Below are 115,343 nucleotides of genomic sequence, written 5' to 3'. Positions count from 1 at the left end.
GGCGCGGACCTGGCTTGCCACTTTGCCGAAGTCGTACAGCATTTGTGACACCGAAATAACCAGCGCCGGGCTAAAGCCGTGGTCGGTGTAGGTATTGCTGTAACCGTTGTTCATTCCGGCAGAAACCTGCGGATAATATTTCGATTTCGCCACGTCTATCTGCTCGTTTTGTGAGAGCAGTTTGCCGATCGATTCACGAATGGAAGGATGCCAGCTCACGGCGCGACTTACCGCGTCGTTGAGCGTCAGGCTGCCGGGGGCGGCAGTGCTCAGCGGCAGATCGGCAACCGCGCCGTCCAGCGAGGGAAGCATCTGGCTGGTAGCCAGTCCTTCCGGCGTAATAATTTGCGGTTCATCTTCGGCATTCACCCGCAGGGTACAGAGCGTTAATGCCAGCAGCAGGGCAACAGGCGCGACATTTCTCATAGTTTATCCCTTACAAAATACGGCAGCGACGACTGTTATTGCCCCGGACGTCATGGCATCCGGGGCTGTAGTTATGGCGCTTTAACGCATTGCGTTAACGTCAGGGTACAATGTGATTTTGTTGCACCAGCTCATCGAGCGTGGTGTGTACGTTCTCCAGCGTTATGAGATTGGTTGAGTGATAAGTGTTGCCCGTACCGTCGCGGTCGATAGCAATCACCGTGTTGTTACCGCTGGTGGTCACGGTGAGGTAGTTGCCGAGCGTAGCGTTCTGCCCGTTCCAGCCCACCAGCAGGTCGCCGATATCGATTTTGTCGCCCTGGGCCAGCGAGAAGTTGGTCCAGGTGTCCGCTGTTCCGTTACCGCCGGTAGCGTCGTTGGCATTGAGCAGGTGATAAATCAGCGTATCGCCGTAGGCGCTGCCAGTCAGGCGATCGGCATCGACGGTACTCACCACTTGCGGATTCATATTGATGGTCAGCGTAGCGGTATCGGTATGGCCATTCTGGTCGTTAAGGGTGTAGGTAAATGTCTCTTTGGTGACGATGGTGGAGAGCGAGACATCGCTGTTGAGGGCATAGGTGTAATGACCATCAATGCCAATGGTCAGTTTGCCGTACAACCCGTTAATGATGGCGCTGGTCGTGCTGCTCAGCGGATCCAGCGTGGCGGCGCTGCCGCCCGTGCCATTCACCGTTAGCAAGGTATGCACGCTGGCAATATGGTCTCCGTCATAAATATTGCCGGTGACGCTGTTCGCTGTTGAAGTCTCGAAGTTTTGCAGATCGATTATCGTGCCTTTCACGCTGGGGGTGATGGTGATATTCCCCAGCCCCAGAGCCCCGACGCTGCCGGTATAGTCGAGGCGATAGTTGCCGGGGTGCAGTACTACCCCGCTGAGGGCAATATCGATATTGCCGCCAATCAGCAATCCGCCATTGAATGAGTTACCGGCAATCTTGACGTTGTTGCTGTCATACAGCGCCCAGGTGACGGTCAGTCCGCCCAGCGTCAGACCTGAAGCGACGTTAAAATGCAGTATGGCGTTTTGCACCGCCGTTCCCGTCGCGACTTCAATGACGCCAGTACCATTTTGTGAGGTGGGTGAAAGGAGTTGGGCGCTCCAGCTGGCGTTACCAACGCTGTTGTCGGTAAACGACCTGGATGTATCAGCCTGGGTGGTGACCGCCATCTGGCTGCTGATGTCGTTTACGGCATCCAGCGCCTGTGGGGTTGCCGTAATGTTCAGCGATGCGCTGCCGGTATCGCCATTTGGCGCTCTGACCTTATACACGAAGCTGTCCGGCGTGTTGATACCGTCTGCGCCCAGTCCGCTTCTCAGCGTGTAGGTGTAGTTCCCTCTCGCATCGATAGTCAGCGTGCCGTACTGCCCGTTAATGCTGGTAGTGCCGGTGCCGCTAACGGCGACACCATTCACTTCGGTAATAACGGTATTGGCCGGAGCCGAATCGTTGACCAGCAGGTTTCCATTGGTTGTCGCTGTCAGACTGTCGACGGCGTAGGTGTGATCCGCCTTAATATCCAGGGTGTAACCGGTCAGCAGCGTCAGACCGCCGGAGGCGTTAAGCAGGAACAGATAGTCACCGCCCGGCAGGGTGATGGTGTAGTCCGTTGAGCTACCACCTAACAGCGCCGTGACCCAGTTAGGTTTCACGCGGAACTGTTCATACTGCTGAATAGACTCGTTGAAGCGATAAACATAGAGATCAAAACCGCCCACCGTGACGCCGAGCACGCTGGCCTTGACGGTTAGCGTGCGGGTTGCGCCGTCATCTACGTTAAATTTGATCGGATTGGTTAAACCGTTAACCAGGCTGACATCCAGCACATTACCCAGTCCGACGTTGGCGAGCGTGAACCCGGTTTGCTGTGATGTGCCATGATCAACTGCGTTGACCTGCGTCCCGTAAGTCAGCGCAGCTACATCGTCTGCCGCGGTTACCGTACTGGTGGTTGGAGCCTGGCCGAGCGTTACCACCAGTTTTGCCGAGGAGTGATCGCTGCCATGCGTCAGCGTGTAGGTGAAACTTTCAGAACGACCATACACCGAGATTGACGTATTGGTCAGGGTATAGGTGTAGCTACCGTTCTGATTGATATGCAGAATACCGTATTTCCCTTGCACATCAATGCCGCCTGCCGGGATGTTCACAACGTTGCCGTTACCGTCGGTGATGGCGGTGACCAGCGTGCCGGAAGGCGCGTTATCCTGCCCGTTGGCGGGATCGGTATCGGTGATGATATTCCCGGATTCCGTGGTACCACCGATGATGGTCCCTGCGCTGGCTTTTACCACTGAGACATCAAGGCTGGTGTATGCCCCGGTCGCCAGCAGGTTGGTGTTGTAGCTGACCACGCGGTAATCACCGCCAGTCAGCCCGCTGTAATTGAGCGTTACGCCCGAGGCGCCCAGGGTGAGCAGGCTGGCGAAGTCTGGTTTCCCGGTATCCACCACTGTCACCCAGGCATTCAGCCCAGTGTCAAAGCGCTGGATAACGACTTCAAGCGTGTTCAGCAGTGACAGCACCACGCCGGTCGCAGCGGCATTGATTGTAATGGATCCACTGCCGCCAGAAGCGATGCTGAAATTCACGCTTGCCGTATCGTTCCCCAGTACGTTGGCGACATTCCCCAGCGCATTGACCAACAGGAAGCCATAATCGCTTTGATGCTCGGTGCTGACGGTCACATCGGTTTGTAGCGGCAGGCTGGTGACATTGTCTTCCGCCAGCAGCGGCAATACCGGTGCGAGAGCGCTTGTCGGCGATGAGGTATTTCCCGCCGCATCGGTCGCCGTGGCGGACAGCGACTGTCCTTCAATCTGGCGAACCGGCAGGTTTACGCTGTAGACACCGCTGCTGTTGGCGATTGCCGTCACGCTGGTGCCGCCGGGCAGAGAAATGGTGACCGTGCTTCCCGCTTCGGCGACGCCGCTGACGGTACCGCCATCGGCGCTGATCAGTATTGTTGGCGCGAGCGGTGGCGTGGTGTCCACAATCACGCTGAACGAACCGGACAACCCACTTGCACCGTTGGCGTTGGTTGCAGTGGCGGTAAACGCGTGGTTACCTTCACTGAGCGCGCCGGATGGGGTAAAGCTCCACAGCCCGTTACCGTCTGCGGTTGTGGTGCCCATTAGTACGCCGTTGTTGAACAGGCTGACGATGGCGTTAGCCTGCGCTGTTCCGCTAAGGGTTGGCAGGGTGTCATTGGTGGTTTTGCCCGCCGCGACCGGCCCCGTGATCGTGCCGACGTCATCGAACACGCTGGCAATAACAGGCGCAGGCGGTACGCCGGTAAACGGTGCCAGCACGTTACCCGCCGTGCCGATGTTGCCTGCGGCATCTTGTGCGCTAACCAGCAGCGTTTGCCCACTGATTTGCGGTGGGTTCAGCGTGAAGGTGAAATTACCGGAGGCATTGGCGGTTGCCGTGCCGAGCACCGTTCCGCCGCTGGAGGTAATAATGACCGTGCTGTTTGGCTCGGCAACGCCGGTGAGCGCGGTGCCGTTGGCGTTTACCGCCAGCCCGGTTGGGATCCCCGGGGCAACGGTATCGACCACGATCGCGGCCGCAGACGACATGCCACTGGTATTACCCGCACTGTCCGTTGCGGTGATGGTAAAGGAATGGGTGCCTTGCGCCAGCGCGGTAGCCGGGGTGTAGTTCCAGTTGCCGCTACCATCCGCCGTCACGCTGGTGACAAAACTGCCGTTATCATAAATATCAACCCGCGCGTTGGCTTCCGTGATGCCGTTTAACGTTGGGCGCGCGTCGTTAGTTGGCTGATTGCTGCCAATCGGCCCGGTATTTGGCCCAATATCATCAATAATGCTGCTGATCGAAGGCTGCGTCGGCGCCGTGGTGTCGACCACCACGCTAAAGCCTGGCGTCGCGCCGCTGGTGTTGCCCGCCGCATCGGTGGCGGTGACGGTGAAGGTGTGCGATCCATTCGCCAGCGGTGTGGTTGGGGTAAACGACCAACTGTTATTGCTTTGCACCACAGCGGTACCCAGCAGGGTGCTTCCGTCGTAGATGCTGACGGTGCTGCCTGCCTCGGCGGTGCCGTTCAGCGTCGGGCGCGCATCGTTGGTCAACTGTCCGTTGCTGAGCGCCGCATTGAACACGCCGCCTGCGATATCATCCACTACAGAGACCAGCAGTGGGACGGATGGCGCAATGGTGTCGACATTAATAGTAAACCCGCCTGAGACAGGACTCACGTTCCCGGCAGCGTCGGTGGCGATGGCGGTAAACACATGCTGGCCGTTGCCAAGTGTGGTGGTCAGATATTCCCAGGTGCCGTCTATCGTCGCAGTCACCGTTGCCAGCAGCGTGCCATTATCGTAGATGGCTACCCGGGCACCGGCTTCCGCTGAGCCGTTGAGTACGGGGCGGGTGTCGTTGGTAAAGGCTCCGTTCGACAGCGTTCCGGTTCCCGGCAACACGTCATCAAAAGCCTGGATAATCGTTGGCGCAAGCGGGGCGACGGTATCCACAACGATGTTAAATCCTGCAGACGTTGGGCTGATATTTCCGGCCGCGTCGGTGGCTGTTACCGTCAGCGCGTGGTTACCGTTGCCAAGCTGGGTTCCAGGTGTGAAGCTCCAGGCGCCCGTACCATCCGCGGAAGTAAAGCCGATTAACGATCCGTTATCGTAAATTCTCACCGTGGAATTGGCTTCCGCCGTACCGCTAAGTGTCGGAAGTGGATCGTTCGTGGCCTGACCGTTGTTCAGATTACCGATCAGCGGGCCGACATCATCTGCAACCTGAGTAATCACCGGTGCTGTCGGTGCCAAAGTATCGACGGTGTAGGTAAAGCCGCCAGAAGGCAGACTGGTATTGCCAGCGCTATCTGTAGCCGTGACGGTCAGAGTATGCAGGCCGTTACCTAATGCCGCGGAGGGCGTAAAACTCCAGGTTCCGCCTGCGCCGACGATGGTGGTGCCAATGGGTTGACCATCGCTCAGCACGGTAATGGTCGCGCCAATTTCACCGGTACCGCTGAGCGCCGGGCGACTTTCGTTGCTGATTTGCCCGTTGGAGATAGGCCCGGTTGTCGGCGCGGTATTGTCCTGAACGGTCAGAATTACCGGTGCTGATGGGGCAATTGAATCGACCAGAACGCTGAACGAGGCGGAGGCTCCACTGGTGTTGCCAGCCGCGTCCGTCGCCGTCACGGTAAAGATATTTTCGCCCTGAGCCAGCGCGCTGGTAGGGGTGAAGCTCCAGCTACCGGAGCCATCGGCATTTGCGGTGCCGATGATCGTACCATTACTGCGAATAGTGACAATGGCATTGGGTTCGGTAATGCCATTCAGCGTGGGTTGGGCATCATTGGTCAGTTGGCCGTTGGTCAGCAGAGTGCTTCCCGGTTGATCGTCGATAACTGACACAATCGTTGGCACTACTGGTGGGAGTGTGTCGACCAACAGCGAGAATGGCGCTGTTGCCGGGCTGACGTTACCAGCAGCGTCCGTGACCGTGGCGGTCAACGCGTGATTGCCCTCGCCGAGCGCCGGAGAAGGCGTAAAGCTCCAGATGCCGCTTCCGTCGCTGGTGGTTGTGCCAATCACCGTGCCGTTATCGCGGATGGTGACTACGCTATTGGCTTCGGTGGTACCTGCCAGGGTTGGCGTATTATCGTTGGTTGCCTGCCCGGAAATGAGCGTGGACGTTACACCTACATCATCGGTTACTGACACAATGATCGGCGCCGAAGGCAGGCCCGTATCAACCGTAATCGGGTATGGGGCAGATGCAACTCCCTGGTTTCCGGCGGCGTCGGTGGCGCGCGCGGTAAAGGTGTGAATACCGTCGCTCAGGGCATTCTGCGGGGTAAAGCTCCAGTTTCCGCTGCTGTTTACGGTCGTGGTTCCGATGGACTCGCCGCCGTCATAAACCGTAATGGTCGCCCCAATTTCGCCAGTACCACTCAACGTAGGACGCGTGTCGTTGGTGCTTTGTCCACTGCCGACATTGCCCGTCACCGGAGCCACGTCATCAGTAACGGCGGTGATGTCTGGCGCGAGCGGCGCGGTGGTATCGATGGTAATGGCATAGTTTGGCGACAGGCCGCTGGTGTCGAGTCCAACCGTTTGAGAGACCGCGTAGTTCCAGGTCGTGCCGTCCGCCAGCGCGCTGGGGATGGTGTAGCTCCAGGCACCGGTACTCGCGTCAGCCGGGACGGTGATCAGCAGAATTCCGTTTTGGTAGATATGTACATCAGCGCCGGCTGTTGCCACGCCTTGTAAGGTTGGCTGCGTGTCATTGGTCGTTTTTCCGTTACCAATTTCAGTTAAACCGGAAGGAACATCGTCGATGATTTGCAAAGTCGGTGGGTGTGGAAGGCCCGAGATAGAGGCGGTAAACGATGTTTCTCCGCTTTGGTTGCCCGCCTGATCCTGAGCGATCGCGTTCATTGTTTCACCCGCCGTCTGAGCCGGTGAAATCGTGACGGTGTAAGCGCCGGTAATGCTGTCAGCAACGGCCTGGCCGAGGACCGTGGTGCCATTTCTGATGATGACGGTGCTGCCCGGTTCGGCTGTCCCGTTCACCAGCGTACCGTTATTATCTATGATGGTTACGATGGGGGCAGGTGGCGCTTGCGTATCGGTTGTTATAATTACCGGGTTGCCCGCCGGGAGGCTATTACCTGCCGCATCCTGTGCGCCAAAGGTCAGCGTATGTTCCACATTGGCAGAAAGCGGAACGTCCACGCTCCATTTACCATCGGCTCCTACCGTGATGTTTAGCGGGATGAGATTGCCATTATCATAGATTAGGATCGTACTGCCCGGAGTTCCCGTTCCGCTGACGGTGGGGGAGAGATCGTCCGTCACGCTTCCATTGCCGAGTGTACCGGTAATCACGCCGACGTTATCTGCAATATCCGTCACCTGCGGGGCGGTAAGCGGTGTCGAATTCACCGTAAACGAAATGCTGTTTGAGGTGCCGCTGGGGTTGCCTGCAGCATCGGTGGCGACTGCCGTCAGCGTGTAGGTGCCGTTGGGCAGCGCCGTCGTCGGTGTGATGCTCCACAAACCATTTACTACGGTAGTAGTGCCTATGACGGTAGTGCCGTTATACAGCGTAATGATCGAGCCGCTCTCCCCGGTTCCGCGCACAGTTGGCGTACTGTCATCGGTTGTGCCGTTTGCTGGGATATCTCCCAGAACAGTGCCTGCGTTGTCATTTGCAGCAGAGATCGTAGGTGTTGCCGGAGGCGTAATATCAATGTTCAGGGTGACGGCAGTCGACGGCTGGCTGACGTTGCCTGCCGGATCGGTTGCGGTGATGGTGACCTGATAACTGTCCGGGTTAATAGCCGTGGTCGGCGTAAAGCTCCATGTGCCGTCCGCACCAACCTTGGTGGTGCCCAGCGGCGTAGCGTTGCCATCGAGATACACCGAAATAACATCACCTGCTGTACCGGTACCGCTAAAGGTTGGCGTGGTGTCATTAGTGTTGCCATTCGTCACGACACCCGTAACCGGAGCCACATCGTCGGTAATGATGGGCGCGCCAGGCTGTGCGGGAGGCGTATTGTCTACCGTCAGGGTAAAGCTTGCCGACGGGATCCCGGTGTTGCCCGCAACGTCAGTCGCTGTGGCGGTGAATTGATGCGGTCCTTCAGGAAGCGCATTTGGCGGCGTAAATGTCCATGTACCATTAGGCTGGACGATGGTGTTACCCAACGTTGTGCCGTTATCTGCAACGGTGATGGTAGCTCCCGGCTCGCCAGTCCCCGAAAGAACAGGGGTGGTACTTTTCGTACTGCCGCCGTTTGCCAGGGGGAGAGTGGCGCTGCCTATCAGTCCCTCCCCGGCGACGATAACCGGTGCGGCTGGCGGCGTGGTATCGATGGTTAACGTAAAGCTCCCGGCGTTGCTGGCGTTGCCTGCAACGTCCGTTCCGATAGCGGATAAATTGTGTAAGCCTTCGCTGAGCGGTTGGCTGAGTTGAATACTCCAGGTGCCTCCGGGTAAAACAGTCGTGCTTCCAATTGGCGTAGCCCCATCATAGATGGTGACCGTAGAACCGGCTGTTCCGGTACCTTTCAGCACTGGCAAGGTATCGTTTGAACGGCTTCCGGTAGGTAGATCGATAGGCGCATTCCCAACGTCGTCGGTCACAGCCAAAATGACAGGATCGCTTGGCGGTTGGGTATCTACGGTAACGCTGACCACTGTGGGTGAGGTGGTGACATTACCGGCGGCATCGGTTGCCGATACCGTAAACTGATGGGTGCGATCGCTGAGCGCCTGACTTCCCGGAACGGTATAGATCCAGGTACCCGAGTTGTCGACAAGAATTACCGTCAACAGCTGAATGCCATCGTACAGGCTCACCAGTGAACCTGGTTCACCAGTACCCGAGATGGTTGGCGTATTGTCGTTGGTGATCCAACCGTTGTTTGCCACACTACCCGTAATGCTGCCAACATCATCGTTAACCAACGTTATCACTGGAACTGTTGGGGCAATGGTATCGACAATAATTTTCCAGCTTGCCGCGCTGCTGGCGTTATTCGCGGCGTCTGTGGCTGTCACCGTGAAGATGTGAGCGCCCTCGCCCAGCGCCGAGGCTGGCGTATAGTTCCAGTTACCGTTGATATCAGCGGTAACGGTCGTCAGCAGGGTGCCGTTATCGTAAATTTTGACCTGAGAACCTGCTTCGGCGGTGCCTTCCAGTTTAGGTTTGCTGTCGTTAGTGACGTCGCCGTTATCGAGAGGGCCCTGGTACATGGGCTGGTCATCCGTCACGGCGGTAATGATGGGCGTTCCGGGGGCTGTGATATCCGGCGCCAGCGCCGAAGTCGGCTGACTCTCATTATTGCTGCTGTCCGTTGCGGTGACGTTTACCGTTTCGCCGTTCTTTTGCGATGGCGTAATCGACACGGCGAAGTTGCCGCCGCTGTCAGCCTGGCCTACACCAATCTGATTACCGTTGCTGTCTTTGACGGTGACGGTGCTTCCCGCTTCAGCTTGTCCACTCACAGACCCGCCGTCACCGGCGACGATAACGCCAGCAGGCGCATCAGGTGCCGTGGTATCCGGTGCGGTAATCGCGCTGTTGCCGCTGGTATTGCCAGCCGCATCCGTCGCGTTGGCGACAAGATGTTCTCCGTTGGTCTGCGGCGGAAGCAGCGTGGCGGTGAAACTTCCGTTCGGGCCGGCGGTTGTCGTTCCAATAATTGTGCCATCTGGGCCCAGAATATGTACCGTGCTATTGGATTCTGCTGTGCCGGTAACCTGATCGCCAGTGGGATTTATCAGCAAGTTAGCCGGCGGCTGCGGGGCCGTGATGTCTGGCGCAAGTGCAGTTTCCGGTGGGCTTGGGTTTCCGGCTGGATCGGTGGCGATAGCGGTAATGGTTTCGCCATTGGTCTGTGGCGGGTTAATGGTAATGGTAAATGCGCCATCCGTTCCGGCGACGCCGCTGCCGATCTGAACATTATTGCCGTCGGTAATAACTACGGTATTGCCCGGCTCAGTTGTCCCGGTGACGACGCTACCATCAGCGGAAACGCTGACATCGTCCGGCGCTGGCGGTGGCAGAGTGTCAATGCTGATATTAAATGCCGCCGACATGCCTCCTGTCCCTGACTGGTTTGTCGCCGTGGCGCTGAAGGCGTGTGGGCCGTCAGGCAAGAGCGTAGCGGAGGTCCAGGTCCAGTTGCCGCTGGTATCGGCAAGCACGCTTACAACAAACACCCCGTTGTTATAAATATTAACCGTGCTGTTGGCATCCGCAGTACCCGAGAGCGTAGGCGTTGGGTCGTTAGTGGCCTGATTATTGTTCAATGGTCCGGTTGAAGGGGCAACATCATCCATAATGCTGACGATAACGGGTACGCCCGGGTAGCCAGAGTTGGTGGCATTGAAGGACGTGTCTGGCCCGACGTTGCCTGCCTGGTCCTGAATCTTCGCGATCAGGGCTTCACCGTGCGTCTGTGAGGGAGAAATCGCGATCGAGAAATTACCGGTTTGATCAACGGTGGTTGAACCTAAAACCTGATTATTGCTGTCGATAATAATGACCAGGCTTCCCGCTTCCGCGCTCCCGGTTACTGTTGTACCTTCCGGATTAACGGAAGTAATGACCGCGGCGGCAGGCGGGGTAGTATCAACTGTGAATGTCGGCACGCTCGTTTCCGCGCTGACGTTACCCGCGGCGTCAGTTTGCGTCAGCGTCAGATTGTGAACGCCGTCGCTGAGCGGCGTGTCCGGTGTAAACGTCCAGTTACCATCGTCATCCACCTGAACCATGCCAATCAGAATGCCATTATCAGAAATGCTGATAAAACTACCTGCTTCGCCTGTGCCTGTGAGAGTTGGCGTGGCATCGTCGGTTATGCCGTTATTGGCGATAAGACCGGTGATGGAACCAACATTATCGATTTCCTGCGTGACCACAGGGGCGTCGGGGGCAAGCGTATCGACAATAATCTCCCAGCTGTCCGACATGCCGCTGCTGCCCGTACCGTCTGATGCACTGACGGTAAACTGGTGGGTACCGTCTGCGAGCGGAGATGATGGCGTAAACGACCAGTTGCCGTTGGCATCGATAGTGACCTGGCCTATTTCGACGCCGTTATCAAAAATATGCAATGTGGCATTTGCGGGACCGGTGCCCTGCAGAGTGGGCGTATTATCGTTGGTGGATTCCTGCTGATTAACAGGACCAGTAATCAGCTCCTGGTTATCGATTACGCTGGTAATAACGGGTACGTCAGGCATGTTAGGGGTTGTCGTTGGCGGTGTGCCACCATCGCCGTCGCCACTACCGTTCCCACCGTTACCTTCACCATTGCCGTTACCTTCACCGTTGCCATTGCCATTGCCATTGCCATTGCCATTGCCGTTCCCACCACTACCGTTCCCGGCGTTATTATCACTTCCTCCACCGCCGCCACCGCCACCACCACCCGCAGCAAGGCCAATTCCGCCCGCGACCGCGATCCCGCCAAGAACCCACGGCCAGACGGCGCCGCCTTCATGGCTACCTTCGGCCGTCATCAGCGGAGTGAGATCGTCCAGATGCTGGAAATGGAATGCCCCGTCAGTATCCTGAACCCACCATAGCGCGCCATTGCTGTCTTCCAGAACAAGCTGGTTTTGCGCATCACCTTTTCCGACATAGAAGTTTTTAATGGTGATGGTTTCACCTGAGCGGAGTGTGACAACCAAGTCCTGATTAACGCGTGTCAGTTGGCTCACCTCCTCACGTGACACCGACAGTTTCACGATAGAAGGCGAACTGAGCGTAACTTCAGAGGATTCAACATTTGTGGAAACGCCAGTTAATTTTGATACAACGGCGAGTAGACGCATATGTTCACTCCTGATGGCATGCCGGGAGTATTAATCCGCAACAGCGCGTTGGGAAAATGAGCAGACAGGGGCCCGTTCATCATAAAGATGAATTTACACATGTAATTTCATTGATTAGGTCAAGCAGATGTTATTTTATTGATTAATTACGTTCGGGCCCTTTGGGTTGAATAGTTCTTTCGTATTAGATGATATAGTCAGAAAGAAAGTATTCTGCAACTTATCCATATTAAAAAAGTATTTAGTGATTTGAAAAGGATACTTTCCAGTATGCTTTTAACGATCTCAGCTATTATAACATATTGTATTTTATGGTTTTTATTTTAGCGTGAATACGCATTAATATAATAAACACCAGTAATAATAGTGTTATTAAATAAGTAAAAATATGAGCGTAATGGTCTTGAACTTTTATTTTATTAGACTATGGACTGCTATCGTAACGTCAGGGAGGTTTATTTCATACCTGAACGATTCAGCACAAATAAACTATAAACCTGGTGAATGTATTGGGTGGGTTTCAATAACTAAAAAATAAGAACCAGCCTCAGAATGAGAGACTGGTCACAGGGAAGTTTCGTTTAGCGGCCAGCATTTTTCATAATACGCGCTTTATCTACCTGCCATTCGCGTTCTTTCACATCGGAACGCTTATCGTGCTGTTTCTTACCTTTCGCGACGCCAATTTTCACTTTGCACCAGGCGTTTTTCCAGTACAGCGAAAGCGCAACGACGGTATAACCATCACGATTCATACGACCATACAGAGAGTCGAGCTCACGCTGGTTTAACAACAGCTTACGGGTACGGGTGGGATCGCAGACCACGTGTGTTGAGGCCACCGCCATCGGCGTGAAGTTGGCGCCAAACAGGAACGCTTCGCCGTCTTTGAGAATGACATAGCTGTCGCCGATGTTAGCTTTACCCGCGCGCAGGGATTTGACTTCCCAACCTTGCAGGGCGAGTCCAGCTTCGAACTCTTCTTCAATAAAGTATTCGTGTCGTGCGCGCTTGTTCAGCGCGATTGTGGCTGAGCCAGGTTTGTGTGCTTTTTTCTTCGTCATAATGCCGCTCAGTATAGGTAATCTGGAATCGAAAAACACCCCATTTCATCCAGCGGGGCGCAAGGCGCTATCTTAGCACGAGTTAGGCTATAGCGTTTTTTTTAGCAGGTGATAAATGGTATTATTTGTGTGATTGATATTGATGGGAATTGTTATGCCTCAGATTAGCCGGACCGCTTTAGTACCTTACAGTGCGGAACAGATGTATCAGTTAGTGAATGATGTTAAATCCTATCCCCAGTTTTTGCCGGGTTGCACCGGTAGCCGCGTCCTGGAGTCGACTCCGGGACAAATGACGGCCGCTGTGGATGTCTCGAAAGCAGGGATTAGCAAAACATTCACCACGCGCAATCAACTGACCAGTAACCAGAGCATCCTGATGCATCTGGTCGATGGACCGTTCAAGAAACTGATTGGCGGCTGGAAGTTTACGCCACTGAGTCATGAAGCGTGTCGTATTGAATTTCATCTCGATTTTGAGTTTACCAATAAGTTAATCGAGCTGGCGTTTGGCCGTATCTTTAAAGAACTGGCTTCAAATATGGTGCAAGCCTTCACGGTTCGCGCGAAAGAGGTTTACAGTGTCAGCGTCGGCTAAAATTGTCGTTGAAGTGGCGTACGCGCTGCCTGAGAAACAGTATTTACAGCGCGTAACGCTGCAGCAGGGTGCAACAGTGGAAGAGGCTATCCGCGCTTCCGGGCTGCTGGAGTTACGAACCGATATCGATCTCAGTAAAAACAAAGTGGGTATCTACAGCCGTCCGGTAAAGCTTGCTGATGTTCTGCATGACGGCGATCGGGTGGAAATTTACCGGCCACTGATTGCTGATCCAAAAGAGCTGCGCAGACAGCGAGCAGAGAAATCCGCTAAAAAATAACAGACAATAAAAAAGGTGCTCATTGAGCACCTTTTTTTGATCTTCAAACCTACTTGTTGTCGGTCAGAGCGGGTTTGTTATCAATGTTGGTCAATACGCCGCTGCTGTTAAAGGTCAGCGTCAGCGTTTGCTGGGTTACGCCTTCATGTCCAGGCTGCTGACGGAACACATAAAACCAGGTGTTAGTGCCAAAAGGATCGGACATCATTGGTGTACCCAGGGCATAAGCAACCTGTTGTTGCGTCATACCCGTGCGCACTTTGGCGACATCGGTCGGTGTCAGATAATTCCCCTGGTTGATGTCAGGGCGGTAAACCACTCGCTCCAGAGTGGAACAGCCTGCAGTCAACATCAGTAGTACTGCTGCAGCAGCAGTCAGCGTTTTACAGCGCATAGTGATTTGATTCCTTTTCGGGCCCGAGCAGTACGCGGCTCATATGTAATATGCCGATGATAATAGACCTTTCACCACTTTAAAACCTTTTGCTGTCGGGTCGGTCGGCGATTTTATGTTGAACTCAGACCTTCACAAGGTAAAAAAGTTTATGCCGCCAGCAGTTCTTTTGCATTTGCGAGGGTATTGCGCGTCACTTCGCTACCGCCAAGCAGGCGGGCTAATTCCTGCAGGCGAGCGCGTTTATCAAGCGGCTGCATGTGTGTTTCCGTCATCGCGCCATCCGTTTCTTTACTGACGTAGAAGTGTTGGTGACCACAGCCAGCAACCTGCGGCAGGTGAGTCACACACATTACCTGAGTTGACTCGCCTAACTGACGCAGCATTTTGCCCACCACCGCAGCAGTTGGGCCGCTGATACCCACGTCCACTTCATCGAAAATCAGCGCCGGAGTTTCCATTTTACGTGCGGTAATGACCTGAATCGCCAGCGCAATACGCGACAGCTCCCCGCCGGAAGCCACTTTCGCAATTGGCTGTAACGGCTGACCCGGGTTAGTCGTCACTTTAAACTCAACGCGATCGGCTCCGTCTGCGCTCAGATGGTGCTCCTCAAATTTCACATCAATGCAAAAGACACCGTGCGGCATCGAGAGAGTATGCATGCTCTCTGTAATAAGTTGTCCCAGCTCCTGAGCATAATGTTGGCGCTGCTGGTGCAGCATTTTTGCCGTTTCCAATGCCTGCAAATGGTGATTGTTCACCGCCAGGGTTAAAGTTTCGAGCGAGTCGGCCTGATCGTCCAGTTGCTGTTGTTCATCCAGCAATGACTGATAGAACTGTGGCAGCGCTTCAGGGGCAACATGATGCTTACGCGCCAGCGAGATTTGTTTAGAAATGCGCTGCTCAAGTTCGAACAAACGATTAGGGTCTAAATCCAGACGATCGCAATAGTGGCGCAGCTCGTCGCTGGCTTCGCTGAGCTGGATAGTGGCCTCTTCCAGCATATCCAGAATACCGGAAAGCTTGCCGTCCATGCCTGCCAGTTCAGTAACCAGGTGCTTTGCGGTGTACAGTTGGCTTTGCAAATTGATGTCTTCACCATCCGCCAGGATAGCCAGCGCCTGCTGGCTGGTGGTGAGCAATTGCCCGCTGTTAGCCAGACGCTTGTACTCTTCATCAATTTGCTCAAATTCGCCCGGCTGCGGGTTGAATTCGTTCAGTTCCTTTAACTGGTATTGCAATAGTTCCGCCCGGGCTGCGCGTTCCTGACTTTGTTGTTGATGATGCGCCAGGTCACGACAGCTTTGGTGCCACAACTGGTAGCGCGCAGCCATTTCTTGAGTCAGGGACGCTTCATTGGCGTAACCGTCCAGCAGGGATTTTTGGTGTTCTGATTTAGTCAGGAGCTGATGTGCATGCTGACCGTGGATTTGAATAAGTAACTGGCCCAGTTCGCGCAACTGCGACAATGGAACGGCGGTACCGTTAATAAAGCCACGAGAGCGGCCGTCGCTGCTGATAACGCGACGCAGTAGACACTCACGGCCTTCCTCAAGCTGGTTCTCTTCCAGCCAGCGCAGAGCTGCGGGGGTATCTTTTAAGGCAAAATGGGCGCAGAGGTCGGCTCGCGTGGCGCCTGCACGCACCATGTCGGCGTCTGCGCGTCCGCCCAGACATAAACCGAGAGCATCAATGGCAATGGATTTACCCGCACCGGTCTCACCGGTAATAACGGTCATTCCGTTCTGGAAATCGATCTCAAGTTCACGAACGATAGCGAAATTGCTGATGGTCAGTTGTGCCAACATAGCTGTTTTCCTGTATGAAAAACCATAACTGTAATTACATACAGTATAAACTGGTTTTTTATACAGTAAAGAGGTTAGCGTTAAATTAGAATAATTTTTTTGACCAGCCTAGTTTTGTACTTAATGTGTTGAAATAGCTGTAATCTTTTGGATGTATCAGGTTCAGATGATAATCACAGCGGCGAATCAATACGTCTTCACCTTCCTGTATAGGCAGGGCTATTTGGCTGTCACAGCTGATCTCGAGATCGTTCCGGCGATGAGAAAAACGCAGGCGTATAGTGCTGCTACTGTTGATCACCAGCGGTCGCGCGGAAAGCGTATGCGGAAACATCGGAACCAGCGTAATGGCATCCAGAGAAGGTGTCAGAATTGGGCCTCCGGCAGAGAGCGAGTAGGCGGTAGAACCAGTTGGTGTGGAGATAATCAACCCATCTGAACGTTGAGAGAAGGCAAAGATTTCATCGATATAGACTTCGAATTCAATCATGTGCGCCACTTTCCCGGGGTGCAGCACAACTTCATTGATCGCAGTGCTAATGCGCTTCTGGCAATCCTGTTGGCATACCTGGGCTTCGAGTAAAAAGCGCTTTTCGCTGATGTAGTGGCCTTCCAGCACGTCAGCTAGCTGCTGTTGGGCATTGTCTGGGTCAAGGTCGGTCAGGAAACCAAGGTTGCCGCGGTTAATGCCAATAACCTTGATGTCATAACGTGCCAGAGTGCGTGCGGCGCCCAGCATATTGCCGTCGCCGCCGACGACCACGGCGAGGTCTGCCTGCTGGCCAATCTCTGCGAGCGTACCGGTTTTCACATTTTTCAGCTGTAGCTCGTGGGCGATTTGTTGCTCAACGATAACCTCATAACCTTTGGCGCACAGCCAGCGGTAGAGCATTTCATGTGTGGTCAGTGCAGTGGGGTGACGTGGATGCCCCACAATGCCAATACACTTGAAATGTTTGTTCATTTTCTCGAGGTCCTTGTAACGAAGATTAGTGACAATGTGAGTACTTCCCTTGAATCCCTGAATCTGATCCCCATAATAAGCCAAGTTAGCGAGATGAATGCGAAAAAAAACGCGGAGAAATTCATGAGTAGTAAAGAACAGAAAACGCCTGAGGGGCAAGCCCCGGAAGAAATTATCATGGATCAGCACGAAGAAGTTGAGGCGGTTGAATCGGACGCTTCTGCTGAGCAGGTGGATCCGCGCGATGAAAAAATTGCGAATCTTGAAGCTCAGCTTGCTGAAGCCGAAACTCGCGAGCGCGACAGCGTGTTGCGTATCAAAGCGGAAATGGAAAACCTGCGTCGTCGTACCGAACTTGACGTAGAAAAAGCGCATAAGTTTGCGCTGGAAAAATTCGTCAACGAACTGCTGCCGGTGCTGGATAGTCTGGACCGTGCGCTGGAAGTGGCGGACAAAGATAATGACGCTATGGCGGCGATGGTTGAAGGTATTGAGCTGACCCGTAAGTCAATGCTGGATGTCGTGGCGAAGTTTGGCGTACAGGTGGTTGCGGATATCGATGTGCCGATGGACCCGAATGTGCACCAGGCAATTGCAATGGTCGAGTCTGACGAAGTTGCTGCCGGTAATGTGCTGATGGTAATGCAAAAAGGCTATACCCTGAACGGACGTACCATCCGCGCCGCGATGGTCTCTGTGGCGAAAGCTAAAGGCTAATCAGCCTTCAGGTCGGGTAATGCTCACGCGCTACCCGGCCTGAATTTCGCTCACTGGTCCGACACGCTTTCTCGTAGCGGCTTGACCGGCAATACCTGCACCTGTTTAATCATATTGTCCTGCACGTCGAGAATATCGATATCGTACTGCCCAATACGCACACGCGTGCCGGCCACCGGGATCTCTTCCAGCGCTTCAAGAATAATACCGTTTACGGTACGTGCGTCATCTTCCGGCAGATGCCAGTTAAACGCCTTATTGATTTCACGAACGTTGGCGCTGCCGTCAATAATCACCGAGCCATCATTCTGTGGCGTTACCTCTTCGGCAAGCGTGGGTGACATTGAGGTGGTGAAATCGCCGACAATTTCTTCCAGAATATCCTCGACCGTGACCAGCCCCTGAATATCGCCATATTCATTGACGACCAATCCCACTTTCTTCTTATTTCGCTGAAACTTAATGAGCTGGGTGCTGAGCGGCGTGCCTTCCGGTACGTAATATATCTCGTCGGCGGCGCGTAACATGGTCTCTTTAGTGAACTCTTTTTTCTCGGCCATCAATCGCCAGGCTTCACGTACGCGCAGCATGCTGATGGCGTCGTCCAGCGAGTCGCGATACAGCACAATACGGCCGTGCGGGGAGTGCGAAAGCTGACGCACGATTGACTTCCAGTCATCGTTAATATCAATGCCGATGATTTCGTTACGCGGGATCATGATGTCATCGACGCTGACTTTTTCCAGATCCAGCACTGACAGCAGCATATCCTGGTTACGGCGTGAGATTTGCGAGCGCGATTCATTCACCAGCGTTCGTAGCTCATCTTTACTCAGCGAACCGCTCACTACGATATCCGTTTTGATGCCCATCATGCGCATCAGCAGCCGCGTGATGGTGTTGAGTAGCCATACCAGGGGCATCATCAGAATCTGCAGGGGAGCCAACAGGACGCTGCTTGGATAGGCGACTTTTTCCGGATACAGCGCGGCGATGGTCTTTGGTAATACTTCGGCAAAAACCAGTACTACAAACGTCAGTACCCCGGTGGCAATGGCGACGCCTGCATCGCCATACAGGCGCATACCGACAATGGTGCCGAGCGCGGAGGCCAGAATATTCACCAGATTATTACCGATGAGCACCAGGCTTATCAGGCGATCCGGCTTGCGAAGTAACTTTTCAACGCGTTTTGCCTGACGATTTCCCTGCTTGGCCCGATGACGTAGACGGTAGCGATTCAGGGTCATCATTCCGGTTTCAGAACCGGAAAAATAGGCGGAAATGACCACCATGATGAGAAGCGTGACAATGAGCGTGGTGGTGGAGATGTGTTCCACGTAGGGTTCCTTAAAGATTTAACTCACGAACTGCTGCAGTATACGGCTGCCGAAATAGGCCAGCGTCAGAATGACTGCGCCTGCGACGTTAAACCATACGACGCGACGTCCGCGCCAGCCTTCATGGTAATGCCCCCACAACAGAACGATATAGACAAACCATGCCACGATAGAGAGAACGGCTTTATCAATGTTCTCGGTACTGAACAGGTTATGCATGTAAAACAGGCCAGTGCACAGGGTGAGCGTCAGCAGAACCACGCCAATTTGGGTGATATGAAACATTTTCCGCTCAATACTCATCAGCGGCGGCATCTCATTGCTGAAGGCCAGTTTTTTGTTTTTCAGTTGGTAATCGATCCATGCCAGCTGTAGCGCATAGAGCGCGGCGATAATCAGCGTGGCGTAAGCGAACAGCGATAGCCCGATGTGAATCATCATGCCCGGCGTAGCCTCGAGATGAGTGATGAACTCGTTAGGCATAAACGTGGCGAAGGCCAGGTTTATCAGCGCAAAGGCGTAGACAATGGGCAGCAATAGCCAGCCACGATTACGGGAAGCGACGATGGTCATTACCGTACAAATCATCAGGCTAACCAGCGAGCCGACGTTCAACAGACTCAGGTTTTGTCCGCTTTCACCGCCGGGCAGAATACGCGCTTCCAGGGCGATAGCATGGCTTACCAGCGCGACGGCCGCAGAGAAAATAGCCATACGCCGCCAGCCGCTGTTTTTTTGCAGCAGAGCGGGAATAATCAGCGCGAGGCTGACTGAGTAGGCGACAAGGGCAAGCAGAGCAAAAACGGGCATATAGGTGTCGACAGTTGGCCAGTGATAAAGAAAAGCAGTATAGCGTTACGTGACCGCTGCTCCAACCGTTGCATAACAACAAAGGCGGCTTCATGTTATACTGCGACAAATTTCTGTTGATGTGTCGCTGTCGCGACCGACCGTTTCCACCCCAGGCGAGAGACAATGTTTGATAATTTAACCGATCGTTTGTCGCGCACGCTGCGCAATATCAGTGGCCGTGGACGCCTTACTGAAGACAACGTTAAAGAGACGCTGCGCGAAGTGCGCATGGCGCTGCTGGAGGCTGACGTAGCGCTGCCAGTAGTGCGTGAGTTTATCAATCGCGTAAAAGAGAAAGCGGTTGGTCATGAAGTTAACAAAAGCCTGACGCCGGGTCAGGAGTTCGTCAAGATTGTCCGTAACGAACTGGTTGCGGCAATGGGCGAAGAAAACCAGACCCTGAATCTGGCAGCGCAGCCACCAGCCGTGGTACTGATGGCGGGCCTGCAGGGTGCGGGTAAAACGACCAGCGTCGGTAAGCTGGGTAAATTCCTGCGCGAGAAGCACAAGAAGAAAGTGCTGGTGGTCTCCGCGGACGTGTATCGCCCGGCGGCGATCAAACAGCTGGAAACGCTGGCCGAGCAGGTTGGTGTCGACTTCTTTCCGTCAGATGTCGGTCAGAAGCCGGTCGATATCGTTAACGCCGCGCTGAAAGAAGCCAAACTCAAATTCTACGATGTGCTGCTGGTGGATACCGCCGGTCGTCTGCACGTTGATGAAGCGATGATGGACGAAATCAAACAGGTCCACGCTTCGATCAAGCCGGTAGAAACGCTGTTTGTGGTCGACGCGATGACCGGTCAGGATGCCGCGAATACGGCAAAAGCCTTTAACGAAGCGCTGCCGTTAACCGGTGTGGTGCTGACTAAAGTTGATGGTGATGCCCGTGGCGGTGCGGCGCTCTCTATTCGTCATATCACCGGCAAGCCGATTAAATTCCTCGGCGTCGGCGAGAAAACCGAAGCGCTGGAGCCGTTCCACCCGGACAGGATTGCTTCACGTATTCTCGGCATGGGCGACGTGCTGTCGCTGATCGAAGATATCGAAAGCAAGGTTGACCGCGCGCAGGCAGAGAAATTAGCCAGCAAGCTGAAAAAAGGCGATGGCTTCGATCTCAACGATTTCCTTGAGCAGCTCAACCAGATGAAAAACATGGGCGGCATGGCAAGCCTGATGGGCAAGCTGCCGGGCATGGGTCAGATTCCTGACAACGTGAAATCGCAGATGGACGATAAAGTGCTGGTGCGTATGGAAGCCATCATCAACTCGATGACGATGAAAGAACGCGCTAAGCCGGAAATCATCAAAGGTTCCCGTAAACGCCGTATTGCTGCCGGTTGCGGTATGCAGGTACAGGACGTAAACCGCCTTCTGAAACAGTTCGACGACATGCAGCGCATGATGAAGAAAATGAAGAAAGGCGGAATGGCGAAGATGATGCGTGGTATGAAGGGGATGATGCCGCCAGGATTCCCAGGCCGCTAATCGGCCTGGCTTGTTTGCCATTTCGGCACCGGGGTGTGCTCGCCATCCTCACGTACTGCGTGTACGCTCCGGTGGCTGCGCGCACGCCGGCACCGAACTGACTGCACCGCCAACGGCCTTTTATAGCAGAGTTATCAACTGCTGATTGCATTTTCCCCAGAAATCAGTAAAATTTTCGGGCTTTTAATATGACACCCGGGCTCCGTTCCTCGATGGGGCCTGGGTGTTTTATTCACACAAGAGGATGTTATGGTTACTATTCGTTTAGCTCGTCACGGCGCTAAAAAGCGTCCGTTCTACCAGGTTGTTGTTACCGACAGCCGTAATGCACGCAACGGTCGCTTCATCGAGCGCGTTGGCTTCTTTAACCCAATCGCTAGCGAAAAAGAAGAAGGCACTCGCCTGGATCTGGATCGCATCGCTCACTGGGTTGGCCAGGGCGCGACTATTTCTGATCGCGTAGCTACGCTGATCAAAGCAGCAAACAAAGCAGCTTAATCTGTCACGGTGGTCATGATGAGCAAGCAACTCGCCGCACAGGCTCCTGTAGAACCCATCGTTTTGGGGAAAATGGGGTCTTCTTACGGTATCCGTGGTTGGCTCAGAGTGTTTTCTTCCACTGAAGACGCCGAAAGCATTTTTGACTATCAGCCCTGGTTTATCCAGAAGGCGGGTCAGTGGCAGCAAGTACAGCTGGAAAGCTGGAAGCACCACAATCAGGATCTGATCATCAAGCTGAAAGGCGTTGACGATCGTGATTCGGCGAATCTACTGACTAATTGCGAAATTGTCGTGGATTCCTCGCAGTTGCCAGCGCTGGAAGATGGTTCCTATTACTGGAAAGACCTTATGGGCTGCCAGGTAGTGACCACTGAAGGCTACGATCTCGGTAAAGTCGTCGATATGATGGAAACCGGTTCGAATGACGTCATCGTCATCAAGGCAAACCTGAAAGATGCGTTTGGTATCAAGGAACGTCTTGTACCGTTCCTCGATGGGCAGGTTATCAAGAAAGTCGATCTCGCTACTCGTACTATCGAAGTAGATTGGGATCCTGGTTTTTAAACCACCGGATAAACGGTAAAAGTCGGCGTTATGGGGATTGGCTTGTGTTTATAGGTATCGTTAGCCTGTTTCCAGAAATGTTCCGCGCAATTACCGATTACGGGGTAACTGGCCGGGCAGTAAAAAATGGCCTGCTGAACATCCAGAGCTGGAGTCCTCGTGACTTTACTCATGACCGGCACCGTACCGTGGACGATCGTCCTTACGGCGGCGGACCGGGGATGTTAATGATGGTGCAACCTTTACGGGACGCCATTCATGCAGCAAAAGCTGCGGCTGGTGAAGGCGCAAAGGTGATTTATCTGTCACCTCAGGGACGCAAGCTTGATCAAGCGGGCGTTAGCGAACTGGCCACGAATCAAAAGCTGATTCTGGTATGTGGTCGCTATGAAGGAATAGATGAGCGCGTGATTCAAACCGAAATTGACGAAGAATGGTCAATCGGCGATTACGTACTCAGCGGTGGTGAGTTACCGGCAATGACGCTGATCGACTCCGTTTCCCGGTTTATTCCGGGAGTTCTGGGTCATGAGGCTTCGGCAATCGAAGATTCGTTTGCTGATGGGTTGCTGGATTGCCCGCACTATACCCGACCTGAAGTGTTAGAGCAGATGGAAGTACCGGCGGTGTTACTGTCGGGGAACCACGCTGAGATACGTCGCTGGCGTTTGAAGCAGTCGTTGGGCCGGACCTGGCTTAGAAGACCTGAACTTCTGGAAAACCTGGCTCTGACTGAAGAGCAAGCAAGGTTGCTGGCGGAGTTCAAAAAGGAACACGCACAACAGCAACATAAACATGATGGGCAGGCGTAAGCCCCCAATATCAGTTTACCCAGGATAAGAGATTAAATTATGAGCAACATTATTAAGCAACTTGAACAAGAACAGATGAAGCAGGACGTACCTTCCTTCCGTCCGGGTGATACCGTGGAAGTGAAAGTATGGGTTGTTGAAGGTTCCAAAAAACGTCTGCAGGCATTCGAGGGCGTGGTTATCGCTATTCGTAACCGCGGTCTGCACTCTGCATTCACTGTTCGTAAAATTTCCAACGGCGAAGGCGTTGAGCGTGTCTTCCAGACTCACTCTCCGGTAGTTGACAGCATTGCTGTTAAACGTCGTGGTGCTGTTCGTAAAGCTAAACTGTACTACCTGCGTGAGCGCACTGGTAAGTCTGCTCGTATCAAAGAGCGTCTTAACTAAGATTCGCGCAAGCGACATCCTGTTAGAAAAGGGCTGGCCGAAAGGCTGGCCCTTTTTTTATCCCGACATTTACTCTTTTGTTCTTTATGGCAATGGAATGACTGCGCGGTGCGCAGCCAGTGGGGAGTGATTATGGTGTCGCGATCACGACCGCAACGCGGCGGTTTTCAGCACGACCTTTTGAGGTCTGGTTACTGGCGATCGGGTATTTCTTCCCGAGGCCCTGGGTTGTCAGGTTGGTGCGGGGGATGTTGGCGCCCTTTGCCCAGGCATCGGCAACCACATTCGCGCGTTTGAGCGACAGCGCTTCGTTGTAGCTGTCTTCGCCGTAGTTATCGGTATGACCATCCAGGCGCGCATGGTTAAGCCCGGTAGCAGCCAGTTTGGATGCCATTTCCTGGATCTGCTTTTCGCTTTCAGGACGGAGCTTATAGTCGTTTTTGTCAAACAGAATGTTGTCAGACAGGCCAAGAGACCAGTCTCCGGAAGCTTCGGTAAATCCGTACGATTTCATGGCTGCAATTTGCTCTGGGGTAAATTTTCCCTGAGGTGCCTGACAGCCCGCCAAAATCAGTAAAAGCAGAAGAAGCGGCGACAATAGACGTTTTAGCATGTGTGTAATTCCTTATTTTTTAATAATGCGTTCAGCACGCAAATTTTTGGCCTGATACATATTTTGATCGGCAAGTTCTTGTAATTTCTCGGCAGAGGCGTGTTCCCACGTCAGCGCAAAACCAATGCTGAGTGTCATGCTTGCCAGATGACCATTATGCAGGTCAAAAGGTCGGTTAAACTCTTGTGACAGTGCCGCGCAGATCCGCTGAACTTCGTATTCAGAGTGAACGCTGTAAAGCACCATAGCGAATTCATCGCCGCCAAGCCTGTATGGGTGATGTCGAGTTCCACCAAACTCGGACAGCCTTTTTGCCACTTCAATCAGGACCCGATCCCCCGCTGCGTGGCCCCAGGTATCATTTATAAATTTAAAATTATCACCATCAAGAAATAACAATGCGGAACTGCTGTGCGCGGCATCGTCATTCATCAGGGCGTTAATACTGCTGCGAAATGCGGCGCGATTCGCCAGGCCCGTCAAAGGATCGTGTAGAGCGGTACGCAAAAGCTGGGCGTTTTTTGCCTGCAGTCGCAGCTGCCACTCTTCCATCTCGTCCAGCAGACTATTAAAGTCCTGGGCAAAAAGATGAAACTCTTCAATGCGCTCTTCTGAAACGCGTCGTGAAAAATTACGGTTGGTACGAACATCATGTACCACCTCGGTGATATTTTGCAGAGCTTCCACGACGCCATTATGTAAATAGCGAGTGAGCATTAATGCAATGCCAGATGCTAACAGAATGCATCCGGTAAGAACGGCCAGTGACAAATAAATGAAATGACTGATAACGCTATCGCGCGCAGTCAATCGTACTTCGCCGATGACGTTGCCATTATGCAAGATCGGCTGAGTAACCGGTTGTGGGAACAGCCAGTGGCTGATCATACCGCTGATTTTTTCGGTCGTATCCTGCGCGTTATAACGCCAGGTGGCGATTACCTTCTGGTTTTTATTACGTACTTCTGCAACGGAAAATTGCCCCTGTTGGCCCAGCGCCGCCAGCGTTTCAGTTGCCGCGACACCATCAGAAAAGACGAGCGCTGCTTCAAGCGTGCGGGTCATGGTTGCTGCGGTCAGATCCAGGTTCTTTTGCGCATACTGCCTCAGTGCCAGCACGGAAGATATGCTGAGCAGCAGCCAGATCAGCGTCATGGTTACCAGAACGCTGATTATGCTGATACGCCGCAATGTCCGCTTAAACGTCGGGCGTGTTATGGGAGAATGGTCCTTATCCATGCTTATTATTCCGTGCAAGCATCAATACGTCTGGACTGACCCTTACGCCGCTGCGTGAAAGGGAATCCATATTTACGGAAAATCTCACATCTTCATCTTTAATTATGAGGCAAAAAGCGCTGCCAATAATGCATTCGGGATTCTGTTCAGCAATTAATAGCAATGCCTTAGACGGATATTTATTCTTTAATTCCACCTGATAAGTAGGGGATTCTTTTCCAAAATAAAAACCGTCACACTGCGAAACTAATATTTCTTGTTCCGTACGAATGATGACGGGAAGATAGGGTAATGCACCAGCACTGGTATCTTTCAGAACACTGGAAAAACGCGATGAAGAGAAAATACACAGTTTGGGGGGCCCGGACAGTGCGGGCCAACGTGTATAACTGACGATGCCGGAAACCATAGCGCGTACAGATTTCGCTTCTTCCGTAACGCTTTGGGCGTACAGCGGTAATCCGGTCAGGAGCAGTGCCAGTAGAAGTATGAGTCGGTAAGAATAGCTCATGAATAGTTACCTACCAGCGTTTGCCGTAAAACGTCGAAATACATTCAAGATTGTTTAGGACAAAATAACATTATTTTCCTAAGCCGTCATTATGCCAGGGATAAAGCAACAGATGATTTAAGTAAAATCTTAGTGATTAATAAAATATAACCTATTGTTTAGTTTAATCTTATTGAGGCAGCACCTTCGGTTGCCCCTTTTTGCCAGGCGCTGTGTAACTGGTCAACATTTTCGACCGTATCACAACTTGCGGGAAAGGTTTTCCCGGTCAAACCCCTGGCATAAACAAAATCCTGCTGGCAGGTTTTACGTTGTCCCTCGGCGTAACCCTTAAGATATTTCGTACGATCGACTTCAGGGTCATTGTAGTTGTCGGCAAGAGTTTCATTATCTTTAACGGCATACCCCGAAATGGCATCTTGTATCCCGGCATCGTACCAGTCGGTACCCGTCCAGGTTGGGGCGTGGGTATAGGGATCTATCTGGCATCCGCTAATAAATAATAGAAATAAGGTGCTGATGAATTGCTTCATTGCCTGTACTCCTTCGTTTTTGTAAGCATAGCGGATCTGAATATTGGTTGGTGTAAATTTAAGTGTACATTCATGATGGCTGATTTTGGCTTTAAATTGCATGTTGTAAATTAAAATTTACGGATTGTGGATTGAAATCTTTACCCATTATGTTATCGTTATCTCCTCCTCGCTGAGGATCAACTATCGCAAACGAGCTAAACAGGATCACCATCATGCAAAAAGACGCGCTGAACAACGTACATATTACCGACGAACAGGTTCTGATGACTCCGGAGCAGCTGAAAGCTGAATTCCCGTTGAGCCAGGCGCAAGAAGCGCAAATCTCCCAGTCGCGTAAAACCATTTCAGATATTATCTCCGGTCGCGATCCGCGTCTGTTGGTGGTATGTGGCCCGTGCTCCATTCACGATCCTGAAATGGCTATTGAGTACGCTCGTCGATTTAAAGCCCTTGCCGCAGAGGTCAGCGATAGCCTCTACCTGGTGATGCGCGTCTATTTTGAAAAACCCCGTACCACCGTCGGCTGGAAAGGGTTAATTAACGATCCTCATATGGATGGCTCTTTTGATGTTGAAGCAGGCCTGAAAATTGCGCGTCAGCTGCTGCTTGAACTGGTGAATATGGGACTACCGCTGGCAACTGAAGCGCTGGATCCAAATAGCCCGCAATACCTGGGCGATCTGTTTAGCTGGTCCGCAATCGGTGCCCGAACCACGGAATCGCAGACCCACCGCGAAATGGCTTCCGGTCTTTCGATGCCGGTTGGCTTTAAGAACGGTACCGACGGTAGCCTGGCGACCGCTATTAACGCCATGCGCGCGGCGGCACAGTCACACCGCTTTGTTGGTATTAACCAGGCCGGGCAGGTTGCGCTGCTGCAAACTCAGGGAAATCCAGACGGTCACGTGATCCTGCGCGGGGGTAAAGCGCCGAACTACAGCCCGGCAGATGTCGCCCAGTGCGAAAAAGAGATGGAGCAGGCGGGACTACGACCTTCTCTGATGGTAGATTGCAGTCATGGTAATTCCAATAAAGATTACCGCCGTCAGCCTGCCGTGGCTGAATCCGTGATTGCACAAATCAAAGATGGCAATCGCTCGATCATTGGGTTGATGATTGAAAGTAATATTCACGAAGGCAACCAGTCCTCTGAACAGCCGCGCAGCGAAATGAAATACGGCGTGTCCGTAACCGATGCCTGCATTAGCTGGGAAATGACGGATGCGCTACTGCGTGAAATTAGCCAGGATTTAAACGGCCAGCTGTCGGCGCGTGTAGCATAAGAGGTTGGTTATGGTTGCTGAATTGACCGCATTACGCGATCAAATTGATGAAGTCGACAAGGCGCTGCTGGATTTACTGGCACGCCGCCTGGAGTTGGTTGCCGAAGTCGGTGAAGTAAAAAGCCGCTTTGGACTGCCAATCTACGTGCCGGAACGGGAAGCCTCTATGCTGGCCTCCCGCCGGGCGGAAGCGGAAGCACTTGGCGTGCCGCCGGACCTGATTGAAGATGTGCTGCGCCGTGTTATGCGCGAATCTTATTCCAGTGAGAACGATAAAGGGTTTAAAACGCTCTGTCCTTCTCTGCGACCGGTGGTGATTGTCGGCGGCGGCGGTCAGATGGGGCGTCTGTTTGAAAAAATGCTCACCCTGTCAGGTTATCAGGTACGGATCCTGGAACAGCAGGACTGGGATCGCGCGCCGGAGATCGTCTCTGATGCCGGTATGGTGATCGTCAGTGTGCCGATCCACGTCACCGAGCAGGTGATCGCCAAATTACCGCGTCTGCCGTCCGACTGTATTCTGGTGGATCTGGCTTCGGTGAAAAACGGTCCTTTGCAGGCGATGCTGGCGGCGCACGACGGCCCGGTGGTGGGATTACACCCAATGTTTGGTCCGGATAGCGGCAGTCTGGCCAAGCAGGTCGTTGTCTGGTGTGACGGACGTCAGCCGGAAGCTTATCAGTGGTTTCTGGAACAGATTCAGGTGTGGGGCGCGCGTCTGCATCGGATCAGCGCCGTTGAACATGACCAGAATATGGCGTTTATTCAGGCATTGCGTCACTTTGCGACCTTTGCTTATGGTCTGCATTTAGCGGAAGAGAATGTTCAGCTTGAGCAGTTGCTGGCGCTATCTTCTCCGATTTACCGCCTTGAGCTGGCGATGGTCGGACGTTTGTTTGCCCAGGATCCGCAGCTCTATGCCGATATCATTATGTCGTCTGAGAGCAACCTTGCGCTGATCAAACGCTACTACCAACGTTTTGGCGAGGCGATCGGTTTACTGGAGCAGGGCGATAAGCAAGCGTTTATCGACAGCTTCCGTAAGGTGGAGCACTGGTTCGGCGATTATGCGAAACGCTTCCAGAGTGAAAGCCGTACTTTGTTGCGCCAGGCGAATGACAGTCGTCCTTAAGTAAGATGTCGGATGGCGGCTTCGCCTTATCTGGCCTACAAAAGTCGCATGAATTGTAGGCCAGATAAGCGTAGCACCATCCGGAAAATTAAGATTGTCAGCTCGGATCCACCGGCACCACGTTCTCGCTCGGATAGCAGCCCAGTACTTTCATCGAACGCGTAATCTCACCCAACTCCTTCAACGCTTTTTGCATCTGCGGGGATTCCAGGTTGGCCTGGATATCAAGATAAAACATCTCTTCCCACGGATTGCCGTGAATCGGGCGTGACTCCAGTTTAGTCATAATCAGATTATGGTTACGCAGTACCAGCAGCGCTTCAACCAGCGCACCGGCTTGTTGTCCTGTCGCCATCAGCAGCGTTGTTTTCGCCGGAACCTGGTCGGAAACATTGATTGCTTTGCGCGCCAGCACCACGAAGCGGGTGATGTTTTGCGTCTGGTTAGCTTCAATGTGTTCAAGCACCTGCAAACCATACAGTACGCCTCCGGCTTCGCTCCCCAGCGCCGCCACGCGGGGTGAGTTAGCCTGCGCAACTTTTTCCATCGCCGCAGAGGTGCTTTCGGTGTACTCAATCTTCCAATGTGGGTAACGACCGAGGAACTTACTGCACTGCTGGAACGGCTGCGGATGGCTATATACCGTTTCAATGGTCTCGAGATCCGTCGTGCCAGACACCAGGACACAGTGGTCTATCGTAATGGTCATTTCGCCAACGATAGACAGGCTGGTGTGCTGTAGTAGGTCGTAAACGTCGTTAATCCCACCGGAACTGGTGTTTTCAATCGGAACCACTGCGTAGTCAGCTTGTCCGGTTTCGACCTGATTAAAGATATCGGCAAATTTCGCGCAGCCGCTTTCAATAAATTGCTCAAAATGACGGGCAGCATACTGACGTGCGGCGAGATGGGAATATGACCCTTTTGGTCCTAGGAAAGCTACGCGCGCCGAGTGCGGGTTAATTTTGTTCAGATGCTGCTGCAGCAGTGCCTGTTGAGTCAGGACGGAGTCTTCGATGATGAGCTGGAACAGGCGAGTAATGTAGTGAGCATCGAGATGATGTGCTTTGCCAAGCTGAATGAGTCGGTCCAACAGATCACGTTCACGGTCGATATCACGAACCGGACGATGAGAAAGCAGTTTAGCTTTGCCAACTTCTACGGCCAGTCCACGTCGCTCAGCCAGCAGGGCCAGTAATTTTTCATCCAGCGTGCTGATCTTATCGCGCAGCGCCAGCAATGGGTTTTCCGATGTCATAGTGTTGCCTTTCTTGTTATCAATAAAAAAGCCCCCCGTTTTGGGAGGCCTTATTGTTCGTCTTCGCATTCTTTATCACACGACGAAACGCCTCCCATTCAGGGGAAGGTAAAAAAGAATGCGAAGAAGAACGGGATAAGTTTCATGTAATTTTCCTTTGGCTACGTCAGTAAAGTACCCGTACTGTTTTCACCCTGTCAACAAAAAACGCGCCCGAAGGCGCGTTGGCGATACACTCAATGTAAGGGACTACTCTTCTTCTGCTTCGACGAAGTTGGCGTCTTTGACTGAAGTTGTGGCACGACGGGCTTCGCCTTTGTGCTGCACTTTATTGAGCTGCCGTTCCAGCTTGTTGATCAAATCGTTAATTGCGGTGTACATATCCTCGTGTTTTGCGCTGGCGACCAGATGTCCGTTCGGTGTATTGATGGTGGCATCAGCAATGAAACCCTGTGGCTCCTTAGACAGAATGATATGTGGATTAATCAGATGAGTTTGCCATTTTTCTAGTTTGGCGAGACGGTCTGCGACATGCTGGCGAATTGCCGGAGTAATTTCCATTTGTTTACTGGTAATGTTCATTGTCATAAATTTTACCTCTTGTCTTTCCCGTCTTGGTGATTCCAGCATACCGTTCCTAATGTCAAAATGTGTGATCTGAATCACATTATTTTGTCGCTTTTTGTCAAGAAAACCTTTTTGTGAGGCATCGCAGGAACAAGCGATTTTTTACTTGAGGAATACCTGAAAGCAGGCCATATTTGATGAGATGCGTCGAAGCTAAACCGCTTCAGTGATGACGTTAATGGATAAAAAAACGGCAGCCGTTGGGCTGCCGTTTTGCATTCTGAGGTAAATCAGGTGTTGCTGCTGTTGGCGGCAATAATTTTTGCTACTTTTTCTGCCTGCGCATTCATCTGCATCTGGCGATAAGCGTTTTCCATCAACGGCAGAGCATTACGTGTTGCCTGAGTATCAGGGAAGTCACGCAGCATGCCTTCCACACGGTTTACCACGGCAACCCATGCACCGCGGGCAGTGTAATATTCCGCAACGGAATATTCATACTTCGCCAGACGATCTTTCAGGAACACCAGACGTTTAGTGGCGTCAGTGGTGTACTGGCTGTTCGGATAGCCACGTACCAGCTTGGAAAAGTCATTAAACGCAGCTCGGGCATGTTGCGGATCGCGATCGCTGCGATCAACACCAAAGAATCCTTGCAGTGCGCTATCATCCAACGCCATATTGGTCAGGCCACGCATATACATGACATAATCAATGTTAGGGTGTGTCGGGTTAAGACGGATAAAACGATCGATGGCAGCCTGAGCAAGTGGCAGATCGGCGTTTTTGTAGTAGGCGTAGATGAGATCTAATTGCACCTGCTGAGAATACGGTCCAAATGGATAACGGTTATCCAACGCTTCCAATTGCGTTATTGCCTGTTTCCAGTTACCGTCCTGCAGCTTTTGCTGAGCAGTCGCGTAGATTTCATTTGGCGGATTATCGGGCACCTCTTCCTTTGAACCAGAGCAACCCGCCAAAAACAGGCTCAACGTGGCTGCTGCCACCAGATATTTCATGCGCGTCATGACGTTTTGACTTTCCTCAAAATGTTTTACGGGAGATTCTCTGTTCCTGCTCCCGGTTAAGACCAGCTACAATAGCACACTATATTAAACGGCAAAGCCGTAAAACCCAACGTTAAACGAAGAAGCAGTTTATGGCACAACGAGTAGAACTCACCGCAACAGTCTCCGAAAATCAGCTCGGTCAACGCTTAGATCAGGCTTTGGCCGAATTGTTCCCTGATTATTCGCGATCGCGCATAAAAGAATGGATCCTCGACCAGCGCGTACTGGTAAATGGCAATCTTTGCGATAAACCGAAAGAAAAAGTGTTGGGCGGAGAGCGCGTCTCCATCAATGCAGAAATTGATGAAGAGGTTCGTTTTGAGCCTCAGGATATCCCACTGGATATCGTTTATGAAGATGACGATATTCTTGTCATCAACAAACCCCGTGACCTCGTAGTGCATCCGGGCGCCGGGAATCCTGATGGTACGGTATTGAATGCGTTGCTGCATTACTATCCGCCAATCGCGGATGTTCCTCGTGCGGGTATCGTACATCGTCTGGATAAAGACACGACCGGATTAATGGTGGTGGCAAAGACCGTTCCGGCGCAAACACGTCTGGTGGAGTCGCTGCAGCTGCGTGAAATCACTCGTGAATACGAAGCCGTGGCGATTGGTCACATGACGGCAGGCGGAACCGTTGAGGAACCGATTAGCCGTCACCCGACTAAACGTACGCACATGGCGGTGCATCCAATGGGTAAACCGGCGGTGACGCACTATCGCATTATGGAACACTTCCGTGTGCACACGCGTCTGCGGTTGCGTCTGGAAACCGGACGTACGCACCAGATCCGCGTGCATATGGCGCATATCACCCATCCGCTGGTAGGCGATCAGGTCTACGGCGGCCGTCCGCGTCCACCGAAAGGCGCTTCAGACGAATTTATCTCCGTGCTGCGTAAATTTGACCGCCAGGCGCTGCACGCGACTATGCTGCGCCTTTATCACCCAATTTCCGGTATCGAAATGGAATGGCACGCGCCTATACCACAAGATATGGTGCAATTGATTGCAGTGATGCGCGCTGATTTCGAAGAACATAAGGATGATATTGCCTGGCTATGAGTAAGCTAATTGTCCCGCAGTGGCCGATACCGCAAGGTGTTGCGGCGTGTAGTTCTACCCGTATTGGCGGTGTCAGTATGCCGCCTTACGATTCGCTGAATCTGGGCGCCCATTGCGGCGATAACCCGGAGCATGTTGAAGAGAACCGCAAACGACTGTTTGCTGCGGGCAATCTGCCGTCAAAGCCTGTCTGGCTGGAGCAGGTCCACGGTAAGGATGTCCTGAAACTGACCGGCGGGCCTTACGCCTCCAAACGTGCTGATGCTTCATACAGCAACACGCCGGGCACCGTCTGTGCGGTGATGACGGCCGATTGTCTGCCTGTGCTGTTTTGTAATCGCGCGGGAACGGAAGTCGCGGCGGCACATGCGGGTTGGCGCGGATTATGCGCCGGCGTACTGGAAGAGACGGTAGCGTGTTTTGCCGATAAACCTGAAAACATTATTGCCTGGTTAGGCCCGGCTATTGGCCCGAACGCGTTTGAAGTGGGGCCAGAAGTTCGCGCAGCGTTCATGGCGAAAGATCCGCAAGCGGACCTTGCATTTGTACCGCATGGCGACAAATACCTGGCGAATATTTATCAGCTTGCGCGCCAGCGGCTGGCAAATGTCGGCGTAGAGAACGTCCACGGCGGCGACCGCTGCACCTTCAGCGAAAGTGAGACGTTCTTCTCTTATCGTCGCGACAATACCACGGGTCGTATGGCAAGTTTTATTTGGCTGATATAACCTAAAGAATCAAGACGATCCGGTACGCGTAATTTTCTTTTCACATAATTCAGGTCATTCACCTTGAATAATTGAGGGATGACCTCATTTAATCTCCAGTAGCAATTTTGGCCTGTTATGGGAGGAGTTATGCGTCTGGATCGTCTTACTAATAAATTCCAGCTTGCTCTTGCCGATGCCCAGTCACTCGCATTGGGGCACGACAATCAATTCATCGAACCACTTCATCTAATGAGCGCCTTGCTGAATCAGGAAGGGGGATCGGTACGTCCTTTATTAACGTCTGCCGGCATTAATGCTGGCCAGTTACGTACAGCCATAGACCAGGCGTTGAGCCGGTTGCCGCAGGTAGAAGGTACCGGCGGTGACGTTCAGCCTTCTCAGGATCTGGTGCGTGTACTGAATCTTTGCGACAAGCTGGCGCAAAAACGTGGGGACAACTTTATTTCGTCAGAACTGTTCGTTCTGGCGGCGCTTGAGTCACGCGGTACGCTGACCGACTTATTAAAATCAGCAGGTGCTTCGACCGCCAATATCACTCAGGCAATTGAACAAATGCGTGGAGGTGAAAGCGTGAATGATCAGGGGGCTGAAGACCAACGTCAGGCCTTGAAAAAATATACCGTCGATCTGACCGAACGTGCCGAACAGGGCAAACTCGATCCGGTAATCGGGCGTGATGAAGAAATTCGCCGCACCATTCAGGTGCTGCAACGTCGTACTAAAAATAACCCGGTGTTAATCGGGGAACCCGGTGTCGGTAAAACCGCTATCGTGGAAGGTCTGGCCCAACGTATCATCAATGGTGAAGTGCCGGAAGGCTTAAAAGGCCGCCGCGTGCTGGCGTTGGATATGGGCGCGCTGGTGGCTGGGGCTAAATATCGTGGTGAGTTTGAAGAACGCTTAAAAGGTGTGCTGAACGATCTCTCGAAACAGGAAGGCAATGTCATTCTGTTTATTGATGAGCTGCATACCATGGTAGGTGCAGGTAAAGCCGATGGCGCCATGGACGCCGGGAACATGCTGAAACCGGCGCTGGCGCGTGGGGAACTGCACTGCGTAGGCGCAACAACGCTTGATGAATATCGCCAGTACATCGAAAAAGATGCGGCGCTGGAACGTCGTTTCCAGAAAGTGTTTGTGGCTGAGCCAAGCGTTGAAGATACCATCGCGATTCTGCGCGGCCTGAAAGAGCGTTATGAGCTGCACCACCATGTGCAGATTACTGACCCGGCGATTGTTGCGGCAGCAACGCTGTCTCACCGCTATATTGCCGATCGTCAGTTGCCGGATAAAGCTATCGACCTTATTGATGAGGCGGCATCCAGCATTCGTATGCAGATTGACTCCAAGCCGGAGGAACTCGACAGGCTCGACCGCCGTATTATCCAGCTCAAACTGGAACAGCAGGCATTAATGAAAGAGTCTGATGAGGCGAGTAAAAAACGTCTCGATATGCTCAATGAAGAGCTGGACGACAAAGAGCGCCAGTATTCTGAGTTGGAAGAAGAGTGGAAAGCTGAAAAAGCATCCCTCTCGGGAACGCAAACTATCAAGGCTGAGCTGGAGCAGGCAAAAATTGCCATCGAACAGGCGCGTCGCGTCGGCGACCTGGCGCGGATGTCTGAATTGCAGTATGGCAAAATTCCTGAACTGGAAAAACAGCTGGAAGCAGCCACCCAGTCTGAAGGCAAAACCATGCGTCTGCTGCGTAACAAAGTCACGGACGCAGAAATTGCGGAAGTGCTGGCGCGCTGGACCGGGATCCCTGTTGCTCGCATGCTGGAAGGCGAACGGGAAAAACTGTTGCGTATGGAGCAGGAGCTGCACAGCCGCGTGATTGGCCAGAATGAAGCGGTGGAAGCCGTTTCTAACGCCATCCGTCGTAGCCGCGCGGGCTTGTCCGATCCGAATCGTCCGATTGGCTCATTCCTGTTCCTTGGCCCAACCGGTGTCGGTAAAACTGAGCTGTGCAAAGCGCTGGCAAACTTTATGTTCGACAGTGATGATGCAATGGTGCGTATCGATATGTCCGAGTTTATGGAGAAACACTCGGTGTCTCGTCTGGTTGGCGCGCCTCCGGGATATGTCGGTTATGAAGAGGGGGGTTACCTGACGGAAGCGGTACGTCGTCGTCCTTACTCTGTCATCCTGCTGGATGAAGTGGAGAAAGCGCACCCGGATGTATTCAACATTCTGTTGCAGGTGCTTGACGATGGTCGTCTGACTGACGGGCAGGGGAGAACGGTTGATTTCCGTAATACGGTTGTCATCATGACCTCGAACCTGGGGTCGGATCTGATTCAGGAACGCTTTGGTGAGCTGGATTACGGCCACATGAAGGATATGGTGCTGGGCGTCGTGAGCCATAACTTCCGCCCGGAATTCATCAACCGTATAGATGAGGTTGTTGTATTCCATCCGTTGGGTGAGCAGCACATTGCTTCTATCGCTCAGATCCAACTGCAGCGTCTGTACAAACGTCTGGAAGAGCGTGGCTATGAAATCCATATCTCTGACGAGGCGCTTAAGCTACTGAGTGCGAATGGTTACGATCCGGTGTATGGCGCTCGTCCATTAAAACGCGCTATCCAACAACAGATCGAAAACCCTCTGGCGCAGCAAATCCTGTCTGGTGAGCTGATTCCAGGCAAAACGATTCGCCTGGAAGTGAATGACGATCGTATTGTGGCAGTGCAGTAAGTCACAAAACGACAATAAACGAGCCCTACGGGGCTCGTTTTTGTTTAAAAACCAGGCGAAAATTGAACTGTTGGTTGAAAAGTAATCGCTTGATAAGTTTTTTGTATTTTTAACTTGTCAGCCTGAAATAACTCCCTATAATGCGCCTCCACTGACACGGAACAACGGATTACAAGCCGCCGGGTCAGCGGGGAAAAGCGATAATAATCGCTTGACTCTGTAGCGGGATGGCGTATTATGCACACCCCCGCGCCGCTGAGAAAAAGCGAAGCGGCACTGCTCTTTAACAATTTATCAGACAATCTGTGTGGGCACTCGAAGATACGGATTCTTAACGTCGCAAGACGAAAAATGAATACCAAGTCTCTGAGTGAACATACGTAATTCATTACGAAGTTTAATTCACGAGCATCAAACTTAAATTGAAGAGTTTGATCATGGCTCAGATTGAACGCTGGCGGCAGGCCTAACACATGCAAGTCGAACGGTAGCACAGAGGAGCTTGCTCCTTGGGTGACGAGTGGCGGACGGGTGAGTAATGTCTGGGAAACTGCCCGATGGAGGGGGATAACTACTGGAAACGGTAGCTAATACCGCATAACGTCGCAAGACCAAAGAGGGGGACCTTCGGGCCTCTTGCCATCGGATGTGCCCAGATGGGATTAGCTAGTAGGTGGGGTAACGGCTCACCTAGGCGACGATCCCTAGCTGGTCTGAGAGGATGACCAGCCACACTGGAACTGAGACACGGTCCAGACTCCTACGGGAGGCAGCAGTGGGGAATATTGCACAATGGGCGCAAGCCTGATGCAGCCATGCCGCGTGTATGAAGAAGGCCTTCGGGTTGTAAAGTACTTTCAGCGAGGAGGAAGGCATTAAGGTTAATAACCTTAGTGATTGACGTTACTCGCAGAAGAAGCACCGGCTAACTCCGTGCCAGCAGCCGCGGTAATACGGAGGGTGCAAGCGTTAATCGGAATTACTGGGCGTAAAGCGCACGCAGGCGGTCTGTCAAGTCGGATGTGAAATCCCCGGGCTCAACCTGGGAACTGCATCCGAAACTGGCAGGCTAGAGTCTTGTAGAGGGGGGTAGAATTCCAGGTGTAGCGGTGAAATGCGTAGAGATCTGGAGGAATACCGGTGGCGAAGGCGGCCCTCTGGACAAAGACTGACGCTCAGGTGCGAAAGCGTGGGGAGCAAACAGGATTAGATACCCTGGTAGTCCACGCCGTAAACGATGTCGACTTGGAGGTTGTGCCCTTGAGGCGTGGCTTCCGGAGCTAACGCGTTAAGTCGACCGCCTGGGGAGTACGGCCGCAAGGTTAAAACTCAAATGAATTGACGGGGGCCCGCACAAGCGGTGGAGCATGTGGTTTAATTCGATGCAACGCGAAGAACCTTACCTACTCTTGACATCCAGAGAACTTTCCAGAGATGGATTGGTGCCTTCGGGAACTCTGAGACAGGTGCTGCATGGCTGTCGTCAGCTCGTGTTGTGAAATGTTGGGTTAAGTCCCGCAACGAGCGCAACCCTTATCCTTTGTTGCCAGCGGTTAGGCCGGGAACTCAAAGGAGACTGCCAGTGATAAACTGGAGGAAGGTGGGGATGACGTCAAGTCATCATGGCCCTTACGAGTAGGGCTACACACGTGCTACAATGGCATATACAAAGAGAAGCGACCTCGCGAGAGCAAGCGGACCTCATAAAGTATGTCGTAGTCCGGATTGGAGTCTGCAACTCGACTCCATGAAGTCGGAATCGCTAGTAATCGTGGATCAGAATGCCACGGTGAATACGTTCCCGGGCCTTGTACACACCGCCCGTCACACCATGGGAGTGGGTTGCAAAAGAAGTAGGTAGCTTAACCTTCGGGAGGGCGCTTACCACTTTGTGATTCATGACTGGGGTGAAGTCGTAACAAGGTAACCGTAGGGGAACCTGCGGTTGGATCACCTCCTTACCTTAAAGAAACGTTCTTTGTAGTGCTCACACAGATTGTCTGATGAAAAGTAAATAGCAAGGCGTCTTGCGATTGAGACTTCAGTGTCCCCTTCGTCTAGAGGCCCAGGACACCGCCCTTTCACGGCGGTAACAGGGGTTCGAATCCCCTAGGGGACGCCACTTGCTGGTATGTGTGAGTGAAAGTCGCCGACCTCAATATCTCAAAACTTACCTTCGGGTGACGTTTGAGATATTTGCTCTTTAAAAATCTGGATCAAGCTGAAAATTGAAACGACACACTGTTTCATTTCTCCGTAATAAGAAATGAAAAGCGGTGTGTTCGAGTCTCTCAAATTTTTGCAGCACGATGATGAATCGAAAGAAACATCTTCGGGTTGTGAGGTTAAGCGACTAAGCGTACACGGTGGATGCCCTGGCAGTCAGAGGCGATGAAGGACGTGCTAATCTGCGATAAGCGTCGGTAAGGTGATATGAACCGTTATAACCGGCGATTTCCGAATGGGGAAACCCAGTGTGATCCGTCACACTATCATTACGTGAATACATAGCGTAATGAAGCGAACCGGGGGAACTGAAACATCTAAGTACCCCGAGGAAAAGAAATCAACCGAGATTCCCCCAGTAGCGGCGAGCGAACGGGGAGCAGCCCAGAGTCTGAATCAGCATGTGTGTTAGTGGAACGGTCTGGAAAGTCCGGCGATACAGGGTGATAGTCCCGTACACAAAAGTGCATGTGTTGTGAACTCGAAGAGTAGGGCGGGACACGTGGTATCCTGTCTGAATATGGGGGGACCATCCTCCAAGGCTAAATACTCCTGACTGACCGATAGTGAACCAGTACCGTGAGGGAAAGGCGAAAAGAACCCCGGCGAGGGGAGTGAAAAAGAACCTGAAACCGTGTACGTACAAGCAGTGGGAGCACCCTTTGGGGTGTGACTGCGTACCTTTTGTATAATGGGTCAGCGACTTATATTCTGTAGCAAGGTTAACCGAATAGGGGAGCCGAAGGGAAACCGAGTCTTAACTGGGCGTTAAGTTGCAGGGTATAGACCCGAAACCCGGTGATCTAGCCATGGGCAGGTTGAAGGTTGGGTAACACTAACTGGAGGACCGAACCGACTAATGTTGAAAAATTAGCGGATGACTTGTGGCTGGGGGTGAAAGGCCAATCAAACCGGGAGATAGCTGGTTCTCCCCGAAAGCTATTTAGGTAGCGCCTCGTGAACTCATCTTCGGGGGTAGAGCACTGTTTCGGCTAGGGGGTCATCCCGACTTACCAACCCGATGCAAACTGCGAATACCGAAGAATGTTATCACGGGAGACACACGGCGGGTGCTAACGTCCGTCGTGAAGAGGGAAACAACCCAGACCGCCAGCTAAGGTCCCAAAGTCATGGTTAAGTGGGAAACGATGTGGGAAGGCACAGACAGCCAGGATGTTGGCTTAGAAGCAGCCATCATTTAAAGAAAGCGTAATAGCTCACTGGTCGAGTCGGCCTGCGCGGAAGATGTAACGGGGCTAAACCATGCACCGAAGCTGCGGCAGCGACACTATGTGTTGTTGGGTAGGGGAGCGTTCTGTAAGCCGTTGAAGGTGTGTCGTGAGGCATGCTGGAGGTATCAGAAGTGCGAATGCTGACATAAGTAACGATAATGCGGGTGAAAAACCCGCACGCCGGAAGACCAAGGGTTCCTGTCCAACGTTAATCGGGGCAGGGTGAGTCGACCCCTAAGGCGAGGCCGAAAGGCGTAGTCGATGGGAAACAGGTTAATATTCCTGTACTTGGTGTTACTGCGAAGGGGGGACGGAGAAGGCTATGTTAGCCGGGCGACGGTTGTCCCGGTTTAAGCATGTAGGCGGGTGTTCCAGGTAAATCCGGAACACTGTTAACGCTGAGGTGTGATGACGAGGCACTACGGTGCTGAAGTAACAAATGCCCTGCTTCCAGGAAAAGCCTCTAAGCATCAGGTAACACGAAATCGTACCCCAAACCGACACAGGTGGTCAGGTAGAGAATACCAAGGCGCTTGAGAGAACTCGGGTGAAGGAACTAGGCAAAATGGTGCCGTAACTTCGGGAGAAGGCACGCTGATATGTAGGTGAAGTGATTTACTCATGGAGCTGAAATCAGTCGAAGATACCAGCTGGCTGCAACTGTTTATTAAAAACACAGCACTGTGCAAACACGAAAGTGGACGTATACGGTGTGACGCCTGCCCGGTGCCGGAAGGTTAATTGATGGGGTTATCCGTAAGGAGAAGCTCTTGATCGAAGCCCCGGTAAACGGCGGCCGTAACTATAACGGTCCTAAGGTAGCGAAATTCCTTGTCGGGTAAGTTCCGACCTGCACGAATGGCGTAATGATGGCCAGGCTGTCTCCACCCGAGACTCAGTGAAATTGAACTCGCTGTGAAGATGCAGTGTACCCGCGGCAAGACGGAAAGACCCCGTGAACCTTTACTATAGCTTGACACTGAACACTGGTCCTTGATGTGTAGGATAGGTGGGAGGCTTTGAAGCGTGGACGCCAGTCTGCGTGGAGCCAACCTTGAAATACCACCCTTTAATGGCTGGTGTTCTAACGTAGACCCGTAATCCGGGTTGCGGACAGTGTCTGGTGGGTAGTTTGACTGGGGCGGTCTCCTCCTAAAGAGTAACGGAGGAGCACGAAGGTTAGCTAATCCTGGTCGGACATCAGGAGGTTAGTGCAAAGGCATAAGCTAGCTTGACTGCGAGAGTGACGGCTCGAGCAGGTGCGAAAGCAGGTCTTAGTGATCCGGTGGTTCTGAATGGAAGGGCCATCGCTCAACGGATAAAAGGTACTCCGGGGATAACAGGCTGATACCGCCCAAGAGTTCATATCGACGGCGGTGTTTGGCACCTCGATGTCGGCTCATCACATCCTGGGGCTGAAGTAGGTCCCAAGGGTATGGCTGTTCGCCATTTAAAGTGGTACGCGAGCTGGGTTTAGAACGTCGTGAGACAGTTCGGTCCCTATCTGCCGTGGGCGCTGGAGAATTGAGGGGGGCTGCTCCTAGTACGAGAGGACCGGAGTGGACGCATCACTGGTGTTCGGGTTGTCATGCCAATGGCATTGCCCGGTAGCTAAATGCGGAAGAGATAAGTGCTGAAAGCATCTAAGCACGAAACTTGCCCCGAGATGAGTTCTCCCTGAGACTATAAGTCTCCTGAAGGAACGTTAAAGACTATGACGTTGATAGGTCGGGTGTGTAAGTGTAGCGATACATTGAGCTAACCGATACTAATGAACCGTGAGGCTTAACCTTACAACGCCGAAGATGTTTTGGCGGATTTGAGAAGATATTTTCAGCCTGATACAGATTACATCGACATGCCCAAGAGGTGTGTTGATAAACAGAATTTGCCTGGCGGCTGTAGCGCGGTGGTCCCACCTGACCCCATGCCGAACTCAGAAGTGAAACGCCGTAGCGCCGATGGTAGTGTGGGGTCTCCCCATGCGAGAGTAGGGAACTGCCAGGCATCAAATAAAAGCGAAAGGCCCGGTCGAAAGACCGGGCCTTTTGTTTTATGTGTGGTCTGTCGGTGAGCGCTCTCCTGAGGAGGACAAATCCGCCGGGAGCGGATTTGAACGTTGCGCAGCAACGGCCCGGAGGGTGGCGGGCAGGACGCCCGCCATAAACTGCCAGGCATCAAACAAGTGAAGAAGCCCATCCTGACGGATGGGCATTTTTGCGTCTGTACGGAGTGAAAACCGCCGGATGCGGCGTCCCGCCTTATCCGTCCTACAAAACTCACACTATTTCTGGCTGATAACTCGGCTCTCTCCCTCGAACATATCTGAATCATTTTCCTGCTAATTAAAACCGTGATCTTTCTCGCACAATGAATTATAACAATTATATAACATTTAGTTCACCAAAATAGACACAACCTTCATTGATAAATTAACGCGATCGTTGGCAGGGGTACAATTCTAATGGCTGATAGCAGTGTAACTGAGAACGGGATGCTGGCAGACGGCGATACCCGTCGTCGTATATGGGCGATTGTCGGAGCATCATCAGGGAATCTGGTCGAATGGTTTGATTTCTATATCTACTCTTTCTGCTCCCTCTATTTCGCTCACATCTTTTTTCCCTCCGGAAACACCACCACACAACTCTTACAAACTGCAGGCGTTTTTGCTGCAGGCTTTCTGATGCGACCGATTGGCGGCTGGTTGTTTGGTCGCATCGCAGATAAGCATGGGCGTAAAAAGTCTATGCTGCTGTCAGTTTGTATGATGTGTATGGGATCGTTGGTGATCGCTTGTCTACCGGGGTATGAGACCATCGGTACCTGGGCTCCTGCGCTATTGCTGCTGGCCAGACTATTTCAGGGGCTGTCTGTTGGTGGCGAATACGGAACCAGCGCTACCTATATGAGTGAAGTAGCCGTTGAAGGTAAGAAAGGTTTTTATGCTTCATTCCAGTATGTGACGTTAATTGGTGGGCAGTTACTGGCATTGCTGGTTGTGGTCATATTACAGCAAACGTTAGAAGACTCAGCGCTAAGATCGTGGGGGTGGCGTATTCCATTTGCGTTGGGTGCCGTACTGGCTATTGTTGCGCTATGGCTACGTCGCCAGTTAGATGAAACCTCGAAACAGGACGTTCGCGCGCTGAAAGAAGCAGGTTCTCTGAAAGGGCTGTGGCGTAATCGTAAAGCCTTTATCATGGTGCTTGGCTTTACCGCTGCAGGCTCGCTGTGTTTTTATACCTTCACAACCTATATGCAGAAGTATCTGGTTAACACCGCCGGTATGCATGCCAACGTAGCCAGCGGGATTATGACAGCGGCACTGTGTGTGTTCATGCTGGTACAGCCGCTGTTTGGTGCCTTGTCAGATAAAATTGGCCGACGTACTTCAATGTTGTGTTTTGGCGCGTTGGCCGCGATTTTCACCGTTCCCATTCTGACAGCATTGCAAAGCGTAACGTCCCCGTATATGGCGTTTGCTCTGGTGATGTGCGCTTTGTTGATCGTGAGTTTCTATACGTCAATCAGCGGTATTCTGAAGGCTGAAATGTTCCCGGCGCAGGTGCGCGCTTTGGGAGTTGGCTTATCTTATGCGGTAGCTAATGCCCTGTTTGGTGGCTCAGCCGAATATGTGGCGTTATCCCTGAAGTCTGTCGGTATGGAAACGACATTCTTCTGGTACGTTACAGCGCTGGCAGTCGTCGCGTTTTTAGTATCGCTGATGCTGCATGGGAAGGGGAAAGGTCTGCGCCTCTAGTAATGTGCCAGTTGCCAGACCGCATAGCCGGTAGACGCGCCTGCAACATCCCAGGCGAAGTCCTTCCAGCTCCAGCCGCTCCCTGCGGGGCGGCTGTCCCACAACTCTTTTGACGCGCCCAGGCTGACTGAGAACATCAGGCCGATAGCCGCACTGCGATCGCGGCTGTTACCCTGATGTTGGGCATATTCATTTCCGGCTGCGGCAAGCATGGCGGAGGCGATGAAGTGTTGAGCTTTGTCTTGTCCGCTCCAGCGGTCATTTGCCATGTGGCTGCAGCCAGAAATGGCCAGGATACTGGTAAGAATAAACAGGCGCACCGTTACCTCCATATGAAAAACCCCGTCACTGGACGGGGTCTTGGTTACAGAATACGGCTAATTAATCTGTCGATACGAATACGGCGTAGTCGACGGATGAGCTTACGCACTTTGACTGGATAGTCAGCAATGCTTTGCAGGTCGCGATAGTGCTTAACCACTGTGGTATGCGTGCGGATAAGCTCCAGCTCTTTATCGCGCAGGGGAGTCAGCTCTTGCTTAGGATCGTGGATAAGGATGGCGTTTTCCAGATCCAGACGCCAGGCGCGAGGGTTAAGGTTGTTGCCGGTGAGCAGCATCCATTTATCATCAACCCACATACCTTTCAGATGATAGGTATTGTCATCATCTTTCCATAAGCGCACGACCAGCTGGTCGGTATTCACGTAATACTGCAATCTGCTCAGGAAACGGCGCAGATTGATTTCATACAGATATGGCAGCGCACCGATGATCTTGAATGGCTCATCTTCCGGAATGAAAAAGTCGTTGGCGGTTTTATCACCGACAATGATTTCGACCTTTTTCCCTTCACGCAGCAGCTGAATGATATTGCGCACCAGTATGGCAGGCAGGTTGAAATAAGGGGTACAGATTGTGAGCTTGTGCTCCGCGCAGGGCATGAGGTGAAAAATGGTCTTATTTAACAGACTGGATTTACCAAGTCCCACCAGAGGCGTAACCGAAAGCTGTTCATTATCCGCATCACCCTGAAAATGGAATGACGCATCGCGCAGTTCCTGACGGTACAGGCGGATGTCATTTTTAATTTCCGGGCTTTTAGGGCGATTGATATCATCAAGGCGATTAACGCCGCGACCGTTCATCAGGTTCTGTGTAACCCAATCGAACATGATATCGGCCATTTGCGCGTTGCGAATCAACTGATAGCGGTCATAGCGATATTTATCATGCTGATGCAGATAAACATCGTTCAGACTGGCCCCGCTGTACAGGACGCTGTCATCGATGATAAAGCCTTTAAAATGCAGGACGCCAAGTGCTTCTCGGGTGTTAATCGGAACGCCGTAGACAGGAATATCGATACCAGGGTTTTCTTGCGCCATTCGGCAATACCAGTCAGCGTTGGTATTCGAAGCCGCAGCACCAATACGTCCGCGCTGGGCTCGGTGCCAGTCCACAAGCACCCGGACATCCAGCTCAGGACGCTGCCGTTTTGCCGCATAGAGCGCGTCGAGTATGCCTTTGCCACCGTCATCCTGTTCCAGGTACAGCGCAATAATGCAGATCCGTCGCGTCGCGCTGGCTATTTTTTCCAGCAGAGTCTCCCTGAAATTAGCGGGAGCATAAAAGAAATCTACATCATCAACTGACTGAGAAATCTTGGGTAGTTGGGCAAGGTGTTGTTGATGTTTATTACGCTTAAATTTTGACAACATCACAGTGCATTTCTTCTCTGTTCATTGAAGGGTCCTCTGTGCTATGCAGACGACATAAGCGGGCAATGATACCACCAGTACCCATTAATGTGGTCAACATTTCCAGTACCTTACTCACGATTCCTCAAATTGGGCCAGATTAAGCGTTAGCCCAACAATTCCCTCTTCGAGCTGGACGTCAACAGCAAACCCGAGTTTTCGGGCCAGGGCGACCATCCCACGATTGTTTGGCATCGTAATACCATTCAAACGGATAAGTCCGTGATCTCGGGTATATGCAATTAACTTTTCCATCAACCGACGGCCCAGTCCGAGCCCTTTGAGATCTGAACGTACCAGCACGGCAAACTCGGCGTCAACGTTATCAGGATCCGAGATTGCCCTCGTTACGCCGAGGATCTCTTGCTGATTATCTTTACACCGTACCGCAACAAAGGCCATTTCCCGATCGTAGTCGATCTGCGTCATATTGGCTAAATCTTCGTGGGTAAATTCGTTGATCTCACTGAAATAGCGATAATAAAGATCTTCTTTGGTTACCTGAGAAATGAACTGCTGCAGATGAGGCTCATCCTCTGGCAAAATGGGGCGGAACAGGCAGCGCTCGCCGTTTTTCAACTCTACCCATTCTTCTAGCTGATGGGGGTAGGGACGTACCGCCAGTCTGCTTTCGTTATCGCCCGTGAATGGGGCAATGTCCAGCGTGACATCCAGTGCGGTAAATTCACCGGCGGAGGCCAGCAGCGGATGAATATCCAGACGCTGAATTTCCGGACAATCGACGATTAGGTTGGAGACCTGCACCAGAAGCTGGCTTAACCCGGCGATATCCAGTGGGCGTAGTGCGCTACGAGCGCGGATCTTCTTATTTTTGATCCCCTGGATCACCAGATAACGCGCCAGATTCATATTCAATGGCGGCAATGCCACCACGGCTTGTTCTTCCGGTCGCCACTCAACCCCACCTTCACCCAGCATAATCAATGGGCCAAATACCGGGTCGTGTTCAACAACGACGCGAAGCTCCTGAGCGCCAGCGCGATTCGCCATACTTTGTACTAATAAACCGTGAATGCGTGCCTGCGGCCAGGCCATTTTTACCCGATCAAAAATCGCATTGGCGGCCTGCTGCACTTCTGTTGCCGTACGCAGGTAGAGCATTACCCCCTGAACTTCTGATTTATGCGGGATATCAGGAGAACGCAGCTTTAGCGCCACCGGGTAGCCGATTTGCTCCGCGATGTGTACGGCTTCTGCGCTGTCGCTGGCGATCCACGTTGGCAGAGTGTGTAAGCCATAGGCCTGTAAAATCGGCTGCACTTCATGGGTATCCAGCGACGTTGCTCCTTCAGCAATCGCCTGCTGTAACAGATTATGCGCTTCGGCGGTGTTGGTGGTCAGGTAGTCCGGCAGCGCAGGCGTTTCCCGCAACTGCTTCTGGTTACGCCGATACTCCACCATATGCATAAACGCAGTGATGGTGCCTTCCGGCGTACGGTAGGTAGGTAATCCGGCTTCGCTAAACAGTCTACGGGCCTCCTGAGAGGAAAACTCTCCGCACCAGTTGGTCAGCAACGAGACGAACTTACCGCGTGGATGTCGCTTTACCGCTTCGATTAATGCTTGCGCGCTTTCGGTGCCGGGAGCGGCCGCGCTGGGGGAGTGAATTACCATCAGCGCGTCGAAATCCTGGCTGGCGAGCAAAATATCCAGCGTTTTAACGTAGTGTTCGCTGCTGGCATCATCACGCAGATCCAGCGGGTTGGCGATATCAACATGTTCAGGCAAGGTATCGCGTAATTTCTGGCTGGTATCTTCGCTCAGCGTCGCCAGCTTGCCATTTTTTGACCACAGTTCATCTAATGCCAGTGCGGCTGGCGCGGCCCCATTGCTGATGATCATCAGTCTGTCGCCACGCAGCGGACGCATGTGGCTCAGGGTTTCGACCGCCGAGAACAGTTCGTGAGTATCTTGCACGCGTAATAAACCGGCGCGCTGGATAGCCGCGTCCCAGGCGGGGTCCATCCCTGCGCTGGTATGCAGTAAACGCTGCGCCGCTGGACTGCGACCGCTCTTAATCACCAGAATGGGTTTATTGCGCGAGGCGCTACGGGCGGCGGAAACAAAGCGCCGGGCATCGCTTAAATGTTCGAGATACAGCAATATTGCGCTGGTTTTGCTGTCGCGCGCCAGGTAATCCAGCAGTTCATCAACGTCGATATCCAGGCTGTCACCCAGCGCGATAAAGTAAGAAAAGCCCATTTCTCTCTGCTGTGCCCAGTCGAGTATGGTATTGGATACGGCAGCGGATTGAGAGATAAAAGCCAGCTTGCCGCGCTTAATCGGGACAGGGGAAAAGCTGGCGTTAAGCCCCTGCCAGGGGGCGAGAAGTCCCAGGCTGTTGGGCCCCAGCAAACGTATGTTGTAGCGTGATGCGCAGGCCAGCAGTTCTGCGTGCTGTGCCGCGGGAGCCGAGAGAATAATGCAGGTTTTACAGCCTTTCTCGCCAAGCGCTTCGAGTAACGCCAGGTTACGGCTGGCATTGGTGCACAATACGGCGAGGTCCGGGCTAAAAGGCAGGCTATTGATATTGGGCCAGGCCAGTACGCCCAACACCGCTTTCCATGCGGGCGTCACCGGTAAAACAGGTCCATTGAATCCCCCGGCAAGCAGGTTACGCATCATCAGGTAACCCGCGCGATTAGGCTTCATTGACGCCCCAATCACTGCAATGGATTTCGGTCGCAGTAGTGCTTCCAGACCACGCTGACTCATATCGGCTTCCTTAATGACACCAGTGACCGAATGATTTTAAACGCTTTCTGGCGAGTCTGCTGTGACGCTTCCCTGATGTTGGGTTTTTCCTGCCAGATAGCGGGTTTTAAAGCGAGTGAAATGATCGCTTAACCCTTCCGCGGCTTGCGTATCACCCGCCAGATCCAATAAGGCGATGGCCACTTCGGCGGTACAGTATTGCCCTTCGGCGTGAACGCCGCGCAGGTGGTAAGCAGAAAGACGCGATAAATCAACGGAGATTACCGGCAGGTTATCAAGGTACGGGCTTTTGCGGAACATTTTACGCGCCTCAGGCCAGGTACCATCAAGCATAATAAACAACGGTGGTTTACCGGCTGGTGGCGTGAAAATCACTTCACGCTCTTCGCCTGCATAAGAGGCCGGGAATACAACCATCGGCTGGTAATCCGGATTTTTCACCAGTTCGAGCAGCGCCTGAGGCGGTTCGGTGCGTGACCACTGAAAAGCCGTGGTATCGGGCAGAATATCGGCAATCAAACGTCCCGTGTTACTGGGCTTCATCGGCTCGGTGTCAAACATAACCAGACAAAAGCGACTTTTTGCCTCAGAGGGCATTAGCGTTGCGCACAAGCAGAGCTTCAGCGGCAGTAGGCAGCGCTGACAGCGGCGAATGCGATTACCTCGGGCAAGGAAAGGGCGCGTGGCGCGCGCAAGGCGCTCAGCGCGTAACAGAAGAACAGCGTTATCGGTCATGGGGAAACACGTTGAAAAACGCTATTGTCGCAGAGGTGAAAACGGGGCACAAGATGCGCCCCGTAGAGATTATAATGATTCGTTAAGCCAGCTATCAAACGGGGCTTTTGGTACAGCGCCGTTAAGCATGTCGACGATTTCACCTTTTCTGAAGATCATGATGGTCGGAATGCTGCGGATACCGAAACGGGCGCTGAGTTCACGCTCGGCTTCCGTATTCACTTTAACAAAACGCACTTTACCGCTACGCTCTTCCGCGACATCTTCAAAAATCGGGGCGAAGTTACGACATGGACCACACCAGGGGGCCCAAAAATCAACCACCACCGGGAGATCGTCTTTTAACAGTTTATCCAGTGTTTCACCGGTCGCATTGATCACCTCCCCATCAAACAGGTCGTGACCACAGCGTCCGCATTTAGCCGCTTCCTGGACACGATCGTCGGGGATACGGTTGATAGCCTGGCAGCTGGTACAAACGGTATTCATAACTAACCTCTGGATGAGTGGAGTGGACTTCACGGCAGTAACGCCAGTATGTTTCTATTATGTTACATATTATCGGGGAGTCTGTTCTAAACAACAATGCGTTTTATTCAATGAGTACAATAGTCCTTAGCTTTTAAATGAAATAATGGCTAACGACGTGCACATCGGGTAATCTGCGCGCTTCGCGCAGAGCAGGTGGAGAAAAACATGAGCGACGAACTGAAGAATAAAAACGGCAAGGTCAAAGTGATGTACGTCCGCAGTGACGATGACTCGGACAAACGCACCCAAAATCCACGTACTGGTAAAGGCGGCGGTCGCCCCGGTACCTCCCGAGCCGAAGGCGGTCGTCGCCCTGCCCGTGATGACAGAAAGGGTCCGAACAGCGAACGTGGCCGTGAACGTGGTCGTGACCGCGATGTAGAACGCGACCGCAGACGTGAAGATTCACCATGGCGTACCGTGTCCCGCGCACCGAGTGATGACGCAGCGGACAAAGCCGATCACGGCGGTATTAGCGGCAAAAGCTTTATCGATCCTGAAGTATTACGCCGTCAGCGCGCGGAAGAAACTCGCGTTTACGGTGAGAATGCCTGTCAGGCTCTGTTCCAGAGTCGTCCGGACGCTATTGTTCGCGCCTGGTTTGTTCAGAGCGTAACCCCGCGCTTTAAAGAAGCATTACGCTGGATGGCGGCAAACCGCAAAGCCTACCACGTGGTTGACGAAGCCGAGCTGGCGAAAGCCTCTGGTACTGAACACCATGGCGGCGTTTGCTTCCTGATCAAAAAGCGTAACGGCACCACCGTTAAGCAGTGGGTTGGTCAGGCAGGGGCGCAGGATTGCGTGCTGGCCCTGGAAGATATTGCTAACCCGCATAACCTGGGCGGCATGATGCGTAGCTGCGCCCACTTTGGTGTGAAAGGCGTGGTAGTTCAGGATGCGGCGCTGCTGGAATCGGGTGCGGCTATCCGTACAGCCGAAGGTGGAGCTGAGCACGTTCAGCCGATCACCGGTGACAGCATTGTCGATGTGCTGGACGACTTCCGTAACGCGGGTTACACGGTAGTGATGACCTCAAGCGTGAAAGGCAAACCGTTGTTTACTACCACGTTGCCGGAAAAAATGGTGCTGGTATTAGGGCGTGAGCGTGAAGCTCTGCCAGAAGCAGCATGCTCAGCCGACGATCTGTGCGTAGCGATTGACGGTACGGGCAAGGTAGAAACGCTCAACGTTTCTGTCGCGACCGGCGTGCTGCTCGCGGAGTGGTGGCGTCAGAACAAAGCCTGATCATAAAAATGCCAGCGAATCGCTGGCATTTTTTTTACTCGCTTTCTGCAGGTAATACCGGCGTCCAGTCAATTGGCTTTTCACCTCGTTGTTCCAGCCACTCATTCGCCAGTACAAAGTGATTGCAACCAAAGAAACCGCGATGCGCAGAGAGCGGTGATGGGTGGGGCGCTTTCAATACATGGTGACGCTGCGTATCAATAATCGCGCCTTTCTTCTGTGCGTGAGAACCCCAGAGCAGGAAAACCACGCCTTCCCGATGTTGGTTAATCAGGCTGATAACTTTATCAGTAAATGTTTCCCACCCCAGGCTGGCGTGCGAATGTGCCTGACCGGCGCGGACGGTGAGTACGGTGTTGAGTAACAGCACGCCCTGGCGTGCCCAACTTTCCAGATACCCGTGGGTTGGGCGCGTGAAGCCTGGAATCGTCGCTTCCAGCTCTTTGTACATGTTCAGCAACGAAGGCGGAGTGGCAATGCCGGGGCGGACAGAGAACGCGAGACCATGTGCCTGGCCTGGACCGTGGTAAGGGTCCTGACCCAGGATGACGACTTTCACGTCGCCAAGCTCGGTAAAGCGAAAAGCATTAAATACATCTTTTTGCGGCGGGTAAATTGTCATACCCGACTGACGCTCGCCCGCCACAGTATGCAGCGTGTTAACAAAATAAGGCTGCTGTTTCTCTTCTGCCAGTACATCGTGCCAGGTTAATTCGGTAGCCATTTCGCTCTCCTGCGAATTTTCAATCCCCCTAGCTTAACTGCTTCTTTCGGCGTCGCAAAATTCTGTACGTTTCTCAAGGGACTACCCCTTAAAGATAGTTGAAAATTTATGTAAAAAGTTTAGCTGCATGTATGGCGTAAGTTGATGTAAAACAATAAAATCCATCTATCACCACTTTCCATGTGTGGTTTTTATTGATTTAAATCAAAGATTCAAGGGTGTGTGAGGGGTATATATACACTCAAGCAACAATGGTTTTACCAATTGGCCGGATGACGGCCAACCGAGATCAAATAATTTTGCCGGGGAGGCATCAAATGATTACAGGTATCCAGATTACTAAAGCTGCAAACGACGACCTGCTGAACTCTTTCTGGCTGCTGGACAGCGAAAAAGGCGAAGCACGCTGCATCGTTGCGAAAGCAGGTTTCAATGCTGATGAAGTCGTTGCCGTCAGCAAACTGGGTGAAATCGAATACCGTGAAGTGCCGGTAGACGTACAGCCGGAAGTCCGCGTGGAAGGTGGTCAACACCTGAACGTAAACGTTCTGCGTCGCGAAACGCTGGAAGATGCGGTTAAGCATCCGGAGAAATATCCACAGCTGACCATCCGTGTTTCTGGTTATGCCGTGCGTTTCAACTCTCTGACCCCAGAACAGCAGCGCGACGTTATTGCTCGTACCTTTACTGAGAGCCTGTAAGGCTATCGGGGAATAACCCCCGTTCAGCAGAGAATCTGAAAGCGGAAGATGCCAGTGCGTCTTCCGCTTTTCTGTGCACAAAAAATGCCGGGCTAGACGGCCCGGCATTCGGTTTACTCTTTGTCGGACTGCTGAGTCGCAGCTCCGCTCGGCTTACGACGTTTGCCGATATTTTTGGCGTCGCGGTGACGTTTTTTCACCCGCGGCTTCTCTTTCTCTTTGGCTTTTTTCTCGGCGCGCTTTGCCAGCACTTTCTTGGATGGCTTACCGTTAGATTTCTCACTTGGCGCGCGCGTGGTTGGACGCAGTTCGTCGATGACGCGTGCTTTCAGTGGCTCGTCAATATAGCGGCTCGCTTTGCCGAGCAGCAGATGGTCGTGCGCTTCAACCAAAGAGATCGCTGTACCTTTACGGCCTGCGCGACCGGTGCGACCAATGCGGTGCAGATAGGCATCGCCACTGCGTGGCATGTCGAAGTTAAACACGTGGCTAACGTCAGGAATATCGATCCCGCGTGCGGCAACGTCGGTTGCTACCAGTACGTTCACGCGACCATCGGTCAGACGTTTGATCGCTTCGTTACGTTTGTTCTGCACCATCTCGCCTTCGAGATAGCAGTTATTAATGCCTGCCTGGCGCAGCCAGCCTGCCAGCTCGTGTACACGCTCGCGTTTGCGTACAAAGACAATTGAGCGGGTCGCTTCCGGCTGTTTTAACAGATGGATCAGCATGGCAGTTTTGTGCTCGATATCATCGGCACGGTAGTAAAATTGATGGATCTTCTTGCGTTCACGGGTGGACGGATCCGCTGAGACTTCGACCGGATCTTCCAGCAGACGCTCGGCAAAATCTTTAATCGCATCGCCTTCCAGCGTGGCGGAGAACAGCATGGTTTGCTTACGCCACCGGGTTTCACCGGCGATATGCTCGATGTCCTGGGCAAAGCCCATGTCCAGCATGCGGTCTGCTTCATCGAGGATCAACGTCTCAACTGCATGACAGTCGAAGTTCTCTTCTTTAATGTACTGCAGCAGACGACCGGTAGTGGCGACCACGATGTCCTGGTTTTCGCTAAAGACTTCCATGTGGTTCATGTAAGCCACGCCGCCGGTAATCGTTGCGATATCCAGATGCGTATTCTTCGCCAGCTCACGGGCGTGTTCGGCAACCTGCATCGCCAGTTCGCGCGTCGGTGTCAAAATTAAAATGCGCGGCGGACCAGATTTCTTGCGCGGGAAGTCGAGCAGGTGCTGCAACGCTGGCAGCAAATATGCCGCCGTTTTACCGGTGCCTGTCGGCGCAGAACCGAGTACATCACGGCCATCGAGCGCAGGCGGAATGGCGGCAGCCTGAATGGCGGTCGGGCGAGTGAAACCTTTTTCCTGGAGGGCATCCAGAAGGCTTTCATCGAGTTCAAGTTCGGAAAAAGTCGTTACAGTCATGTTCTACCTCTGAGTGGGGCGCTGATTATAGACGTTACGGCTGCAATCTTCATCTGTTTGTATGGATATACCTTCTCAGGTATTGTTTTTATCCTATGTTATCGTTTTTTTTCCAGGAAGGTTGTTCTTCATGCCCCAGTCTACATCCGTACTTAGACGTAATGGATTTACTTTTAAGCAGTTTTTTGTGGCACACGATCGTTGTGCAATGAAAGTCGGAACAGACGGCATTTTATTGGGGGCCTGGGCCCCTGTTGCGGGCGTAAAACGGATCCTGGATATTGGTACCGGAAGCGGCTTGTTGGCGCTGATGCTGGCCCAACGCACTGATGAAAACGTCATCATTGACGCCGTGGAGCTTGATGTTGACGCCGCGCAGCAGGCGCAGGAGAACATCGAGCAATCTCCGTGGATGCATCGCGTGAGCGTCCATACGGAAGATGCGCAGCAGTGGGTACCGCGCCAGACCGTGCGTTTTGATTTGATTATCAGCAACCCTCCCTATTATGAACAAGGGGTGGAATGCGCCACGCCGCAGCGCGAGCAGGCACGCTACACCACTACGCTCGATCATCAGGCATTACTTACGCTGGCAGCGGACAGCATAACGGAAGAAGGTTTTTTCTGTGTGGTGCTGCCGGAACAGATCGGCAATGCATTTACCCAGCAGGCACTCAGTATGGGCTGGCATCTGCGATTGCGCACGGATGTTGCAGAAACGGAAGCCCGACTACCTCATCGGGTATTGCTGGCATTCTCCCCGCAGGCCGGGGAGTGCTTTAGCGACAGGCTGGTGATCCGTGGGCCAGACCAACGTTACTCTGAAGGTTACACGGCGCTGACCCAGGCGTTTTATCTGTTTATGTGATGACTTAGCGGCGAGAGAATGGATGGGCCCGCCTCTGGAAGCTGTTCCGGGTAATCCAGCGTGTAGTGCAGGCCCCGACTCTCTTTGCGCATCATTGCGCAGCGGACAATCAGTTCAGCAACCTGCACCAGATTGCGCAGTTCCAGTAGGTTGTTCGAAACACGGAAATGGGCGTAATACTCGTCGATTTCCTGTTGTAGCATGGTGATACGGCGCAGGGCGCGCTCCAGACGCTTGGTTGTGCGCACAATGCCGACGTAATCCCACATAAACAGCCGCAGCTCATGCCAGTTATGCTGAATGACAACCAGTTCATCCGGGTTTTCTACCCGGCTTTCATCCCAGTCCGGGAGCGTGCTAACGCCGCGAGCATAAGGCATGCGCCTGTCGATATCTTCAGCCGCGGACCAGCCGTAAACCAGGCATTCCAGCAATGAGTTCGATGCCATCCGGTTGGCGCCATGCAGGCCGGTGTAACTCACTTCGCCGATCGCATACAGCCCGTCGACATCGGTGCGGCCAAAGTCATCAACCATCACGCCGCCACAGGTATAGTGTGCGGCAGGAACGATAGGAACCGGCTCTTTAGTCAGATCGATGCCCAGTCCCAGTAATTTTTCATAAATCATCGGAAAATGCTGACGAACAAATTCTTCTGGTTTATGGCTGATGTCGAGGAACATGCAGTCAGCGCCCAGGCGTTTCATCTCGTGGTCAATGGCGCGGGCGACAATATCGCGGGGAGCCAGTTCGCCACGCTCGTCAAAATCGGGCATAAAGCGCGAGCCGTCCGGGCGCTTCAGGTGCGCGCCTTCGCCACGCAGCGCCTCGGTCAGCAGAAAATTGCGCGCCTGAGGGTGATACAGCGCCGTCGGGTGAAACTGGTTAAACTCCAGGTTGGCGACGCGGCATCCCGCGCGCCAGGCCATCGCAATCCCGTCGCCCGAGGAAATATCCGGATTAGTGGTGTATTGATAGACCTTTGATGCGCCGCCGGTGGCCAACACGACTGATTTCGCATGGCAGGTTTCGACGGCTTCTTTATTACGATTCCAGATCCAGGCACCAACAACCCGACGCGTTCCCGGCAGACCGATTTTGTCAGAGACAATCAGATCGACGGCATTACTCCGCTCGAGAACCCGGATGTTGGGGTGATTTTGCGCCTGGCTGACGAGGGTGGTTTCGACTTCTTTGCCGGTAGCATCCGCAGCGTGCAGGATACGTCGATGGCTATGACCGCCTTCACGGGTCAGGTGATAGCTTTCTTCACCGTTGGGCTGAACCTGCGTATCAAACAAGACGCCCTGATCGATTAGCCACTGAACGCAGGTGCGGGCATTGCTGGCGACAAACTCAACCGCATGGCGATCGCACAAACCGGCCCCGGCAATCAGGGTATCTTCAACGTGGGAGTCGATACTGTCGGTTTCATCAAATACCGCAGCAATACCGCCCTGGGCATAAAATGTCGAGCCTTCGCTGACCGGGCCTTTGCTCAGGACAATAACCTGATGTTTTTCAGCCAGGCGCAGCGCCAGTGAAAGTCCGGCAGCCCCGCTGCCAATGATCAGCACGTCACAGGATAATTCAGGAGTCGTATTCATGATTTTTGTTTAATTTACTAAACAGTGTTTGGTCACCATAGCACCACATTGCGCGATACTGCACGTTTTATTTTTAAATGTGTTGCAATGACTAAACAAGAAAGAAAAGCATAACGAGAGTGAAAAGAGCAAAAATATTTTGTGAAGCAGACCGTTAGCATCAGATTATGTGGTGAAATAAAGTAGCCGTTGGGTTACTCTGCAAGCGGTGAAATGGGCATTTCTAAACAGATAGTGCGTTGATCGGGTTATGTAGACTTATAATGAGAGATAAGACCTGTCTACAACATGACAAACAAAAAACAATGCGTAACGGAACTTTACGAAACTTGAGCACTCTAAGCATTTGCTTGCTCATAGTGAAGCTGATGGAGTGGCGTTTCGAAGGCGCGTGGAAATTTGGTTTGGGGAGACTTTACCTCGGATGAGCGAGCAGTTAACGGACCAGGTCCTGGTAGAACGGGTCCAGAAGGGAGATCAGAAAGCCTTTAACCTACTGGTAGTGCGCTATCAGCATAAGGTGGCGAGTCTGGTTTCTCGCTATGTACCGTCGGGCGATGTACCCGATGTAGTACAAGAAGCATTTATCAAGGCCTATCGTGCGCTGGACTCGTTCCGGGGAGATAGTGCTTTTTATACCTGGCTGTATCGTATTGCAGTCAATACAGCGAAGAATTACCTGGTCGCTCAGGGGCGTCGTCCACCTTCCAGTGATATTGATGCGATTGAAGCAGAAAATTACGAAAGTGGCGGTGCGCTGAAAGAAATTTCGAACCCTGAGAACTTAATGTTGTCAGAAGAACTGAGACAGATAGTTTTCCGAACTATTGAGTCCCTCCCGGAAGATTTACGCATGGCAATAACCTTGCGGGAGCTGGATGGCCTGAGCTATGAAGAGATAGCCGCTATCATGGATTGTCCGGTAGGTACGGTGCGTTCACGTATCTTCCGAGCGAGGGAAGCTATTGATAATAAAGTTCAACCGCTTATCAGGCGTTGACGATAGCGGGATACTGGAAAAGGTATTAGGCATGCAGAAAGAAAAACTTTCCGCTTTAATGGATGGCGAAACGCTGGATACTGAGTTACTCAAAGAGCTGGCTCACGACCCGGAAATGCAAAAAACCTGGGAGAGTTATCACCTGATTCGCGATTCCATGCGAGGTGATACCGCCGACGTTCTCCATTTCGATATTTCCGCCCGCGTAATGGCTGCCATCCAGGATGAGCCAGTACGTCAGACGGCGCCATTGATTCCTGAGGCCCAGCCAGCACCGCACCAGTGGCAGAAAATGCCATTCTGGAAGAAAATGCGTCCGTGGGCCGCGCAGCTTACCCAAATGGGTGTCGCCGCGTGTGTATCACTTGCAGTTATTGTTGGCGTCCAGCACTATAATGGGCAATCTGAAACGTCCCAGCAGCCCGAAACGCCGGTATTTAATACATTACCGATGATGGGTAAAGCCAGTCCGGTTAGCCTGGGTGTACCTTCTGACGCGACGGCCAGCGGCGGTCAGCAACAGCAGGTACAGGAGCAGCGTCGTCGTATTAATGCCATGTTGCAGGATTACGAACTGCAACGTCGACTGCACTCTGAACAGCTTCAGTTTGAGCAGGCCCAAACACAGCAAGCCGCTGTGCAGGTGCCAGGAATTCAAACTTTAGGAACGCAATCGCAGTAATGAAGCAACTTTGGTTTGCCATGTCACTTGTGGCTGGTAGCCTGTTCTTCTCTGTAAACGCCTCGGCCAATCCTGCGTCCGGGGCGTTGTTGCAGCAGATGAATCTGGCCAGCCAGTCGCTAACCTATGAGCTGTCATTTGTCAGCATCAATAAGCAGGGTGTTGAATCCCTACGTTATCGCCATGCCCGCCAGGATAACCGTCCGCTAGCGCAACTGTTGCAAATGGATGGACCGCGCCGGGAAGTGGTGCAACGTGGCAACGAAATCAGCTATTTTGAGCCTGGTCTCGAACCGTTCACGCTAAACGGCGACTATATCGTTGACTCTCTGCCATCTCTGATTTACACCGACTTTAAACGCCTTGCTCCCTACTATGATTTTATCTCAGTAGGTCGCACCCGCATTGCCGATCGGCTCTGTGAAGTGATCCGCGTTGTCGCCCGTGACGGGACGCGTTACAGCTATATCGTCTGGATGGACACGGAGACCAAGCTGCCGATGCGTGTCGATCTTCTCGACCGTGATGGCGAAACGCTGGAACAGTTCCGCGTCATCGCCTTTACCGTAAACAACGGCGTCAGCGACAGTATGCAGGCGCTGGCGAAAGCCAATCTGCCGCCGCTGCTGTCGGTTCCTGCAGGTGAGAAAACCAACTTTAACTGGAGTCCGTCGTGGTTGCCGCAAGGCTTCAGCGAAGTCTCCAGCAGTCGACGTCCGCTGCCGACAATGGATAACATGCCGATCGAATCGCGCCTTTATTCTGATGGCCTGTTTAGTTTCTCCGTGAACGTAAACCGTGCGATGCAAAACAGCGCCGATCAACTGTTACGAACCGGGCGTAGAACGGTCAGCACCAGCGTACGTGATAACGCGGAAATTACGATAGTGGGCGAACTCCCACCGCAAACGGCGAAGCGTATCGCGGATAATATTAAGTTCAGGGCTGCGCAATGATTAAAGAGTGGGCGACGGTCGTCTCCTGGCAAAATGGTCTGGCGACGGTCAGCTGCGATGTTAAAGCATCATGTAGCAGCTGTGCTTCCAGGGCCGGATGCGGGAGTCGCGTGCTGAACAAACTTGGGCCGCAGACCACGCACACCATCGTGGTACCCTGCGACGAACCCTTAGCGCCTGGTCAAAAAGTTGAACTGGGCATTGCCGAGGGTAGCCTGTTGGGTTCGGCGATGCTGGTCTATATGTCTCCGTTGGCGGGACTGTTTCTTTTCGCGGCGCTTTTCCAGGTGCTGTTTGGTTCCGATCTTGCGGCATTAAGCGGCGCCGTGCTGGGGGGCGTGGGCGGATTCCTGATTGCTCGTGGATTCTCTCGTAAGCTTGCTGAGCGTGAGGCCTGGCAGCCGGTCATTCTGAACGTTGCTCTCCCACCCGATCTTATTCGCGTCGAAACCCAGCAGTGATATCTTTGCCTGATGGCGCTGCGCTTATCAGGCCTACGGCGTCATCAGATGCAGGCGTAGGCCGGATAAGGCGTTTATGCCGTCACCCTGCAAAAGTTTCACCGGCTTTGCATGGTCGTTTCCAGTTCCCGCTATCCTTGCTCTATGAACATTTCCTCGCCTCAGCGTTGTAGTGTAGAATGCGGCGTTTCACTTAAACAGACGTTAAGCTCAGATCAGCGACTTCTCAGAGCCTGCTCCGGCGGGCGTAAGGCACAATAATTACACTATATGAAGAACATACGTAACTTTTCAATCATAGCTCACATCGACCACGGTAAATCGACGCTGTCTGACCGTATTATCCAGATCTGCGGTGGCCTGTCTGACCGTGAAATGGAAGCGCAGGTTCTCGACTCGATGGATCTGGAGCGTGAGCGCGGTATTACTATCAAAGCGCAGAGCGTGACGCTCGATTTCAAAGCATCTGATGGTGAAACCTATCAGCTTAACTTTATCGACACCCCGGGTCACGTTGACTTCTCGTATGAAGTTTCCCGCTCGCTTGCTGCCTGTGAAGGCGCATTGCTGGTGGTTGATGCCGGACAGGGCGTAGAAGCGCAGACCCTGGCTAACTGCTATACCGCCATGGAAATGGATCTGGAAGTGGTGCCGGTACTGAACAAAATTGACCTGCCAGCCGCCGATCCTGAGCGCGTAGCGGAAGAGATCGAAGATATCGTCGGTATTGATGCAACTGATGCTGTTCGCTGTTCGGCGAAAACCGGTGTTGGCGTCACTGACGTACTTGAACGTCTGGTGCGCGATATCCCGGCGCCGGAAGGCGACCCGGAAGGTCCATTGCAGGCGCTGATCATCGACTCCTGGTTCGATAACTACCTGGGCGTGGTGTCACTGGTGCGTATTAAAAATGGCACCATGCGTAAAGGCGACAAAATTAAAGTGATGAGCACCGGTCAGGTCTATAACGCCGACCGTCTGGGCATCTTCACGCCAAAACAGGTTGACCGTACCGAGCTGAAATGCGGCGAGGTAGGTTGGTTGGTTTGCGCGATTAAAGACATTCTCGGCGCACCGGTTGGCGATACCCTGACGCAGGCGCGTAACCCGGCGGACAAACCGCTGCCAGGCTTTAAAAAAGTGAAGCCGCAGGTTTACGCCGGTCTGTTCCCGGTGAGCTCTGACGACTACGAAAACTTCCGTGACGCGCTTGGTAAGTTGAGTCTCAACGACGCCTCCCTGTTCTACGAGCCGGAAAGCTCAACCGCGCTGGGCTTTGGCTTCCGCTGCGGCTTCCTCGGCTTGCTGCACATGGAGATCATTCAGGAACGTCTGGAACGTGAATACGATCTGGATCTGATCACTACCGCGCCGACCGTAGTCTACGAAGTAGAAACCACGGCGAAGGAGACTATTTACGTCGATAGCCCGTCCAAGCTGCCGCCGTTGAATAACATCTACGAACTGCGTGAGCCGATCGCTGAGTGTCACATGCTGCTGCCGCAGGCTTACCTTGGTAACGTCATCACCCTGTGTATCGAGAAGCGTGGCGTCCAGACCAACATGGTTTACCACGGTAACCAGGTGGCGCTGACCTATGAAATTCCGATGGCGGAAGTGGTACTCGACTTCTTCGACCGTCTGAAGTCAACCTCTCGCGGCTATGCGTCGCTGGACTATAACTTCAAACGCTTCCAGGCGTCTGACATGGTACGCGTTGATGTCCTCATCAACAACGAACGTGTCGATGCGCTGGCGCTGATCACTCACCGCGACAACTCCCAGAGCCGTGGCCGTGAGCTGGTCGAGAAGATGAAAGATCTGATCCCTCGTCAGCAGTTTGATATCGCGATTCAGGCGGCCATCGGCACGCACATCATCGCGCGTTCAACGGTTAAGCAGCTGCGTAAAAACGTTCTGGCGAAATGCTACGGTGGCGATATCAGCCGTAAGAAAAAGCTGCTGCAAAAACAGAAAGAGGGTAAAAAGCGCATGAAGCAGATCGGTAACGTCGAACTGCCGCAGGAAGCGTTCCTCGCCATTCTGCATGTCGGTAAAGACAGCAAATAATCTTAAGGAGTTGGCATGGCGAACATGTTTGCCCTGATTCTGGTGATTGCCACACTGGTGACGGGCATTTTATGGTGCGTAGATAAATTCATCTTCGCACCAAAACGCCGGGAGCGTCAGGCAGCAGCGCAAGCTGCTGCAGGTGATTCACTGGATAAAGCAACGCTGAAAAAAGTGGCCCCTAAGCCGGGTTGGCTGGAAACTGGGGCATCCGTTTTCCCGGTTTTAGCTATTGTACTGGTGGTGCGTTCATTTATTTATGAGCCGTTCCAGATCCCGTCTGGTTCGATGATGCCGACGCTGCTTATCGGTGACTTTATCCTGGTGGAGAAATTCGCCTACGGGATTAAAGATCCGATTTACCAGAAAACGTTGATCGAAACTGGCCATCCGAAACGTGGAGATATCGTGGTGTTTAAATACCCGGAAGATCCCCGTCTGGACTACATCAAACGTGCTGTCGGTTTACCGGGAGACAAAGTGACGTACGATCCGGTGGCGAAAGAGGTCACTATTCAGCCAGGGTGCAGTTCAGGTCAGGCGTGTGAAAACGCGCTGCCGGTAACGTACTCTGATGTTCAGCCAAGTGATTTTGTACAGACCTTTGCTCGTCGTAACGGCGGTGAAGCGACCAGCGGCTTCTTTGAAGTTCCGCTGAACGAAACGAAAGAGAACGGTATTCGCCTCTCCGAGCGTAAAGAAACGCTGGGTGAGGTAACTCACCGCATTCTGACTGTGCCAATCGCCCAGGATCAGGTGGGGATGTATTACCGCCAGCCAGGTCAGCAACTGGCAACCTGGATCGTCCCACCGGGACACTACTTCATGATGGGTGATAACCGTGACAATAGCGCGGACAGCCGTTACTGGGGATTTGTGCCGGAAGCGAATCTGGTTGGTAAAGCGACGGCTATCTGGATGAGTTTCGACAAGCAAGAAGGCGAATGGCCGACCGGTGTGCGTTTAAGCCGTATTGGTGGCATTCACTAATTGCCGATAATCGTTCACGCTGTCGTCATTATGGCGACAGCGTGAATTATTTCTCGGATAAATTCCCGCAGACTAACGACATCCCTTGTCGTTGTGTATAGAATATTCCCCCGAAGTTTTAGGTTGGCACCGACAGGTTGCCACGGCACACGAAACAGCGTTGGTTTGTATACAAATGCATTCAAGTGAAGCCAGACGGCTAAGCGAAGTGCGTATATCAGGTCTGTTTCGTGTGCTGAATTGTTGACGCATTCATTTATTGGTATCGCATGAACCCCATCGTAATTAATCGGCTTCAACGGAAGCTGGGCTACACTTTTAATCATCAGGAGCTGTTGCAGCAGGCATTAACTCACCGGAGTGCCAGCAGCAAACATAACGAGCGTTTAGAATTTTTAGGCGACTCTATTTTGAGCTTTGTTATCGCTAATGCGCTGTATCACCGTTTCCCGCGTGTGGATGAAGGTGATATGAGCCGCATGCGCGCAACGCTGGTTCGCGGCAATACGCTGGCTGAATTAGCCCGTGAGTTTGACCTCGGTGAATGTTTACGTTTGGGGCCCGGCGAGCTGAAAAGCGGCGGCTTCCGTCGTGAATCGATCCTGGCGGATACCGTTGAAGCTTTAATTGGCGGCGTCTTCCTCGACAGCGATATTCAAACCGTTGAGCAATTGATCCTGAACTGGTATCAAACTCGTCTGGATGAAATTAGCCCAGGCGACAAACAAAAAGATCCGAAAACGCGCCTGCAGGAATATTTGCAGGGTCGCCACCTGCCTCTACCGTCTTATTTGGTGGTGCAGGTGCGTGGTGAAGCACACGATCAAGAATTTACTATCCACTGCCAGGTCAGCGGCCTGAGTGAACCGGTGGTTGGCACAGGTTCGAGCCGTCGTAAGGCTGAGCAGGCTGCCGCCGAACAGGCGTTGAAAAAACTGGAGCTGGAATGAGCATCGATAAAACTTACTGTGGATTTATTGCCATCGTCGGCCGCCCGAACGTCGGCAAATCCACTCTGTTGAATAATCTGCTTGGGCAGAAGATTTCCATTACCTCACGTAAGGCTCAGACAACACGTCACCGTATTGTTGGCATCCATACCGAAGGCGCGTATCAGGCGATTTATGTTGATACTCCGGGTCTGCATATGGAAGAAAAACGTGCGATCAACCGTCTGATGAACAAAGCGGCGAGCAGCTCTATCGGTGATGTTGAACTGGTTATTTTCGTTGTCGAAGGCACCCGCTGGACGCCGGACGACGAAATGGTGCTCAACAAGCTGCGTGATGGTAAAGCCCCGGTTATTCTGGCTGTGAACAAAGTAGACAACGTTCAGGAAAAAGCCGATCTGCTGCCGCACCTGCAGTTCCTGGCAAGCCAGATGAACTTTCTCGACATCGTCCCGATCTCTGCCGAAACCGGTCTGAATGTTGATACCATTGCGGGCATCGTGCGTAAGCATTTGCCGGAAGCTATTCATCACTTCCCGGAAGATTACATCACCGACCGTTCTCAGCGCTTTATGGCCTCTGAAATCATCCGTGAAAAGCTGATGCGTTTTCTGGGTGCTGAACTGCCGTACTCCGTTACCGTGGAGATTGAGCGTTTTATCTCCAACGAGCGCGGTGGCTACGATATTAACGGTCTGATCCTCGTTGAACGTGAAGGGCAGAAGAAGATGGTTATTGGCAACAAAGGGGCCAAGATTAAAACCATCGGTATTGAAGCGCGTAAAGACATGCAGGAAATGTTCGAAGCGCCCGTTCACCTCGAACTGTGGGTGAAAGTGAAATCCGGCTGGGCCGATGACGAACGCGCGCTGCGCAGCCTCGGTTACGGCGACGATCTCTGAGAATAACCCCGATGGAGGGCTGGCAACGCGCTTTTGTCCTGCACAGCCGCCCGTGGAGCGAAACCAGTCTCGTGCTGGACGTCTTCACGGAAGAGTCGGGCCGCGTGCGCCTTGTGGCTAAAGGTGCACGTTCCAAACGTTCTAATCTCAAAGGCGCACTCCAGCCTTTTACTCCCTTATTGCTTCGCTTTGGTGGACGTGGTGAGGTCAAAACTTTGCGCAGCGCCGAAGCCGTTTCTCTGGCACTCCCTCTTAGCGGTATCACGCTGTACAGCGGCTTGTATATCAACGAGCTTATTTCTCGCGTTCTTGAGTACGAGACCCGCTTTTCTGAACTCTTTTTCGATTACCTGAACTGTATTCAGGCGCTGGCTGGCGCGACCGGTTCGCCAGAACCTGCGTTACGTCGCTTTGAGCTGGCCTTGCTTGGGCATCTGGGCTACGGCGTTGATTTTACCCACTGTGCGGGTAGCGGCGAGCCGGTAGACGACACCATGACCTATCGCTACCGGGAAGAAAAAGGGTTTATTGCAAGCGTCGTAATTGATAACTCCACCTTTACCGGACGCCATCTGAAAGCACTTGAATCGCGAGAATTTCCGGATGCTGATACGTTGCGCGCCGCGAAACGCTTTACCCGTATGGCGTTAAAGCCGTATCTTGGTGGTAAGCCCCTAAAGAGCCGTGAATTATTCCGGCAGTTTATGCCGAAGCGAAAATAAAATACGAGGATTGTCATGTCCGAATTACTGTTAGGCGTCAACATTGACCACATTGCCACTTTACGTAATGCACGCGGTACCGCATACCCGGATCCGGTTCAGGCAGCGTTTATCGTTGAACAGGCGGGCGCAGACGGTATTACCGTACATCTGCGTGAAGACCGTCGCCATATCACCGACCGTGACGTGCGTATTCTGCGCCAGACGCTGGATACGCGCATGAATCTGGAAATGGCGGTCACCGAAGAGATGCTGGCGATTGCCGTTGAGACTAAGCCGCATTTTTGCTGCCTGGTGCCGGAAAAGCGTCAGGAAGTTACCACTGAAGGTGGTCTGGACGTCGCCGGTCAGCGCGACAAGATGCGCGATGCCTGCCAACGCCTGGCGGACGCAGGTATTCTGGTTTCGCTGTTTATCGACGCCGATGAAGAGCAGATTAAGGCCGCTGCGGAAGTGGGCGCGCCATTTATTGAAATTCACACCGGCTGTTACGCCGATGCGAAAACCGATGCGGAACAGGCCAGTGAACTGGCGCGTATCGCCAAAGCGGCGACTTTTGCGGCCAGCCTTGGCCTGAAGGTGAATGCGGGTCATGGCCTGACGTATCACAACGTTAAAGCCATCGCCCGGATCCCGGAAATGCACGAGCTGAACATTGGCCATGCCATTATCGGGCGCGCAGTGATGAGCGGCCTGAAAGATGCCGTAGTAGAAATGAAACGCCTGATGCTGGAAGCGCGTGGTTAATGGCGATTCTGGGATTAGGTACGGATATCGTGGAGATTGCCCGCATTGAAGCGGTGATCTCCCGTTCCGGCGACCGTCTGGCAAGACGCGTGCTCAGCGACAACGAATGGGCAATCTGGGAGACGCATCAGCAGCCGGTGCGTTTTCTGGCGAAGCGTTTTGCGGTCAAAGAGGCGGCAGCAAAAGCCTTCGGGACGGGTATTCGCAACGGTCTGGCGTTTAATCAGTTTGAGGTCTTTAACGACGAACTCGGTAAGCCGCGTCTGCGGTTATGGGGGGAGGCGTTAAAACTGGCGGAAAAACTCGGCGTCGCCCATATGCATGTGACGCTGGCCGATGAGCGTCACTACGCCTGCGCCACGGTGATTATCGAAAGTTAGATACAGGACATTGCCGGATGGCGACGCGGTTATAGTTTATCGGCGTGGTGCATCAGCACAAACTTATCCCACAACTGCTCTTCTGTTTCGACGTGTGCCGGATCTTTCAAAATAGTATTGGGGATCGGGCACACCTTCTGGCAGGTTGGCGTGTCGTAATGGCCTACGCATTCCGTACACTTGTCGCTGTTAATCTCGTAAATGCTGTCACCCATCGAAATCGCCTCATTCGGGCATTCGGGCTCGCACATATCGCAATTGATGCATTTTTTAGTGATTAACAGGGCCATCAGGAAACTCTCAAAACATCACAAATCGGGCGGGCATTATACGCGCATTCTTTGCTCAGACCAGTTTTTTTACCAGTGCTTCGCTGTGGCGAATACGTTCCGGAGCATGTTCCAGATCCTGCTGCACCAGCGCCATAAACAGTAAATCAGTGAGCATCATTTGCGCATGGGTGGAGGAAATCGCTGCGCTGCGTGTGGCCTGTTCCTCAGCAATCGTATACAGACAATGACTTGCCCGTTGCTGCAGGGCGTTTGGTGTAAATCCGGTGATGGCGAGAATTTTGGCTCCGGTGCGCAATGTTTCGTCCGCAGCCAGGTTGAGCTCGCGCCGCTCTCCGGTATACGAAATGGCCAGCAGTAGATCATTGGGCGAAAGCGCTTGCACCGCTGCCAGCAGGGCGTGCATATCGCGTTCTACCACCGCGTTAAAACCAATCTTCAGCAGCTTCCAGGCAAAATTCTGCGCAACCAGACCCGATGCGCCAATCCCGGTTACGATAATGCGTCGGGCTGAGCGCAGCATCGTGACGCTCTCCATCAGTTTCTCTTCGCTGTTGACGTCCAGCGTCGCATGCATCGCCGCCACATTCTCTTTAATCAGCTTCTCGCCCACCATCCGCATGGGGTCGTCACCGCGAATCTGATTATGCACCGGAATGGAATGGGGATTGGGGTTGCTGGCCAACGCTTCGCTGATCGCCAGTTTCAATGCCGGAAACCCTTTAAAACCCATCTTTTGTGCGAACTTCACCACGCTGGACTGGCTGACGCCCGCTTCAAAAGCCAACTGCTGTGAGCTGAGATGACGCGCGGTATCAGGCTGAGCAAGAAGATAATCCGCAAGTTTTTTATCGCTTTGCGCGAGGTCCGGGTAACGCTGACGAATGCGAATTAAACAGTTCATGCTGTCTCCTGGCGAAAACGTGATGGCGATTACAAAACAAAATTTCACTCGCCTGGATGAATATAATATTCCATTATGACAGATTATTATGAATTAAAAATTCCTAAGGACCAAAAATGAATCTCGGTGCATTAGTTTCAGAAACCCGCAATCCACAGACCATGGATCTGGATGCGCTCTCCACGCTGGAGTTGGTTCATCGTTTTAATCAACAGGATACGCTGGTAGCACAAGCAGTAAAAGCAACTCTGCCTCAAGTTGCGCGCGCGGTCGACGCGGCAGCTGACGCGCTCAAAGCCGGAGGACGCATTATATACATGGGCGCAGGTACCAGCGGGCGTCTTGGGGTGCTGGACGCGTCTGAATGCCCACCGACCTTTGGCGTCCCGCATGGTCTGGTGGTCGGGCTGATTGCTGGCGGACCGGGCGCGCTGCTGAAGGCGGTAGAAGGCGCAGAAGATAACCCGCAGTTAGGTGAAGACGATCTGCGTGCGCTCAATCTTACCGCACAGGATCTGGTGGTGGGGCTGGCAGCTTCTGGTCGCACACCGTATGTGATTGGCGGGCTGAAATATGCGCGTTCGGTGGGTTGTACGACGGCGGCGATTTCCTGCAATCCAGATTCCCCTATCGCGCATGAAGCGGATATTGCCATTTCTCCGGTAGTGGGGCCTGAGGCGTTGACCGGATCAACGCGACTGAAATCTGGTACCGCGCAAAAGCTGGTGCTCAATATGATCTCCACCGGTGCGATGGTGAAATTTGGCAAGGTATACCAGAACCTGATGGTGGATATGCAGGCTACCAACGTCAAGCTGGTCGATCGGGCATGTCGCATGGTGGTTGAAGCCACCGGCATCGCGCGTGAACAGGCGCAGGCGCTGCTAAAGCAGACCGATTTTGATGTTAAGCCGGCTATTTTAATGGCGCTCACCGGCCTTGATGCCGCCGCCGCCCGCGAAAAACTTGCCGCTCACCAGGGTTTTTTACGCGCGGCGTTAGAACACTAAGAGGTGTATATGGATAAGACGGCGGTGCTGGCCAGCGACATTCTGCTGGGCGTTGGCGGAGAAAAGAATATTCTGCGCCTGGAAAACTGTATGACCCGCGTCAGAGTGGAAGTTCAGGATGACGGACAGATTGATATCCCTCGCCTCAGGCAACTGCCCGGTGTTAGCGGTTACGTGAAGCAGGGCGCACAGCACCAGATTATCGTCGGTCCCGGTAAAGCCGCCAAAGTGGTGGATGCTATGCGTTCCCTGATTGCCGATGGCGGCGAGCGAGCAGACGCCAATGATATCGAGCGCACGAAGTCAGAGGCCAAAGCGAAGTACAAAGCACCCATGAGCGATGCGCTGCGCAAGCTGGCGAACGTCTTTATCCCTCTTATTCCGGCGTTTATCGCCTCCGGTTTGATTACCGGCATTATTAACATCCTTAAGCGACCGGACATCGTCGGGGATTTTGCGACCCACTATCCGAATATGCTGGGTCTGATGGGCATATTCGGCAGCGCCGTGTTTGCCATCATGAATATTCTGGTTGGGGTGAATACCGCCAAAGTCTTCGGCGGCTCTCTGGCGATGGGGGGGGTGATGGCGGGGATCCTCTCCAGTCCGCAGCTGGCGCAAATTACCCTGTTTGGCGAAGCGCTGCAGCCGGGGCGCGGCGGGGTGATCGCGGTACTACTGGTGGTGGCGCTGATGTGCTGGATCGAACGCAAATTCCGCGTGCTGTTGCCGGAATCGCTGGAGCTGATCCTTAACCCGCTGCTGACTACTATCATTACCGGAATCATCGCGATTGTAGCGCTGCAACCGCTTGGCGGCTGGATTTCTGAATCTATCGCTCACGGTGCATCCTGGGCTATCGATCGCGGCGGATTCCTGGTCGGTGCCGTGCTGGCGGGAACCTTTCTGCCGTTGGTGCTTACCGGGCTTCATCAGGGGTTGGTACCTATTCACGTTGAGCTGGTTCAGGCGCACGGTTATAACGCGCTCTTTCCTATCCTGGCGATGGCGGGGGTTGGGCAAATAGGTGCTGCGATTGCGGTTTTGATGAAAACCCGCAATGCGCGGCTAAAGAAAGTGATCAAAGGGGCGCTGCCGGTCGGACTGCTGGGGATTGGCGAGCCGCTGATTTTTGGTGTCACGCTGCCGTTGGGTAAGCCGTTTATCGGCGCTTGCCTTGGCGGAGCGGTAGGCGGGGCGCTGATTAGCTACTGGAAGGTAGCGACGGTCATCACCTTTGGCATCTCCGGATTACCGCTGGCACTGACGATTGTTGCCGGAAAAGTGATGTTCTATCTGTTAGGCTATCTGGTAGCAGTTATCGCCGGGTTCCTGTTTACCTGGCTATTGGGGTTCAACGATCCAGAGGAATAAGGTTTGACCAATCACCAGCGCCGCGTTGTCTTTTTTGATTTAGATGGCACGTTACACCAGCAGGATATGTTCGGTAGTTTCATTCGTTATCTGCTGCGACGCCAGCCGCTGAATGCGCTGCTTGTGCTACCTTTGTTACCGGTGATTGCGCTGGCGTTGTTGATAAAAGGACGCGCCGCGCGCTGGCCAATGAGCCTGCTGCTGTGGGGATGCACATTTGGTCGTAGCGAGGCGCGTCTGAAAGCGCATCAGGCCGAATTTGTGCGCTGGTTTCGTGGTAACGTGACGGCGTTTCCGCTCGTGCAACAGCGGCTGACAACTTACCTGTTAAGCTCTGACGCTGATATCTGGCTTATCACCGGATCCCCGCAGTCACTGGTCGAGCAGGTTTACTTCGACACGCCGTGGTTACCGCGTGTCAATCTGATAGCCAGCAAAATGGCGCGGGGATACGGCGGGTGGGTGTTGCCTCTGCGCTGCCTGGGCCATGAGAAAGTGACGCAGCTTGAACGCCACATTGGCGCGCCGTTACAGCTATACAGTGGCTACAGCGACAGTAATCAGGACAATCCGCTGCTCTCTTTTTGCCAGCACCGCTGGCGCGTCACGCCGCGCGGAGAACTGCAACAACTCGAATGAAGCCAACGCACATGCAATTTAAAGCATGACGGGTATAATGCGTCCGCTTTTATTAGTGGAGTAACCTCTTTGTCTGAAGTTGAATTTAGTCACGAATACTGGATGCGTCATGCTTTAACGCTGGCTAAGCGCGCCTGGGATGAGCGTGAAGTCCCGGTGGGCGCGGTATTGGTACATAACAACCGTGTGATTGGCGAAGGCTGGAACCGTCCGATTGGTCACCATGATCCGACTGCCCACGCTGAAATTATGGCGCTGCGTCAGGGTGGCCTGGTGCTGCAAAATTACCGGCTGTTGGATGCCACGCTGTACGTCACTCTGGAACCGTGCGTGATGTGCGCTGGCGCGATGGTGCACAGTCGTATTGGGCGGGTCGTTTATGGCGCGCGCGATGCGAAAACCGGAGCTGCCGGGTCATTAATGGATGTGCTGCATCACCCTGGAATGAATCATCGGGTTGAAGTGACAGAGGGAGTCCTGCGGGATGAATGCGCCACGCTGCTCAGCGATTTCTTTCGTATGCGTCGTCAGGAAATTAAAGCCCTGAAAAAATCCGCCAGTTTGTAAATGTCGCTCTGATTGCCTGATGACGCTGCGCTTATCAGGCCACCAGGACTACTTACCCTCTTTTTTCTGCGGTGAAAACAGCAGGGAAGGCGAGTGCGACAGGTAGTTTGACGACGTCTGAGACAGAAACGCCGAAAGCGGGAATTCATCTTTACCTAATAGCTCTGCTGGTGTCACAGCCGGGTAATCTTGCGCCAGTTGCTGTGTTTCCAGCGCCTGTTTCTCTTTCTCCTGCAGATACCCCACCAGGCTAATCTGGTATTTACGGATGTTTTCTACATAGGCGTAGGCTTCGTGGCCGCGCGCATAACCATAGGTCAGCTTGTTGTAATACGGCTTTTGGCTGAGCAACGGCAGTCGTTGTTTTACGTCGGACCAGCTATTCGGATTGCCTTTGGTTTTCACCGTCAGCGCCCGTGCATCCAGCATGTGCGCATAACCCATGTTATAGGCTGCGAGCGCAAACCAGATGCGTTCCCCTTCGGGGACGGTATCCGGCACTTTACTCATCATGTCCTGCAAATATCGCGCGCCGCCGCTAATGCTTTGTTCAGCATCTGTACGGTCGGTCAGCCCGAGACTTTGAGCCGTATTTTTGGTCAGCATCATCAGTCCGCGTACGCCGGTTGGGGATGTGGCCTGCGCGTCCCAGTGTGATTCCTGATACGAGATAGCGGCGAGCAGTCGCCAGTCTATCTCTTGCGCATATTTCTCAAACAGCGGCTTAAGGTCTGGCAACACGCTGTCTACGGCGCGCAAAAAGGTGCGGGTATCAACATAGTCAAAATCATCGCCATGCCCGAGATATTTCTCTTCCAGCCGTGCCAGAGAACCGTCTTCATTCATGGTGTTGAAGAAATCCAGCAGGGCGGCAGAAAGCGTATTGTCATCGTCCAGACGACTAAACCAGGTCACCGGCTGTTCGTCAGAGACGTCCAACGCCACGGCCAGCTCAGGGTGTACGCGTTGGTATAAGCTGATGGCGACGGAATCGGCAATGGTGTAATCCAGCTTTCCGGCGATAACATCATCAAGCAGTTCAGTCGTGCCCTTTTTGTCGTCAACCTTCCAGCTCAGCTCGGGGAATTTTTTCTCTTTAAGCAACTGGAGATCGTTAACCACCACGTGCCCCGGGGCGATGGTCAGTTGATTTTCGTTCACGGTGGCAAGCGTGCGTGGGCGGTATTGCCCAACCCGATACACCAACTGTTGTGAAACCGAATAATAGGTCGGGCCGGGCTGATAATTTTTCACCCGTTCGCTGTTATAGACCAGGCCTGCGGCTAACAGATCGGCATTACCGTTATCGAGGTCGTCAAAAAGCTGGCTGATATTCTGGCGCACGGTGACTTTTAACTTCACGCCTAAGTAGTTGGCGAACTCCTGGGCCAGTTCATAATCCAGACCGAATTTTTTGCCGTTGAGGGTCGCGTAAGTTAATGGTGAGTCGATGGTACTGACGCGCAGCTCTCCCCGCGACTGAATGGCGGCGATACGATTTTCGGCTTTACCGAACCAGGGAATTGATGGCCAGAGGGCCGCTGCCAACAACAGCGTTAATATGCCGATGAACAGATAATTAATCTTTAATTTTTTCAATTAGTTAATTCTCTGAACCGTACGTTGTCTCTGCCTGCTGTGGTGTTGATTAAGAAGTGAAGTCGTCATTAATGAGCGGCATTTTGCTTAAACTTGCGTCAGTTGGCAACTTATTCAGAAACCAGACCGCATTTGATGATAAGAGAAGGTCGTGATTTTATTTCGACGCAAACGGTTTCGTCGGCGCGGTAGATTCTTTATAATAACGCCCGTTTCCCCACTTGGGCACACCGAAAGCTTAGAAGACGAGAGACTTATGATGGAAATTCTGCGTGGTTCACCTGCACTGTCTGCATTCCGTATTAACAAACTGCTGGCACGTTTTCAGGCTGCCAACCTCCAGGTCCACAATATTTACGCCGAGTACGTCCATTTTGCCGATCTGAATGCACCGTTGAATGAGGATGAGCACGCTCAGCTTGCACGCCTGCTGAAATATGGTCCTGCTCTGCACAGCCACGCCCCTGAAGGCAAACTGCTGCTGGTTACCCCTCGCCCCGGCACCATCTCCCCGTGGTCTTCTAAAGCGACTGATATTGCCCATAACTGCGGCCTGCAACAGATTAGCCGTCTGGAACGTGGTATTGCCTGGTATGTCGAAGCCTCGACGCTGACCGCTGAGCAATGGCAGATGGTTGCCGATGAACTGCACGACCGCATGATGGAAACGGTTTTTTCTGCATTGAACGATGCCGAAAAACTGTTTGTTCATCATCAGCCTGCGCCGGTTTCCAGCGTTGATTTGCTGGGTGAGGGACGCCAGGCGCTGATCGACGCTAACCTGCGTCTGGGTCTGGCGCTGGCGGAAGACGAAATCGACTATCTGCAGGATGCGTTCACCAAACTGGGGCGCAACCCGAACGACATTGAACTGTACATGTTTGCGCAGGCCAACTCCGAGCACTGTCGCCACAAGATTTTCAACGCCGACTGGATCATCGACGGTAAACAGCAGCCGAAGTCGCTGTTCAAGATGATCAAAAATACATTCGAAACCACGCCGGACCACGTTCTGTCTGCCTATAAAGACAACGCCGCGGTAATGGAAGGTTCCGAAGTGGGCCGCTATTTTGCCGACCACAAAACGGGTCGCTACGATTTCCATCAGGAGCCAGCCCACATCCTGATGAAGGTTGAAACTCACAACCACCCGACGGCTATCTCTCCGTGGCCGGGCGCGGCAACCGGATCCGGCGGTGAAATCCGCGACGAGGGCGCAACGGGTCGCGGTGCAAAACCGAAAGCCGGGCTGGTGGGCTTCTCCGTTTCCAACCTGCGTATTCCTGGCTTTGAACAGCCGTGGGAAGAAGACTTTGGTAAGCCGGACCGTATTGTTACCGCGCTGGATATCATGACCGAAGGGCCACTGGGCGGCGCGGCGTTTAACAACGAGTTTGGTCGCCCGGCGCTGACCGGCTACTTCCGTACCTATGAAGAGAAAGTGAACAGCCACAACGGCGAAGAGCTGCGCGGCTACCATAAACCGATCATGCTGGCGGGCGGGATCGGTAACATCCGCGCCGATCACGTGCAGAAAGGTGAGATCGTCGTTGGCGCTAAGCTTATCGTCCTTGGCGGTCCGGCGATGAACATCGGTCTTGGCGGCGGGGCTGCTTCCTCTATGGCTTCCGGCCAGTCTGATGCCGATCTGGATTTCGCTTCCGTGCAGCGTGACAACCCTGAGATGGAACGTCGTTGCCAGGAAGTTATCGACCGCTGCTGGCAGATGGGCGATGCGAACCCGATCCTGTTTATCCACGACGTGGGCGCGGGCGGCCTGTCTAACGCTATGCCGGAGCTGGTCAGTGATGGCGGTCGTGGCGGTAAGTTCCAACTGCGCGATATTCTTAGCGACGAGCCGGGCATGAGCCCGCTGGAAATCTGGTGCAACGAATCCCAGGAGCGCTACGTGCTGGCGGTTGCCGCCGACCAGTTGCCGCTGTTTGATGAACTGTGTAAGCGTGAGCGCGCGCCGTATGCGGTGATCGGTGAAGCCACCGAAGAACAGCATCTCACGCTCAGCGACAGCCACTTCAACAACCAGCCGATCGACATGCCGCTCGATGTGCTGCTGGGTAAAACGCCGAAGATGACCCGCGATGTGCAGACGCTGAAAGCCAAAGGCGATGCCCTGAATCGTGGCGAAATCTCGATTGCAGATGCGGTTAACCGCGTGCTGCATCTGCCGACTGTTGCAGAGAAAACGTTCCTCGTGACTATCGGCGACCGTACCGTTACCGGCATGGTGGCGCGTGACCAGATGGTTGGTCCGTGGCAGATTCCGGTCGCCAACTGCGCGGTCACTACCGCAAGCCTGGATAGTTATTACGGTGAAGCGATGTCTCTCGGCGAGCGTGCGCCGGTTGCATTACTGGATTTCTCGGCCTCTGCGCGTCTGGCGGTAGGTGAAGCGCTGACCAACATTGCTGCAACGCAGATTGGCGATATCAAACGCATTAAACTTTCGGCTAACTGGATGGCGGCTGCGGGTCATCCTGGTGAAGATGCCGGCCTGTACGAAGCGGTAAAAGCCGTTGGGGAAGAATTATGTCCGGCGCTTGGCCTGACCATTCCGGTGGGCAAAGACTCTATGTCGATGAAAACCCGCTGGCAGCAAGGTAATGAACAGCGTGAAATGACCTCACCACTGTCGCTGGTGATCACCGCCTTTGCCCGCGTGGAAGACGTGCGCCACACTATTACCCCGCAACTCTCTATCGAAGACAATGCCCTGCTGCTGATTGACCTCGGTCTCGGTAATAATGCGCTGGGGGCTACGGCACTGGCGCAGGTTTACCGTCAACTGGGCGATAAGCCTGCCGATGTGCGTAACGTTGAGCAACTGAAAGGCTTCTACGACGCGATTCAGGCGCTGGTTGCTGCGCGTAAGCTGCTGGCCTACCATGACCGTTCCGACGGTGGGCTGCTGGTGACGCTGGCTGAAATGGCCTTCGCCGGGCACTGCGGTATTGAGGTTGATATCAGCACTCTGGGCGACGATCGTCTGGCGGCGCTGTTTAACGAAGAGCTGGGCGCGGTTATCCAGGTTCGCGCTGCTGAGCGTGAAGCGGTAGAAGCGATTCTGGCTGCTCACGGGCTGGCGGATTGCGTGCACTATCTTGGTCAGGCGGTAACGGGTGATCGTTTCACTCTGAGCGCCAATGGTCAGAATGTGTTCAGCGAAAGCCGCACACAGCTTCGTATGTGGTGGGCGGAAACCACCTGGCAGATGCAGCGTCTGCGCGATAACCCTGAGTGTGCCGATCAGGAACATGACGCTAAAACTAACGATGCCGATCCAGGCCTCAACGTTAAACTGTCGTTTGATATCAACGAAGATGTTGCCGCGCCGTACATCGCCACCGGTGCGCGTCCAAAAGTGGCCGTACTGCGTGAGCAGGGCGTGAACTCCCACGTTGAAATGGCGGCAGCCTTCCACCGTGCGGGCTTTGACGCCATCGATGTGCATATGAGTGACCTGTTGGGCGGACGCATCGGTCTGGGTAACTTCCAGGCGCTGGTAGCCTGCGGCGGTTTCTCTTACGGCGATGTACTCGGCGCAGGGGAAGGTTGGGCGAAATCGATTCTGTTCAATAACCGCGTTCGTGATGAGTTCGAAACCTTCTTCCATCGTCCGCAAACGCTGGCGCTTGGGGTATGTAACGGTTGTCAGATGATGTCTAACCTGCGTGAACTGATCCCGGGAAGCGACCTGTGGCCGCGTTTTGTGCGTAACCATTCCGACCGCTTTGAAGCGCGCTTCAGCCTGGTCGAAGTGACGCAAAGCCCGTCTTTACTGCTTGCCGATATGGTGGGTTCGATGATGCCGATTGCCGTTTCTCACGGTGAAGGTCGTGTGGAAGTGCGTGACGGCGCGCATCTGGCTCAGCTTGAGAGCAAAGGTCTGGTGGCGCTGCGCTACGTTGATAACTTCGGTAAGGTGACCGAGACCTATCCGGCTAACCCGAACGGTTCGCCAAACGGTATTACAGCCGTTACCACAGAAAATGGTCGCGTCACTATTATGATGCCGCACCCGGAACGCGTGTTCCGTACCGTGAGCAACTCTTGGCATCCGGAAAACTGGGGCGAGGACAGCCCGTGGATGCGTATCTTCCGCAACGCGCGTAAACAGCTCGGCTAATTAGTTCAATCGTCATCAAGCCCCTCTCCGTGAGGGGCTTTTTTGTGTTGTAGGCTGGATAAGGCGCTTTTGTTGCCATCCGGCAATAAACTCAGCGCTTACGCCTAAAAGCAAAGTGTCGGGAAATCCCGACATGGGTGGGGGTGAGCTGTCGCCAAAAAGAGACATTTAATTATTTGATTTAAAATGAATTTGTTTTTAAGTGCTACAGGTGTTGCTGATTGGCGACATAAAGTGCAAAAAACAGCCAAAATCATTTTTCATATGAATAATCACATTTTCCATATTTATCATTGTGTTAATAAAGTGTTTTGAATATTGGCACAGATGCTGCATAATATCGCTCAGTGGCTCATTCACCTTCTTATGTCAGCCCCTTAGGGACGTGCTACATAAACTTCGAATGACGCACAACAAGGTGCCTGCCGTCCAACATCTGATATTAGCGTTGCTCATATCAACCTTCGGGCGAAACGTCGAGTTAGGCACCGCCTTATTTCACAACAAAGCCGGGTTGATCCCGGCTTTGTTGTATCTGGCGTTCCCCTCAGTTAGCATCAACCTATTCCTGTCCGTTGAGAGTAACGCCTTGAAGCGCTGGTCAGTTTTCCCCCGATCTTTACGTCAATTGGTGACGTTGGCATTTTTGCTTATCCTGCTGCCGTTGTTAGTTTTGGCCTGGCAGGCGTGGCAAAGTCTGAATGCCCTGAGCGCGCAGGCGGCGCTGACGAACCGCACCACGCTGATTGACGCCAGACGCAGCGAAGCGATGACCAATGCCGCGCTGGAGATGGAGCGTAGCTACCGGCAATATTGTGTGCTGGATGACCCAACGCTGGCTAAGGTTTATCAGAGTCAGCGTAAACGCTACAGCGACATGCTGGATGCGCATGCGGGCGTGTTGCCAGACACCAAGCTTTACCAGGCACTGCGACAGGACATTAACGATCTCGCGCAGTTGCAGTGCAATAACAGCGGTCCTGACAGTGTGGCGGCCGCGCGGCTGGAAGCGTTCGCCAGTGCCAACACCGACATGGTACAAGCGACGCGCACCGTCGTCTTTTCTCGTGGGCAGCAGCTCCAGCAGGAAATAGCCGAACGTGGGCAGTTCTTTGGCTGGCAGGCACTGGTGCTGTTTCTGGTCAGCCTGGCGATGGTGTTGCTGTTTACCCGCATGATAATCGGTCCGGTGAAGGGCATAGAAAAAATGATTAATCGTCTGGGAGAAGGGCGCTCGCTGGGCGATAGCGTATTATTTACCGGCCCCCGGGAGCTGCGTTCCGTGGGGCAGCGCATTATCTGGCTGAGCGAACGTCTTTCCTGGCTTGAGTCGCAACGGCATCAGTTTTTACGCCATCTTTCCCATGAATTGAAAACGCCGCTGGCGAGCATGCGTGAAGGGACCGAACTGTTAGCCGATCAGGTGGTTGGACCGTTAACACCGGAGCAAAAAGAGGTGGTCGGTATTCTCGATGACAGTAGCCGTAACCTGCAAAAGCTGATTGAACAGCTTCTCGATTACAACCGCAAGCTGGCGGATGACGAGGTTGAGCTTGAAAGTGTGGAAATCGCGCCGCTGGTGGAAAGCGTTGTTTCTGCGCACAGCCTGCCCGCTCGCGCCAAAATGATACATACTGATGTTGCGCTTGCGGTGAACGCCTGTCTGGCAGAACCGATGCTATTAATGAGCGTACTGGACAATCTTTATTCCAATGCGGTGCACTACGGCGCTGAATCCGGTAACATTTGGATCCGCAGCAGTTTGCATGGCTCAATGGTATACATTGATGTAATGAATACCGGCACGCCGATTCCAGAAGCAGAACAGGCCATGATCTTCGAGCCTTTTTTCCAGGGTAGCCATCAGCGAAAAGGGGCGGTAAAAGGAAGCGGGTTGGGGCTGAGCATTGCCAGAGATTGTATCCGCCGTATGCGGGGCAAACTGTATCTGGTTGATGACCATGCGCAAAATGTTTGTTTTCGCATAGAATTGCCGCTATCTGCTGCGAAAAATCACTAAAATAAACCTAAGTCTGGTGAGTATGCCATACGTTGTTGTCCGAATGCTTAAACGACATTTTTTCCGCCGCGTCATCCTCGCAAGCCTGCCGTGCCTGGCGCTGGTAGGTTGCGTTCCGAACGCGGTGAATCATATTATCGGCGACCCCTCGCAGGAGAAAATTCCGCCTCATCAACTGGCGGACTACCTGGCAACCGACTGTAGCGATATCTGGTCGCTGTCTGGTCAGCCCACAGACACCAATCCGCTGTACTGGCTGCGGGCGATGGATTGCGCCAATCGCCTGATGCCGGTACAGGCGCGCAGTGAAGCCAGTATGATGGTGCCAGATACCTGGCAGGAGGCTTTCAGGCGTGGGATCCTGCTCGATAACGCCAATATTACGCCACCTGAAAGACGGGAGGCTGTTACGCGCCTCGACGCATTAAGCCCGCAAATTCCGCCACAGGTTCGCCCGCTGTATCAGGTCTGGCGCAGCAGCCAGACGTTGCAGCTGCAGCTTGCCGAAGAGCGTATGCGCTACAGCAAGCTGCAGCAAGCGTCAGACAGCGATCTTGATACGCTGCGTGAACAGCAACAGCATTTACAGTCCCAGCTCGATCTCACGACCCGCAAGCTGGAGAATCTGACCGATATTGAACGCCAGCTTTCCACGCGCAAACCTGCTGGTAGCTATAACCCCGATGCGTCGCACGGGAACGATAAACTCACCCTGCCTGATAACGAGGAAAGCGCAGCGCCGTCTGCTGATGAGGTCAAGCCATGATAAGCCGTAAGCCCGCGCATCTGCTGCTGGTGGATGACGATCCAGGCCTGTTGAAATTACTTGGAATGCGACTGACCAGCGAAGGTTATAGCGTCGTGACCGCGGAAAGTGGGCAGGAAGGGTTACGAGTGCTGAACCGTGAAAAAGTGGATCTGGTTATTAGCGATCTGCGTATGGATGAAATGGATGGCATGCAGCTGTTTACTGAAATCCAGAAAGTTCAGCCAGGAATGCCGGTTATTATCCTCACCGCGCACGGCTCCATCCCTGACGCCGTGGCGGCGACGCAGCAAGGGGTGTTCAGCTTTCTCACCAAGCCGGTCGATAAAGACGCGTTGTACCACGCGATCGACGGGGCGCTGGAACAGTCTGCGCCTGCCACTGATGACAGCTGGCGTGAGTCCATCGTCACCCGCAGTCCGCTGATGCTGCGCCTACTGGAACAGGCGCGTATGGTAGCGCAATCGGACGTAAGCGTATTGATCAACGGCCAAAGCGGCACCGGGAAAGAAGTGTTTGCCCAGGCCATTCACAACGCCAGCCCGCGTAGCCACAAGCCTTTTATTGCCATTAACTGCGGCGCGTTGCCGGAACAACTGCTCGAGTCCGAACTGTTTGGTCATGCGCGCGGCGCTTTTACCGGTGCGGTGAGCAATCGTGAAGGGCTGTTTCAGGCCGCGGAGGGTGGGACGCTGTTTCTTGATGAGATTGGCGATATGCCCGCGCCGTTGCAGGTTAAATTGCTGCGCGTATTGCAAGAGCGAAAAGTCCGACCGCTGGGCAGTAACCGCGATATCGACATTGATGTGCGGATCGTGTCCGCGACTCACCGTGATTTACCCAAAGCGATGGCGCGAGGTGAGTTTCGCGAGGACTTGTACTATCGCCTCAACGTGGTGAGCCTGAAGATCCCGGCGCTGGCCGAGCGTACGGAAGATATTCCGCTGCTGGCAAACCATCTACTGCGTCAGTCTGCTGAACGACACAAACCGTTCGTGCGCGCCTTTTCGACCGATGCTATGAAACGGTTAATGACCGCAAGCTGGCCGGGCAACGTGCGTCAGTTGGTTAACGTGATTGAGCAGTGCGTGGCGTTGACCTCTTCGCCGGTAATCAGCGACGCGCTGGTGGAGCAGGCGCTGGAAGGGGAGAACACCGCGCTGCCGACTTTTGTTGAGGCGCGTAACCAGTTTGAGCTCAATTACCTGCGTAAACTGCTGCAAATCACCAAGGGCAATGTGACCCACGCAGCGCGAATGGCGGGGCGCAACCGCACCGAATTCTATAAATTGCTTTCTCGACATGAGCTGGATGCAAACGACTTTAAAGAGTAGCACCGTAAATACGACTGATTTATGATACGGTGAGCAACCGGTTACGCGATAAAAACGACAGGAAAACCATGAAAAAGATTGATGCGATTATTAAACCCTTCAAGCTGGACGACGTCCGCGAAGCGCTGGCAGAAGTCGGCATTACCGGTATGACTGTAACAGAAGTCAAAGGGTTTGGCCGTCAGAAAGGCCATACCGAGTTGTACCGTGGTGCGGAATATATGGTGGATTTTCTGCCGAAGGTAAAAATTGAAATTGTGGTCACCGACGACATCGTCGATACCTGCGTTGACACTATTATTCGTACTGCCCAGACCGGTAAGATCGGTGACGGTAAGATTTTTGTCTTCGATGTGGCGCGTGTTATTCGTATCCGTACCGGCGAAGAAGACGACGCGGCCATCTAAGCCGCGCCGTTTATTTGTAGGCCTGATAAGCGTAGCGCATCAGGCAGAGTGGTTGCCGGATGGCGGCGTAAACGCCTTATCCGGCCTGCTCGCGTAATACATTACAACACTTTATGCGGGCCGAAACATTCGTAATGAATGTTTTCGTTTTTCACGCCCAGACCGACCAACTGCTTCGCGGCGAACTGCATAAAGCCAACCGGACCGCACAGATAAAACTGCATCGTCGGATCGCTGATTGCGCCTTCCAGTTTGTTCAAATCCATCAGACCAACGCTATCAAACGCACCTTTCGCGCGATCGGCTTCGGTTGGCTCACGATACCAGGTGTGTGCGCTAAAGCGTGGCAGCGTTTTGCCCAGTTCATTCACTTCATCGGCGAAGGCGTGTACATCGCCATTTTCTGCCGCGTGGAACCAGTTAACCTGCGCCGTATGATGCGCTTTTGCCAGCGTATCCAGCATCGCCAGCATCGGGGTCTGGCCCACGCCTGCGGAAATCAAAGACACAGGAGTATCGGTCGCGACATCCATAAAGAAATCGCCCGCAGGTGCAGCTAAGTGAACAACGTCGCCAACATTTGCATGGTTGTGCAGCCAGGTGGAAACCTGACCACCGTCTTCACGCTTCACCGCAATACGGTAGCCTTTGCCATCGGGTTTACGGGTCAGTGAGTACTGACGAATTTCCTGATGCGGGAAACCCTCTGGCTTCAGCCAGACGCCCAGGTATTGCCCCGGATGATATTCAGCCACTGCGCCACCGTCGACAGGTTCAAACTCAAAGCTGGTGATGAGTGCACTACGCGGGGTTTTTGCCACGATGCGGAAAGGACGGGTACCTTCCCAGCCGCCATTTTTATTGGCATTTTCGCTGTAGATTTGCGCTTCACGGTTGATGAAAACGTTCGCCAGCACGCCGTATGCTTTGCCCCACGCATCCAGAACTTCCTGACCTGGGCTGAACATTTCGTCCAGCGTTGCCAGCAAATGACCACCCACGATGTTGTACTGCTCCGGTTTAATCTGGAAGCTGGTATGTTTTTGCGCGATTTTCTCAACGGCTGGCAACAACGCCGCCAGGTTTTCGATATTGCTGGCATACGCGGCAATGGCATTAAACAACGCTTCACGCTGATCGCCATTACGCTGGTTACTCATGTTGAAGATTTCTTTCAGCTCTGGGTTATGCGTAAACATGCGATCGTAGAAATGAGCGGTCAGCTTCGGGCCTGTTTCAACCAGCAGGGGAATGGTGGCTTTCACTGTAGCGATGGTTTGTGCGTCAAGCATACGGTCTTCCTTTATCTGAGACTTTAATGATGTATGTCAAATACATCTTATAAAAAATACCCCTGCATTGTAAATGGTTCTTTGTAACTTTGCGTTGTAAAGGTTACATCGTGAAAAATCTGCATCACAAACCTGAAAAGAAATCCGTTGAAATTCAGCAGACCTTTGTTCTCCAAAGCCTTGTGTGCCGTGAAGGTAATCGTTTGCGTAAAATCCTTTGTCAAGACCTGTTATCGAAGAATGATTCGGTTATACTGTTGGCCGAAGTCCTGGAAGACTGCCTTTTCAGGCCAAAATTTACTTGTTAGCTGAGTCAGGAGATGCGGATGTTAAAGCGTGAAATGAACATTGCCGATTATGATGCCGAACTGTGGCAGGCTATGGAGCAGGAAAAAGTACGTCAGGAAGAGCACATCGAACTGATCGCCTCCGAAAACTACACCAGCCCGCGTGTTATGCAGGCGCAGGGTTCTCAGCTGACCAACAAATATGCTGAAGGTTATCCGGGCAAGCGCTACTACGGCGGTTGCGAGTACGTTGATATCGTTGAGCAACTGGCTATCGATCGCGCAAAAGAGCTGTTTGGCGCTGACTACGCTAACGTACAACCGCACTCCGGCTCTCAGGCTAACTTCGCTGTTTACACCGCTCTGCTGCAACCGGGCGATACCGTTCTGGGTATGAACCTGGCGCAAGGCGGCCACCTGACTCACGGCTCCCCGGTTAACTTCTCCGGCAAACTGTACAACATCATCCCTTACGGTATTGATGAGTCCGGTAAAATTGACTACGAAGACATGGCTAAGCAGGCCAAAGAGCACAAGCCGAAGATGATCATCGGCGGCTTCTCTGCTTACTCCGGTGTTGTTGACTGGGCAAAAATGCGTGAAATCGCTGACAGCATCGGCGCATATCTGTTCGTTGACATGGCGCACGTTGCCGGCCTGATTGCCGCAGACGTTTACCCGAACCCGGTTCCACACGCACACGTTGTGACCACCACCACCCACAAAACCCTGGCGGGTCCGCGCGGCGGCCTGATCCTGGCGAAAGGCGGTGACGAAGAGCTGTACAAAAAACTGAACTCTGCCGTGTTCCCAAGCGCGCAGGGCGGCCCACTGATGCACGTGATCGCGGCGAAAGCCGTGGCGCTGAAAGAAGCGATGGAGCCTGAGTTCAAGGTTTACCAGCAGCAGGTTGCCAAAAACGCCAAAGCGATGGTGGAAGTGTTCCTGAACCGTGGCTACAAAGTGGTTTCTGGCGGTACTGAAAACCACCTGTTCCTGCTGGATCTGGTTGATAAAAACCTGACCGGTAAAGAAGCTGACGCCGCACTGGGTCGCGCTAACATCACCGTTAACAAAAACAGCGTGCCGAACGATCCGAAGAGCCCGTTTGTGACCTCCGGTATCCGTATCGGTTCCCCGGCTGTGACTCGCCGTGGCTTCAAAGAAGCGGAAGTGAAAGAGCTGGCTGGCTGGATGTGTGACGTTCTGGACAACATCAATGACGAAGCCGTTATCGAGCGCGTCAAAGGTAAAGTGCTGGATATCTGCGCACGCTTCCCGGTCTACGCGTAAGTAATACGGATTGCCGGATGGCGGGGTAAACACCTTATCCGGCAGCTATATTCACTTAAGTAAGATTGTTTCATCGCTAAAGCCGCCGCTGGCGGCTTTTTCTTTGCCTGAATCCATTTTCTCAATAAACGTATTTCTCGCCCCTGATTCAACGTTACTGCCCCGATAATCACGCCATCCTGTGAGTTAAACCAGATTGCTTTCTGCGCATCGGTCTGGGTTGGAGGGGACTTTGATACCCGGTTATATGAATAATTTTAATACCGGACAGGTGTTTTTTCGCCCTGGTGTGGGCGATGTCCCGACCATTGCCCTGCTGATGGCGTGGAAAAAAGGGCCAATCAAACCGGCATTGACCGATTTGATCGCCACGGTACATGAACGTTTAGCGGTGAGCCTGACGGGGTAATGGCTATAGCTCGCTAAGCTGTGACTCGACATACAGATAGCCAATCCCCATTAGTTGCTGGGCGCGGTTAAGCTGACCGAAGCTTATCTGAGTCGCTCTGGCACGCGGGTTATCGCCGTGATCGAACGGGTTAAACCCGGTTTGTTGTACCAGCGTATTAAGCCAGCTATCGCCAAACGCGCAGCTACGGCCATACAACCATATTTGATTAATGTTCAGTATATTCAAAAAGTTATATAAACTCAGCCCGATGGCGCTAGCGGCATGTTCGGCCCAGGCCTGAATGCGTACATCACCGTTCTGCCAGGCAGCAATAAGCTGGTCGGTGGTGAGCGTTTCCGGGTCGTAAAGGGATGACGGCTGCGATTTCATCCACACGCGGGCCTGTTTTTTCAATGCGCTCAAGGACGCCACCGTTTCCAGACAGCCATAACGGCCACAGTCACAGGCGACCCCATCGGGATGAATGATGGTATGCCCAATCTGACCGCTGCCGTACAGACTGCCGCGCCAGATGTTATCGTTAATCACAAACGATGAACCAATACCGTAATCAACGTTAATCACGCAAAAATCACCATTAGCCGCCGGGTTTTGCCATTTTTCCGCCAGTGCCAGCATTACGCAGTCATTGTCCAGCCGGACCTGTACGCCGAGCATCTCCTCCAGCAGATACTTTATCTCCACCGGTGTTTTCCACGGGGCCTGAGGCATGGTTTTTGATGCGCCGGTTATCGGATCAACCTGACCGTGAACGCCAAGCGCCAGATTAATCGTGACATCAGGAAATTGTCGACGGTATTCCCGCCAGTGCGCCGCCAATGCTGTCAGCAGCGCTTTTGGCGACTCGGGGTTGATGACTTCATGCTGCCAGTCACCGACGGCAACCAGCCGCGCGTCCGCCAGTTGACTGGTGATGCTGGTGGGGGTGACGTTGATACACAGCGTCCAGGCGCCTTTTTCTGGCAAATGATAACTGCCGCTGCTCAAACCACGCTGGCTTAAGGTTTCTCGCGAATGGCTGATTCTCCCTTCATCCATCAGCTCTTCGAGGATATTGCTAACCGCCGGGATCGACAGGCCGGTGAGCTGCGCCAGCTGTGACTTGCTGAGCTGCTTTTCCCGCCACAGATGTGACAGAAAAATCTGTTTATTCGCCTGACGTACCCTGGCGTTGTTGAACCCCGAACGCTGCATTTACTTAACTCCCTTAACTATATTGCGTGAGCATTGCGCATTTTAACGCCACTTAACTGCCGCAGAATAGCGTCAAGTTGAATTTTTACTTTTGTTTATTGAGTGGAGAGCGGCATGTACGGTTCAGTTAAAGTCTGGCAGGAAACGATCACCCTCCCAACGTGGACGGCGGGTGAAGAAGATGCCAACCCAATGTTTCTGGAAAAACGGGTTTATCAGGGATCTTCTGGGGCGGTTTATCCCTACGGCGTGATTGATACGCTGACCGGCAAACGTGAAATGCGCGACTATCAGGCGGTGTGGATGGAGAATGACTTTATTCGCATCATGCTGCTGCCGGAATTAGGCGGACGCATTCAGCGCGCGTATGACAAAGTGCAGCAGCGCGACTTCGTCTACTACAACGAAGTGGTGAAACCCGCGCTGGTCGGTCTGCTTGGGCCGTGGATCTCCGGCGGTATTGAGTTTAACTGGCCGCAACATCATCGCCCAACCACCTTTATGCCGGTGGATTTTACGCAGCAGCAGGGGGAGCAGGGCGAATACACCGTGTGGATGGGCGAGGTAGAGCCTATGCGCGGTTTACAGGTCATGACCGGATTCACGCTGTATCCGGATCGCGCGTTGATCGAGATAACCGGGAAGGTATTTAACGGTAACGCTACCCCGCGCCACTTCTTATGGTGGGCGAATCCGGCGGTGAAGGGCGGCGACGATCACCAGAGCGTGTTCCCACCGGATGTGACGGCGGTATTCGACCACGGTAAGCGCGATGTCTCTGCATTTCCCATCGCCACCGGCACCTACTACAAAGTGGACTATTCGGCTGGCGTGGATATCTCGCGCTACAAAAACGTACCCGTGCCGACCTCCTATATGGCTGAAAAATCAGATTATGATTTTGTTGGCGCCTGGCATCACGGCGAGCGCGGTGGGTTGCTGCATGTGGCCGATCACCATGTTTCGCCGGGGAAAAAACAGTGGACCTGGGGGCATGGCGACTTTGGCGTCGCCTGGGATCGTAATCTCACCGATGACAACGGTCCGTATATCGAACTGATGACCGGGGTCTTTACCGATAACCAACCGGACTTCACCTGGCTTGCGCCTTACGAAGAGAAAGTCTTCGTGCAAAACTTCCTGCCTTACAGCGAGCTGGGAATGGTGCAAAACGCCAGCACGCAGTTGGCGCTTCGTCTGGTGCGTGAGCCAGGCCAGCTTTCAGTGGGCGTTTATGCGATTGCGCCGTTACGCGATGCTCAGGTTACGCTTGCCGCACACGGGCAGCCGTTCTATGAAAATACCCTCACCCTTGAGCCGGGGCAGAGCTGGTTGGCTGAGGTGTCAGACAATGGCGATGCCCGGGTGACGATGACCGTCACTGGCGCTGATGGCGCTACGCTTTTACAGTATGAAGAGCACATTGCGCAAGAGTTACCGCTGCCTTCGGCGGCCGTCGCGCCAGCGCTGCCAGAAGCGCTTTCCAATACCGATGAGCTCTATTTTATTGGTCAGCATCTTGAGCAATATAACCACGCCAGCCGCTATGCTGAAGATTATTATCGTCGCGCGCTGGACGTTGATCCGCTGGATTACCGCAATAATGTGGCCCTGGGGACGCTGGCGCTAAACCGCGCTGACTGGGCGTTGGCGGCGCATTGTGCGGGCAAGGCGCTGGAACGGGCGCATAAGCTCAATAAAAACCCGCGTGATGGCGAGGCGAGCATGCTACTGGCCGCCGCACAGGAACGTCAGGGCGACGATGACAGCGCCTGGGATAATTATTATAAGGCCAGTTGGAGCGGCAACTGTCGGGATGCGGCTTTCTGGTCGTTAGCGCGTCTGGCGATGAAGCGCCAGGACTACGCTGGCGCGTTGGAAAAGGTCGAGCAGAGCCTGCGATTTAACGGCAGTAACAACCTGGCAATGGGGCTGAAAGCGCTGGCGCTGGCGAAGCTTGATCGCAATGCGCAAGCTCTGGACTACATTCGCCAGCAGCTGGTTGATTATCCGCTGAGCTATACCCTGCACTATGCGCGCTGGGCCATTTGCCAGGATGAGGCAACAGCGCTTGCGTTGATCTCGATTACCGGGCGGCGCGGTACCAATGCGTGTGAACTGGCAGGCTGGCTGACCTCTTTGGGGCAAAAAGATGCTGCCCGAGGCGTGCTGGAACTGCTCGACAGCCAGGAAACGCTGCCGATGCTGTGGCGTGCCTCGCTGAGCGACAATCCACAACCGTTCATCGAACGTGCCCGTGAATGCCTGCAAAACCGCGTACGTTTCCCCAACACGCTGGATGAAGTGCAGATGCTGCAAAACCTCGAAAAGAGCGCTTTTGCCCGCTATTTACTCGGCTGTTTCTGGTACAGCAAACGGCGCTATGCCGAGGCGGTTTCCTGCTGGCAGTTTACGCTTGCGCAGGAAGCGGATTTCGCGCCGGTGCACCGTTTACTGGGGATCTATGCCTGGAACAAGCTGCACGATGCGCAGCAGGCGATGCAGTATCTGTCGCAGGCCGTGGCGCTGGAGCCTCACAATGCCCGTTTCTTGTTTGAACTCGACTATCTCAAGAAGCTGATGGCGCAACCCGCTGAGCAGCGTCTGCAGCGGCTGGAAGCCAGCAAAGAGATTGTCTTCCATCGTGACGACCTGACGGTAGAACTGCTCAGTCTGTGGAATGGATTGGGGCGCTACGACGATGCTGCGGCAGTTTTACGTGAGCGCGAGTTCCATCCGTGGGAAGGCGGTGAAGGTAAAGCCACCGGGCAATATTTGCTGAATCAGATGCATCGCGCACTGGCTGCCGTTCAGTCTGGTGACCTGCAAACCGCCATCGCGCAGTTGCAACAAGCGTTGCATTACCCGCAAAACCTTGGAGAGGGGCGTTTACCCGGACAAACGGATAATGATATCTGGTATTTGCTGGGGCATTGCGCGCAACTGCAGGGGCATTTCGAGGAATCCCAGCGCTACTTCTCCCGCGCGACGCGCGGGGGTAGCTCACTGGATGCCGGACGTTACTACAACGACCAGCCTGTGGACTATCTCTTCTGGCAGGGGATGGCGCAGAGAAAACTTGGCGATGTTGCAGAGGCGGACGCGCTGTTCAATAGCTTCCTGCAATGGGTAGAGTCGCATCGCGACAACGTCCCGGATGTCGATTTCTTTGCCGTCTCGCTACCCGATCTGGTGGTGCTGGATACCTCAGCACAAGCAAAACACCAGCAACACTGCCTGTTTATCAATGCGCTCGGGCATCTGGGGTTGGGAAATAGTGCCGCTTGTCAGCGCGAACTTGACGCACTCCTGCAACGCAATCCGGCGCATGACAAGGCATTGCTGCTGCGTCACGCCATTAACGTAAGGCTTTTCCAGTAACACCCGAAACGGGTGGGGCCAACCTCACCCGAAACCTACTGTCCCCTGCGTTTCCCTGAAAGAGGAATCATAATGAATAACGCGCAGACACATTTAAAAATTGGTTACGTCTGGACTATCTGCCTGGTTGCGGCCTGCGGTGGTTTACTGTTTGGCTATGACTGGGTGGTGATCGGCGGGGCAAAACCCTTCTATGAAGCTTATTTCTCGATTACCGATCCGGCGCAATCGGGCTGGGCGATGAGTTCGGCTTTGGTCGGTTGTATCTTTGGCGCGTTGATTTCAGGTTGGTGCGCCGATAAGTTTGGCCGAAAGATGCCGCTAATTCTCTCGGCGATCCTCTTTAGCGCCTCCGCCTGGGGAACCGCCGTCGCCAGTAATTTCGACATGTTTATTGTTTACCGCATCGTTGGCGGCGTGGGGATCGGTCTGGCGTCCGCACTAAGCCCGCTGTATATCGCCGAGGTTAGCCCGGCTGAAAAGCGTGGTCGCTTTGTTGCCGTTAACCAGCTCACCATCGTCATTGGCGTACTGGCGGCGCAGCTTATCAACCTGATGATTGCCGAACCTGTCGCCACAGGCGCTACGCAGCAGGCGATTGTGGAAAGCTGGAACGGTCAGACGGGCTGGCGCTGGATGTTTGGCGCTGAATTAGTGCCCGCGGTAATTTTCCTGGTGCTGATGTTTTTTGTCCCTGAATCGCCGCGCTGGCTGGTGAAAGCGGGCAAAGTCGATCGTGCGCGTGCCATGCTCCAGCGCATTGGTTCGGCGCAATATGCCGGGCAAACGCTGAAAGAGATTGAACATACGCTGCAAAAAGATAATCACAAGGTCGCGTGGTCAACGCTGTTACATCCGCAGATCAAACCGATCGTGATTATTGGCATGGTGCTGGCAGTGTTCCAGCAGTGGTGTGGGATCAACGTTATTTTCAACTATGCGCAGGAGATCTTCGCCTCTGCCGGATTTGATATTAACGGTACGTTAAAATCGATCGTGGCGACAGGGATCATCAACCTGGTCTTTACCCTGGCCGCTCTGCCGTTAGTGGACAAAATTGGTCGTCGTAAACTGATGTTGTTCGGTGCGTCAGGATTAACGGTTATCTATATACTGATTGCCGGGGCGTACGGGTTGGGCATTATGGGCTGGCCGGTTCTGGTTTTGGTGCTGGCGGCGATCGCTATTTATGCCCTGACGCTGGCCCCGGTGACCTGGGTGCTGCTGTCTGAAATTTTCCCTAACCGCGTCCGTGGGCTGGCAATGTCGTTGGGTACGCTGGCGCTGTGGATTGCCTGCTTCCTGCTGACCTATACCTTCCCGCTGCTCAATGCGAGTCTGGGCGCGTCGGGAAGCTTCCTGCTGTACGGTGTGATTTGTGCGATGGGCTTTATCTATGTTCTGCGTAATGTACCGGAAACCAAAGGCGTGACGCTGGAAGCGCTGGAAGAACAGCTGGCGGCGCGGCATACGAAGGTTGGCGCATCAACCCAACAACGAAGCGCCCGCTAATGGAGAGGCTTCTGACGCTACAAAACGCACATCTGCAGATGTGCGTAGACTCGCAGGGTGCTTCGCTGTTAAGTCTGGTTTCGTTACAACATCAACAGGCAATTTTACGCGAAGGTCATGGTCAACAGCCCGGTGACTGTGGCCTGTTCCCGATGCTGCCGGTCGCGAATCGGGTGGCGGGAAATCGTTTTATGCTGCGCGGTGAAGAGATCGTATTACCTCAACATGGCGCAGACGACACCTTTTTCCTGCACGGTGACGGCTGGCTGCAACGCTGGCAGGTTATCACCGTCACCCAAAGCGGTTGTCTGCTGCAGTTGCGCAGTTGGCATCCCTGCGGTTATGACTATACGGCACAGCTTTGCTATCAACTGGAAACCTCGAGCCTGCACGCCTCGTTGACGCTCACCCACTGCGGTGAGCGGCCAATGATTTATGGCTGTGGGTTCCATCCGTTTTTCGCCTTTGATAAGCACAGCACGGCGCAGTTTTCCAGCAGCGGCTACTGGCCGGAGGGTGAACAGCATCTGCCGCTGGAATGGCAACGAGATATCCCGTCAGCGGCGGATTTCATGCATGCGCAATACGGTGAGGATAGCTGGCTAAACGTCGGCTATTCAGGCTGGAGTGGGCGGGCCGTTATTCAGCGAGATGTGATGAGAGTCACGATTTTAGCGCAAACTCCGTGGTTGATGCTGTTCAGAATGTCGGGTGAGGAATTCCTGTGTCTGGAGCCGCAAACGCATCCGGTGAATGCCCACAACATGCAGGGGCAGCCGGGATTGCAGGTTTTAGCGCAGGGAGAACGCTGCCATTTTGCGATGCAAATTTGCGTTGAATAGGGCAAAAATCATGTTATCTGCCTGTTAATGCTCTCTTGCGCCAGCCTGCGTTTGTCGCCAGACTATCGCCTCCAAACGGGAGGGATTCATGGCTTTGCATTCCACGCGCTGGCTGGCGCTCGGTTATTTCACCTACTTCTTTAGCTACGGTATCTTTCTGCCTTTCTGGAGCGTCTGGCTCGAAGGGTTGGGGCTGACGCCGGAAACCATCGGTTTACTGCTCGGAGCGGGGCTGATTGCCCGTTTTCTCGGTAGTTTGCTGATTGCGCCGCGCGTGAGCGATCCCTCCCGGCTGATCTCAGCTTTACGTATTCTGGCTCTGTTGACGCTGGTGTTTGCGCTGGCCTTCTGGGCGGGAACCAACGTGGCATGGCTGATGGTGGTGATGGTCGGCTTCAACCTGTTTTTCTCACCGCTGGTACCGCTGACCGACGCGCTGGCCAACACCTGGCAAAAACAGATAACCATGGACTACGGTCGGGTGCGACTATGGGGATCGGTAGCCTTTGTGATCGGCTCCGCGCTGACCGGCAAACTGGTGAGCCTGTTCGACTATCGGGTGATCCTGGTCCTGCTATCGCTTGGCGCCGCCTCGATGCTGCTGGGTATGATGATTCGCCCGAGCGTGCAGCCAGCGGGTGAAAACCGTCAGCAGGAGAGCGCTGGATGGCCTGCCTGGCGCGCGCTGATAACCCAAAACTGGCGTTTTCTTGCCTGCGTGAGTTTGTTGCAAGGCGCGCATGCCGCTTATTACGGTTTTAGCGCCATCTACTGGCAGTCTGCCGGATACTCCGCTTCGGCGGTGGGCTATTTATGGTCATTAGGCGTGGTGGCGGAAGTGATTATTTTCGCGCTCAGCCACAAGCTGTTCCGCCGCTTCAGCGCCCGCGATCTGCTGCTGCTTTCCGCCGTTTGTGGAGTGGCGCGTTGGGGATTGATGGGCTGGAGCACCGATCTGCCGTGGCTTATCGTGGTGCAAATCCTCCATTGTGGAACCTTTACCGTCTGCCACCTGGCGGCAATGCGCTATATCGCGGCACGCCAGGGGAGCGAAGTGATTCGTTTGCAGGCGGTGTATTCCGCGGTGGCGATGGGCGGCAGTATCGCCATCATGACCGTATTCGCGGGTTATTTGTACCAGAACCTGGGCAGCGGCGTATTCTGGGTGATGGCGCTGGTGGCGCTCCCGGCAATCGTTCTGCGCCCGAAAGTAGTGGCGCAGCCTGCGACGTTATGACTCGAGGATTTTGCGGATCTGCTGCTGCTGATGCGGCGTAAGCGCCAGATCCGCATGAATCAATGGGGGTGAAAACAGCGGCAGCGGCGTGGTGTACGGCGTAATAATCAGCGTTACACCGCGCGGCGAACCCTCTTTTTGAAAGTCCTGCATCGGCATATGTTTTACGTTGAGCGGCAGCAGCGTCAGTTCGCGCAGCTGTTGCTCTATATGCGCTTCAAGTTGTTCGTTACTACCGGTCAGCAGGATAATCTGCTTTTCGTGCAAATCCTTCTCCTGCATCAGCCAGGCGCCGAAAATAACGGCGACCAGGCCGATCTCTTCTTCTGAAAACTGGACATCGTATTCCGCTTCGAAGCCGTGTATCGCCTCGCGGGTAGTTCGAACTAACCGGGGATAAAGTCGGCTGAACTCCTCCGGCAACGTGTTATCAATGCCGATAGCAAACATGCTGCGGTTAAGTGCCTGAGCAAGATGAATATACAGCTGATCGTTCAGCCCTTGCTCATCGCTGAAGTGCACATTGCCGTATTCGCGAAAACGCAGCACCAGCCGTGCAATAGCAAGGCGCAGGCGGCGATCCTGCTGGTGATTATCGCGAATCGGGTCGGGGATGCGGATCATTGAGAACAACAACGCCATAAACAGCGATTCGCCCAGCGGCGCACTCTGCATGACGTGACGTTGCCAGTGACGGGCAATCTCCTCAGCCAGAGCGTACTCCGCGCAGGATTGCGCCCAGCGTTGCTGGAGCGGATTAAACTCCGGCGTGTTCCCCGCATTATGCTGCAGCAGGCAATATTGTAAATACAGGCGCAGGAACTGGATGTCACGGCACTCAAACGGCTTCTGCAAGCGGCGGGAACACAGATTAATGAGCGCATGCAGATTGGTGTCGTCATACAGCGTACGTGCGATACCTTGTTGTTTTAGCGCCATTTTTAAAGTGGGCGTGAAATGCTGAGCGATAAAAGTTGGGCAGATCCGCAGACCGCGGCGCAGCCACTGCAACAGACACAGACGCTGATTTAGCGGGGTCCCTTCGATCGCATAGCCGCCATTGAGCGCGGTGGTAATGGCGAGTCGATGATAGCGCTGGATTTCAAGCCCTGCGCCAATAATATCTTCCTGAACAGTGGCATCATCCACGCCGTTGAGGCTGCTGAAGGTTTGCGCAGTCGCGATTTGTCCCGGCAGGAAAAGGGTCAGCAGCACCTGGCAACGGCGCTGGGGAACGGAAAGTACAGATGGTGGAGCAAGCGTTGACATCATCTGTAGGGCCTCCCGTGAGTATGTTTGATAAGAATAGCTAAAGTTTGCTCATAGATTTTGAGAATGGAATGCTTTCCACCAGGAATGCTGGGGAGCGTCACAGAATTTTTAACGTGCGGAACAGATAGCGGTAGTGGAACGCAGCGCGTTAATCCGCTTTTTCACTGTTTTATCTTTTGTTTAGATATAAAAAAACCGGCATTTTGCGCAATGACGTTATGTTAACGCTTCAGCATCAACATAGGTTGGCGGAGCATAATGAATATGCTTTTTTAGAGAAAGGTTCCGTTCACCTCATGTTCATCGCTTTTCTGTACACTGAACGCCAGTGAACGTGTTAAGGGTGCTATCGCGCACCCTTAACAATCCCGGCTCCCGGCGGGAAAATTGCCGCTCCGCGGTGCCCTCCGCATAGTCCTCCAGGCTACCGGGCCGGGCGCGATGTAACGTCCCTGTAAAGCGCGCCCTGAGCCAGCATCCATGCTGGCTCTCCCGGCCTTACGGAAACACGTCGGCAATTTTCAGCCGGACCAGCCACGCCTGACCATCTGTATTTTTATTTGAACATGTTTGAACAGCAAAAAGGATATAGCTGAAAGTCAGAGCGCTGAGGTGAACGGAACCCTGAGCCGGAATTACATGTTCTCCATCACGCTTGCTCACGGCTCAACGTTAATCCCACATCGCCGCCGGGATGCACGGCCAGTAATGTCTCTTTTGAGTAACCGCTTTCGCTCATCAGGCAGGCGCAGGCGGCGTCAAAGATAGCCAGCACCAGTAAAATTGAGGTGGTGGCTAACATGTTCAGCGGGTCGGCCTCACGCTGGACGCCGGTGGAAATCACCAGCCTCGACGCGTTGGCAATGGCTGAATCGGCGTTTTCAGTCACGCTCAGGATTGGCACATTTCTCGCTGCCAGCCCGGGCAGCAGCCGGGTGAGTTCGTCTGAATTCCCCCCGCGCGACAGCATAATGACCAGGTCGTCGGCGCGTAAAAAACCGAGATCGCCATGCGCCGCGTCCGTCGCGTTGAGGTAAATCGCGGGACGTTCCACGCACGCAAGCATATGCGCGACTTTACGTGCCGCAATGCCGGAGGTACCGACGCCAGTGACGACGATTTTGCCCCGGCAACCGCGCAACTCCGCCATCAGCGACTGCCAGACTGGTTCAGCCAGATGCTGCCCCAGACCCGCCAGGGCATCGCTATAGAGCTGAAATACGCCGGTGGCCTGGGACCAGGAGTTACTCATGCGTCCTCCTGCATCAACTGGCGGTATTTCATATGATCCTGATACATCTCGTGGAATACCCGATATTTGCGATCGTAGTACTGCTTAATGCGATTAGTCTGCGGGGTAACCGTTTTACCAATCCGGCTCATCGCTGACATCGCTTCCGGGAAGGTATCGAATACGCCCGCGGCGATAGTTCCCATCATGGCTCCACCCAGCAGCATGGCTTCGCTCTCTTCAGGCAGCAGCATCGCGCAGCCAGTGGCGTTGGCATGTTCCTGAACGAAGATCGGGTTTTTCGTCCCGCCGCCGCTGGCCATAATCGTATCGATGGTGTAGCCGCTTTGATTCATCGTTTCAATGATATGACGGGTTCCGAGCGCAATAGCCTGGATGGTCGCAAGATACTGTAGGGCCATATCCTCCGGCGTACGCGACAGCTTCAGTCCGATGATTGCTCCCGTGAGCGTTGGGTTGGCGCGCGGTGAACGGTTGCCGTGGAAATAGGGCAGGATGTGCATGTCGCGGGTTAAAAATGCGATATCTTCCGGCTCACCGGCCATTTTACGCAGCAGCACATTCAGTACTTCATAAATGGTCTGTCCCTGAGACTTAGCTTGCGCCAGCAAAGTTTCGTAGCAAGGATGCGACTGTATAACGTGGTCGATTAACGCCCCGGTAGCCGACTGCCCGCCTTCGTTGAGCCAGTATTCCGGCAGCACCGCTGAGTAGTAAGGACCCCAGACGCCGCCGATAAAACGCGGCTCTTTGGAAATCGCCATGTGTCCGGTGGAAGTGCCGCCAATCAGCGCGACACGACGGTCAAAATCCGCCACCTCGCCGGAAACGCCGCTTGCCCCGAGCGTGCCGAGCGTACCGGCGTGGGCATCGATGATCGAAACGCTGACTGCGGTCCCCGGAATCAGCCCCATTTCGCTGGCGGCGCGTGCTGACAGCCCGTGACCGAGCGGTTCGCCCATGGTTTTCACGTAGCGACCAATTTTGGCCGCATCGTGCTCCAGCAGATCTTCCAGACCAATCTGGCGGAAATAGCTGGCATCCCATTTGTCTTCATGGCCCATATAGGTCCATTTACACACCGTCGAGCACAGTGAACGCGTGTCATCGCCCGTTGCGCGCCAGGTCAGGAAATCGGGCAGGTCAAAATAGTAGCCCGCATTAGCCCAGGTATTGGGCATATGCTGCTTCAGCCACAGCAGCTTGGGCGTTTGCATTTCTGGGGAGATAATACCGCCAACGTAGTCCAGCACCCGATGATGCATGGCGTTGATGCGTTCGGCCTGGGTAATGGCGCGGTGATCCATCCACACTATGATGTTCTGTTCGCTGCGCCCGGACGGACTGATGGTCAGCGGCTTGCCTTCTTTATCCAGCACCACCAGTGAACAGGTCGCGTCAAAGCCCAGACCTTTCACCTGGATTGGGTTGATATCTGACTGGTTAATCGCATCGCGAACCGCGTTACACACCGCCTGCCAGATGTTATCGGAAGACTGCTCAACAAAATCGGCCTGCGGACGGTAAATCTCGATGGCCCGACTGGCCTGACCGACCATTCTGCCGTTGAGATCAAACACGCCAGCACGGGCGCTTCCGGTTCCGACATCCACACCAATAAAGTAACTTGCCATAATTTTTTCTCCTGAAATCAGGCTTTACGATTCTGTAATGCGATAAAGAGGATCAGCACCGCGCCCCACAGCGCCATCGTCAGATAGCTGCTGACCCCCAGCAAGTTAAGGCCGCTTTCCAGCATTTGCAGCACAATCAGCGCCAGCACCAGGCCGACAATGCGCCCGAAGCCGCCATCCGGATTGATTCCGCCGAGCACGGAAGCGAGGATGGTGACCAGCAGGTAGGATTCCCCGTATCCGGCTTTTGCCGAGTTGAATTTTGCCATCATCAGAATGGCGGCGACCCAGCCGAGCAGGGCGGAAATCACGTACACGGAAATTTGCACCCGTACGGTATTCACGCCGCTGTAGCGGGTTGCCTGTTCATTGGAACCGACGAGATACAGGCTGCGTCCAAGCGTGGTGTGCTCCAGCAGTACCCACAGCAGGATTGCCACCAGGAAAAAGAGCAGTAGCGCCACCGGAATACCGGCAATTGTGGCGTTACCAAGGTATTGAATGGCGGTCGGGAAGCCGGAAATCACCGTCCCGTTGGAAAGCAGAATATTCAGCCCGGAGATAAGCGTCATCGTGCCGAGCGTGGCGAGAATAGGCGAGACGCCGACCCAGGCAATTAAAGCGCCGTTGAGCGTGCCGATAGCCACCGCCACGGCTGCGCCTGCCAGTAGCGCCAGCACCAGAAACAGCGGGTTATCCGGATGGGTGACAATTATCGCCGCCATCACCAGCGAGCAGGCATTTGCCCCGGCAATAATCGACAGGTTAATGCCACCGGTCAGCATAGTCATGCCCATCCCGAGGGCCAGCATGCCGAGGATTGGCAGTTGCGAGCCGATCGACTGGAAGTTAGCGACGCTGAAAAAACGGCTGCCGAGCAGGGCCGAGAAGACTAAAGCGACGACCACTATAATGACGCATTGCAGACGAATGATGGCATCACCGGGTAAAAATCTGGCGATTGTTTTCATCTCAAAGCTCCCTTGCCAGTTTGCGTTTTTCGTTCCAGGCCGTGGCGCTAATGCTGACCAGGATAATGGCGCCACTAAACACGGTGTGCCAGTAAGAAGAGACGCTGAGCAGCGTCAGCCCATTTTGTAAGAAGGCCAGCAGAACCACGCCGAGCAGGGTTCCGGTCAACGTACCGCGTCCGCCGCTCATGCTGGTTCCACCGAGCACTACCGCCGCCAGAACCGTCAGCTCAAAGCCGAGCAGCGAATTGGGTGCAACTGACTGGGTAATTTGCGCCTGAACCACGGCGGCAACGCCTGCCAGAATGCCCATGTAGCCATAGACGTAGAAATGCAACTTCAGCAGATTCAGCCCCAGGCGCGAGGCCGCGTCGCGGTTGCCGCCCATGGCGTAAACCTGACGGCCAAGTCGGGTATAGTTCATTAGCACGGCAGTAAAGATGATCACCGCAGCCAGGCACAGCAGGGGCAGGGTTAGACCGTAGTCGTAGCCATCCGCCGCGGTGAACGAGAACCAGTTAATGCCGTTCATAAACCAGTCAGGGAAGCCGTACAGCCAGGTACCTTTAGTGGCGTAAACCAGCAGACCGTAGTAGACGTTCAGCGTGGCGATGGTAATGATGATTGCCGGAACGCGCAGCCAGTAGACCAGGAAGCCGTTAATCAGTCCAAGCAGCAGACCTACCGCAATGGCGATAATTAACGCCAGCGCGAAGTTGCCGCCGTGGCCGATAACCCAACTGGCCATTGCATATTGGGCTATCGCGGTCATCGCCGGAAATGAGATGTCGATCCCGCCGGAAATCAACACCACAAACAGCCCACAGGCAAGGATGCCGAGAATCGCGTAGCTGGTGGCCACATCCGTCAGATTCCCCAAGGACAAGAACTCATCGGTGCTGATACTCAGCCCAACGGCCAGGGCTACGACCAGCAGGCCCAGCCAGAATTCGTGTTGCCCGATTAATCGGGAGAGATGCATCTTATTCATTGATTACCTCGACCACTTCAGCAATCTCCTCTTCACGGCATTGATGAGGATTAAATTCCGCCACCAGCCTGCCGCGACGCATCACCAGCACGCGGTGGCTGTTGTAATACGCTTCCGGGATTTCATCGCAAATCATCAGCACCGCCATACCTTGTTCCGCCAGATCGCGGGCTATCTGGTAAATTCCCTCTTTGTTGGCGATATCCACGCCTACGGTAGGGGAGTCGAGGATCAGGATGCGGGGATTGGTCGCCACCCATTTGGCAATGGCGATACGCTGGGCATTACCGCCGGAAAGGGTTTTGACCGGCAGGTGCGGATCGGACACTTTGATATTCAGTTCGCGGATCAAGTCGGCGACCAGCTTTTGCGCTTTACGATGATCGAGCAGTCCGCTGCCGGTATGCAGTTGATCAAACACCGTGACGATGGTGTTGTCATAGATCGACTGCTCCATGATCAGCCCCTGTGTCAGACGATCTTCGGAGACATAGCCGATCCCGTGTTTGATGGCGTCATGGTTATTGCGCAGAGTAACCGGCTGGCCGTTAATACGAATCTCGCCGCTTTCCGGGTGGGTCATGCCAAACAGGCTCAGACAAAGCTCGGTGCGCCCGGCTCCCAGCAAACCAACAATGGAGACAATCTCGCCGCCGTGCAGCGACAGATTAATGTTTTGGTATTTGCCTCTGCGGCTCAGATTGCGCAGCTCCAGCAGAGGTTCTTGCTCAATTGTGGGCCTTTGTGGCAGTGGACTGTAGTGAAAGCGTTGTCCGGTCATCAGGAAGGCCAGCTCGTGGCTGTCGAGATCGCTGGCAGGGTAAGTGCCTACCAGTTTGCCGTCGCGCATCACGCTGATGCGGTCTGCCACTTCCATCACCTCATCCAGACGATGGCTGACAAACACGACGCAAATTCCGGCAGCTTTCAGTTCGTTAACAACCCGCAGCAGGCCATTAACCTCCTGACGGGTTAGCGAGGCGGTGGGCTCGTCCATAATCACCAGACGCGCATCGGCGGCAATCGCCCGGCAAATGGCGACCAGCTGGCGGTCAGCAATCGAGAGTTTTTCAACTTTTTTATCGGGATCAATGTTCACCCCGATACGCTTCATGGCTGCCAGTGCCTGCTGTTTCATGGCGCCACGACGTACCCAGATATCGCCCCCGGGCAGATAGCGGTTGACGGCGATATTTTCCGCGACGCTAAAGTTGGGAAACAACGACAGGTCCTGATAAATAACCTGAATTCCATAATGGGAGGAGAGCTGCGGCGTCAGGTGATGGAACAATTTGCCGTCGAGTAAAATCTGCGCGCCTTTTTCCGGATGATAAACCCCGGAGATCACTTTAATAATGGTGCTTTTACCACAGCCGTTTTGACCCGCCAGACAGTGAACTTCGCCTTTTCTCAGCGTCAGATTCACGTTATCCAGCGCCAGCACGCCCGGGAATTGTTTGCTGATATTCTCAAGAGTGATAAATGCGGTGGTGTCTGTCATGGACAATACCCCTGCGAGCGTCCAGGTGGACGCTGAGTGTTAATTTGGTTGATAGCGCCGACCAGACGGCCGGCGTTAAGGTTCCCTGGTGTCGGCTAAAGCCTTAGAAACCAAGTGATTGTGCGTTGTCTTTGGTGACTTCGAGGATCTTGTTAAAGCGGATCACTTTCTTCTCCGTGTCGATATCGGCTTTCCCTAAACCATCAATACTCAGATCGGCGTTCACTGCTTTACCCTGTAACAGCTGATCGGCAACCGTTACCAGCGCGTAGCCCGCATCTTTTGGATCCCACAGCAGCGCTTTTTTGATATCACCACGCATCAGGTAAGGCGCAGCCTGTGCTGGCATAGCGATCCCGACGACGGCGATTTTATCTTTGGCGCGTTTTTTCTGCACAGCCTGACCCGCGCCGATTGGACCCAGCGAGCCGAAGCCGATAATGCCTTTCATCTGCGGATAGGTTTTCATCAGGTCCAGCGTCGTGGCGTAGGATTTATCGATGCTTTCCGCGACCGGCAGACGTGAAGTGACCTCGAACATTTCCGGATATTTTTCTTTCTGGTACTTAATTGCATAATCCGCCCACGCGTTATGCAGCGGCACCGTCAGCGAACCGACATAGATAGCGTACCCGCCCTTACCACCCATGTTTTTCGCTAACTCATCGACGTTGGCCTGGGCGTATTTTTCACTGTCGATGGTTTCGATATCCCACTGGCCAATTTGCTCATCCGGGGATTCGTGCGTCAGAACCACGATGCCTTTATCGCGTGCTTTTTTTAGTACCGGCTCAAGAACCTTGGCATCATTCGGTACCACGATGATCGCATTGACGTTTTTGGCGATCAGATCCTCAATGACTTTCACCTGTTGCGCTGGATCCGGCGTGGAAGGCCCGGTCTGATAAGCATTCACATCCAGTTTTTTTGCTGCTTCATTAACGCCGGTTTCCATCCGGTTAAACCACGGAATCCCGGTGACCTTGGCAACCACAGCAATTTCATATTTTTCCGCCGCAAAGGACGTGCCGGACAACATGCATGCAGAAACCAGGGTTGCACTGAGTAATGCGAGTTTGAATTTCATAGTTGTACCTTTCGTAGGGGGCAGGACATGTCACGCCGTGAAGTTAACAACGAATGGAAGAGGGAATGAATCATGAGTTTCCTGAATGTGATCTATGCCCATTATTGTTAATTTTTGGAAATAAAATGGTTAAATTTTGGTTAATTTTGCATGGTTTTACATCCAAACATTCAAATTAGGTGTTAATGAAATATTAAAATGAAACCATAAGTTAACATTTAATTATCATTTAACTTAAGTAGTGGCCCAGATAAGGTAGTTGGACGGGATTTGTCGAAGAAGAAATTATCGAAATTGAGAACTGAATCGATACCGGAAAAGGGGACTCAACATTTTTTCGTTCAATGGTATCCTCAACACTCTTTCGCCAAACCCAGCTTCATTATTTGTGGCGGTGTCGATTTTTTCCGTGGAGAACTCATGCAAGGCGTTAAACGTATCATTGTCACGTTGTTTCTCGCTCTCCTGTCCTTTGGCGCAGGCGCGCATCCCCACAGCTTTATCCATCTGAAAACCGAAATAGTGAGCGCGAATGATCGGTTCGTCGCGCTTAAAATGCGCTGGACGATGGATGAAATTACCTCGGCGGATCTGCTTTATGATGCGGGGAATGCCAAACCTGGTGATGAGATCTGGAAAAAACTGGCGGCGGAAGTGATGGCCAACGTTCTCGGTCAGCACTATTTCACCGAAGTGTGGCACGACGGGCAAAAGGTAAAGTTTAAAAACAGGCCGACGGAATATGGTATGGAGCGTGAGGAACACCAGGCGGTGCTGACGTTCGTTCTGCCGTTGGCTGAAGCTCAGCCGCTGAGTGGACAAAAATATACCATTTCAACCTTCGACCCGACCTACTACGTTGATATGAGTTATGACAAAGACAGCGACGCCAGGCTGGGACAGGTCATAAGCCAGAAATGCCGTATTTCAGTACATACGCCGACGCCGAATGAACAAACGCTGAGCTTTGCGCAGTCGCTGGATAAAGAAGATGCACCGCCGGAGGATATGGAGTTGGGTAAACAGTTTGCACAGACGGTAACGCTGCAATGTCAGTAGTTTCTCAACAACGTGCAGCCAGACGTCGCTGGCTCATGCTATGGCCACTGGCGGTGTTTTTACTGCTGGCGGCAGGCGGCGTGCTGTGGCTATGGCAGACCTGGCCGCAGGTGATGATGCAAAGTATCGTCTGGCAACGCGACGTTAATCAGCAGATGAGCGGTTTGCTCAAAGCGGTTGCCGCCAGGCCGGCCCAGGCTGGGGGATCGCTGCTGCTGTTTAGTTTTCTCTACGGCGTCCTGCATGCGCTGGGGCCGGGGCATGGAAAAGTCGTAATTACCACCTGGCTTGCGACGCACCCGTCGAAACTCAAATCAAGTATCGGCCTGACGCTGGCCTCGTCTTTATTACAAGGACTGGTCGCTATTGGTCTGGTCGTTATCGTGCTCACCGTCTTGCAGTTGCCTGCGCGACAGTTACATATGAGTAGTTTCTGGCTGGAGAAAGGGAGTTATGCGCTGGTTGGCGTGTTGGGCGTTTTATTGTGCGTCCGTGCGCTGAAGAAATTGCGCCAGCTGCTGCGTCGCCCGAAATTCACCGCCTTCACGCCGCATCATGTGCATCACGAAGGTTGCGGCTGTGGACATCAGCATTTGCCCGATCCTGAACAGCTGCAAAGCGGTGATGACTGGCGCGCCCGGCTGATGATCGTTTTATCAATGGGAATGCGTCCGTGCTCGGGGGCAATCATGGTCTTACTGTTTAGTAAAGTGGTTGGCGTTTTTAGCTGGGGCATGGCGTCGGCGCTGGCGATGGCGGCAGGAACCTCTTTGACGATTACGTCACTGGCTCTGCTGGTGCACAGTTTCCGCTCGCTGGCGGTAAGACTTAGCGGGCATAAAGCGCCTGTGCTATGGCGACAGATTGGCTGGACGACACTGGCGTTAGCCGGTGGTGCGGTGCTGATTGCTGCTGCGGTAGTGATGTGGATGAGCGCGGTGCCGGTGGGGCGGGGGATAAGACCGTTTTAGGTTACAGAGCGGTATGGTATGAATTATTGGCCGGATAAGACGCGAGAGCGTCGTATCCGGCACCACAGCAGATTAACGCTTCAGCGCGTCGCTCAGTTCGTCACGCATGTTCGCCAGCATGGCTTTCACTACGCGCGGGTTGCCTGCAACGATGTTACCGGTCGCCAGGTAGTTATGACCGCCGGTGAAGTCGCAAACCAGTGCGCCAGCTTCACGAGCAATCAGCTCGCCTGCGGCGAAATCCCATGGTTTCAGGCCGATTTCGAAGTAACCGTCAACGCGCGCAGCGGCAACGTAAGCCAGATCCAGCGCAGCAGAACCCGTGCGGCGGAAGTCAGCGCACTCGGTGAACATCTTGCCAAGAATTTTCATGTAAGAAGCGGCGTGCTGTTTCGCTTTGAACGGGAAACCGGTAGCGATGATGGTGCCGTCCAGATCGCGGGCGGTGCTGCCACGCAGACGGTAGCCGTTTAGCTGTGCGCCCTGGCCGCGAGTTGCGGTGAACAGTTCGTTACGCATTGGATCGTAAACAACGGCGACTTCAGTACGGCCTTTAATGCGTACTGCGATGGAAACCGCGAAGTGCGGCAGACGTTTTACGAAGTTGGTGGTGCCATCCAGTGGATCGATAACCCATTGAACATCCTGATCTTCACCAGCGTGCTCACCGCTTTCTTCGGTGATGATGGTGTGCTGAGGGTAAGATTTGCGAATAGTTTCGATAATAATCGCTTCAGCGGCTTTATCGACGTTAGTCACGAAATCATTGCTGCCTTTCTGGCTGGTTTCTACTGAGTCTGGTGTTTCGTAGTGTTTGGCAATTACATTACCCGCCTTGCGCGCTGCGCGCACGGCGATGGTCAGCATCGGATGCATCGGTCTCTCTCACTGGATGTTAAAGAACGGGAAAACGGCGCAGAGTATAGCAGCGAGTTCGGAATATGTCTTCGTTTTATGATAATATGCCCGAATAATCTTTAGCCGAAGAAATACAATGCTGCAAAATATTCGAATCGTGCTGGTGGAAACCTCTCACACTGGCAACATGGGCTCTGTGGCCCGCGCAATGAAAACCATGGGTTTAACCAATCTATGGCTGGTAAATCCACTGGTTAAACCGGACTCCCAGGCCATCGCCCTGGCGGCAGGCGCCAGTGATGTGATCGGCAGCGCGCAGATCGTCGATACTCTCGATGAAGCGCTGGCGGGTTGCAGTCTGGTGGTAGGCACCAGTGCGCGTTCCCGTACGTTGCCGTGGCCGATGCTGGATCCGCGTGAATGCGGTTTAAAAAGCGTCTCTGAAGCAACGAATTCGCCGGTGGCGCTGGTGTTTGGCCGTGAACGCGTTGGCCTGACCAACGAAGAGCTGCAGAAGTGCCATTATCATGTCGCCATTGCCGCGAACCCGGAATACAGTTCGCTCAACCTGGCGATGGCGGTGCAGGTCATCTCTTATGAAGTGCGCATGGCCTGGCTGGCAACGCAGGAAAGCGACAAGACCGCAGATTACGAAGAAGCAGAGTATCCGCTGGTTGATGATTTAGAGCGTTTTTACGGTCATCTGGAACAAACGCTGTTGTCGACCGGGTTTATCCGCGAAGGGCACCCGGGGCAGGTGATGAACAAACTGCGTCGTCTGTTCACGCGCGCGCGACCTGAGAGCCAGGAGCTGAACATCCTGCGTGGGATTTTAGCTTCAATCGAGCAGCAGAATAAAAGCAAGTAACTGTACTAATGCCGCACGGAACGTCAAATACCTGACTAAATTAGTCAAGTAAATAGTTGACTGATTTAGTCGGGAATGTCAGACTTGCCCCTGCTATGCAATACCCCCATTTTACAATAAAAAACCCCGGGCAGGGGCGAGTTTGAGGCTAAGTAAGACATGAGACTGACATCAAAAGGGCGTTATGCCGTGACCGCAATGTTGGACGTTGCGCTCAACTCCGAAACGGGCCCGGTACCGTTGGCTGATATTTCTGAACGTCAGGGAATTTCCCTGTCATATCTGGAGCAGCTGTTTTCCCGTTTGCGTAAAAACGGTCTGGTTTCAAGCGTACGTGGACCAGGCGGCGGGTACTTGCTGGGTAAAGATGCCGGCAGCATCGCAGTAGGTGAAGTGATTAGCGCTGTTGACGAGTCTGTAGATGCGACCCGTTGCCAGGGCAAAGGCGGTTGTCAGGGCGGCGATAAGTGCCTGACCCACGCGCTGTGGCGCGATCTGAGCGATCGTCTGACCGGCTTCCTCAACAACATTACGTTGGGCGAGCTGGTTAATAATCAGGAAGTCCTGGATGTGTCTGGTCGCCAGCACACGCATGACGCTCCACGCACTAATCGTGCTCAAGACGCGATCGACGTTAAGTTACGCGCATAATTTGCCCGTTATATTTCGTGCCGCAACTGCGTTGGCCGCACTTGCTGCAACACGAACTATTTAGGGCAAAGATAATAAGATATTAGAATCAGGCCGGGGCGTTCGACGCCCCGTTAACTCGGTCGTACATCCAGCCGGTTGCCTGATTCCTTGCATTGAAGCGATGTACGGAGTTTATAGAGCAATGAAATTACCGATCTATCTCGACTACTCCGCAACCACGCCGGTGGACCCGCGTGTTGCCGAGAAAATGATGCAGTGTCTGACCCTGGACGGAAACTTTGGTAACCCAGCGTCTCGTTCACACCGTTTCGGCTGGCAGGCTGAAGAGGCGGTAGATATCGCCCGTAACCAGATTGCCGACCTCGTGGGCGCTGACCCGCGTGAAATCGTCTTTACTTCCGGTGCGACTGAATCCGATAACCTGGCGATTAAAGGTGCAGCCAACTTTTATCAGAAAAAAGGCAAGCACATCATCACCAGCAAAACCGAACACAAAGCCGTGCTGGATACCTGTCGTCAGCTGGAGCGCGAAGGGTTCGAAGTCACCTACCTCGCCCCGCAGCGTAACGGCATTATTGACCTGAAAGAACTTGAAGCGGCAATGCGTGACGACACTATCCTCGTGTCCATCATGCACGTGAACAACGAAATCGGCGTGGTGCAGGATATCGCGACTATCGGCGAAATGTGCCGTGCGCGCGGCATTATCTATCACGTTGATGCAACCCAGAGCGTGGGCAAACTGCCTATCGATCTGAGCCAACTGAAAGTTGACCTGATGTCTTTCTCCGGCCACAAAATCTATGGTCCGAAAGGTATCGGTGCGCTGTACGTTCGTCGTAAACCGCGTATTCGTATTGAAGCGCAGATGCACGGCGGCGGTCACGAGCGCGGCATGCGTTCCGGTACGCTGCCTGTGCACCAGATCGTCGGTATGGGTGAAGCTTACCGTATCGCTAAAGAAGAGATGGAAACCGAGATGGCGCGCCTGCGCAGTCTGCGTAACCGTCTGTGGAACGGCGTGAAAGATATGGAAGAGGTGTACCTCAATGGTGACCTCGAGCAGGGCGCACCGAACATTCTCAACGTCAGCTTCAACTTTGTTGAAGGCGAGTCGCTGATTATGGCGCTGAAAGACCTGGCTGTATCCTCCGGTTCTGCATGTACTTCTGCAAGCCTGGAGCCATCCTACGTGCTGCGCGCGCTGGGGATGACCGACGAGCTGGCACACAGCTCAATTCGTTTCTCTTTAGGTCGTTTCACTACCGAAGAAGAGATTGACTACGCCATCAATCTGGTTCGCAACTCCATCGGCCGCCTGCGCGACCTTTCTCCGCTGTGGGAAATGTTCAAACAGGGCGTGGATCTGAACAGCATTGAATGGTCACATCACTAATCGGTACCGATAAGGAGAATTCATCATGGCTTACAGCGAAAAAGTAATCGATCATTACGAGAATCCACGTAACGTGGGTTCTTTTGACAACAGCGACGAGAACGTGGGCAGCGGCATGGTGGGTGCACCGGCCTGTGGCGACGTGATGAAGTTGCAGATCAAAGTCAACAATGAGGGTATCATTGAAGACGCGCGTTTCAAGACTTACGGCTGCGGTTCCGCTATTGCCTCCAGCTCTCTGGTTACCGAATGGGTAAAAGGGAAATCTCTGGATGAAGCACAGGCGATTAAAAACACCGATATTGCCGACGAACTTGAACTGCCACCGGTGAAAATTCACTGCTCTATTCTGGCTGAAGACGCGATTAAAGCCGCGATTGCGGATTACAAAAGCAAACGTGAAGCAAAATAATTAAGAGTTGAGGTTTTATTATGTCGATTACCTTAAGCGACAGTGCAGCAGCGCGTGTAAATACCTTCCTGGCAAACCGCGGTAAAGGGTTTGGTCTGCGTCTGGGCGTGAGAACCTCCGGCTGCTCAGGTATGGCTTATGTACTGGAATTTGTTGACGAGCCGGCGGCTGAAGATACCGTGTTTGAAGACAAAGGCGTAAAAGTCGTGATCGACGGTAAGAGCCTGCAATTCCTCGACGGTACGCAGTTAGACTTCGTCAAAGAAGGTCTGAACGAAGGGTTTAAGTTCACTAACCCGAACGTGAAAGACGAATGTGGATGCGGCGAAAGCTTCCACGTGTAACGCGCTTACTGATAACCCCACCGTGGTCGCCTGCGCGTGGGGTTTGTTTTACCTGACTCTCTGGTTTTGCCTCATCGAACAACAGAGAATCGATGCCCTGAGAATGTTATGGACTACTTCACCCTCTTTGGCTTACCGGCCCGTTATCAGCTCGATACTCAGGCGCTGAGCCTACGTTTTCAGGATCTACAACGTCAGTATCATCCTGATAAATTCGCCAGCGGTTCCCAGGCGGAACAACTTGCTGCGGTTTCGCAGTCCGCCACTATCAACCAGGCATGGCAAACGCTGCGTCATCCTTTGATGCGCGCCGAATACTTATTGTCTTTACACGGCTTTGATATCCGCAACGAGCAGCACACGGTGCGCGATACCGCGTTCCTGATGGAGCAACTTGAGCTGCGTGAAGAGCTGGACGAGATTGAACAGGCAAAAGACAGTCAACGTTTAGATGCGTTTATGCAACGCGTCAGTGAAATGTATAACGTTCGCCATCAACTGATGGTGGAACAGCTGGATAGCGAGACGTGGGACGTCGCGGCAGATACCGTGCGTAAGCTGCGTTTTCTCGATAAACTGCGAAGCAGTGCAGAACAACTCGAAGAAAAACTGCTCGATTTTTAATTTCCGGAAGCGAAAATGGCCTTATTACAAATTAGTGAGCCTGGTCTGAGCGCCGCGCCGCACCAGCGTCGTCTGGCGGTAGGTATCGATTTAGGCACCACCAACTCCCTGGTTGCGACCGTACGCAGCGGCCAGGCCGAAACGCTGGCAGACCATCAAGGTCGCCACCTGTTGCCGTCAGTGGTTCACTATCAGCAGCAGGGCTACTCTGTCGGTTATGATGCCCGCGCCAATGCCGCGCTGGATACGGCCAACACCGTCAGCTCGGTAAAACGTATGATGGGCCGCTCTCTGGCGGATATTCAGGCGCGTTACCCGCATCTGCCTTATACGTTCCACGCGAGCGAAAACGGCCTGCCAATGATTGAAACCGCAGCCGGTTTGCTTAACCCGGTGCGTGTCTCCGCTGATATTCTGAAAGCATTGGCCGCACGGGCAACCGAAGCGCTGTCTGGCGAGCTGGACGGCGTGGTAATCACCGTTCCGGCTTACTTTGACGATGCGCAGCGTCAGGGGACCAAAGACGCCGCGCGTCTGGCGGGCCTGCACGTATTGCGTTTGTTGAACGAACCGACCGCTGCGGCGATCGCGTATGGCCTCGACTCCGGTCAGGAAGGCGTGATCGCGGTCTATGACCTTGGCGGCGGTACGTTTGACATTTCCATTCTGCGCCTGAGTCGCGGCGTGTTCGAAGTGCTGGCGACCGGCGGTGATTCCGCGCTGGGCGGCGACGATTTTGACCATCTGCTGGCCGATTACATTCGCGAGCAGGCGGGCGTGGCCGATCGTAGCGATAACCGCGTACAGCGCGAACTGCTGGATGCCGCGATTGCAGCGAAAATCGCGCTTAGCGACGCTGATTCTGTAACGGTTAACGTGGCGGGATGGCAGGGTGAAATCACCCGTGAAACCTTTAATGAACTCATTTCCGCACTGGTCAAGCGTACGCTGCTGGCCTGCCGTCGCGCGCTGAAAGATGCGGGCGTAGAGCCGCAGGATGTGCTGGAAGTGGTGATGGTCGGTGGTTCAACGCGCGTGCCATTGGTACGTGAACGCGTCGGTGAGTTTTTTGGCCGTACGCCGCTGACCTCTATCGACCCGGACAAAGTGGTCGCTATCGGTGCGGCGATCCAGGCCGATATTCTGGTCGGAAATAAACCGGACAGCGAAATGCTGCTGCTGGACGTTATCCCGCTGTCCCTGGGGCTGGAAACCATGGGCGGACTGGTGGAGAAAGTGATCCCGCGTAACACCACTATCCCGGTGGCGCGCGCGCAGGACTTTACCACCTTTAAAGATGGTCAAACCGCGATGTCCATTCACGTGATGCAGGGCGAACGTGAGCTGGTGCAGGACTGCCGTTCACTGGCGCGTTTTGCGCTGCGCGGCATCCCGGCATTGCCGGCAGGCGGCGCGCATATCCGCGTGACCTTCCAGGTAGATGCTGATGGGCTGCTGAGCGTCACCGCTATGGAGAAATCCACCGGCGTTGAGTCCTCAATCCAGGTTAAACCGTCCTACGGTCTGACCGACAGTGAAATCGCCTCCATGATTCAGGATTCGATGAGTTTTGCCGAGCAGGACGTTAAAGCCCGTATGCTGGCAGAACAGAAAGTCGAAGCGGCACGCGTACTGGAAAGTTTATCCGGTGCGCTGAACGCTGATGCCGCGCTGTTAAGCGCCGCAGAACGTCAGGCTATCGACACCGCCGCCGCGCACTTGAGCGAGGTTGCACAGGGTGACGATGTTGACGCGATAGAACAAGCCATTAAAAACGTAGACAAACAAACCCAGGAATTCGCCGCTCGCCGCATGGACAAATCTGTCCGTAGCGCGCTGAAAGGCCATTCCGTGGACGAGGTTTAATATGCCAAAGATTGTTATTTTGCCTCATCAGGATCTCTGTCCCGATGGCGCAGTTCTGGAAGCTGAGACCGGCGAAACCATTCTTGACGTTGCCCTGCGTAACGGTATCGAGATTGAACACGCCTGTGAAAAATCCTGTGCCTGCACGACCTGCCACTGCATCGTACGTGAAGGTTTTGATTCTTTGCCGGAAAGCACGGAAGAAGAAGACGACATGCTGGATAAAGCCTGGGGACTGGAGCCGGAGAGCCGTTTAAGCTGTCAGGCGCGGGTAACCGAGGACGATTTAGTGGTCGAAATCCCACGTTACACAATCAATCATGCGCGTGAGCATTAACAGAGGGTAGTATGGGACTGAAGTGGACCGATAGCCGCGAGATCGGCGAGGCGCTGTATGACGCGTTCCCCGACCTCGATCCCAAGACCGTTCGTTTCACCGATCTGCATCAATGGATCTGTGACCTGGAAGAGTTCGATGATGATCCGCAGGCATCGAACGAAAAAATCCTTGAGGCCATTTTGCTGGTCTGGCTGGACGAAGCCGAATAAGTCAACGGGCTGCCCACGGGTGGCCCGTTTTCCTGTATGCGCGAAAATAAGGATAAATAAAATGACAGAAGCCATGAAAATTACGCTTTCCACGCAACCCGCTGACGCCCGCTGGGGTGAAAAGGCGACATACAGCATTAATAATGACGGCATTACCCTGCATCTGAACGGGAAAGATGACCTCGGCCTTATCCAGCGCGCCGCACGTAAAATTGACGGTCTGGGGATTAAACACGTTCAACTGGACGGTGAAGGCTGGGATACCGAACGCAGCTGGGCTTTCTGGCAGGGCTATAAAGGACCAAAAGGCACCCGCAAAGTTGAGTGGGCTACCCTGGACGAAGCGCAGCGCAAAGAGCTGGACAACCGTCTGAAGATAATTGACTGGGTGCGCGATACCATTAACGCCCCGGCAGAAGAGCTGGGCCCGGAACAACTGGCGCAACGCGCAGTCGACCTGCTGTGTGGCGTGGCTTGTGATAACGTCTCTTACCGGATCACCAAAGGCGAAGATCTGCGTGAGCAGAACTACATGGGACTGCATACCGTGGGTCGTGGCTCCGAACGTCCGCCGGTGCTGCTGGCGCTGGATTACAACCCGACTGGCGACAAGGAAGCCCCGGTTTATGCCTGTCTGGTTGGCAAGGGAATTACCTTTGACTCCGGCGGTTACAGCATCAAGCAAAGCGCATTTATGGACTCAATGAAGTCCGACATGGGCGGTGCGGCAACGGTCACCGGCGCGCTGGCGTTTGCCATCACCCGTGGTCTGAACAAGCGCGTGAAGCTGTATCTGTGCTGCGCGGATAACCTGATCAGCGGCAACGCTTTTAAGCTCGGCGATATTATTCACTATCGCAACGGTAAAAAAGTTGAAGTAATGAATACCGATGCCGAAGGGCGCCTGGTGCTGGCCGATGGCCTGATCGACGCCAGCGCGCAGAAACCGGAACTGATCATTGATGCCGCCACGCTGACCGGCGCGGCGAAAACCGCGCTGGGCAATGATTACCACGCGCTGTTTAGCTTTGATGATCAGCTGGCTGCTCGCCTGCTGGCAAGTGCGGCACAAGAAAACGAACCGTTCTGGCGTCTGCCGCTGGCAGAGTTCCACCGAAGCCAGTTGCCGTCTAATTTTGCTGAACTGAATAACACCGGCAGTGCGGCTTACCCGGCTGGCGCAAGCACCGCGGCGGGCTTCCTGTCCCATTTCGTGGAAAACTACCAGCAGGGCTGGCTGCATATCGACTGCTCCGCAACCTATCGCAAAGCGCCGGTTGAGCAGTGGTCTGCGGGTGCAACTGGTCTGGGTGTGCGCACTATCGCGAATCTGCTGACCGCATAATTTATTACTGTATTGCCGGATGGCGCTACGCTTATCCGGCCTACATGTATTCATCCAATTTGTGATACTTATGTCCGAATCAAAAAATGAACTAGAAACATTGCTGGAGCAAGCGGCGACAGAGCCTGCGCATCGTCCGGCATTTTTCCGTACTTTACTGGAATCCACCGTCTGGGTACCGGGTACCGCCGCTGAAGGTGAGGCGGTGGTTGAAGACAGCGCCCTCGATCTGCAGCACTGGGAGAAAGAAGACGGCACGACCGTGATCCCGTTCTTCACCTCTCTGGAAGCCCTGCAACAGGCGGTGGAAGATGAACAAGCGTTTGTCGTGATGCCGGTGCGTACGTTGTTTGAAATGACGCTCGGCGAAACGCTGTTTCTCAACGCGAAACTGCCGACCGGCAAAGAATTTATGCCGCGTGAGGTAAGCCTGCTGATGGGGGAAGAGGGTAATCCGCTGAGCACCCAGGAAGTACTCGAAGGCGGTGAATCGCTGATCCTCTCTGAAGTCGCTGAGCCGCCAGCGCAGATGATTGACTCGCTGACCACGCTGTTTAAAACCATCAAGCCGGTAAAACGCGCGTTTCTCTGCTCAATCAAAGAAAGCGCGGAAGCCCAGCCGAATCTGCTGATTGGTATTGAAGCGGAAGGGGATATTGAAGAGATCATCCACGCTGCGGGCAGCGTCGCAACCGATACGTTGCCGGGTGATGAACCCATTGACATCTGCCAGGTGAAGAAAGGCGAGAAGGGCGTCAGCCACTTTATCACTGAGCACATCGCCCCGTTCTATGAGCGCCGATGGGGTGGTTTCCTGCGCGACTTTAAACAGAACCGGATTATCTAAATTGTAGGCCGGATGAGCGAAGCGCTATCCGGCTTTTCCAGCTTTATAATTTCGGTTCTACCGGTAAATCACTCCGCGCTCCCCATTCGCTCCATGCGCCGTCATACAATGCGACGTTAGAAACGCCCAGCGTGGCAAGCGCCAGTACCACGACAGCAGCCGTTACGCCAGAGCCGCAGCTGGCGATAATGGGGCGGTCAAAGCTTACGCCGTGGCTGAAGAAAATAGCATCCAGTTCGTCGGTGGTTTTCAGTTCACCGTCACGAACCAGCTCTGTCCACGGTACGTTAAGCGCACCGGGCACATGACCACGTTTCAGGCCTGGACGCGGCTCGTCAACTTCAGCATTAAAACGCGCAGCCGGACGGGCATCGACGATCTGCGCCGTTTTTTCATGACTGGCCAGCAGCACATCAGTGACGCGCACGACGGCTTCAGGCGTAAATGCCACGTTAAATTCACCTTCAGGTAAATCCTCATCTCCTTCCTGGAGCATTAGCTCATCACGCTGCCAGCCTGCCAGACCGCCCGCCAGAATGGAGACATTCTCGACGCCAAAAGTCCGCAGCATCCACCATGCGCGTGGAGCGGAAAACAGATTTCCGTCATCGTAGACAATCAGATGTTTATCCTGATCAACGCCCAGCTCACGCATAGCTACAGCAAAGGCTTCCGGGCGCGGCATCATATGCGGTAGCGGTGACGTATGGTCGGAAAGCGCTTCAATATCAAAAAAGACTGCGCCAGGAATATGGCCCGCACGATACTCCTCGCCAACATCGCGATCTTCCTGTCCTGGAGGTGCCATCCGGGCATCAAGAATTTGTATTTCCGGGTCGTCAATGTGTTCGGCAAGCCAGTCGGCAGCGACAAAGAAGGCGGTGGTCATAGGCATCTCCATTTTTACCAGGTTTTGGCAAATTGTCGGACGTTTAGTACAAAGCGACAAGTAAAAGAGGCTGATTTGTCAGGCGAATCCACATTAATCACTAAAATTAGGACAACGTTGTACAGTTACTGGCTTCCACAGCCGGAAATCTGACGCATAATAGTTGTTCTACGTAGCTAACGGGCCACTGCGGCCAGGGATGAAAAATGAAACATTTACGCGTAGCGGCCTGCATGCTGATGCTGGCACTGGTTGGGTGCGATAATAATAATGAAAAATCACCGACGGCTGCGAAACCTGACTCGCCAGCTTCCCAGACTGCGCCAGTAAAAGACAAGGCCCAATTACAAAAGCTGATGCAGCAAAGCCAGGGCAAGTCGCTGACGCTGCTGGATGCCTCAGAGGTCCAGCTCGACGGTGCGGCAACGCTCGTGTTGACCTTCTCCATTCCCCTCGATCCAGAACAAGATTTTTCCCGCGTCGTGCACGTTGTTGATAAAAAAAGCGGCAAAGTGGATGGTGCCTGGGAGCTGGCGCCAAATCTGAAAGAGCTACGCTTACGCCATCTCGAACCCAACCGGGAACTGGTGGTGACTATTGAGCGTGATTTGTTGGCGCTGAATAAAGCGACGTTCTCTATAGATTATGAAAAAAACATTACCACCCGCGACGTTCAGCCAAGCGTAGGGTTCGCCAGTCGTGGCTCGCTGCTGCCGGGAAAAGTGATTGAAGGGCTGCCGGTTATGGCTCTTAACGTTAATAGCGTGGATGTGAACTTCTTTCGCGTAAAGCCTGAGTCGCTCGGCGCGTTTGTCAGCCAGTGGGAATACCGCAACTCGTTGGCAAACTGGGAGTCCGACAATCTGCTGAAAATGGCGGAACTGGTTTATACCGGACGCTTTGACCTCAATCCGGCGCGTAACACCCGTGAGAAGCTGCTGCTGCCGCTGAGCGATATCAAGCCGTTGCAGCAAGCGGGCGTTTACATCGCAGTGATGAATCAGGCTGGACAATACAACTACAGCAATGCCGCGACGCTGTTCACGCTCAGCGATATTGGTGTGTCTGCGCACCGTTACCACAATCAACTGGATGTCTTTACGCAGAGTCTTGAAAACGGCGCCGCGCAGCAGGGTATTGAGGTCACGTTACTCAACGAAAAAGGGCAGACGCTGGCGCAGGCAACCAGCGACACCCAGGGTCATGTAACGCTTAAGACCGATAAAGACGCGGCCTTATTGTTGGCCCGCAAAGACGGACAAACCACGCTGCTGGATCTGAAGCTTCCGGCGTTGGACCTGGCTGAGTTTGATATTGCTGGTGCGCCGGGATATAGCAAACAGTTCTTTATGTTTGGTCCCCGTGACCTCTATCGGCCTGGCGAGACGGTGATCCTCAACGGATTACTGCGTGACAGCGACGGTAAAACGTTACCCGACCAGCCAGTGAAGCTGGAAGTCGTTAAGCCCGACGGACAGGTCTTACGCTCGGTAGTTAGCCAGCCGGAGAACGGCCTGTACCGCTTTAGCTGGCCGCTGGACAGCAGCGCGCCAACCGGTATGTGGCATATTCGTGCCAATACAGGCGACAACCAGTCGCGGATGTGGGATTTCCACGTTGAAGATTTTATGCCGGAGCGGATGGCGCTCAATCTCACCGCCAGCAAAATGCCGGTAGCGCCAACTGATGAAGTGAAGTTCTCGGTAGTGGGCTACTACCTGTACGGCGCGCCCGCTAACGGCAATGCCCTGCAAGG

96 protein-coding genes, 1 tRNA gene, 3 rRNA genes, 2 pseudogenes and 1 other annotated feature (2 of these 103 only partly in view) are annotated in these 115,343 nt (G+C 53.6%); of the genes and pseudogenes, 62 read left to right on the top strand and 40 right to left on the bottom strand.

The window, feature by feature from the left end:
* The 3 genes from LA337_17350 to smpB all read right to left on the bottom strand — a co-directional run.
* Positions 1 to 426, bottom strand: partial view of a TolC family outer membrane protein gene (locus tag LA337_17350; protein ID UBI14923.1) — the beginning only. 984 nt of this gene lie to the left of the window's left edge; 426 of the gene's 1,410 nt are visible here — the first part of the coding sequence; the start codon lies at positions 424 to 426; its stop codon lies off the left edge, out of view.
* A gap of 100 nt (positions 427 to 526) precedes the next feature.
* Positions 527 to 11,785, bottom strand: coding sequence for an Ig-like domain=containing protein (locus LA337_17345; protein ID UBI14922.1), 11,259 nt, complete (start codon positions 11,783 to 11,785; stop codon positions 527 to 529).
* 581 nt (positions 11,786 to 12,366) lie between these two features.
* The gene (smpB, locus tag LA337_17340) at positions 12,367 to 12,849 is read right to left on the bottom strand and encodes an SsrA-binding protein SmpB (protein UBI14921.1); all 483 of its coding nucleotides are present in this window, start codon (positions 12,847 to 12,849) and stop codon (positions 12,367 to 12,369) included.
* Positions 12,850 to 13,003: 154 nt separating this feature from the next.
* Between smpB and ratA the strand changes: the two genes are divergently transcribed.
* Together ratA and LA337_17330 are read left to right on the top strand one after the other, a co-directional pair.
* Positions 13,004 to 13,447, top strand: a complete 444-nt coding sequence (gene ratA / locus LA337_17335) for a type II toxin-antitoxin system toxin RatA (GenBank protein UBI14920.1) — start codon at positions 13,004 to 13,006, stop codon at positions 13,445 to 13,447.
* Positions 13,431 to 13,727, top strand: coding sequence for an RnfH family protein (locus LA337_17330; GenBank protein ID UBI14919.1), 297 nt, complete (start codon positions 13,431 to 13,433; stop codon positions 13,725 to 13,727). Before ratA ends, LA337_17330 begins: the two co-directional genes overlap by 17 nt.
* Before the next feature lie 49 nt (positions 13,728 to 13,776).
* Here LA337_17330 and bamE read toward each other — a convergent pair whose 3' ends face one another.
* The 3 genes from bamE to nadK form a co-directional block, all read right to left on the bottom strand.
* Positions 13,777 to 14,121 carry an outer membrane protein assembly factor BamE gene (gene bamE / locus LA337_17325; protein UBI14918.1) on the bottom strand — a complete coding sequence of 115 codons (345 nt, stop codon included), beginning with the start codon at positions 14,119 to 14,121 and terminating at the stop codon, positions 13,777 to 13,779.
* 149 nt (positions 14,122 to 14,270) lie between these two features.
* Complete coding sequence (gene recN, locus LA337_17320; GenBank protein ID UBI14917.1) at positions 14,271 to 15,932, bottom strand: DNA repair protein RecN; 1,662 nt, start codon at positions 15,930 to 15,932, stop codon at positions 14,271 to 14,273.
* 85 nt (positions 15,933 to 16,017) lie between these two features.
* A complete protein-coding gene (gene nadK, locus LA337_17315) occupies positions 16,018 to 16,896 on the bottom strand; it encodes an NAD(+) kinase (protein UBI14916.1) in 879 nt (292 codons plus the stop codon).
* Positions 16,897 to 17,019: 123 nt separating this feature from the next.
* Here nadK and grpE point away from each other — a divergent pair, with 123 nt between their 5' ends.
* The gene (gene grpE / locus LA337_17310) at positions 17,020 to 17,613 is read left to right on the top strand and encodes a nucleotide exchange factor GrpE (GenBank protein ID UBI14915.1); all 594 of its coding nucleotides are present in this window, start codon (positions 17,020 to 17,022) and stop codon (positions 17,611 to 17,613) included.
* A gap of 50 nt (positions 17,614 to 17,663) precedes the next feature.
* Here grpE and LA337_17305 read toward each other — a convergent pair whose 3' ends face one another.
* Together LA337_17305 and LA337_17300 are read right to left on the bottom strand one after the other, a co-directional pair.
* The gene (locus tag LA337_17305; GenBank protein ID UBI14914.1) at positions 17,664 to 18,953 is read right to left on the bottom strand and encodes an HlyC/CorC family transporter; all 1,290 of its coding nucleotides are present in this window, start codon (positions 18,951 to 18,953) and stop codon (positions 17,664 to 17,666) included.
* 18 nt (positions 18,954 to 18,971) lie between these two features.
* Positions 18,972 to 19,763: an inner membrane protein YpjD gene (locus LA337_17300; protein UBI14913.1), complete on the bottom strand. Its 792-nt coding sequence runs from the start codon at positions 19,761 to 19,763 to the stop codon at positions 18,972 to 18,974.
* Positions 19,764 to 19,928: 165 nt separating this feature from the next.
* On the opposite strand from LA337_17300, the gene ffh reads away from it, so the two are divergent.
* The 5 genes from ffh (at position 19,929) to rplS (ending at position 23,554) form a co-directional block, all read left to right on the top strand.
* A complete protein-coding gene (gene ffh / locus LA337_17295) occupies positions 19,929 to 21,290 on the top strand; it encodes a signal recognition particle protein (GenBank protein UBI14912.1) in 1,362 nt (453 codons plus the stop codon).
* Between the two features lie 249 nt (positions 21,291 to 21,539).
* Positions 21,540 to 21,788 carry a 30S ribosomal protein S16 gene (gene rpsP / locus LA337_17290; GenBank protein UBI14911.1) on the top strand — a complete coding sequence of 83 codons (249 nt, stop codon included), beginning with the start codon at positions 21,540 to 21,542 and terminating at the stop codon, positions 21,786 to 21,788.
* Positions 21,789 to 21,806: 18 nt separating this feature from the next.
* Positions 21,807 to 22,355 (top strand): ribosome maturation factor RimM, encoded by a 549-nt coding sequence (gene rimM, locus LA337_17285; protein ID UBI18502.1) that lies wholly within the window; start codon positions 21,807 to 21,809, stop codon positions 22,353 to 22,355.
* 44 nt (positions 22,356 to 22,399) lie between these two features.
* Complete coding sequence (gene trmD, locus LA337_17280) at positions 22,400 to 23,167, top strand: tRNA (guanosine(37)-N1)-methyltransferase TrmD (protein UBI14910.1); 768 nt, start codon at positions 22,400 to 22,402, stop codon at positions 23,165 to 23,167.
* Between the two features lie 39 nt (positions 23,168 to 23,206).
* A complete protein-coding gene (gene rplS, locus LA337_17275; protein ID UBI14909.1) occupies positions 23,207 to 23,554 on the top strand; it encodes a 50S ribosomal protein L19 in 348 nt (115 codons plus the stop codon).
* Between the two features lie 130 nt (positions 23,555 to 23,684).
* Here rplS and LA337_17270 read toward each other — a convergent pair whose 3' ends face one another.
* From LA337_17270 to LA337_17255, 4 genes are all read right to left on the bottom strand, one after another.
* On the bottom strand, positions 23,685 to 24,167 hold the full coding sequence (locus LA337_17270) for an OmpA family protein (protein ID UBI14908.1): 483 nt from the start codon (positions 24,165 to 24,167) through the stop codon (positions 23,685 to 23,687).
* 12 nt (positions 24,168 to 24,179) lie between these two features.
* Complete coding sequence (gene dgcN, locus LA337_17265) at positions 24,180 to 25,406, bottom strand: diguanylate cyclase DgcN (GenBank protein UBI14907.1); 1,227 nt, start codon at positions 25,404 to 25,406, stop codon at positions 24,180 to 24,182.
* Positions 25,399 to 25,917 (bottom strand): YfiR family protein, encoded by a 519-nt coding sequence (locus LA337_17260; GenBank protein UBI14906.1) that lies wholly within the window; start codon positions 25,915 to 25,917, stop codon positions 25,399 to 25,401. Before LA337_17260 ends, dgcN begins: the two co-directional genes overlap by 8 nt.
* Before the next feature lie 158 nt (positions 25,918 to 26,075).
* On the bottom strand, positions 26,076 to 26,450 hold the full coding sequence (locus LA337_17255) for a DUF2799 domain-containing protein (GenBank protein ID UBI14905.1): 375 nt from the start codon (positions 26,448 to 26,450) through the stop codon (positions 26,076 to 26,078).
* Positions 26,451 to 26,665: 215 nt separating this feature from the next.
* On the opposite strand from LA337_17255, the gene aroF reads away from it, so the two are divergent.
* Complete coding sequence (aroF, locus tag LA337_17250) at positions 26,666 to 27,736, top strand: 3-deoxy-7-phosphoheptulonate synthase AroF (protein ID UBI14904.1); 1,071 nt, start codon at positions 26,666 to 26,668, stop codon at positions 27,734 to 27,736.
* 10 nt (positions 27,737 to 27,746) lie between these two features.
* On the top strand, positions 27,747 to 28,868 hold the full coding sequence (gene tyrA, locus LA337_17245; protein ID UBI14903.1) for a bifunctional chorismate mutase/prephenate dehydrogenase: 1,122 nt from the start codon (positions 27,747 to 27,749) through the stop codon (positions 28,866 to 28,868).
* Between the two features lie 97 nt (positions 28,869 to 28,965).
* Here tyrA and pheA read toward each other — a convergent pair whose 3' ends face one another.
* The 4 genes from pheA to bamD all read right to left on the bottom strand — a co-directional run bounded on the left by pheA (position 28,966) and on the right by bamD (position 31,721).
* The gene (gene pheA, locus LA337_17240; protein UBI14902.1) at positions 28,966 to 30,126 is read right to left on the bottom strand and encodes a bifunctional chorismate mutase/prephenate dehydratase; all 1,161 of its coding nucleotides are present in this window, start codon (positions 30,124 to 30,126) and stop codon (positions 28,966 to 28,968) included.
* 21 nt (positions 30,127 to 30,147) lie between these two features.
* Positions 30,148 to 30,273, bottom strand: a sequence feature (Phe leader region).
* The gene (gene pheL / locus LA337_17235; protein ID UBI18501.1) at positions 30,225 to 30,272 is read right to left on the bottom strand and encodes a pheA operon leader peptide PheL; all 48 of its coding nucleotides are present in this window, start codon (positions 30,270 to 30,272) and stop codon (positions 30,225 to 30,227) included. It overlaps the preceding feature by 48 nt.
* Before the next feature lie 102 nt (positions 30,274 to 30,375).
* Entirely contained in the window at positions 30,376 to 30,714 is a 339-nt protein-coding gene (gene raiA, locus LA337_17230; GenBank protein UBI14901.1) for a ribosome-associated translation inhibitor RaiA, read from the bottom strand.
* A gap of 269 nt (positions 30,715 to 30,983) precedes the next feature.
* Complete coding sequence (gene bamD / locus LA337_17225; protein ID UBI14900.1) at positions 30,984 to 31,721, bottom strand: outer membrane protein assembly factor BamD; 738 nt, start codon at positions 31,719 to 31,721, stop codon at positions 30,984 to 30,986.
* 131 nt (positions 31,722 to 31,852) lie between these two features.
* Here bamD and rluD point away from each other — a divergent pair, with 131 nt between their 5' ends.
* The 8 genes from rluD to LA337_17185 all read left to right on the top strand — a co-directional run bounded on the left by rluD (position 31,853) and on the right by LA337_17185 (position 43,485).
* Complete coding sequence (rluD, locus tag LA337_17220) at positions 31,853 to 32,833, top strand: 23S rRNA pseudouridine(1911/1915/1917) synthase RluD (protein ID UBI14899.1); 981 nt, start codon at positions 31,853 to 31,855, stop codon at positions 32,831 to 32,833.
* Positions 32,830 to 33,561 carry a polyphenol oxidase gene (gene pgeF, locus LA337_17215; GenBank protein ID UBI14898.1) on the top strand — a complete coding sequence of 244 codons (732 nt, stop codon included), beginning with the start codon at positions 32,830 to 32,832 and terminating at the stop codon, positions 33,559 to 33,561. The genes rluD and pgeF overlap by 4 nt, the downstream gene beginning before the upstream one ends.
* A 129-nt stretch (positions 33,562 to 33,690) precedes the next feature.
* The gene (gene clpB, locus LA337_17210; GenBank protein UBI14897.1) at positions 33,691 to 36,264 is read left to right on the top strand and encodes an ATP-dependent chaperone ClpB; all 2,574 of its coding nucleotides are present in this window, start codon (positions 33,691 to 33,693) and stop codon (positions 36,262 to 36,264) included.
* 419 nt (positions 36,265 to 36,683) lie between these two features.
* A 16S ribosomal RNA gene (locus LA337_17205) occupies positions 36,684 to 38,225 on the top strand.
* Between the two features lie 85 nt (positions 38,226 to 38,310).
* Positions 38,311 to 38,386 (top strand) — tRNA-Glu (locus LA337_17200).
* Between the two features lie 221 nt (positions 38,387 to 38,607).
* Positions 38,608 to 41,515: ribosomal RNA gene (locus LA337_17195) — 23S ribosomal RNA — on the top strand.
* Positions 41,516 to 41,613: 98 nt separating this feature from the next.
* A 5S ribosomal RNA gene (rrf, locus tag LA337_17190) occupies positions 41,614 to 41,729 on the top strand.
* The 16S, 23S and 5S rRNA genes sit together here with 1 tRNA gene alongside, the layout of an rRNA operon.
* Before the next feature lie 457 nt (positions 41,730 to 42,186).
* Positions 42,187 to 43,485 carry an MFS transporter gene (locus LA337_17185; GenBank protein UBI14896.1) on the top strand — a complete coding sequence of 433 codons (1,299 nt, stop codon included), beginning with the start codon at positions 42,187 to 42,189 and terminating at the stop codon, positions 43,483 to 43,485.
* Here the strand turns inward: LA337_17185 and LA337_17180 are convergent.
* From LA337_17180 to trxC, 6 genes are all read right to left on the bottom strand, one after another.
* Entirely contained in the window at positions 43,482 to 43,805 is a 324-nt protein-coding gene (locus tag LA337_17180; GenBank protein ID UBI18500.1) for a YfiM family lipoprotein, read from the bottom strand. The two genes, LA337_17185 and LA337_17180, sit on opposite strands and share 4 nt — an antisense overlap.
* Before the next feature lie 44 nt (positions 43,806 to 43,849).
* Entirely contained in the window at positions 43,850 to 45,205 is a 1,356-nt protein-coding gene (pssA, locus tag LA337_17175; protein ID UBI18499.1) for a CDP-diacylglycerol--serine O-phosphatidyltransferase, read from the bottom strand.
* Entirely contained in the window at positions 45,189 to 45,230 is a 42-nt protein-coding gene (locus LA337_17170; GenBank protein ID UBI18498.1) for a hypothetical protein, read from the bottom strand. Before LA337_17170 ends, pssA begins: the two co-directional genes overlap by 17 nt.
* A gap of 89 nt (positions 45,231 to 45,319) precedes the next feature.
* Positions 45,320 to 47,980 carry a protein lysine acetyltransferase gene (gene pat / locus LA337_17165; GenBank protein UBI14895.1) on the bottom strand — a complete coding sequence of 887 codons (2,661 nt, stop codon included), beginning with the start codon at positions 47,978 to 47,980 and terminating at the stop codon, positions 45,320 to 45,322.
* 36 nt (positions 47,981 to 48,016) lie between these two features.
* Complete coding sequence (tapT, locus tag LA337_17160) at positions 48,017 to 48,715, bottom strand: tRNA-uridine aminocarboxypropyltransferase (GenBank protein ID UBI14894.1); 699 nt, start codon at positions 48,713 to 48,715, stop codon at positions 48,017 to 48,019.
* A 69-nt stretch (positions 48,716 to 48,784) separates the two neighbouring features.
* Positions 48,785 to 49,204, bottom strand: a complete 420-nt coding sequence (gene trxC, locus LA337_17155) for a thioredoxin TrxC (GenBank protein ID UBI14893.1) — start codon at positions 49,202 to 49,204, stop codon at positions 48,785 to 48,787.
* A gap of 207 nt (positions 49,205 to 49,411) precedes the next feature.
* On the opposite strand from trxC, the gene LA337_17150 reads away from it, so the two are divergent.
* Complete coding sequence (locus LA337_17150; GenBank protein ID UBI14892.1) at positions 49,412 to 50,491, top strand: tRNA/rRNA methyltransferase; 1,080 nt, start codon at positions 49,412 to 49,414, stop codon at positions 50,489 to 50,491.
* Between the two features lie 34 nt (positions 50,492 to 50,525).
* On the opposite strand, the gene ung is transcribed toward LA337_17150, so the two are convergent.
* Entirely contained in the window at positions 50,526 to 51,215 is a 690-nt protein-coding gene (gene ung / locus LA337_17145) for a uracil-DNA glycosylase (protein UBI14891.1), read from the bottom strand.
* Between the two features lie 317 nt (positions 51,216 to 51,532).
* Here ung and grcA point away from each other — a divergent pair, with 317 nt between their 5' ends.
* On the top strand, positions 51,533 to 51,916 hold the full coding sequence (gene grcA / locus LA337_17140; GenBank protein UBI14890.1) for an autonomous glycyl radical cofactor GrcA: 384 nt from the start codon (positions 51,533 to 51,535) through the stop codon (positions 51,914 to 51,916).
* 113 nt (positions 51,917 to 52,029) lie between these two features.
* Here grcA and srmB read toward each other — a convergent pair whose 3' ends face one another.
* Positions 52,030 to 53,358, bottom strand: a complete 1,329-nt coding sequence (gene srmB / locus LA337_17135) for an ATP-dependent RNA helicase SrmB (protein UBI14889.1) — start codon at positions 53,356 to 53,358, stop codon at positions 52,030 to 52,032.
* A 130-nt stretch (positions 53,359 to 53,488) separates the two neighbouring features.
* On the opposite strand from srmB, the gene trmN reads away from it, so the two are divergent.
* Positions 53,489 to 54,226: a tRNA(1)(Val) (adenine(37)-N(6))-methyltransferase TrmN gene (gene trmN / locus LA337_17130; GenBank protein ID UBI14888.1), complete on the top strand. Its 738-nt coding sequence runs from the start codon at positions 53,489 to 53,491 to the stop codon at positions 54,224 to 54,226.
* Here the strand turns inward: trmN and nadB are convergent.
* On the bottom strand, positions 54,211 to 55,833 hold the full coding sequence (gene nadB, locus LA337_17125) for an L-aspartate oxidase (protein ID UBI14887.1): 1,623 nt from the start codon (positions 55,831 to 55,833) through the stop codon (positions 54,211 to 54,213). The two genes, trmN and nadB, sit on opposite strands and share 16 nt — an antisense overlap.
* 263 nt (positions 55,834 to 56,096) lie before the next feature.
* Between nadB and rseD the strand changes: the two genes are divergently transcribed.
* The 12 genes from rseD to acpS all read left to right on the top strand — a co-directional run bounded on the left by rseD (position 56,097) and on the right by acpS (position 65,693).
* On the top strand, positions 56,097 to 56,261 hold the full coding sequence (rseD, locus tag LA337_17120) for a rpoE leader peptide RseD (protein ID UBI14886.1): 165 nt from the start codon (positions 56,097 to 56,099) through the stop codon (positions 56,259 to 56,261).
* Positions 56,258 to 56,833, top strand: a complete 576-nt coding sequence (gene rpoE / locus LA337_17115; protein UBI14885.1) for an RNA polymerase sigma factor RpoE — start codon at positions 56,258 to 56,260, stop codon at positions 56,831 to 56,833. Before rseD ends, rpoE begins: the two co-directional genes overlap by 4 nt.
* A 31-nt stretch (positions 56,834 to 56,864) precedes the next feature.
* Positions 56,865 to 57,515 (top strand): anti-sigma-E factor RseA, encoded by a 651-nt coding sequence (rseA, locus tag LA337_17110; protein UBI14884.1) that lies wholly within the window; start codon positions 56,865 to 56,867, stop codon positions 57,513 to 57,515.
* The gene (rseB, locus tag LA337_17105) at positions 57,515 to 58,471 is read left to right on the top strand and encodes a sigma-E factor regulatory protein RseB (GenBank protein UBI14883.1); all 957 of its coding nucleotides are present in this window, start codon (positions 57,515 to 57,517) and stop codon (positions 58,469 to 58,471) included. The genes rseA and rseB overlap by 1 nt, the downstream gene beginning before the upstream one ends.
* Positions 58,468 to 58,932 carry a SoxR-reducing system protein RseC gene (gene rseC / locus LA337_17100; GenBank protein ID UBI14882.1) on the top strand — a complete coding sequence of 155 codons (465 nt, stop codon included), beginning with the start codon at positions 58,468 to 58,470 and terminating at the stop codon, positions 58,930 to 58,932. Before rseB ends, rseC begins: the two co-directional genes overlap by 4 nt.
* Before the next feature lie 270 nt (positions 58,933 to 59,202).
* Positions 59,203 to 61,002 (top strand): translation elongation factor 4, encoded by a 1,800-nt coding sequence (lepA, locus tag LA337_17095; protein UBI14881.1) that lies wholly within the window; start codon positions 59,203 to 59,205, stop codon positions 61,000 to 61,002.
* Positions 61,003 to 61,017: 15 nt separating this feature from the next.
* The gene (gene lepB, locus LA337_17090) at positions 61,018 to 61,992 is read left to right on the top strand and encodes a signal peptidase I (GenBank protein ID UBI14880.1); all 975 of its coding nucleotides are present in this window, start codon (positions 61,018 to 61,020) and stop codon (positions 61,990 to 61,992) included.
* 269 nt (positions 61,993 to 62,261) lie between these two features.
* Positions 62,262 to 62,942 (top strand): ribonuclease III, encoded by a 681-nt coding sequence (rnc, locus tag LA337_17085; GenBank protein ID UBI14879.1) that lies wholly within the window; start codon positions 62,262 to 62,264, stop codon positions 62,940 to 62,942.
* Entirely contained in the window at positions 62,939 to 63,844 is a 906-nt protein-coding gene (era, locus tag LA337_17080) for a GTPase Era (protein ID UBI14878.1), read from the top strand. Before rnc ends, era begins: the two co-directional genes overlap by 4 nt.
* Positions 63,845 to 63,855: 11 nt before the next feature.
* Positions 63,856 to 64,566 carry a DNA repair protein RecO gene (gene recO, locus LA337_17075; GenBank protein UBI14877.1) on the top strand — a complete coding sequence of 237 codons (711 nt, stop codon included), beginning with the start codon at positions 63,856 to 63,858 and terminating at the stop codon, positions 64,564 to 64,566.
* 15 nt (positions 64,567 to 64,581) lie between these two features.
* Entirely contained in the window at positions 64,582 to 65,313 is a 732-nt protein-coding gene (pdxJ, locus tag LA337_17070) for a pyridoxine 5'-phosphate synthase (GenBank protein ID UBI14876.1), read from the top strand.
* The gene (gene acpS, locus LA337_17065) at positions 65,313 to 65,693 is read left to right on the top strand and encodes a holo-ACP synthase (GenBank protein UBI14875.1); all 381 of its coding nucleotides are present in this window, start codon (positions 65,313 to 65,315) and stop codon (positions 65,691 to 65,693) included. Before pdxJ ends, acpS begins: the two co-directional genes overlap by 1 nt.
* Before the next feature lie 29 nt (positions 65,694 to 65,722).
* Here acpS and LA337_17060 read toward each other — a convergent pair whose 3' ends face one another.
* On the bottom strand, positions 65,723 to 65,983 hold the full coding sequence (locus LA337_17060) for a YfhL family 4Fe-4S dicluster ferredoxin (protein ID UBI14874.1): 261 nt from the start codon (positions 65,981 to 65,983) through the stop codon (positions 65,723 to 65,725).
* Positions 65,984 to 66,038: 55 nt separating this feature from the next.
* Entirely contained in the window at positions 66,039 to 66,887 is an 849-nt protein-coding gene (locus tag LA337_17055) for a MurR/RpiR family transcriptional regulator (GenBank protein ID UBI14873.1), read from the bottom strand.
* Between the two features lie 116 nt (positions 66,888 to 67,003).
* On the opposite strand from LA337_17055, the gene murQ reads away from it, so the two are divergent.
* From murQ to tadA, 4 genes are all read left to right on the top strand, one after another.
* Positions 67,004 to 67,897, top strand: coding sequence for an N-acetylmuramic acid 6-phosphate etherase (murQ, locus tag LA337_17050; GenBank protein UBI14872.1), 894 nt, complete (start codon positions 67,004 to 67,006; stop codon positions 67,895 to 67,897).
* 9 nt (positions 67,898 to 67,906) lie between these two features.
* Positions 67,907 to 69,271: a PTS transporter subunit EIIC gene (locus LA337_17045; GenBank protein UBI14871.1), complete on the top strand. Its 1,365-nt coding sequence runs from the start codon at positions 67,907 to 67,909 to the stop codon at positions 69,269 to 69,271.
* A 3-nt stretch (positions 69,272 to 69,274) separates the two neighbouring features.
* Positions 69,275 to 69,910 (top strand): phosphatidylglycerophosphatase C, encoded by a 636-nt coding sequence (yfhb, locus tag LA337_17040; GenBank protein UBI14870.1) that lies wholly within the window; start codon positions 69,275 to 69,277, stop codon positions 69,908 to 69,910.
* Positions 69,911 to 69,979: 69 nt separating this feature from the next.
* Positions 69,980 to 70,477: a tRNA adenosine(34) deaminase TadA gene (gene tadA, locus LA337_17035; protein UBI14869.1), complete on the top strand. Its 498-nt coding sequence runs from the start codon at positions 69,980 to 69,982 to the stop codon at positions 70,475 to 70,477.
* Between the two features lie 48 nt (positions 70,478 to 70,525).
* Here tadA and mltF read toward each other — a convergent pair whose 3' ends face one another.
* Positions 70,526 to 72,076, bottom strand: coding sequence for a membrane-bound lytic murein transglycosylase MltF (gene mltF, locus LA337_17030; protein UBI14868.1), 1,551 nt, complete (start codon positions 72,074 to 72,076; stop codon positions 70,526 to 70,528).
* A 256-nt stretch (positions 72,077 to 72,332) separates the two neighbouring features.
* On the opposite strand from mltF, the gene purL reads away from it, so the two are divergent.
* The 5 genes from purL (at position 72,333) to glnB (ending at position 80,747) form a co-directional block, all read left to right on the top strand.
* A complete protein-coding gene (gene purL, locus LA337_17025) occupies positions 72,333 to 76,220 on the top strand; it encodes a phosphoribosylformylglycinamidine synthase (GenBank protein UBI14867.1) in 3,888 nt (1,295 codons plus the stop codon).
* 589 nt (positions 76,221 to 76,809) lie between these two features.
* Positions 76,810 to 78,240 (top strand): two component system sensor histidine kinase QseE/GlrK, encoded by a 1,431-nt coding sequence (gene qseE / locus LA337_17020; protein UBI18497.1) that lies wholly within the window; start codon positions 76,810 to 76,812, stop codon positions 78,238 to 78,240.
* 22 nt (positions 78,241 to 78,262) lie between these two features.
* Entirely contained in the window at positions 78,263 to 79,006 is a 744-nt protein-coding gene (gene qseG, locus LA337_17015; protein UBI14866.1) for a two-component system QseEF-associated lipoprotein QseG, read from the top strand.
* On the top strand, positions 79,003 to 80,340 hold the full coding sequence (gene glrR / locus LA337_17010) for a two-component system response regulator GlrR (GenBank protein UBI14865.1): 1,338 nt from the start codon (positions 79,003 to 79,005) through the stop codon (positions 80,338 to 80,340). Before qseG ends, glrR begins: the two co-directional genes overlap by 4 nt.
* 68 nt (positions 80,341 to 80,408) lie before the next feature.
* Positions 80,409 to 80,747, top strand: coding sequence for a nitrogen regulatory protein P-II (glnB, locus tag LA337_17005; protein UBI14864.1), 339 nt, complete (start codon positions 80,409 to 80,411; stop codon positions 80,745 to 80,747).
* Between the two features lie 101 nt (positions 80,748 to 80,848).
* Here glnB and hmpA read toward each other — a convergent pair whose 3' ends face one another.
* The gene (gene hmpA / locus LA337_17000) at positions 80,849 to 82,039 is read right to left on the bottom strand and encodes an NO-inducible flavohemoprotein (GenBank protein UBI14863.1); all 1,191 of its coding nucleotides are present in this window, start codon (positions 82,037 to 82,039) and stop codon (positions 80,849 to 80,851) included.
* A 326-nt stretch (positions 82,040 to 82,365) separates the two neighbouring features.
* On the opposite strand from hmpA, the gene LA337_16995 reads away from it, so the two are divergent.
* Positions 82,366 to 83,619: a serine hydroxymethyltransferase gene (locus tag LA337_16995; GenBank protein UBI14862.1), complete on the top strand. Its 1,254-nt coding sequence runs from the start codon at positions 82,366 to 82,368 to the stop codon at positions 83,617 to 83,619.
* Here the strand turns inward: LA337_16995 and LA337_16990 are convergent.
* Positions 83,610 to 83,831: pseudogene (locus tag LA337_16990) on the bottom strand (hypothetical protein). The gene LA337_16995 and the pseudogene LA337_16990 sit on opposite strands and share 10 nt — an antisense overlap.
* Positions 83,832 to 83,836: 5 nt before the next feature.
* On the opposite strand from LA337_16990, the pseudogene LA337_16985 reads away from it, so the two are divergent.
* Positions 83,837 to 84,028, top strand: a pseudogene (locus tag LA337_16985) (transcriptional regulator).
* 3 nt (positions 84,029 to 84,031) lie between these two features.
* Here LA337_16985 and LA337_16980 read toward each other — a convergent pair.
* Entirely contained in the window at positions 84,032 to 85,225 is a 1,194-nt protein-coding gene (locus LA337_16980; protein ID UBI14861.1) for an ROK family transcriptional regulator, read from the bottom strand.
* A 114-nt stretch (positions 85,226 to 85,339) separates the two neighbouring features.
* Between LA337_16980 and LA337_16975 the strand changes: the two genes are divergently transcribed.
* From LA337_16975 to LA337_16960, 4 genes are all read left to right on the top strand, one after another.
* Entirely contained in the window at positions 85,340 to 88,606 is a 3,267-nt protein-coding gene (locus tag LA337_16975; GenBank protein UBI14860.1) for a DUF5107 domain-containing protein, read from the top strand.
* A gap of 72 nt (positions 88,607 to 88,678) precedes the next feature.
* Positions 88,679 to 90,118, top strand: coding sequence for a sugar porter family MFS transporter (locus LA337_16970; protein ID UBI14859.1), 1,440 nt, complete (start codon positions 88,679 to 88,681; stop codon positions 90,116 to 90,118).
* Positions 90,118 to 90,960, top strand: coding sequence for an aldose 1-epimerase (locus LA337_16965; GenBank protein ID UBI14858.1), 843 nt, complete (start codon positions 90,118 to 90,120; stop codon positions 90,958 to 90,960). Before LA337_16970 ends, LA337_16965 begins: the two co-directional genes overlap by 1 nt.
* An 88-nt stretch (positions 90,961 to 91,048) precedes the next feature.
* Entirely contained in the window at positions 91,049 to 92,197 is a 1,149-nt protein-coding gene (locus LA337_16960) for a 3-phenylpropionate MFS transporter (protein UBI14857.1), read from the top strand.
* Here the strand turns inward: LA337_16960 and csiE are convergent.
* From csiE to LA337_16925, 7 genes are all read right to left on the bottom strand, one after another.
* Positions 92,192 to 93,469 (bottom strand): stationary phase inducible protein CsiE, encoded by a 1,278-nt coding sequence (gene csiE, locus LA337_16955; GenBank protein ID UBI14856.1) that lies wholly within the window; start codon positions 93,467 to 93,469, stop codon positions 92,192 to 92,194. The genes LA337_16960 and csiE overlap by 6 nt on opposite strands.
* Before the next feature lie 649 nt (positions 93,470 to 94,118).
* A complete protein-coding gene (locus LA337_16950; GenBank protein UBI14855.1) occupies positions 94,119 to 94,721 on the bottom strand; it encodes an SIS domain-containing protein in 603 nt (200 codons plus the stop codon).
* Positions 94,718 to 96,355: an FGGY-family carbohydrate kinase gene (locus tag LA337_16945; protein ID UBI14854.1), complete on the bottom strand. Its 1,638-nt coding sequence runs from the start codon at positions 96,353 to 96,355 to the stop codon at positions 94,718 to 94,720. The genes LA337_16950 and LA337_16945 overlap by 4 nt, the downstream gene beginning before the upstream one ends.
* Positions 96,356 to 96,372: 17 nt before the next feature.
* On the bottom strand, positions 96,373 to 97,326 hold the full coding sequence (locus LA337_16940) for an ABC transporter permease (protein UBI14853.1): 954 nt from the start codon (positions 97,324 to 97,326) through the stop codon (positions 96,373 to 96,375).
* Position 97,327: 1 nt separating this feature from the next.
* The gene (locus LA337_16935) at positions 97,328 to 98,317 is read right to left on the bottom strand and encodes an ABC transporter permease (protein ID UBI14852.1); all 990 of its coding nucleotides are present in this window, start codon (positions 98,315 to 98,317) and stop codon (positions 97,328 to 97,330) included.
* Positions 98,310 to 99,818 (bottom strand): sugar ABC transporter ATP-binding protein, encoded by a 1,509-nt coding sequence (locus tag LA337_16930; protein UBI14851.1) that lies wholly within the window; start codon positions 99,816 to 99,818, stop codon positions 98,310 to 98,312. The genes LA337_16935 and LA337_16930 overlap by 8 nt, the downstream gene beginning before the upstream one ends.
* 103 nt (positions 99,819 to 99,921) lie before the next feature.
* Positions 99,922 to 100,905, bottom strand: a complete 984-nt coding sequence (locus LA337_16925; protein ID UBI14850.1) for an autoinducer 2 ABC transporter substrate-binding protein — start codon at positions 100,903 to 100,905, stop codon at positions 99,922 to 99,924.
* Between the two features lie 420 nt (positions 100,906 to 101,325).
* Between LA337_16925 and LA337_16920 the strand changes: the two genes are divergently transcribed.
* Positions 101,326 to 101,964 (top strand): DUF1007 family protein, encoded by a 639-nt coding sequence (locus LA337_16920; GenBank protein ID UBI14849.1) that lies wholly within the window; start codon positions 101,326 to 101,328, stop codon positions 101,962 to 101,964.
* The gene (locus LA337_16915) at positions 101,955 to 102,935 is read left to right on the top strand and encodes a nickel/cobalt transporter (protein ID UBI14848.1); all 981 of its coding nucleotides are present in this window, start codon (positions 101,955 to 101,957) and stop codon (positions 102,933 to 102,935) included. The genes LA337_16920 and LA337_16915 overlap by 10 nt, the downstream gene beginning before the upstream one ends.
* Before the next feature lie 72 nt (positions 102,936 to 103,007).
* Here LA337_16915 and suhB read toward each other — a convergent pair whose 3' ends face one another.
* On the bottom strand, positions 103,008 to 103,811 hold the full coding sequence (suhB, locus tag LA337_16910; GenBank protein UBI14847.1) for an inositol-1-monophosphatase: 804 nt from the start codon (positions 103,809 to 103,811) through the stop codon (positions 103,008 to 103,010).
* A gap of 118 nt (positions 103,812 to 103,929) precedes the next feature.
* Between suhB and trmJ the strand changes: the two genes are divergently transcribed.
* From trmJ to sseB, 11 genes are all read left to right on the top strand, one after another.
* Entirely contained in the window at positions 103,930 to 104,661 is a 732-nt protein-coding gene (gene trmJ / locus LA337_16905) for a tRNA (cytosine(32)/uridine(32)-2'-O)-methyltransferase TrmJ (protein ID UBI14846.1), read from the top strand.
* A 159-nt stretch (positions 104,662 to 104,820) separates the two neighbouring features.
* On the top strand, positions 104,821 to 105,312 hold the full coding sequence (gene iscR / locus LA337_16900; protein ID UBI14845.1) for a Fe-S cluster assembly transcriptional regulator IscR: 492 nt from the start codon (positions 104,821 to 104,823) through the stop codon (positions 105,310 to 105,312).
* Between the two features lie 184 nt (positions 105,313 to 105,496).
* Entirely contained in the window at positions 105,497 to 106,711 is a 1,215-nt protein-coding gene (gene iscS / locus LA337_16895) for a cysteine desulfurase (protein UBI14844.1), read from the top strand.
* Positions 106,712 to 106,736: 25 nt separating this feature from the next.
* Complete coding sequence (gene iscU / locus LA337_16890; protein UBI14843.1) at positions 106,737 to 107,123, top strand: Fe-S cluster assembly scaffold IscU; 387 nt, start codon at positions 106,737 to 106,739, stop codon at positions 107,121 to 107,123.
* A gap of 20 nt (positions 107,124 to 107,143) precedes the next feature.
* Positions 107,144 to 107,467, top strand: coding sequence for an iron-sulfur cluster assembly protein IscA (gene iscA, locus LA337_16885; GenBank protein UBI14842.1), 324 nt, complete (start codon positions 107,144 to 107,146; stop codon positions 107,465 to 107,467).
* A 108-nt stretch (positions 107,468 to 107,575) separates the two neighbouring features.
* Positions 107,576 to 108,091, top strand: a complete 516-nt coding sequence (hscB, locus tag LA337_16880) for a co-chaperone HscB (protein ID UBI14841.1) — start codon at positions 107,576 to 107,578, stop codon at positions 108,089 to 108,091.
* 15 nt (positions 108,092 to 108,106) lie between these two features.
* Positions 108,107 to 109,957: a Fe-S protein assembly chaperone HscA gene (gene hscA / locus LA337_16875; GenBank protein ID UBI14840.1), complete on the top strand. Its 1,851-nt coding sequence runs from the start codon at positions 108,107 to 108,109 to the stop codon at positions 109,955 to 109,957.
* A gap of 1 nt (position 109,958) precedes the next feature.
* Entirely contained in the window at positions 109,959 to 110,294 is a 336-nt protein-coding gene (fdx, locus tag LA337_16870) for an ISC system 2Fe-2S type ferredoxin (GenBank protein ID UBI14839.1), read from the top strand.
* Between the two features lie 11 nt (positions 110,295 to 110,305).
* Complete coding sequence (gene iscX, locus LA337_16865; protein UBI14838.1) at positions 110,306 to 110,506, top strand: Fe-S cluster assembly protein IscX; 201 nt, start codon at positions 110,306 to 110,308, stop codon at positions 110,504 to 110,506.
* 61 nt (positions 110,507 to 110,567) lie between these two features.
* The gene (pepB, locus tag LA337_16860) at positions 110,568 to 111,851 is read left to right on the top strand and encodes an aminopeptidase PepB (GenBank protein UBI14837.1); all 1,284 of its coding nucleotides are present in this window, start codon (positions 110,568 to 110,570) and stop codon (positions 111,849 to 111,851) included.
* A gap of 70 nt (positions 111,852 to 111,921) precedes the next feature.
* Complete coding sequence (sseB, locus tag LA337_16855; GenBank protein UBI14836.1) at positions 111,922 to 112,698, top strand: enhanced serine sensitivity protein SseB; 777 nt, start codon at positions 111,922 to 111,924, stop codon at positions 112,696 to 112,698.
* Positions 112,699 to 112,741: 43 nt separating this feature from the next.
* Here sseB and sseA read toward each other — a convergent pair whose 3' ends face one another.
* Positions 112,742 to 113,587 carry a 3-mercaptopyruvate sulfurtransferase gene (gene sseA, locus LA337_16850; GenBank protein UBI14835.1) on the bottom strand — a complete coding sequence of 282 codons (846 nt, stop codon included), beginning with the start codon at positions 113,585 to 113,587 and terminating at the stop codon, positions 112,742 to 112,744.
* Positions 113,588 to 113,793: 206 nt separating this feature from the next.
* On the opposite strand from sseA, the gene LA337_16845 reads away from it, so the two are divergent.
* Positions 113,794 to 115,343, top strand: the start of a protein-coding gene (locus LA337_16845) for an alpha-2-macroglobulin family protein (protein UBI14834.1). The gene runs 3,385 nt beyond the window's last position; only the first 1,550 of its 4,935 coding nucleotides appear in the window; the start codon lies at positions 113,794 to 113,796; its stop codon lies off the right edge, out of view.

This window comes from Citrobacter europaeus (assembly GCA_020099315.1).
GTDB lineage: Bacteria > Pseudomonadota > Gammaproteobacteria > Enterobacterales > Enterobacteriaceae > Citrobacter > Citrobacter europaeus.
The sequence above is the reverse complement of the archived record's forward strand: the minus strand, read 5'-3'. Positions and strand labels throughout refer to the sequence as shown.

Bases quoted from the DNA above. Each gene is read 5' to 3' on its own strand.
- LA337_17345 (UBI14922.1), bottom strand. From the start codon at position 11,785: ATGCGTCTACTCGCCGTTGTATCAAAATTAACTGGCGTTTCCACAAAT.
- smpB (UBI14921.1), bottom strand. From the start codon at position 12,849: ATGACGAAGAAAAAAGCACACAAACCTGGCTCAGCCACAATCGCGCTG.
- ratA (UBI14920.1), top strand. From the start codon at position 13,004: ATGCCTCAGATTAGCCGGACCGCTTTAGTACCTTACAGTGCGGAACAG.
- bamE (UBI14918.1), bottom strand. From the start codon at position 14,121: ATGCGCTGTAAAACGCTGACTGCTGCTGCAGCAGTACTACTGATGTTG.
- recN (UBI14917.1), bottom strand. From the start codon at position 15,932: ATGTTGGCACAACTGACCATCAGCAATTTCGCTATCGTTCGTGAACTT.
- nadK (UBI14916.1), bottom strand. From the start codon at position 16,896: ATGAACAAACATTTCAAGTGTATTGGCATTGTGGGGCATCCACGTCAC.
- grpE (UBI14915.1), top strand. From the start codon at position 17,020: ATGAGTAGTAAAGAACAGAAAACGCCTGAGGGGCAAGCCCCGGAAGAA.
- LA337_17300 (UBI14913.1), bottom strand. From the start codon at position 19,763: ATGCCCGTTTTTGCTCTGCTTGCCCTTGTCGCCTACTCAGTCAGCCTC.
- ffh (UBI14912.1), top strand. From the start codon at position 19,929: ATGTTTGATAATTTAACCGATCGTTTGTCGCGCACGCTGCGCAATATC.
- rpsP (UBI14911.1), top strand. From the start codon at position 21,540: ATGGTTACTATTCGTTTAGCTCGTCACGGCGCTAAAAAGCGTCCGTTC.
- rimM (UBI18502.1), top strand. From the start codon at position 21,807: ATGAGCAAGCAACTCGCCGCACAGGCTCCTGTAGAACCCATCGTTTTG.
- rplS (UBI14909.1), top strand. From the start codon at position 23,207: ATGAGCAACATTATTAAGCAACTTGAACAAGAACAGATGAAGCAGGAC.
- LA337_17270 (UBI14908.1), bottom strand. From the start codon at position 24,167: ATGCTAAAACGTCTATTGTCGCCGCTTCTTCTGCTTTTACTGATTTTG.
- dgcN (UBI14907.1), bottom strand. From the start codon at position 25,406: ATGGATAAGGACCATTCTCCCATAACACGCCCGACGTTTAAGCGGACA.
- LA337_17260 (UBI14906.1), bottom strand. From the start codon at position 25,917: ATGAGCTATTCTTACCGACTCATACTTCTACTGGCACTGCTCCTGACC.
- LA337_17255 (UBI14905.1), bottom strand. From the start codon at position 26,450: ATGAAGCAATTCATCAGCACCTTATTTCTATTATTTATTAGCGGATGC.
- aroF (UBI14904.1), top strand. From the start codon at position 26,666: ATGCAAAAAGACGCGCTGAACAACGTACATATTACCGACGAACAGGTT.
- tyrA (UBI14903.1), top strand. From the start codon at position 27,747: ATGGTTGCTGAATTGACCGCATTACGCGATCAAATTGATGAAGTCGAC.
- pheA (UBI14902.1), bottom strand. From the start codon at position 30,126: ATGACATCGGAAAACCCATTGCTGGCGCTGCGCGATAAGATCAGCACG.
- raiA (UBI14901.1), bottom strand. From the start codon at position 30,714: ATGACAATGAACATTACCAGTAAACAAATGGAAATTACTCCGGCAATT.
- bamD (UBI14900.1), bottom strand. From the start codon at position 31,721: ATGACGCGCATGAAATATCTGGTGGCAGCAGCCACGTTGAGCCTGTTT.
- rluD (UBI14899.1), top strand. From the start codon at position 31,853: ATGGCACAACGAGTAGAACTCACCGCAACAGTCTCCGAAAATCAGCTC.
- pgeF (UBI14898.1), top strand. From the start codon at position 32,830: ATGAGTAAGCTAATTGTCCCGCAGTGGCCGATACCGCAAGGTGTTGCG.
- clpB (UBI14897.1), top strand. From the start codon at position 33,691: ATGCGTCTGGATCGTCTTACTAATAAATTCCAGCTTGCTCTTGCCGAT.
- LA337_17185 (UBI14896.1), top strand. From the start codon at position 42,187: ATGGCTGATAGCAGTGTAACTGAGAACGGGATGCTGGCAGACGGCGAT.
- pssA (UBI18499.1), bottom strand. From the start codon at position 45,205: ATGTTGTCAAAATTTAAGCGTAATAAACATCAACAACACCTTGCCCAA.
- pat (UBI14895.1), bottom strand. From the start codon at position 47,980: ATGAGTCAGCGTGGTCTGGAAGCACTACTGCGACCGAAATCCATTGCA.
- tapT (UBI14894.1), bottom strand. From the start codon at position 48,715: ATGACCGATAACGCTGTTCTTCTGTTACGCGCTGAGCGCCTTGCGCGC.
- trxC (UBI14893.1), bottom strand. From the start codon at position 49,204: ATGAATACCGTTTGTACCAGCTGCCAGGCTATCAACCGTATCCCCGAC.
- LA337_17150 (UBI14892.1), top strand. From the start codon at position 49,412: ATGAGCGACGAACTGAAGAATAAAAACGGCAAGGTCAAAGTGATGTAC.
- ung (UBI14891.1), bottom strand. From the start codon at position 51,215: ATGGCTACCGAATTAACCTGGCACGATGTACTGGCAGAAGAGAAACAG.
- grcA (UBI14890.1), top strand. From the start codon at position 51,533: ATGATTACAGGTATCCAGATTACTAAAGCTGCAAACGACGACCTGCTG.
- srmB (UBI14889.1), bottom strand. From the start codon at position 53,358: ATGACTGTAACGACTTTTTCCGAACTTGAACTCGATGAAAGCCTTCTG.
- trmN (UBI14888.1), top strand. From the start codon at position 53,489: ATGCCCCAGTCTACATCCGTACTTAGACGTAATGGATTTACTTTTAAG.
- nadB (UBI14887.1), bottom strand. From the start codon at position 55,833: ATGAATACGACTCCTGAATTATCCTGTGACGTGCTGATCATTGGCAGC.
- rseD (UBI14886.1), top strand. From the start codon at position 56,097: ATGAGAGATAAGACCTGTCTACAACATGACAAACAAAAAACAATGCGT.
- rpoE (UBI14885.1), top strand. From the start codon at position 56,258: ATGAGCGAGCAGTTAACGGACCAGGTCCTGGTAGAACGGGTCCAGAAG.
- rseA (UBI14884.1), top strand. From the start codon at position 56,865: ATGCAGAAAGAAAAACTTTCCGCTTTAATGGATGGCGAAACGCTGGAT.
- rseB (UBI14883.1), top strand. From the start codon at position 57,515: ATGAAGCAACTTTGGTTTGCCATGTCACTTGTGGCTGGTAGCCTGTTC.
- rseC (UBI14882.1), top strand. From the start codon at position 58,468: ATGATTAAAGAGTGGGCGACGGTCGTCTCCTGGCAAAATGGTCTGGCG.
- lepA (UBI14881.1), top strand. From the start codon at position 59,203: ATGAAGAACATACGTAACTTTTCAATCATAGCTCACATCGACCACGGT.
- lepB (UBI14880.1), top strand. From the start codon at position 61,018: ATGGCGAACATGTTTGCCCTGATTCTGGTGATTGCCACACTGGTGACG.
- rnc (UBI14879.1), top strand. From the start codon at position 62,262: ATGAACCCCATCGTAATTAATCGGCTTCAACGGAAGCTGGGCTACACT.
- era (UBI14878.1), top strand. From the start codon at position 62,939: ATGAGCATCGATAAAACTTACTGTGGATTTATTGCCATCGTCGGCCGC.
- recO (UBI14877.1), top strand. From the start codon at position 63,856: ATGGAGGGCTGGCAACGCGCTTTTGTCCTGCACAGCCGCCCGTGGAGC.
- pdxJ (UBI14876.1), top strand. From the start codon at position 64,582: ATGTCCGAATTACTGTTAGGCGTCAACATTGACCACATTGCCACTTTA.
- acpS (UBI14875.1), top strand. From the start codon at position 65,313: ATGGCGATTCTGGGATTAGGTACGGATATCGTGGAGATTGCCCGCATT.
- LA337_17060 (UBI14874.1), bottom strand. From the start codon at position 65,983: ATGGCCCTGTTAATCACTAAAAAATGCATCAATTGCGATATGTGCGAG.
- LA337_17055 (UBI14873.1), bottom strand. From the start codon at position 66,887: ATGAACTGTTTAATTCGCATTCGTCAGCGTTACCCGGACCTCGCGCAA.
- murQ (UBI14872.1), top strand. From the start codon at position 67,004: ATGAATCTCGGTGCATTAGTTTCAGAAACCCGCAATCCACAGACCATG.
- LA337_17045 (UBI14871.1), top strand. From the start codon at position 67,907: ATGGATAAGACGGCGGTGCTGGCCAGCGACATTCTGCTGGGCGTTGGC.
- purL (UBI14867.1), top strand. From the start codon at position 72,333: ATGATGGAAATTCTGCGTGGTTCACCTGCACTGTCTGCATTCCGTATT.
- qseG (UBI14866.1), top strand. From the start codon at position 78,263: ATGCCATACGTTGTTGTCCGAATGCTTAAACGACATTTTTTCCGCCGC.
- glrR (UBI14865.1), top strand. From the start codon at position 79,003: ATGATAAGCCGTAAGCCCGCGCATCTGCTGCTGGTGGATGACGATCCA.
- glnB (UBI14864.1), top strand. From the start codon at position 80,409: ATGAAAAAGATTGATGCGATTATTAAACCCTTCAAGCTGGACGACGTC.
- hmpA (UBI14863.1), bottom strand. From the start codon at position 82,039: ATGCTTGACGCACAAACCATCGCTACAGTGAAAGCCACCATTCCCCTG.
- LA337_16995 (UBI14862.1), top strand. From the start codon at position 82,366: ATGTTAAAGCGTGAAATGAACATTGCCGATTATGATGCCGAACTGTGG.
- LA337_16980 (UBI14861.1), bottom strand. From the start codon at position 85,225: ATGCAGCGTTCGGGGTTCAACAACGCCAGGGTACGTCAGGCGAATAAA.
- LA337_16975 (UBI14860.1), top strand. From the start codon at position 85,340: ATGTACGGTTCAGTTAAAGTCTGGCAGGAAACGATCACCCTCCCAACG.
- LA337_16970 (UBI14859.1), top strand. From the start codon at position 88,679: ATGAATAACGCGCAGACACATTTAAAAATTGGTTACGTCTGGACTATC.
- LA337_16965 (UBI14858.1), top strand. From the start codon at position 90,118: ATGGAGAGGCTTCTGACGCTACAAAACGCACATCTGCAGATGTGCGTA.
- LA337_16960 (UBI14857.1), top strand. From the start codon at position 91,049: ATGGCTTTGCATTCCACGCGCTGGCTGGCGCTCGGTTATTTCACCTAC.
- csiE (UBI14856.1), bottom strand. From the start codon at position 93,469: ATGATGTCAACGCTTGCTCCACCATCTGTACTTTCCGTTCCCCAGCGC.
- LA337_16950 (UBI14855.1), bottom strand. From the start codon at position 94,721: ATGAGTAACTCCTGGTCCCAGGCCACCGGCGTATTTCAGCTCTATAGC.
- LA337_16945 (UBI14854.1), bottom strand. From the start codon at position 96,355: ATGGCAAGTTACTTTATTGGTGTGGATGTCGGAACCGGAAGCGCCCGT.
- LA337_16940 (UBI14853.1), bottom strand. From the start codon at position 97,326: ATGAAAACAATCGCCAGATTTTTACCCGGTGATGCCATCATTCGTCTG.
- LA337_16935 (UBI14852.1), bottom strand. From the start codon at position 98,317: ATGAATAAGATGCATCTCTCCCGATTAATCGGGCAACACGAATTCTGG.
- LA337_16930 (UBI14851.1), bottom strand. From the start codon at position 99,818: ATGACAGACACCACCGCATTTATCACTCTTGAGAATATCAGCAAACAA.
- LA337_16925 (UBI14850.1), bottom strand. From the start codon at position 100,905: ATGAAATTCAAACTCGCATTACTCAGTGCAACCCTGGTTTCTGCATGC.
- LA337_16920 (UBI14849.1), top strand. From the start codon at position 101,326: ATGCAAGGCGTTAAACGTATCATTGTCACGTTGTTTCTCGCTCTCCTG.
- LA337_16915 (UBI14848.1), top strand. From the start codon at position 101,955: ATGTCAGTAGTTTCTCAACAACGTGCAGCCAGACGTCGCTGGCTCATG.
- suhB (UBI14847.1), bottom strand. From the start codon at position 103,811: ATGCATCCGATGCTGACCATCGCCGTGCGCGCAGCGCGCAAGGCGGGT.
- trmJ (UBI14846.1), top strand. From the start codon at position 103,930: ATGCTGCAAAATATTCGAATCGTGCTGGTGGAAACCTCTCACACTGGC.
- iscR (UBI14845.1), top strand. From the start codon at position 104,821: ATGAGACTGACATCAAAAGGGCGTTATGCCGTGACCGCAATGTTGGAC.
- iscS (UBI14844.1), top strand. From the start codon at position 105,497: ATGAAATTACCGATCTATCTCGACTACTCCGCAACCACGCCGGTGGAC.
- iscU (UBI14843.1), top strand. From the start codon at position 106,737: ATGGCTTACAGCGAAAAAGTAATCGATCATTACGAGAATCCACGTAAC.
- iscA (UBI14842.1), top strand. From the start codon at position 107,144: ATGTCGATTACCTTAAGCGACAGTGCAGCAGCGCGTGTAAATACCTTC.
- hscB (UBI14841.1), top strand. From the start codon at position 107,576: ATGGACTACTTCACCCTCTTTGGCTTACCGGCCCGTTATCAGCTCGAT.
- hscA (UBI14840.1), top strand. From the start codon at position 108,107: ATGGCCTTATTACAAATTAGTGAGCCTGGTCTGAGCGCCGCGCCGCAC.
- fdx (UBI14839.1), top strand. From the start codon at position 109,959: ATGCCAAAGATTGTTATTTTGCCTCATCAGGATCTCTGTCCCGATGGC.
- iscX (UBI14838.1), top strand. From the start codon at position 110,306: ATGGGACTGAAGTGGACCGATAGCCGCGAGATCGGCGAGGCGCTGTAT.
- pepB (UBI14837.1), top strand. From the start codon at position 110,568: ATGACAGAAGCCATGAAAATTACGCTTTCCACGCAACCCGCTGACGCC.
- sseB (UBI14836.1), top strand. From the start codon at position 111,922: ATGTCCGAATCAAAAAATGAACTAGAAACATTGCTGGAGCAAGCGGCG.
- sseA (UBI14835.1), bottom strand. From the start codon at position 113,587: ATGACCACCGCCTTCTTTGTCGCTGCCGACTGGCTTGCCGAACACATT.